Below are 115343 nucleotides of genomic sequence, written 5' to 3'. Positions count from 1 at the left end.
GGCCGGGCCGCCGGTCATGGCGATCGTGCCGCCCAGCGAGAAGACCGCCACCCGACGGCCCACGGCCGGCGGGTCAGCGTACGGCGGCACGGAGCATCGCGTTGCGGACGACCCGTCGCGTGTCGCTTCCCAGCGGTGCCGGCAGCGCGTCCGGCCGGAACCATCCGAGCGCGTGCGACTCCGCGCTCACCTGCTCGACGGCGTCCCGCGGCGCGTGGACCGCGAAGATCACGTCGTGGTGGTCGAGCCGCCGCCCGGCGCAGTTGACCACCTGGTGGATGTCCACGTCCACCGGCACCGGATCAACGACGAGCCCGGCGATGCCGCTCTCCTCGGTCGCCTCCCGCAACGCGGCGGCGGCCAGCGACGCGTCACCCGCCTCCAGATGCCCACCCAGTTGCACCCAGACGTCGAACTTGCCGTGCAGGCACAGCAGCACCCGGCGCCGGTCGTGGGAAAGGATGATCACACTGGCGGTGACGTGGCCGCCGTCGTGGTCCCGCCACATCACCTCGGGGCCGCTCTCCAGCAGCTTCATCGTCAGCCGCCAGTCGTCCGCGCCGTCCGGCGTCGGCGTCCAGTTCCGCAGGGTCTCCAGGGCGTCACGGTGCAGCAGGCTCACCCGGCCACCCTAGTGCCCGGCTGTTCGCCGACCGGCCGGCCGCGCCGGTATCGCCACGATGGGCGGGCAGGTGCGACCGGCAGGGCGGCGACGTGGCCGGGCACGGCTGGCCAGCCAGGGCGCGGACCGCGACCCCGCCGTACGCTGAACCGATGACCGCGCCGGAGGAGACGCGGCCCCGGGTCGTCGCGGTCGTCGGCTATCCGGGCGCCGAACTGCTTGACATCGCCTGCCTCACCACGACGTTCGACTACGCCAACCGGGGCGCCACCCCCGCCTACGAGGTCGTCACCGTCACGCCGGCCGGGAAACCGATCAGGTGCCAGTCCGGGCTGACGCTGCACGCCCAGGCCGCCGTCGAGCGGCTGCGCGGCCCGATCGACACGATGATCATCTCTGGGGGCGAGGGACACCTGGCCGCCGCGGACAACCCGCGACTCGTCGCCCACGTCCGGCGGCTCGCCCGCGAGACCCGCCGGGTCGCCTCGGTCTGCACCGGCTCGTCCGTGCTCGCCGCCGCCGGGCTGCTCGACGGTCGCCGCGTCACCACCCACTGGCTGTTCGCCGACCTGCTCGCCACCCTGCACCCCGCCGTACGGGTCGACCCGACCCCGATCTGGATCCGCGACGGCGACGTGACCACCGCCGCCGGGGTCACCAGCGCACTCGACCTGGCGCTGGCCTTCGTCGAGGAGGACCACGGACCGGAACTGGCCCGCCACGTCGCCCGCGCCCTGGTGACGTATCTGCAACGGCCCGGCAACCAGGCCCAGGTGAGCATGTTCGTCGCCGCGCCGGCACCCGACGACGCCGTGGTCCGCGACCTGGTCGCGGCGATCCGGGACGCGCCCGACGCGGACCTCGGCCTCACCGCGCTCGCCGCCCGGGCCGCGGTCAGCGAGCGGCACCTCACGCGGCTGTTCGTCGCCCACACGGGGCAGACCCCGGCCCGCTTCGTACGCGGTGTGCGGACCGAGGCCGCCGCACAGCTTCTCGTCTCCAGCCGGCTGCCGCTGGCCCGCATCGCCGTCCGCTGTGGCTTCACCTCCGCCGAGGCGCTACGCCAGGCCTTCGTCGACCGGTACGGGGTCACCCCGTCGCGTTACCGTGCCGCGTACAGCACCACGTCCATCGGCCGGCAATCCCTGGCCGGCCGGGGCTCAGCCGACGGCGGCGAGGACCAGGAAACCGAGACCCAGCGGTACATCCAGCAGGACGCAGAACTCCGCCAGTGACCGTGGCACCACCTGGTCGCGCCGGTAGTGGATCACGTCCCAGACGCCGTGTGCCGTCAGCACCAGCCCGGCCAGCACCAGCCCGACCTGCGGGGCGAGGAAGAGCGCGGCGACCGCGAGCCCGCCGTACCCCAACAGGGCCAGGGCCTGTGCGGTCAGCGGCGGACGCGGAACCCCGCCGACCAGGCCAGGGCACCGGCGACGACGGCCAGGCCGCTCCACCACGGCAGGCCGGCCAGCTCACTCACGACGATCACCACCGGGGCGGCGCCGACACCGGCCCAGCCCATCCACGGCCGGTCGAACGCGGCGGCACCGAGGTAGCACAGGGCGGCGACGCTGACGATGACCGACAGGGTCTCCCGGTTGGCGCCGGTCGCCAGCATCATCGTGGCCGCCGCCAGGCCGAGCACACTCGGCCAGCGGTGCAGCACCGCCGACCAACGCGCGGCGCCGGCCCGGGTACCGGCCGACACCGTGAAGTTCACAGAGGTATCCATGCCCCGACGGTGCCGTGTGAACGGCCACGGAACGAGCCCGGGACGTCGACACGTCCGAATTCCTGGGGTACGTGTCCGTGCCACCGCCCTCGGGCCGCCCGGACCCTGGCCCGTGTTTCGTAAGGCGTTGACTGGCCGGCGTGGCGGTGGTCGACAACTGAAGAGGTCTCCGGAAGGTCGGGTACATCGCGACGGCGGCGGCCGGCCCCGCACCCGACCCGACCTGGTCCTGGCCGACAAGGCATACGCCAGCAGCGCAACCGTGGCTACGCCCGCCGCCGCAGGATCAAGCTCTGCATCCCCCGCAAGACCGACCAGGACGCACACCGCATGGCCAAGGTGGCCAAAGGCGGACGGCCACCCGCCTTCGACCCTAAGATCTACCGGCAGAGACCCGCCGTCGAGTGCGGCATCAGCCAGCTCAGGCAACACCGCGCCATGGCCACCAGGTACGACAAATTCGCCGTCCGCTACGAAGCCACCGTCCCCATCGCCATCAACAACCAGTGGCTCCGCACCTTAGGGTTCATCCCAGCTGGTTGTTCTTGCCGAGTCGGCGATAGCGCAGTAGGGCGCAGCCGAGGTCGGCGAAGGCCTGGAAGTGGTCGGCTTTGCGTTCGTAGCGGCGTACGAGTCGGCGGTTGTTCTGTAGCCAGGCCAGGCAGGCCACCCAAGTTGATCTGGGCGCCAGTCACCTGACCGGCGACGGATAAGGTGGCTGGCGCCCAGATCAACAACGGAACGACGCGGCAGACCCACCTTGACCCTTGGTCGACGACCCGGCCGCAGGATCACAGGGCCGGAAGGTACTGACCATCGCCATTCTTGCCCGAATGGCTCTGGCCGGCTCATGAAATGCGCCTTAGCCGCCGAGCGCGGCCACGCTCACGATCCCGAAGATGGCGGCGAAGCCGGCCGTGGCGGTGACGGTGAAGACGGCCACCGGCCGATGGGCGAGCCACCCGGTAGAGCCGTCCGCGCGACGCCACCGGCGCGGCAGCGGCAGCGGCGGTGACCCGGGCAGCCGGTCCGCCACCGCCACCGTCACCAGCCAGGTGGCGCCGAGCACCCAGCCGGCGACGACGTCGCTCGGGTAGTGCACGCCGAGATAGACCCGGGACACACCGATGGCCACCGCCAGAATGCCGGCCGCGACCCAGGCCGTGGCCCGGACGGTGCGGCTGCCCGTCGCCATCGAGATCAACCAGGCCACCGTGGCCAGGATGACCAGGGCGCTGGCCGAGTGGCCGGACGGAAACGAGAAGCCGCTCTCGACCACCGCCCGGTGCAGCGGGTCGGGACGGTCCCGGGCGATCAGCAGCTTGCTCCCCGCGACGAGTAGCGCACTGCCGCCACCGGACACCGCGGCCAGCACGAACGGGCGCCACGACCGCAGCCGGACCGCCACCGCGACCGCGACCCCGGCGAGCAGGAGGGTGAGCAGCGCCTTGCCGCCGATGTCGGTGACCGCCACGACCACGGCACTGCTCCAGCCCGTACGGCGCTGCGCTACCCACTCCACGACCGGCCGGTCGAAGGCCGTGAAGTCGTCCTCGTCCACGACCGCGTCGAGGATCTCCACGAAGACGGAGACCAGCGCGAGCGCCAGGACCGCGCCGGCGACGAGGACGAACGGACCCGGCGGTACGCGGTCCCGGGCCCACGCCGGGACGTGCCGCGCGAGTTCCATCCCCCGCAGCCGCCGCGCGGTCGGTCGGGCGGCCACCACCGCCGCGAACGCGACGGCCACCGCGGCCAGTGCCAGGCCCATACTGGCCACTGTGGTCACACTCATCGCCCACCCCTTGCCAGGCCGGGTGGACCGAGGGGTCGCACCATCGACACACGACGCACGTTATCCCGGTCGTCGGCCGTTGTCGGCGCCCGTTAACCCTCCTTTAGCGTCGCCCGGCGCTGGCCTTAACCGACCGCCCGGCGTCGTCAAGCGGGAGTACACCGTCAAGGGGGAGTACACCGTCCCGGGCCGTACGGCGTCCCGGCTCGCCGCTCGGCAGACAGAATCAGGGGCATGGGACAACCCCGACAGGGAGGGTGCCGCACATGCTGTTCCGTAGCGAGATCCTCGACGGCATCCGGCGAGGCACCGTCTCGCTGGTGTTCCGCCGCTGGAGCCGGCCCCGGGTCCGGGCGGGCAGCCGGTTGCGGACCGCGATCGGGCTGGTGGAGATCCACTCGATCGGTCCGCTCGACGAGCGGGAGGTGTCCGACGCCGAAGCGAGGCGGGCCGGCTACCGGTCCGCCGAGGCGTTGCGCGCTGATCTGCCGGGAAGCGGCGACCTGCGGCTGTTCCGGATCGGAGTCGGCTACGCCGGCCCGGATCCGCGTGAGGCGTTGCGCGAACAGGATCGGCTCGGCGCGCCGGAGTTGGCCGCGCTCACCGAACGGCTGGCCCGGTTCGACCGGGCCGGGGCGCGCGGCGCGTGGACCGCGACGGTGCTGCGGATCATCGCGGAGCATCCGGCCCGGCGGGCCGCCGAGCTGGCCGAACTGGCCGGCTATCCGGCCACCGAGGTCTTCAAGCGCGACGTCCGCAAGCTGAAGGAGCTCGGCCTGACCGAGAGCCTCGAGACCGGCTACCGGCTCTCGCCGCGTGGCCGCGCGGTTGTCGACCGGCTCGACTGAGCGTCAGCCGTCGTCGGGGTCGGGGGGCCGGCCGGCTACCCCGCAGGTTGCGGTGTGGGCTTCTCCCGGTCGGCGGGCTGTGGTTCCGGCTCGGTGACCGGCAGGTCACGTATGGCCCGTAGCGGGGAGAACAGCGTCGGCAGGAAGGCCGCCGTCATCCCGACGGCACCGATCCACAGCACCGCCTGCGCGCCGAGGAGGGTGCCGAGGGCGCCACCGAGCAGACCGGCCAGCGGCATGCTGCCCCACATGACGAAGCGGAAGGTCGCGTTCATCCGGCCGAGCAGCCGGTCGGGGGTGACGGACTGCTGCAGGCCGGCCTGGGCGACGAGACGGATCACGCCGCCGGTCGACAGCAGCATCAGGCCGAGCACCGCCAGGTAGAGCCGCCAGCCCGGTTCGGCCAGTGGCATCAGGGCGGCCGGTGGGGCCGTACACAGTGGGGCCAGCCAGATGACCGGGCCGGGCCCGATCCGGGTGACCACCCGGCGGGCGACCAGGGCGCCGGTCAGGCCGCCGCACGCCATCGTCGACAGGACCAGTCCGATGCCGAAGGACCCGAGACCAACCTCCCGGGACAGGAAGACCAGCAGCATGGTCTGGTAAGTGACCAGGAAGAGGCTGAACATCCCGTCCGCCACGACGACCGGCCGCAGCAGCGGGTGGCCGAGCACGAACGACAGGCCCTCCCTGACCTCGCGCAGCAGGTGCCTCGACGGGTCGGCCCGGCGTCGGGTCTCGCGCTTGCGGATCCGGGCGACCAGCAGTCCCGAGAACGCCATCCCCACGGAACTCGCCAGCAGGGTCAACGGCGCGCCGAGCCAGGCCACGAGCGGACCGGCCAGTCCCGGCCCGCTGATGCTGACCGCCGAACGGACCGACGCGAGTTTGGAGTTGGCCTCCACGAGATTGTCCCGGCCGACCAGGAACGGCAGGTAGCTGACGTACGCGACGTCGAAGAACACCGTGAACAGGCCGTGTGCCAGGGCGACCGCGTACAGCAGCCAGACGGTCAGGGCGTCGGCCCACCAGAGCACCGGAATCAGCGACAGCAGGACGGCGCGCGCCAGATCCGTGTTGATCATTACGGAGCGCTTCCGCCACCGGTCGACCCAGGCGCCGGCGGGCAGGCCGGCGAGCAGCGAACCGGCCGTGGTCATGGCGGTCAGTACGCCGACCTCGAACTCGCTCACGTCGAGCGAGACGATGGCGATCAGTGGCAGGGCGAGGAAGACGAACCGGTCGCCGAGTTGGCCGGTCGCGGTCGCGGCGAACAGGTGACGGAAGTCGGGGTCGCGCAGCAGTCCCGGGCGTGACGGTGGCGGCACACGGTCTCCTGCCTATGGCGTCGGTCGAACTCTTCCGTCGGGAGCACCACGCAGACTGCCAGAGGGACCGGCGGTCGTCGACCCCGCCGGATGCGGTCCGGTGTTGCGCACCTCTGGCTAGGTGGGTTAGCTTCTAGGCTATGGAGCCTAGCCGAACCGCTCGCCCCCTGGTGACCGCGTCCCGCGTCCGTCTCGGTGCCCTCGCGTTCGTCGCCGCCGGGGTGCTGTTCGTCCTGTATCCGGCCACCCGGCCCTGGGACGACGAGTCCACGGCCGCCGGCGCGACCACGGCGCTGGGCTCCACCGCCTGGGTCTTCTCCCACCTGTTCGCGATGGTCGGCTTCGTCCTGGTGCCGATCGGCCTGCTCGCGCTGTACGGCGTGGTCGCCCGTACCCGGGCCGAGGCGCCGGCTCTCGCGGCGGTCGTCATCGGCTGGGTCGGTGCCGGCCTGACCCTGCCGTACTACGGCGCCGAGGACTTCGGGCTGCACGCCGTCGGGCGCGCGGCCGCCGACGGGCAGCCCGTCGACGTGCTCGCCCTGGCCGAGGCGGTGCGGTTCGGGCCGGTGGCGGTGACGACGTTCGGGATCGGCCTGGTCGCGCTGGGCTTCGCGGCGGTGCTCGCGGCGGTGGCGATCTGGCGGTCCGGCCTTGTTCCGCGGTCGAGCGGCCTTCTGTTCGCCGCCGGGTTCGTGCTGTTCCTGCCGCAGTTCTTCACCGCGCCGGCCGTCCGGATCGGGCACGGAGTGCTGCTCGGCGTCGGCTGTCTCTGGATCGCCCGAGGGCTGTGGCGGGCGGCCGGCCGCTGACGGTCGGTTCGTTCCCGGCGGCCGCGGCGCGCCGGTCGGCCAGACCGCGACCCTCCGATCAGGACGGTCCGCGGCGGCGGGGGTGACAGTCACCCTCGCCGCCGCGTCGACGTGTCCCGCGACCACGACACCGCGGTCGGCGACGGGTGGCGGTGCCCCGTCGCCGGGTCGGCACCCCACGGTGACTGTCCGGGCGGTGGCTGTCGGGGCGGTGACTGTACGAGGCGGTGACTGTCCGGGGTGGTGACTGTACGAGGCGGTGACTGTCCGGGGTGGTGACTGTCCGGCACGGTGACTGTCCGAACCCGCCACCCGGACGCCGTGGAGTGCCGGCGGCCCGGCGGCCGACTTCGGCCGGATGACCGGTGGCAAACCGCGGCATATGCGCAATTATGGCGGCACGCGTCCCGCCGGACACGGTATCTGACCTGCGGCGGAAGCCGAATCGGCCGGACCGTCGAGGGTCCGGCGGCGGTGCCGTACGCCCGGGGATCGGCGATCAACAAGCACGAAACCCAAAACGACGAAATTCGTCATTTCAAAGTGGTCAACTAACGATATCTCCGAGTCTATAGACAAGATCTGGCGTGTCCTCGTAGAGTCGCGGCCATCTCCCGAGCGCACACAACTTGGAGTCGACGTTGAACACTGAGCGCGCCGTCCTCGCGCCCGACGAGCTGCATACCGCCGCCACCGTGGTCGACGGGAGCACCGTCATCGAACTCAGCGACGAGCATCTCGAGCGGATCCGCCGCGGCGGTGTCACCGCCGTCAACCACACGGTGACCCGGCCGTACGCCGACACGGTCACCGCCCTGCGCGAGATCAACAGCTGCCGTCGCTGGCTCGACGAACACTCCGACGCCGCCCTGCTGGCGCTGACCGTCGACGACATCCACCGGGCCAAGGCCGAAGGACGGGAAGCGGTCATCCTCGGCCCGCAGGACACCGAGATGATCGGCGTCGACCTGGACCTGCTCGGCACCTTCTACGACCTGGGCGTACGCATCCTGCAACTGACCTACCAGCGGCAGAACCTGCTCGGCGCCGGGTGCGGCGAGGCCACCGACTCCGGCCTGACGATCCAGGGCCGCGCCTTCGTCCGGGCGATGAACGAACTCGGCATCCTGGTCGACGTCTCACACTGCGGCCAGCGCACCGGCCTCGACGCGATGGACGCCTCCGACCGTCCGGTCGTCGTCACCCACTCGTTCTGCGACGGACTGTCGCCGCACATCCGGGCCAAGAACGACGCGTTCCTGCGCCGGCTCGCCGAACAGCGCGGCGTCATCGGAATCACCACCCTGTCGGGCTTCCTCTACTACCCCGAGGAGCCACGGCGGCGCCCGGACCTCGCCCGCTTCGTCGAGCACGTGGCCCGCGTCGTCGAGGTGGCCGGCGTCGACCACGTCGCCATCGCGACCGACTACGACGAGACGCTCACCGAAGCCATGCGGGAGGAGCAGATCGTCGAACACCGGACCCTGCTCGGTGACTGGGCCTGGAGCGAGCGTCGGGCGGTGGGGATGGACGACGCCTCGCAGTTCCCGAACCTCACCACGGCACTCCTCGACGGCGGGTTCGCACCCGACGAAGTCACCAGGATCCTCGGCGGCAACTGGCTGCGGGTCTTCGGTGAGACCTGGCGGACCGCCACCACCACGCTGCAATCTCCACCCGAGCAAGGAGAAAGGCATGAGAGTTCGAACCCTACATAAGGTCCTCGCGGCCGGGGTCGCCGTGGCGGTGCTGGCCGGCTGTTCCGGCGGCGGCGCACCGCCGTCGACCGACAACGGCGGCACGACCAACGACGGGCTGAGCACCAACGTCCGCCTCGAGGACGAGAATCCGCCGGCCGGGCAGCCCAAGTCCGGTGGCCGGCTGAACATCATGATCCGGCTCGACGCCACCGAACTCGACCCGCACCGCATGTCGGAGACTTCCGCGTTCGTCATCAACGAACAGATCTACGAGTCGCTGGTCCAGTCGTACCGGGGCGAGATCAAGCCGGCGATCGCCGAATCGTGGGAGCAGAGCCCCGACGGCCTGACCCTGACGTTCAAGCTGCGGGACAACGCCTTCTTCCACAGCGGCCGCAAAGTCACCGCCGAAGACGTCAAGTATTCGATCGAGCGCATCAAGGACCCGGCGACCCGGGCCCCGCGGGCCCGCAGCTACGAGTCGATCACGTCGGTGGCGACCCCGGACGAGCACACCGCCGTGTTCACCCTGTCCAGCCCCAACGCCGCCATCCTCACCCTGCTGTCCACCGCCGCCTCCTCCATCGTCGACCGCACCGTCGTCGAGTCGGCCGGCCTCAACGGCAGCGTCGACGGCGGCAGCGGCCCGTTCAAGATGGCGGCCCGGGTCACCGGCCAGGCCATCAAGCTCGACAAGCACGACAGGTACTGGGAGCCCGGCGTTCCCTACCTCGACGGCCTCGACTTCACCTTCAACCCCGACGACAACGCGCGCGCCGCGGCCATCCGCAGCGGCACCGTCGACTTCCTGTGGCGGCCGGCCCCCGAGTTCATCGACGCGCTCAAGGCCGACGAGGCGCTGAAGTGGTACGGCGGCTCCGGCTCGCTGTCGCTGCACCTGCGGCTCAACACCTCCAAGGCGCCGTACGACAACGTCAAGGTCCGGCAGGCGATCTTCCTCGCCCTCGACCGGCAGGAGATCCTCAACGTCGCCAACTCCGGCTACGGCACCGCCCTCAACGCCGGCTACCTGCCGCCGGACCGGTTCGGCGCGCTGACCCAGCCCGTCTACGGCACGGCCGACATCGAGAAGGCGAAGGCGTTGCTGGCCGAGGCCGGCCACCCCGACGGCTTCGAGGCGACCCTCATGGTCATCGCGACGTCGGCGTTCCAGGTGCGGTCGGCCGAGGTGGAGCAGCAGCAGCTCGCCAAGATCGGTATCAAGGTCACCATCGAGTCGGTCGAGGCGAGCATCGCCGACACCAAGACCAAGTCCGGCGAGTTCGACATGTACCAGTCCGGCTTCGGGCTGACGTACGACCCCGACGAGCGGTTCAGCGCCAGCTTCCTCAAGGGCGGCGGCCTGAACTACGGCAACTGGCACGACGCCGAGTACGAGGCGCTGGTCGTGCAGGCCCGCTCGGAACTGGACCGTGAGAAGCGGGCCGCGCTCTACCAGCAGGCCGAGACGATCCTGGCCGACCGTGGCCCGGTGGCGATGACGTTCCTCAACGCGGACTTCGACGTGGTGAAGAAGGACGTCCAGGGCTACAAGGGCGACCCGACCCCGACGTACCGCTTCTACCGCCACCTCTGGCTCGACCGCTGACCGGGCCGCCGGGGGTGCCGCACACCCGGCCGGCACCCCCGGCCCCACCCCGTCCCACCGCGTGCCCGGCCCGTCCGGGGACCGCCACGCCACCACCGAAAGGCAAACCATGGCGTCCGTACCGCTGATCGACCGCTACATCATGGCCGCCCGGCTCAAGGGTTACCTGAACAAGCACGCCGACGCCGTCGCACTGCTCACCGAGGCGCTCGAACTCGAACCCGGCAACGTACGACTGCTGCGTTTCCGTGGCCACCGGCGCATCTCGACCGGTGACTACACCGGCGCCGTCGCCGACCTGACGACGGCCGCCGAGGGGCTGGCCGGTGTCGAGGACGAGTACGAGATGTACCAGCCCGAGGTGGAGAAGGACGTGGTCAGCCTCGTCCTGGGCCGACCGGAGGACGTACGGCCGCAGCACCTCGGCGAGAGGCAGGCGGCGGAGGACCCGGCGGAACTCGGCCGCTACCACACCACTCTGCACACCTCGGTCTGGTACCACCTGGGCGTCGCGCAGTACCTGCTCGGTGACTTCGCGGCGTGCCTGCCGTCGTTCCGCGAGGCGGAGCGCAGCTCGCGGCACCAGGAGGGCACCGTCGCCTCGCAGGACTGGCAGTACATGGCGCTGCGCCGGCTCGGCCGGCCGGCGGAGGCCGAGGAGGTGCTGGACCGGTTCCGCCGGATCGACCTCGTCGACGAGGACCACTACGTCGGCTACGAGAGCCGGATGCGGCTCTACACCGGCGAACTCACCGCCGACCAACTGTGGCGGATGGTGGCCGGCGACGACCTGCGCACCGCCACCCAGGGCTACGGCCTGGGCAACTGGTACTACTACCACGGCGACATCGAGAAGGCCCGCGAGACCTTCGACGCCGTCCTGCGTACGGGCGTCGCGCACGCGTTCGCCTATCTGGCCGTACAGGCCGAATTCTCCCGCAACCCCGATTTCGCCGGCGTGCCGGCGAGCGTGAAGGAGTGATCCGATGGCCACCATCCGTGTCGAACTCGGCGCCCGTGACCAGGAGACCCGTGAGGCGATCATCGCCGACCTGACCGACGTGATGGTCAAGTACGGCTCGCCGCGGGAGAGCACCCAGGTCATCCTCTACGAGATCTCGATGGACCTGTGGGCCAAGGGCGGAATCCCCTACAGCAAGCGCGCGGCCGCGGCCCGGGCCGAAGGGACGGCGTGAGTCACCCATGACAGGGCCGCATGTACTGATCAGCGAGAACCTGGCCGGCATGCGGCCCGGTCTGCTCGACCGCTACCCCGACTGCCGGTTCACCGCGGTGCCGGACGCCGGGCCGCTGCGCGAGGAGTACTTCGACGCGGAGGTGATGCTGCGCAGCTCGATGGGGGAGGAGATGTTCGACGGCATCCTCGCCCACGCGCCGAAGCTGCGCTGGGTGCAGATCACCGCGGCCGGCTTCGACTGGGTCGGCGGTGACCTCTTCCAGCGCCGGCTGGCCGAGGGGTTGCTCTACACCCGGTCGCCGCACTCCTACAACGTGCCGATCGCCGAGTACGTCATCGCGTCCGCGCTGCTGCACGCCCGGGCCTTCCCCGCGCTGCGGGAGGCGCAGGACCGGCACGAGTGGGTACGGCTGGTCGCCCGCGACTTCATCGGCAGCACGATGCTGGTCTTCGGCACCGGCTCGATCGGCGGCGAGGTCGCCTGGCGGGCCAGGGCGCTCGGGGCCCGGGCGATCGGTGTCAACCGCGGTGGCGCCGCCGTCGAGGGCTTTGACCGGGTGGTCCCGGCCGGCCAGGCCCTGGCCGTGCTGCCGGAGGCCGACTGGGTGGTGCTGGCGATGCCGCTCACCCCGGAGAACCGCTACTTCTTCGACGCGGAGCACTTCGCGGCGATGAGGGAGACCGCGGTCCTCATCAACGTGGGGCGCGGTGCGCTGGTCGTCGAGGACGCCCTCGTGGCCGCGGTCACCGGCGGCACGATCTCGGGCGCGGTGCTCGACGTCTTCGAGGAGGAGCCGCTACCGGCCGGGAGCCGGCTGTGGGAGCTGCCCCGCACGATGGTCACCCCGCACACGTCGTTCCGGGCGGCGGGCAACATCAACCGGCTCTACGAGGACTTCTGCGCGAACTTCGACCGGTTCCTCGCCGGTGAGCAGCCGGTCGGCTCCATGCGACAGCCCGAACTCGGCTACTGAACCACGCACGGTGCCCACCCGCCTCTCGGCGGGTGGGCACCGTCGTCTGTGGACTGTCCGGTTACCGGCGCCGGACGAGATCGCGGGCGGCGGCCAGGACACCGGCCTCCTGCAGGAGCACGTGCGCGGTCGCCGGCCCGAGGGGGACGTAGCTGTCGAGGCTGGTGACGCGGCCGACCGTACCGGCGTACCTGGCGTCCACCAGCGCGGTGACGACCGCCTCGGCGACCCCGCCGCTGGACCGGCCCTCGTCGACGACGAGGGTGTGCGGCACCCCGGCGACGGCGTCGAGCAGGCTCCCGGCCGGCAACGGCGACAGCCACTGGAGGTCGACCACCCGGGCCCCGATCCCGTCCCGGCGCAGCGTCTCGGCCACCCGCAGGCTCATCCGTACCCCGTTGCCGTACGTCACCAGCACCAGGTCGTCGCCGTCGCGGACCGTACGGACCCGGTCGAGCGGCCGCTCCGCCGCCGCCCACCCGTCCGGCGGCGTGTACGGCGCCAGCCACCCGCCGTCGCCCTCGGTGTGCAAATCGCGCTCGTGGTACAGCGCGATCGGTTCGAGGAAGACGCAGACCCGGCCCTCCTGCTCGGCCAGGGCGAGGCACTGCCGCAGCAGTGCCGGCGCGGTGGCCGGGTGGGCCGCCACCGCCAGCGCCAGGCCGGGGATGTCGCGCAGTACGGCCACCGAGTTGTCGTTGTGGAAGTGCCCGCCGAACCCCTTCTGGTAGGCCAGGCCGGCGACGCGGACCACCATGCCGTTGGAGTAGCGGCCGGCCGAGAAGAACCGCAACGAGGCGGCCTCGCCACGCAACTGGTCCTCGGCGTTGTGCAGGTACGCCAGGTACTGGATCTCCGGGATCGGCAGGGCCCCGGTCAGCGCGCTGCCCAGCGCGACACCGAGGATCGTCTGTTCGTCGAGCAGGGTGTCGAAGACCCGGGCCGGGCCGAACGCCTTCCGCAGCCCGCGGGTGACGCCGTACACGCCGCCCTTGCGGGCCACGTCCTCGCCGAACACCAGCGCCCGGGGCCAGGTGAGCAGCGCGTCGTGCAGCGCGGCGTTGATCGACTGGCCGAGCGTGAGCGGCGGGCGCTCCTCCGGTGGCTTACCGCCGAACGCCCGCTGCCGGCCCGTACCGGCGCGGGCCGCGGCGGCGCTCACCGCGGCCGGGCGCCGCCCGGTCAGCGGGGCCACGACGGCCTGCGGGCTGTCCAGTCGTTCGACCCGGCCGACCATGGCCCGGGCCTGCGCCATCACCCGCTCCCGGGTCGCCTCGTGGCGGGCCAGCGTCGCCGCCGGGTCCAGGATGCCGCGCCGGGCGAGCAGGGCCGCCGTGGCCAGGATCGGGTCGCGTACGTAGTCGGCGACGATTTCGCCCCGGGTGCGGTACGCCAACTCGGCGTCGGAGCCGGCGTGGCCCATGAAGCGGACCGTACGCAGGTGCAGCAGCACCGGCCGGCGCTGCCGGCGGACCCGGTGGGCCACGTCGGCGGCGGTGGTCAGCAGGTGTGCCGGATCGGTGCCGTCGACCGGCACGTACTCGATGCCGGGCAGCATCGACAGGGCCCGGCCGGTCCAGCCGGTGGGCGTGCGGGTGCTGATCCCGATCCCGTTGTCCTCGCACACCAGCAGCAGCGGCATCGGGATGCCCTGGTGCGCGCACCAGCCGGCCGCGTTCAGCGCGCCGACCGCGGTGGAGTGGTTGGCCGAGGCGTCGCCGAAGCTTGCCACCACCACGGCGTCGGCGGGGAACCCGCCGGCCGCCAGTCCCCGGCCGAGTGCGAACGCCATGCCGACGGCCCGGGGCAGGTGCGAGGAGATCGTCGAGGTCTGTGGCACGATCGCCAGCCCGTGGTGGCCGAACACCTTGTGCCGGCCCCCGGAGATGGGGTCGTGCCGCGACGCGGCGGCGGAGTGCAGCACGTCGGCGACCGGGGTGGTCCCGGCCACCTGGCCGGCCCGGGCCGCGTAGAAGCCGCCGGACCGGTAGTGCAGCAGCGCCGGATCGGTGGGGCGCAGGGCGAGGGCGACGGCGGCGTTGCTCTCGTGACCGCTGGAGCCGATCGTGTAGAAACCCTCGCCGCGCGATTGCAGCCAGCGCAGCGCGAGGTCGAGGTGCCGGCTCTCCAGTTGCGCGTCGAGGTATGCCAGCAGCAGCCGGTCGGTCGGGCCGGTCCCGTCCGGGCCGGGGGAGCCGGGCGGGGGAGAGCCGGTGGACCACTCGGTGAGGTGCCGGACCAGATGCTCGTCGACGGATTCCATCGGGTGTGCGTCCCGCCCCTCCCGGTCAGCGTCCGGCCCGGCCGCGCAGGCGCGGGTCCAGCGCGTCGCGGATCGTGTCGCCGAGCAGGTTGAAGCCCAGCACGGTGAGCATGATGCAGATGCCGGGCACCAGCGAGGGCCACATGGACATCTCCATGAACGCCTTGCCGGACGACAGCATCGAACCCCACGACGGCTGCGGCGGCTGGACGCCGAGCCCGAGATAGCCCAGCGACGCCTCGATCAGGATCGCGTACGCCAGGCTCGTGGTGAACTGCACGGCGATCGGTGCCACCGCGTTCGGCAGGACGTACTTGAAGATGAGGCGGGTGTTGCTCAGCCCGACCGCGCGCCCGGACTCGACGTACGGCTCCTTGACGATCGTCATCGCGGTGCCCCGCACGATCCGGGCGAAGCTCGGGATGAACACGATGATCAGGGCCAGGATGAGGTTCTCGGTGCCCGGCCCGCGGGCGGCGACGACGGCCAGTGCCAGCAGCAGGGTGGGGAACGAGAAGAGCACGTCCATCGCGGGGGTGATCACCCCGTCCAGCCAGCCCCGGAAGAACCCGGCGAGCAGGCCGAGGACGACGCCGATGATCCCGGCGCCGGTCACCACGATCAGGCTGACGCTCAGTGACGTCCGGGCGCCGTAGAGGGCCCGGCTGAGCAGGTCGCGGCCGGCCTCGTCGGCGCCGAGGAGGAAGGTTCCGCCGGGTGGCGCGAGGCGCTGGTTGGACATCGCGGTGGGGTCGTAGGGGGCGATCAGCGGGGCGAGGACGGCGGCGAGGGTCATGGTGACGACGAGGACCAGGCCGATCGCGCCGATCCGGTCGCGTACGAGGGCCTGGAGCAGGCGCATCCCGGGCCGGCGCCGGACCGGCGGCAGCGGTTGCGCGGAAGCGAGTTCAGTGACCACTGCGGAGCCTCGGATCCAGGTAGACGTAGATGATGTCGACGAGGAGGTTGACCACGACGTAGAAGAAGGCCAGGAAGAGCAGCGTGCCCTGGACCACCGGGTAGTCCCGCTGGGTGATGCCGCGGATCACCATGGTGCCCAGGCCCGGCCAGGAGAAGACCTGCTCGACCACCACGGTGCCGCCGAGCAGGGCGCCGGCCTGGATGCCCAGCACCGTGATCACCGGGATCAGGGAGTTGCGCAGGGCGTGCCGCGCGACGACGACGCGTTCGCTGAGGCCCTTGGCCCGGGCGGTGCGTACGTAGTCCTGGTTGAGGACCTCCAGCATGCTGGACCGGGTCATCCGCATGCTGATCGCGGCGAGGCTGGCGCCGAGGGTGACGGCCGGGAGGATGAGGTATTTCAGTTGGGTCAGGCCGCCCTCGCCGTTTCCGGCGCCCTGTGACGGCAGCCAGCCCAGGGTGACCGAGAAGAGATACACCAGCAGGATGCCGAGCCAGAAGTTGGGCACCGACAGGCCGATCAGCGAGGCCAGCCGGGAGCCGGCGTCCAGCAGGCCGTTGCGCCGGGTGGCGCTGAGCACCCCGAACGGGATCGAGATGAGCACCGAGACCACGAGGGCGGAGACGGCCAGCAGCATGGTGGCGGGCAGCCGTTCCAGGATCTCGTCCAGGACGGGCTGCCCGCTGCGCATGGAGGTGCCGAGGTCGCCGTGGAGCAGCCGCCCGAACCAGCTCAGGAACTGTTCGTGGATCGGCATGTCGAGGCCGAAGTACGCGCGCATCTCGGCCTCGAGCTTGGGATCGCTGAAGTCCTGACCCATGATGGAGCTGATGACATCGCCGGGGATCATCCTGATCACGAAGAACGAGATGACCGAGATGCCGAGTAGTACCGGCACGACCGCGAGCAGGCGGGTCAGGATGATGCGGGCCAAAGGGTCAACTCCAGACTGCGGGGTGAGTGTGACCCGCGGTGCTCGGGGGACTCAGTTCGTGGGTGTCACCGGCTCGTCCGCGTCGGCGGAGTCGTCGTCGCTGGCGATGTCGCGGGCCCATTCGTGGGCCCGCTTGGCGACCCGCAGGACCATGACGGAGCGGATCTCCATCACGCCGCGCAGGTGGCCGAGCCGCTCGGTGGAGAACCGGCGCATGTCTTCGCTGGAGGCGAAGTAGCCGACGGCGATGATGTCGAACTGGCCGGTCACGTGGTAGACGTAGGCCATTTCGGGCATCGCCGTCAGGGTCTCGATCAGTTCGTCGGTGGTGCCGGGCGCGCTCTGGATCTGGAACACGGTGTGCACCGGGCGCCCCATGAGGGGCGCGCTCGGGATGGCGGCGAAGTGAAGTTGGCCCTCAGTCACCAACCGGTCGACCCGCCGTCGCACGGAGCCCTCGGACAGCCCTACCTTGGCCGCGAGTGCCACGTTTGTCTGGCGGGCGTCCAGAACCAGTTCCCGGATGATGCTGCGGTCCTTCTCGATCGAGCTTTTCGACGCCATTCCGCCCCGTCTCAGATATCGCCGTACTTCGACGATTCGGTGAATCTAGACGACGATGATCGGATGTGCAAGACTCCCGGCTGACGAATAACGGCACTCGGCGAACAGAAAACAGAGGTTTCCGATGGCCTTGCTTGAAGTACGGGACCTGCGCACGGAGTTCGGCGCGGGACGCCGGGCGGTCACGGCTGTCGACGGTGTGTCGTTCACTGTGGACGCGGGGGAGATGGTGGCCCTGGTCGGTGAGTCCGGCTGCGGGAAGTCCGCGACCGCTCAATCGATCATGGGACTCATCGTTCCGCCGGCCGGCCGGGTCGCCGGCGGCCAGGTGCTTTTCGAGGGCCGCGACCTGCTCCGGATGAGCCCGCGCGAGCTGCGGGCGGTGCGGGGCAGCGGCATCGCGATGATCTTCCAGGATCCGATGACCTCGCTGAACCCGGTGCTGACGGTGGGCCGACAGCTCACCGAGTCGCTGACGCTGCACCTGGGGCTGCGCGGTGCGGCCGCCCGCGCCCGGGCCGTCGAACTGCTCGACATGGTCCGGATCCCCGCCGCCGCGACCCGCCTGAGTTCCTACCCCCACCAGCTCTCCGGCGGCATGCGCCAGCGGGTGATGATCGCGATGGCGCTGTCCTGCAACCCGCGCCTGATCCTGGCCGACGAGATCACGACCGCGCTCGACGTCACCATCCAGGCCCAGATCCTCGCCCTGCTGCGCGACCTCGCCGCCGAGACCCGCACCGCCGTCCTGTTCATCACCCACGACCTCGGCGTCGTCGCCGGCATGGCCGAGCGGGTCAACGTCATGTACGCCGGCCAGATCGTCGAGAGCGCCGAGACGGCCGACCTCTTCCGCCGCCCCCAGATGCCGTACACGTGGGGCCTGCTCGGCTCCGTCCCGCGACTCGACCAGGCCCGCGGCGGCCGGCTGCGCCCGATCGGCGGCCAGCCCCCGGAACTGTCCGCGATGCCGTCCGGTTGCCGGTTCGCGCCCCGCTGCGTGCACCGGCGGGACGTCTGCCTCGACTCGCCCCCCGGCCTCACCGCCCCCCGGGAGGCGTCCGAACGCGACCAACAGACCAGATGCTGGGGCACGCAGGACGCCTCCCACGGCGGCTGGCTGTCCACGAAAGACCGGTACGCCAGCCAACTCGTCGAGGAGAAATGATGTCCAAGGCACCGGCCGCCGCCGGCGACACGCTGGTCAAGACGGCGCACGACCCCACCGTGCTGGTCCGCGCCCGCGACCTCACCGTGGACTTCAAGGTCCCGGTACGCGGCGCGTTGCGGCCGGCCCGCCTGCGTGCGGTGTCCGGAGTGGACCTCGACATCCTGCGTGGCGAGATCCTCGGCGTCGTCGGCGAGTCCGGCTGCGGCAAGTCCACGACCGGCCGCGCCATCCTGCAACTGATCAGACCCAGCGCGGGAACCGTGACGTTCGACGGCGTCGAACTCACCACCCAGCGCGGCGGCCGCCTGCGTGCCATGCGCCGCCGGATGCAGATGATCTTCCAGGACCCGTACGCGTCGCTGAACCCACGGATGTCCATCGGCGAACTCATCGAGGAACCCCTGCTCGTCCACTCCGGTGGCTCCGCCACCGAACGCCGCGCCAGAGCCCTGGAGATCATGGACATGGTCGGCATCAGCCGCCAGTGGCACGGCCGCTACCCGCACGAGCTCTCCGGCGGGCAGCGGCAGCGGGTCGGCATCGCCCGGGCCCTGGTGAGCAGCCCCGAGTTCATCGTCGCCGACGAGCCGGTGTCGGCCCTGGACGTCTCCATCCAGGCCCAGATCGTCAACCTGCTGGAGTCGCTGCAGGAGGACCTCGGCCTGACCATGATGTTCATCGCGCACGACCTGGCGGTCGTCCGGCACCTCTGCGACCGGATCGCGGTGATGTACCTCGGCACCGTCGTCGAGGTCGCCGACTGCGAGAGTGTCTACACCCGGCCCCGGCACCCGTACACCCAGGCGCTGCTGTCGGCCGTACCGATTCCCGACCCCGACGTCGAGCGCGAGCGCGAGCAGCGCATCCTCACCGGCGACGTACCGAGCCCGCTCAACCCGCCCACCGGCTGCCGTTTCCGGACCCGCTGCTGGAAGGCCCAGGACGTGTGCGAGGTGACCCCGCCGGTCCTGGCCGGCGCGGGTACGGGCACCGGCCACCAGGTCGCCTGCCACTTCCCGGAGGACCCCGCCCCGAGCGGCCCGTGAAGCCCGGCGCGACGTCCTCGCGCCACCCGTGACGATCCCGCGACACCCTTTCGGAAGGACCGGCCGTGCCCCTGGTGACCCCCGCCGCCCCGTTGGACTACCTGGGCGTCGACGCCCTGGTCGACGACGAGACCCGCGACCTGCAGGCCGCCGTGCGGCACTTCGTCGACGAGCGCGTCCGCCCGCACGTCGCCACCTGGTTCGAGGACGGCCGCCTGCCGGCCCGCGATCTCGCCCGCGAACTCGGCGAACTCGGCGTGCTCGGCATGCACCTGACCGGGTACGGCTGCGCCGGCACCAGCGCCACCGCGTACGGCCTGGCCTGCCTGGAACTGGAGGCCGGCGACTCCGGCCTGCGTTCCCTGGTGTCGGTGCAGGGCTCGCTCGCGATGTACGCGATCTGGCGGTTCGGCTCCGCCGAGCACAAGCAGGAGTGGCTGCCCGCGATGGCCGCCGGCCGGGCGATCGGCTGCTTCGGGCTCACCGAACCGGACTTCGGCTCCGACCCGGCCGGGATGCGTACCCGGGCCCGCCGCGACGGCGACGACTGGATCCTCAGCGGCACCAAGATGTGGATCACCAACGGCTCCGTCGCCGACATCGCCGTGGTCTGGGCACAGACCGACGACGGGATCCGTGGCTTCGTCGTACCCACCGACACCCCGGGCTTCTCGGCCCCGGAGATCAAGCGCAAGCTGTCCCTGCGCGCCTCGGTCACCTCCGAACTCGTGCTCGACGACGTACGGCTGCCGGCCGACGCGGTGCTCCCCGGCGGGACCGGCATGGGCGGACCGCTGTCCTGCCTCAACGAGGCGCGGATGGGCATCGTGTTCGGCGCGCTCGGCGCGGCCCGGGACTGCCTCGAGACGACCATCGCCTACGCCCAGAGCCGGCAGATCTTCGACAAGCCGCTGGCGGCGCACCAGATCACCCAGGTCAAGCTGGCCGACATGACCGTCGAACTGGGCAAGGGCCTCCTGCTCGCACTCCACCTCGGCCGGCTGAAGGACACCGGGACGCTGGACCACCGGCAGATCAGCCTCGGCAAGCTGAACAGCGTCCGCGAAGCGCTCACGATCGCCAACACCTGCCGCACGATCCTCGGCGCGGCGGGCATCACGCTCGACTACCCGGTGATGCGGCACGCCGCCAACCTGGAGTCGGTGCTGACGTACGAGGGCACCTCCGAGGTGCACCAGCTCGTCATCGGGCAGACCCTGACCGGCCACGCCGCCTTCCGCTGACGCCGCCGCCCGCGCCGGGGAGCCGACGTTCGCTCCCCGACGACGGCCCCGGCGGCAGGCACACCTGGTGCCCATGAAGCGTTGTTGATCTGGGCGGGAGGGACCTTGTCCACGCTCGATAAGGTCCCTCCCGCCCAGATCAACCGCGTGAGTCCGACACACGCCCTAGATGAGGCCGTGCGCGAGCATCGCCTCGGCCACCCGCCGGAAGCCGTCGATGTTCGCCCCGGCGACGTAGTTGCCCGGCATGCCGTATTCCTCGGCGGTGGTGTGGCAGCGGGCGTGGATGTCGGACATGATCTCCCGCAGCCGCTGCTCGGAGTGGGCGAACGTCCACGAGTCGCGGCTCGCGTTCTGCTGCATCTCCAGCGCGCTGGCGGCCACCCCGCCGGCGTTGGCGGCCTTGCCCGGCCCGAACCGGACGCCGGCCTCGGCGAACGCGCGGACCGCGTCCGGGCGGGTCGGCATGTTCGCGCCCTCGACGACGATGGTGCAGCCGCCGTCGATGAGGGCCGCCGCCTCGGCCGCGCCGATCTCGTTCTGCGTCGCGCTCGGGAGCGCGACCTCGCACGGCACCTCCCACACCGACCGGCCGGCGACGAACGAGGCGTGCCGGCGGTGCGTCACGTACTCGTCGATCCGGGCCCGCCGGACCTCCTTGAGGTCCTTGAGCAGGTCGAGGTCGATGCCCTTGTCGTCGTGTACGTAGCCGGAGGAGTCCGAACACGCCACGACGGTGCCGCCGAGCTGCCGCACCTTCTCGATCGCGTAGATCGCCACGTTGCCCGACCCGGATACCACGACCCGCTTGCCCTCGAAGCTGTCGCCGGTGACGCGCAGCATCTCCTCGGCGAAGAACACCGTGCCGTACCCGGTCGCCTCCCGGCGCACCTGGGCACCGCCGTAGGTCAGCCCCTTGCCGGTCAGCACCCCGGACTCGTAGCGGTTCGTGACGCGCTTGTACTGGCCGAACAGGTATCCGATCTCCCGCCCGCCGACGCCGATGTCACCGGCGGGCACGTCGGTGTACTCGCCGATGTGCCGGTACAGCTCGGTCATGAACGACTGGCAGAACCGCATCACCTCACGGTCCGAGCGCCCCTTCGGGTCGAAGTCCGAGCCGCCCTTGCCGCCGCCGATCGGCATCCCGGTCAGCGCGTTCTTGAACAACTGCTCGAAGCCCAGGAACTTCACGATGCCCAGGTAGACCGACGGGTGGAAGCGCAGCCCGCCCTTGTAGGGGCCGAGCGCGCTGTTGAACTCCACCCGGAACCCGCGGTTGATGTGCACCTCGCCGCGGTCGTCCTCCCACGGCACCCGGAAGATGATCTGCCGTTCCGGTTCGCAGATCCGCTCGATGATCTTCGCGTCGGCGTACTCGGGATGCCGGGTCAGGGCGGGTACGACACTGTCCAGCACCTCGCGCACCGCCTGGTGGAACTCGGCCTCGCCGGGGTTGCGACGCACCACGTCGGCGAAGATCGTTTCCAGCCTGTCCCGCGCGTCGAGCCTGTCCCGTGCGTCGAGCCTGTCCCGTGCCGTCACCCGGTTCCTCCCGCGTCCGTCACCCATTTTCCCAGCTCAGACCCTACGACATCGGCGTACTCGGATCTCCTGCCGTGTGGGCACAGGTGGTAACGCGGATTCGCGTGTCGCGCGGGCGCCGCCCGGTGCCGGATGACTAGACTGTGCGCTCGTACGTCTGTGCTATTCGGGGGGATGGCTGTGCGCTCCGCTGAACCTTTGCACCTCGGTTGGATCTTCCGTCCCGAGCACCGCGACGGTGGTGCCGACCACGCCGGCAAGCGGGTCCACTCCGTCGGGCGGGCGCTCGACCCCGACGGCCGGATCGAGGTGATCCTGACCGACGGCGCGCGGGTGCGGGCCTACCGCCGGGAGATAGTCCCAGGTTGACGGCGACCCCACCGACATCGACCGACCCCGGGTACGCCGCGGCGGCGACGGGTGCCATAGTGGCGACTCTGTTGAACGTGACGGGCGGTACGGAGGCGGGCCGGTGGGCAGGATCGGCGAGGTGTGGCAGCTACGTCGGGGCGACGAGGTGCTGGGTGAGATCACAGTCACCGACGCCGACTTCCCCTGGCTGGGCGGCTGCTTCGCGGCCCGGCCCGGGTTCGCCGAGGTCGCACCCCTGTTCGCCGAGGAGGTCGCGCTGGCGACCGTGCTCGAGGACGACGACAGCGCGGCCGCCGTCGAGGCGTGGGAGACGGCGTACGACCGCATCACGACGCTGATGACGCTGGTGGCGCCGTCCGGTCCGGTCGCCGAGTTCCTGCTGCACATGGGCGCCGGCGAGTGCTGGTTCCGGTGGAGCGACGAGCCGCTCACCCGGGAGTGACCCGACGTCGACCGACCGGGTGATCCGGCCGCCGGTAGAGTCCGGCCCATGGTCCACGTCCCCAGGCGTCCCGCTCCGTGAGCCGTGAGGCGCTTTTCGAGGGACAGCGCGGTCGGCTGACGGCACTGGCCTACCGCATGCTCGGCTCGTGGACCGACGCCGAGGACGTGGTGCAGGACGTCGCGGTCGAGTGGTGGGTCGGCGCGGACGACGTGGCGAACCCGGGCGGGTGGCTGACGAGGACGACGGTGCGCCGTGCGATCGACGCGCTGCGCAGACGCCAACGTGAGTCGAGCTACGTCGGCCCGTGGCTGCCCGAGCCGGTCGTCGTCGACCGGCAGCCGGCGGCCGCCGACCTGGTCGAGGCGGGGGAGACCCTGTCGACGGCGTTCCTGATGATCGCCGAGACACTGACCCCGCCGCAGCGGGCGGTCGTGGTCCTGCGGTCGCTGGGCTACCGCCACGACGAGATCGCCGGGGTCCTCGACATCACCCCGGCGGCCGCCCGGCAACACCACGCCAGGGCTGTGCGGACACTCGACCGGCACGGGGCACCGACCGGGAACGGCGCCGTCGACCGGGCCGGCGACGAGGCCGTCACGCGGTCTCTGCTGGTGGCGTTCCTGTCGGCGGCCCGCGACGGTGATCTCGACGCGCTCGTCGCGCTGCTGCACGACGACGTCGTCGCGTACAACGACGGGGGCGGCCGGCGGCGCGCGGCCCGCAACCCGCTGTTCGGTCCGGCGAAGGTGGCCCGCTTCGTCATCGCGGTCAGCGGGATGTCCGCCCGGCGCGCCGCGCGGCTGGTCACCGTCAACGGCACGCCGGGCGCGATCGTCACCCTGGCCGGCGCAGTCCACGTCATCTCGATACAGGTGCGTGACGGCCGGATCCACCGGATCTTCGACGTGTCCAACCCGGACAAGCACGGTGCCGTCCGGGGCCCGGTCGCGCCGGATCCGGCGGCCGCCTAGCCGGCCAGGGGCGGCGGGGCCGTGAGCGTGCTGACGCAGATGCGGTTCCACACGTTGATCGTCCCGATCGCGAGCACCAGATCGGACAGTTCCCGCTCCGGGAACAGGCGGGCCGCCTCGTCCCAGACCTCGTCGTCGACGCCGGTGGCGATCAGGGTGATCGCCTCGGTCAGGGCCAGCGCCGCCCGCTCCCGCTCGGTGAAGAAGCCGGTGTCCCGCCAGGCGCTGACCGCGTAGATCCGCCGGGTGGGCTGGCCCAGCTTCTCCAGGTCGGTGGCGTGCATGTCGACGCAGTACGCGCAGCCGTTGAGCTGCGAGGCGCGCAGCTTCACGAGGTCGAACAGGATGTCGTCGAGGTTTTCCCGCACGTACCGGTCCAGGGCCGCCACGGCCTGGAAGCCCTGCGGCGCGTGCTGGCTGATGTTCAAGCGTGCCATCGTCGTCCTTACCTTGCCGGCGTCGCCCGTCCGGGCGACGGGAGGGCGGGATGCCCTCCGCAACGGTTGTCGACGGCGGGGCCGCGGGTGTGACAGACGGGTCGACCAACCGGCGGCCGGTACGTCCCGCGGACGAGGTCGAGCAGGTCGCCGAGGTACGCGGGCGGGTCGTCGCGCCACCACGCGAGCCAGACCGGCAGCGGCGGCGCGTCGCGCAGCGGCCGGTACGCCACCCCCGGCCGGGGATTCTGGTTCGCGGTGGCCTCGGAGGTGATCCCGACGGCCTGCCCGGCGGCGATCAGGGTGAGCCACTCGTGTACCTCCTGGTGCTGCCCGGACCCGCCAGTGACCTTCCCGGCGTCGGCCTCGGCCTGCTCGCGGGCGCCTGCTGGGCGGCGTACATCCTGCTCAACCGCCTGCTCGGGAGCCGGCGGCCCGGTCTGCAGGCGCCCGCCGCCGCCACCGCCGTGTCCGCGCTCGCCTGCCTGCCGGTCGCCGTCGTCCTGCTCGTCCAGGGCCGCCTGCACGGCGGGGTCCTGTTCGCGGCGGTTGCCGGCCTGCTCAGCTCGGTCGTGCCGTACGCCGCCGACCTGATCGTGTTGCGCCGGGTGCCCGCGCGCCTCTTCGGCGTGGTGATGAGCGTCCATCCGGTGCTGGCCGCGCTCGCCGGCCTGGTCCTGCTCCACCAGGTGCTCGACCCGCACGAGTGGGCCGGCATCGCGATCGTCGTCGCCGTCAACGCGTTCGCCGTCGCGGCCCGGGCCGGCGGGCCCGCGTCGGACGGCGCCGGATCTGACGGCGCCGGATCGGACGGCGCTGCGCCGGACGGCCCGACGCTCTAGGCTCGTCCGATGCGGATCCTGGTTTACAGCCGCACGGGCGGGTTCCGGCACGACTCGATCCCGGCCGGGGTGGCGGCCCTGACGACACTCGGCCGCCGGCACGGGTTCGAGGTCGTCGCGACCGAGGACCCGGCCGTCCTGACCCCGGCCGGGCTCGCCGGCCACGCCGCGGTGGCGTTCCTGAGCACCAGCGGGACGATCTCCGACGACCCGGCCGCCCGGGCGGCGCTGGAAGGCTACGTCCGCGGCGGCGGTGGCTACGTCGGCATCCACGGCGCGGCCACCACCGAATACGACTGGCCGTTCTACGGCGCCCTGGTGGGTGCCTGGTTCGACCGGCACCCTGTGGTGCAGCCCGGCCGGATCGTCGTCGAGGACCACGACCACCCGGCGACCGCGCACCTGCCGCCGATCTGGGAACGCACCGACGAGTGGTACGACTTCCGCACCAACCCGCGCCCGTCGGTGCGGGTGCTGCTGCGGGTCGACGAGACGTCGTACGAGGGCGGCCGGATGGGCGCCGACCACCCGATCGCCTGGTGCCACGAGAATCTCGGCGGCCGGTCGTTCTACACCGGGCTCGGGCACACCGTCGGGTCGTACGAGGAGCCGGCGGTGCTGGCCCACCTGCTCGGCGGGATCCGGTACGCCACCGGCGGCTGACGTCGCCCCCGTCAGACCGTCTGTGTCACCGGGTGCGGGCCGGCGACCGCCGCACCGGCCCGCCGCGCCGCACGCAGGCGGGTCAACCGCGCCACGACAACGGCCACACAGGACAGCACGATCGCGGTCCCGAGCACGTAGACCATCGGGAAGAGCCAGAGCACGAGCCGGTACGACACGATGTCGACCAGTCCCATCAGCGCCCCGACCAGCACCGGCAGCAGTGTCCCGAGCAGCCCGGACAGGACCAGCGGTGCCAGGCGCAGGACGATCCCACGGCCGGTCGTGTCCGTGCGGCGCCCGGCCCAGCGGCGGGCCCGCAGCAGCCCGACGCACCCGAGGATCAGCACGACACCGCTCAGCGCCGCCAGGAAGATGTTGACCCCGTCGTAGGGATTGGTGATCGCCTGTCGTGGCCCGCCGTCCAGGGCGGCGATCGCGTTGTGGGTCAGCAGCGTCGGTTCCCCCGCCGCGTTGGTCAGCGCCACCGCGCCCGTGCCGGTCCGCGGCGAGAACTCGATACTGGAGGCGTACGTCGCGAGGGTGCCGCCGTGCCCGACGAAGGGTTCGGTGTCGGACTCCGCCGACGTGTCGCGCCAGCCGAAGCCGTACTCGCCGGCCCGGTCGGGAACGTCGTGCATCGATCGCAGCGTCGGCTCCCGCAGCAGGCGTTCACCCGTCGCGGCGGAGGTGCCGTCACCGAGCTGGAACGCGAGCCACCGGCCCATGTCCGTGGCGGTGGAGACGATCCCGCCGCTGCCGGCGCAGGTACCCGGCATCTCGGGCACCGCGAGCCGGAGGGCCAGCACGGCGGAGAAGCCGTTGGTCAGCCCGTCGGGGCGCGCGTCGCAGAGGTTGGTCGACGTCGTCGAGGTCATGCCCAGCGGCGCGAACACCCGCTGACGGAGGTAGGCGTTGAACTCCGTCCCGGACGAGACCTCGACGATCCGCGCCAGGATCCCGTAGCCGGTGTTGCTGTACTCCGTACGGGTCCCGGGTTCGGCGGCCAGCGAATGTCCGGCGACGGATTCGACGACCTCGGCCGGTGACCCGGCCGGCCGGGCGGCGTACTCCTTCGCCACGGCGGAGATCCCCGAGCGGTGGGTCAGCAGGTCGCGGACCGTGATCGACCGGTGCCCGGGGTCGCCCATGCGGAAGTCCGGCAGCACGTCGACGACGGGGTCGGTCAGCCCGAACCGGCCCGCGTCGACCTGCTGGAGCACCGCCAGGGCGGTGAACGCCTTGCTCATCGAGCCGATCCGGAACAGCGTGTCGGCGTCGACCGGCCGCCCGGCGCCGTCCTCGCCGCGCACCAGCGTCCGCGGCGTCCCGCCGGCCAGGACCACCAGCGCCGCGCCGGGCGGCCGGACGTCGCGTACGTAGCCGTCGAGGACACTCTCGACCTCGGCCCGTTCCCACGCGCTCGCGGCCGGGGTGACGAGCGCCACCACCGGCACCATCAACGCCAGAGTCAGCAACCATCGCCAGTGCCCGGGCCGGCCTGTTCGTTCCGTGGTGCCGCGTACCCGCATCGTGGTTCCACCCTCTCGTCCCTCACCCACGGCGGGGACGCTACGGAGCGTGGCGTCCGGACGGATCGGGAAGGCTCCGGAGATCCACCCGGAGATCCGCGGGCGCTCACCCCTAAGCGGCGGGTGGTGTGTGGTCAGGGTCTGCGGCCCGAGCCGTGGCACGACACGGCCGACCTCTCCGGATATCGTTGTCTGTCGATGACGGTGGGTGGCGGGCGTCGCATCCACCCGCACCGCCCCGGTGAAGACGACCACCCGGACCGGCCCGCCGGTCGGCCCGCCGGTCGGCCGGCCTCCCGAAGGGAAACCATGACCTCCCTCGCCGTCCAGCTCTACAGCGTGCGGGAACCGCTCGCCGCCGACCGGCCGGGCACCCTGCGCCGGCTCGCCGACGCCGGATACCGGGCCGTGGAGCCGTTCGACACCCATGTCGACCCGCACGGGCTACGGGCCGCGCTCGACCCGCTCGGGCTGGCCGTCTGCGCCACCCACGGCGACGTACTCGGACCGGACCGCGACGCGGTCCTCGCCGGCGCGGTCGTGCTCGGCACCGACACCGTCATCCAGCCCATGGCGCCGCCGCGGCGGTTCGCCGACCGCGCCGGGATCGAGGCGACCGCCCGCGACCTCAACGCCGCCGCCGTCCGCGCCGCCGACCACGGACTGCGGCTCGGATACCACAACCACCACTGGGAACTGGCCTCCCGGATCGACGGCCGGCCGGCCCTGGAGGTCCTCGCCGACCTGCTCGCCCCCGAGGTGCTGCTCGAGGTCGACATCTACTGGGCCGCGACCGGCGGCGCCGACGTACCGGAACTCCTGGGTCGGCTCGGCGACCGGGTCCGCTATCTGCACGTCAAGGACGGCCCGGCGACCGAGGCCGGACCGATGACCGCCGTCGGCGCCGGGGTCGTCCCGGTCGTCGCCGCGCTCGCCGCCGCACCGGCGGCCCGGCGGATCGTCGAACTCGACCGTTGCGCCACCGACGTCCTCGAGGCGATCGAGGAGAGCCACCGATACCTGACCGCCCTGGAGCAGGGAGCACCGCGATGACCGGACACGGACCCGTGGGTGTCGCCGTCGTCGGCTGCGGCACCGTCAGCCACCAGTACCTGCCCACCCTGATCACGTCCCCGGACCTGCGGGTCGTCGCGTGCGCCGACCTCGACCTCGACCGGGCCGGCGCCGTCGCCGCCCGGTACGGGGTGCCGCACGCCACCGACGTGCCGACCGCGCGCCGGCTTCCTGAAGATCACCGGCACCACCGCCACCCTGGCGCTGCCCGACCCGAACGGCTACGACGGGCAACCCCGACTGCGCCGGGCGACGGACGACGACTGGGTGCCGGTACCGATCTCCGGCCACCGGTCCGGCCGGGGCATCGGCGTGGTGGAGATGGCCCGGGCCATCCGGCTCGACCGCCCGCACCGGGCCTCCGGAGAGCAGGCGCTGCACGTGCTCGACCTGATGACGGCGATCGCCGAGGCCGCCGACACCGGCGGGTTCGTCACCGTGAAGAGCAGCTTCACCCCGGCCGCTCCGCTGCCGTCCGGCTGGGACCCGACGGTGGCGACGACCGCCGCCACCTCCGCCGGCCCCACGTAGCGGTGCCGCCACTGCCCGCCAACCCGCCGTGGCCCGGCGGCCACGGGTGGGGCGACCGGTCATCGATCCGCGAGAATGGTCGGAACTACCTGGGGGCGCGCCGCGACTACTGAGCGGGCGCCGGTGTCTCCGTGCCGGCCGTGAGCCTGATCGGAGCACACATGTCCCTGACCTCTGCCAGGTCGGCCGGGCCGGCCGAAGCCCCGCCGCCGGCCGCGCCGGCCGGTTCCGGCGCCGGGCGCCGGACGTACGGGCTGGGCCCGCTGCTGCTGCGGCTGCACTTCTACGCCGGGGTGCTGGTCGCCCCGTTCCTGGTCCTGGCGGCGGTGACCGGACTGGCCTACACCGTCACCCCGCAACTGGATCCGATCGTCTACGGCACCGAACTGCGGGCCGACCCGGCGGGCCGGACCGCGCTGCCGGTGTCGGAGCAGGTCGCCGCCGCCCGGGCCGCCCACCCCGAGGGGACACTGTCCTATGTGGCGCCAGGTGCCGGCGGGACGACGACGCAGGTCGTGTTCACCTCGCCGGAGCTGGGGGAGGACCAGCACAGCGTCTACGTCGACCCGTACACCGCGCAGGTGAAGGGCCAGCTCACCACCTGGTTCGGATACACGCCGGTGCGTACCTGGATCGACGACCTGCACCGCAACCTGCACCTGGGGACGGTCGGGCGGCACTACTCGGAGCTGGCGGCGAGCTGGCTGTGGGTGGTGGCGCTGGGCGGGCTGGCGCTGTGGTGGCGCCGCCAGCGTGGGTCCCGGGGCCGGATACGCCGGCTGCTGCTGCCCGACCTGGCCGCCCGCAGGGGCGTACGCCGGACCCGGGGCTGGCATGCCAGCACCGGTGTGTGGCTGGTGGTCGGGCTGCTGTTCCTGTCCGCGACCGGACTGACCTGGTCCCGTTACGCGGGCGCCAACTTCGGCGCCGGGCTGGACGCGCTCGACGCCCGTACGCCGGTGCTGTCCACCGCCCTGAGCGGTGCGGACGGGCCGGCCGCCGGCGGCGGACACCACGGCGGCGGCGGTCCGACGGCCGCCCCGCCGGTCGACCCGGCCGCGATCGACGACGTGTTGCGGATCGCCCGCGCGGACGGGCTGACCGGCCCGGTCGAGGTGGTCCCGCCCGCCGACGTGTCGTCGGCGTGGACGGTGGAGCAGGTCGACAACGTGTGGCCGGTACGCCTGGACCGGGTCGCCGTCGACCCCGCCGCCGGCACCGTGGTGGACCGCAGCGACTTCGCCGACTGGCCGCTGCTCGCGAAGCTGAGCAGCCTGGGCATCAGCGCGCACATGGGCCTCCTGTTCGGCCCGGTCAACCAGATCCTGCTCGCCGCGCTCGCCGTCGGCCTGCTCTGCGTGATCTTCTGGGGCTACCGGATGTGGTGGCAGCGCCGGCCCACCCGGGCCGACCGCCGGGCGGTCGTCGGTGCCCCACCGGTCGCCCGGGGCGCCTGGTGGCAGCTTCCCACCTGGGCGATCGTGATCGGCCTGCCGGTGGTGTTCCTGCTCGGCTGGGTGCTGCCGCTGTTCGGCATCCCGCTGCTCGCCTTCATCGCCGTCGACCTGGTCGTCGCCGCGTGGCGGCGCCGCCGGTCGGGTGCCGCCGTGTCGGCGTAGGTCACCGGGGCCGGGAGGCCCCGCAGGGATGGACGTGCGGGCCCGCTCAGCGGGCCCGCACCTCGTTTTCCGGCGGACGACCGCCGGGTGTCACCCGGACGCCGCCGTGACGTTTCCTGACGGCTCCGGAAATTCGTGTCGTGCTGCCAAAATCCGTTCCGAAACTTCCGGAAGTTTTCAGTCGACTGTGCTTCGAAGACCATCGGCCCTGCCTGGCGACCTGTGCTCCGCGGGCGAAACTGATCCAGTTCATCCGTGCATTGAACTACCGGAATTTCTCGGTTAGTCTTTCGGCGATCTGGATTGAGTCACGTCGATTCCGTGACCCCGGGCCGTCCGGATCGAACCGTTCGCGCGCGGCGAGTGACACCCGGTCGGTGCCTGCCCGGCACCCGGCCGGCGACCCACCATGCGGTGGCTTCCCGTCCGGCACAGCCCTCCTGCGGTCCCGTCCCACGGCAGGAGGGATCGACGTTCCGTCCACATCGTTGCCAGAGAGGTGACATCTCATGCACAGCAACTCCGACCGGGGTGGCACGCGCCGCCCGGCTACCAGGCGCGGACTGCGCGTCGTGTCCACCGTCGCCGCGGTCGGCGCCCTCGCCGCCGGCCTGGCACTGGTCGTCACGACCTCCGCCAACGCCGCCACGACGCTGGGCGCCTCCGCCGCGGAACGCGGCCGCTACTTCGGCGCCGCCGTCGCCGCCAACAAGCTCAACGACAACACGTACGTGACGATCCTCAACCGCGAGTTCAACTCGGTCACCCCCGAGAACGAGATGAAGATCGACGCGACCGAGCCGCAACAGGGGGTGTTCACCTTCGCCAACGCCGACCGGATCGTCAACCACGCCCGCGGCCGGGGCATGCAGGTCCGTGGCCACACCCTGGCCTGGCACTCCCAGCAGCCCGGCTGGATGCAGAACATGTCGGGCAGCGCGCTGCGCGCGGCGATGCTCAACCACGTCACCCAGGTCGCCACCCACTACCGGGGACAGATCCACTCCTGGGACGTGGTCAACGAGGCGTTCGCCGACGGCGGCAGCGGCGCCCGCCGCGACTCCAACCTCCAGCGCACCGGCAACGACTGGATCGAGGCCGCGTTCCGCGCCGCCCGCGCCGCCGACCCGGGCGCCAAGCTCTGCTACAACGACTACAACACCGACGACTGGACCCACGCCAAGACCCAGGCGGTCTACAACCTGGTCCGCGACTTCAAGACCCGCGGCGTGCCGATCGACTGCGTCGGTCTGCAGTCGCACTTCAACCCCAACTCGCCCTACCCGGGCAACTACCGGACCACGCTGTCCAGCTTCGCCGCCCTCGGCGTCGACGTACAGATCACCGAACTCGACATCGAGGGGTCCGGCACCGCCCAGGCCAACACCTACCGCAACGTGGTCAACGACTGCCTGGCGGTCGCCCGCTGCACCGGCATCACCGTGTGGGGCATCCGCGACACCGACTCGTGGCGGGCCAGCGGCACCCCGCTGCTCTTCGACGGCAACGGCAACAAGAAGCCCGCGTACGACGCCACGCTGGCCGCGCTCAACGGCGGCACCCCGCCGCCGACGACCCCGCCGACCACCACCCCGCCGCCGACCACGCCCCCGCCGGGCGGCGCCGGCTGCACCGCGTCGGTCTCGCTCAACTCCTGGACCGGCGGCTTCGTGGCCACCGTACGGGTCACGGCCGGCTCGTCGGGCACGAACTCGTGGACGGTGACCCTCACGCTGCCCGCCGGGGCGGCGGTGACCAACACCTGGAACGCCCAGGCGAGCGGCAACAGCGGCACCGTCCGGTTCGCCAACGTGGCCTACAACGGCCGCGTCGCCGCCGGACAGTCGACCGAGTTCGGCTTCCAGGGCACCGGCAGCGGGACGGGGATGACCCCGACCTGCACCGCCGGCTGACCGGCCGGCCGGGCCGGCGGGGAGCGGCCAGCCGCTCCCCGCCGGCCCGCGCCGTGCCCGGCGGCCGTCCGGCCGACGTCGCCCCTTGACCCGAGCCGTCGGTTCGAAGTAGACACTAGCGAGCTGTTTCCCGTGGGGATTCCCCTTGCCCGAGCCGGCGACCAGGAGCGAACACCGTGCGACACGAGGCCCCGCACCGGGGCGGCCGATGAGGGCGACCGACCGGGTCAGGCTGGGGCACACCGATGTACGGGTGACCCGGCTCGGACTCGGGCTCGCCCCGATCGGCGGGCTCTTCACCCCCGTCGGCGACGACGTCGCCCGGGCCACCGTCGACACGGCGTGGGAGCACGGCCTGCGCCTGTTCGACACCGCGCCGCTCTACGGCGCCGGCCGCTCCGAACGCCGCGCCGGGGCGGCCCTGTCCGGCCGGCCCCGCGCCGAGTTCGCCATCTCGACCAAGGTCGGCCGCCGGCTCGTGTCCGGCGGGACCGCCGAACAGCCGTTCTGGGCCGAACCGACCGGCCTCGACCCGGTCTTCGACTTCTCGTACGCCGGGACGATGCGGTCGTACGCCGAGAGCCTGGACCGGCTCGGCCTGGACCGGATCGACATCGCCCACACCCACGACCCCGACCAGCACTTCACCGAAGCCGTCGCCGGTGCCTATCCGGCCCTGGCCGAGCTGCGCGAACGCGGCGCCGTCGGCGCGGTCGGCGCCGGCATGAACCAGGCCCCGATGCTGGCCGACCTCGTCCGGGCCACCGACCTCGACTGCGTCCTGCTCGCCGGCCGCTACACCCTGCTCGACCAGTCCGGGCTGGCCGAACTGCTGCCGCTGTGCCACGAGCGGGGCGTCGCGGTCCTCGCCGCCGGCGTCTACAACTCCGGCCTGCTCGCCGACCCCCGGCCCGGCGCCCCCTACGACTACGCGCCGGCCCCGCCGGACCTGGTCGACCGGGCGCTCGCGCTGCGCGACGTCTGCCGGCGGCACCGGGTGCCGCTGCGGGCGGCGGCGATCCGGTTCCCGCTCGGCCACCCGGCGGTGACCAGCGTCGTCGTCGGCGCCCGCAGCCCCGACGAGGTCGCCGACGCCGTCGCCATGTTCGGGTGGGAGATCCCCGGCGCGTTCTGGGTCGACCTGAAGCGGACCGGCCTGCTGCCCGCCGACGTACCCACCCCGTGAACCGGAACCCCCTGGAGGTTGGTCAGTGAAGCTCATGCGGGTCGGCCCGGCGGGCGCGGAGAAACCCGTGCTGTACGCCGGTGACCGGCACTACGACCTGTCGGCGCTGACCGCCGACATCGACCCGGAGTTCTTCGCCACCGACGGACCCCGCCGGGTCGCCGGGGCGACCGGCCTGCCCGGGATCGACGTCACCGGGCAACGGATCGGCCCACCGATCACCCGCCCCGGCGTCGTCCTGTGCGTCGGCCAGAACTACGCGGCCCACGCCGCCGAGTCCGGCGCCGAGCCGCCCACCGAACCGATCGTCTTCTACAAGGCGCCGAACACCGTGGTCGGGCCGTACGACACGGTGCTCGTCCCGCCCGGTTCGACCAGGACCGACTGGGAGGTCGAGCTGGGCGTCGTCATCGGCCGGCGGGCCCGCTACCTCGACTCGCCCGCCGACGCGCTCGCCCACGTCGCCGGGTTCGTGCTGTCCAACGACGTGTCGGAGCGCGACTTCCAGCTCGCCCGCTCCGGCGGGCAGTGGTCGAAGGGCAAGTCGTGCGAGACCTTCCAGCCGCTCGGACCGTGGCTGGTCACCCCCGACGAGATCGCCGACCCGCAGGCACTGTGGCTGCGCTCGTGGGTCAACGGCGAACCCCGGCAGGACTCCACGACCAAAGACATGATCTTCGACGTGGCGTACCTGATCTGGCACCTGTCCCAGTTCACCGTCCTCGACCCCGGCGACCTGATCAACACCGGCACGCCGGAGGGCGTCGCGCTGTCCGGCCGGTTCCCGTACCTGAAGCCCGGCGACGTCATGGAGATCGCCATCGACGGCCTCGGCCGGCAGCGTTCTCCGCTGGATGGCGCCCGATGAACGGCACCGGAGGTTCCGGTGCGGTGTGACGGCCTGGTCGCGGTGGTCACCGGCGGCGGCTCCGGAATCGGCCGGGCCTGCGTCGAGGCGCTGCTGGCCGCCGGCGCCCGGGTCGGCGTGCTCGACCTCGATCCGGCCGGCGCCCCCACCGACCCCCGCGTCCACCCCGTACGCGCCGACGTCGCCGACCGTGCCTCCCTCGCCGCCGCGGTCGCGTCGGTCGCCGACGCGTACGGCGGGATCGACATCCTGGTCAACAACGCCGGCATCTCCGCCGTCGGCACCGTCGAGGACAACGACGACGCGCAGTGGGCCCGGGTGCTCGACGTCAACGTCACCGGCATCGCCCGGACCACCGCCGTCACCCTGCCCCACCTGCGCCGGTCCCGGGCCGCGGCGATCGTCAACATGTCGTCGATCGCGGCCGGCGCCGGCCTGCCCCGACGGGTGCTCTACTCGGCGTCCAAGGGCGCCGTCCACGCCATGACCCTCGCCCTCGCCGCCGACCTGGTCGGCGAGGGGATCCGGGTCAACTGCGTCGCCCCCGGCACCGTCGACACCCCGTGGGTCGCCCGGCTGCTCGCCGACGCCGACGACCCGGTCGCCGAGAAGATCCGGCTCGCCGCCCGCCAGCCCACCGGCCGGCTGGTCACCGCGCCGGAGGTGGCCGCCGCCGTCGTCTACCTGGCGTCGCCGGACAGCGGCGCGGTGACCGGCACCTCGCTCGCGGTCGACTGCGGCCTGTACGGCCTGCGGCTGGCCCCTCCGTCGCGCCCCGACTGAACCCCGGCCGCGCGGAGCGGCGCGTGGTCGTGGCAGCGGTCGACGTACGACAGGAGAGTGCGGGCATGGACGGACCAATCTCGGTACGGGAGGCGACCCTTGCCGACCTGGATCGCATTCTCGACGTGCACGCGAAAGCGCGTACGGCCTATTACCGGGCCGGCGGACTCGCCCTCGAGGCCGCCCCGAATCCCGAGACGGAGCGGGATCGGCGGACCGGATGGACGTCGGCCATACAGGGGCCTGACCAAAGGGCGGTGTGTGCCGTTGCCGACGGCGACATTGTCGGAATCGCCGCGATGGGGCCTCCGCTGTCGCCCGAGGTCGACGCCGGCACGGCGAGCCAGCTCTACCAGATCCAGGTGCGCCCCGACAGCTGGGGAAGGGGCGTCGGCGGCATTCTGCACGCCACCTTCGTGCGATATCTGGAAGACGCCGCACTGCCGGCAGGTCTGCTCGAGGTCTGGGAGCGGAACACGCGGGCGCGGGCGTTCTACGCCCGACACGGCTGGCGGCCCGACGGTGGGTTCCGACCCGGGCCGGACGACGCCAACTACATCTGTCTCCGGCTGGAATCGGCCACTCTTCTCCCGCCGCGGGAACACGCGGCGACGTGAGACGTCGCCTACGAACCGGTGGCGGACCCTCCGGGGTCCGAAGTGGATGACGGCGCGTTCGTACCGCCGGGCGGGGGAGCGGACGCCGGTTTGTCCGTGGTCGGCGGGAAGTGGGCCGAGGGATCGGGGCAGACCAGGTGCGGCATCGGCACCGCGTAGCCGCCGGGGTGGACCGGCCAGGCCGGTACCGGCGGCGGTGCCGGTTGCCGCGCCGGGCGCGGCACGAAGTAGCGGTGCGCGGGAGGCAGTGCCAGCAGCAGCACCACCGCACCCGTGAGCGTGAGCACCAGCACGGTGCCGACCCCGGTGGCCAGGAAGGAGAGGTCGCCGAACGGGATCGGTTCGGCATACAGGGTCGCGAGGAACTCCGACTCCTCCCACAGCCCGTCCGGACCGTCGACGGCGCCCTCCTCGACGTAGCCGACGTCGTCGATCGCGACCAGCAGCGGCAGGAACAGCAGACCGGAACACCCCTGAAGCCCGCAGACCGCCAACTGCGCACCACCGGCGACGAAGACGAGGATCCGTCCGACGTTGCTGCCCCGCAGCACCGGCACCGCGGTCGCGGCCAGCCAGACCGCCAGGACCAGCGTCGGCAGGCCAATGACCACCGCACTCAGGACGTTGCCGAACCGCTCCCCACTCACCTCGTCGGGATCGGCGTCGGGCACCAGCGCGGCGACCCGGGAGATCTCCCCGTCGAACCACACGGCGTGCGCGACGGTCATCCCGACGATGCCGAGCAGCAGGACCGCGGTGGCGAGCAGGAGCCAGAACGCGGCGGCCACCTGCGTGGGGCGGGCCGGGCGTACCTCGTCGGCGGTCATACCGCGCGACGGTGCGGGTCCGGCGACGTGCCCGGACCCGCCCGTTCGGCCACAATGGATCAACTAGTGAGCAGGTCGGCCACCGCGACGGCCGTCTCCGGGTGGGCGGCGAGCAGCGTCGCCAGCCCGGCCGGGGTGGTCGGTCCCGCGTCCCGCCACCCGCCGGTGCAGCCGAGCAGCGCCGCGACCGCGTCGACGGTCTCGGGGTGCCCGGCGAGCAGGTCGGTGACCGGCCCCGCCGCGACGGCCGCCCCGGCACCGGCCAGGACCGGTGCCGGCGCCAGCCACGGCGGCAGCCAGGCGTCCAGCGCCGGCAGGCTGCCGGGGAACGTCCGTCCCGCCTCCCGTACCAGCAGCGGCACCAGCTCCGGGCCCTGCTCGCGCAGGGTGGTGATGAGCGTCGGCAGCCAGGGCAGCAGCACCGGGTCGGGCAGCCGGGCGAACGCCGACGACAGCACCTCGACCACGAACGGCGTGAGCCCTGGAACCGGCTCCAGCGCCTGCACGAACCCGGCGAGATACTGCGGGAAGGCCGGCACCACCAGCGGGTTGCCGAGCAGGCCGGCACACCGCTCGCGCAGCTCGGCCAGCGGCAGCAGGCCCAGTTGGTGCCGGGCCGCCCACAGCAGGGCGACCTTGGCCGGCGTCTCGGGATGCGACTGCGCGACGGCGAGTTCGAGCTGTGACCGGTCGCAGCCCAGCGACAGCGCCAGGCTCTCCATGCCGAACAGGAAGCCCAGCATCGCGCCGACCTGACGGACCCCGGTCTGCTCGTCGACGAACGCGGTCGGCAGCAGCGTGCAGTAGTGCGCGTAGCCGACGGTCACGAACGACTCGCACCAGCCCGGCAGCGCCGACCCGGTGGTGCGGTAGTGGCCCAGCAGCCGGCGGATGCGGCGCAGGACCTCGGGGGCGTCGTCGACGGTGCGCTCGGCGGCGAGCAGGTCGACCGCCCGCGCCCCCAGGTCGTCGACCAGGCGGGGGCTGTCGAGCAGCCGTACGGCGTTCTCGACGGCCTCGAGCGCGACCGCCGCCGTCGCGTCCGGACCGCGTACGGCGCGGCGCAGCCGCTGCTCCAGCACCTGCTCGACGGTCACCCCCTCGTAGCCCAGCTCGATCAGCGCCCGCTGGTTGCGACCGAGTGCCACGTCCCAGCTCTCCTGGATCGACCGGTGCCCCAACCGGCGCTCGCCCATGATCGGACGGGCCGCGTCGGGCGGCAGCAGGTGCCGCAGCATCCAGAGCAGGTCCGAACAGGGGGCCAGCCGGGGATCGGCCCGCAGGTCCAGCAGGACCCGCTGGACCGTACGTTTCTCCGGGTCGATGCCGAGCGGTCGGAGCCGGTCGACGACGTCGCGGGCCAGTGGTGGCAGGGCGTCGTAGCCGACCTGCCCGATCCGGTCGCCGCCGAGCAGGATCTCGCACAGCCGGCGGACGTCCCGCCGGCCCGGCACGACGTCCTTCTCGATGCAGGTGACGGCGGCGTCGGCGAAGTCGTACGGGGTCGGCCGGGGCCGGCCGCGCAGGTTGGCGAGCAGGATCGACGTCTCGAAGACCGCGATCGCGTCGGCGGTGCTGGCCAGATAGCCGTTGCGGCGGGCCAGCCGGACGATGTCGACGCACCAGCCGCGCAGTTCCGCCTCGTCGAGGCCACCGAGCGGCGGCGGCTCGGCCAGGAAGCCGCTGAGCCGGTCGGTGACCGGCCCGGCCGGCGCCGGTGCGGCGGCGGAGCCACCACCCCGGGCGGTCGTCCGCCGGCCGCCGCGCTGCCCGTCGAGGCGGAACGGGACGAGCCGGGACCGGCCGACCGCCTTGGTCCAGGTCGCCGAGGCGACCGACACCGACCCGGAGGCCAGCCCGAACTGCGCCTCGATCGCGGAGTGGCTGGACGGGATGAGCCCGTACCGCCAGCGGGTGCCGGTCCGTGGGGTGATCTCGTAGGCCGGTGCGTCGGCGGCGAGCCCGAACTGCTCGACCCGGCTGGCGGCGTGGAAGGCGCCGCAGACGTAGAGGCAGTCGGCCGGGTCGGCACCGGACGCGGCCAGGTGCTGCCGCATCCGGGTCCACATGTAGCGCTCCCGGTCCTCGTCGCGGTCCAGCCGGTCGGACCGGGCCGGCCGCAGCCGCCGGAACAGGCTGCCGATCAGCACCATCACCTGCCGGTAGGTGTCGTGGTCGGCGTCGACGAGCGGCTGTTCGACGTACTGGTCCCACCACTCCGACCAGTGCCGCACCTTGCCGTGGTGCAGCAGGTAGGTCTCCAGGTCGGCGAAGCCGGGGCGCAGGTCGCCGATCTCCACCCCGACCGCGTCGCCGTGCAGGGCGGCGTCCTCCTCCGCCTCCGTGGCCGTCCCGGCCGGCGCGTCGGTCGGCGCCGATCCCGGTGGCCGGGGCAGCCACTGGAAGATGTGGTCGGTGGAGCGGTCCACCAGCACCAGTTCGACCCCGGGGGTCTCCAGCGCGTACGCGATCGCCTGGTATTCCGCCGACGCCTCGGTGACCGGCGCGACCACGCTGAGCGGACCCCACTCGGCCGGGAAGCCGTCGAGTTCGGACGCGAACGCCTGCAACGCCACCGGCAGCCGGCAGTTGCGCAGTTCCCCGAGCAGCGGCTGGAGGTCTTCGCAGAGTTCCAGGTAGATGACCCGGGGCCGTTTCTCCCGCAGCCGGCGGACCATCGCCAGCGCGGAGGCCGGGGAGTGGTGGCAGACCGGGAAGATCTCCAGCGGCTCGCCCAGCGCCCGGTCGACGTCGTCGACGATGCCGGCGAGGATGCCGTTCAGCGCGTCCGGTGAGCCGGCGAAGGTGGCGGCCGCGTCGGTGAGCTGCTCACGCAGCGCACCGAACGGGCCGGTCGTGGCGGGCGCGGTCACGACAGGGCGGCGATCGCCTGGCGGCCGCCGTCGAGGAAGTCGCCCCAGGTGTCACCGTCCTGCTTGGCGCGCGGCTCCACGACCCCGTGCAGGTATTTGTTGAGGATGGCGAGGTCTTCCGGGCTGCGTCGGGCCAGCGACCCCATCAGCGACCCGGCCAGGGTCGCCGCCCGCAGGGTGCGGTCGCCGAAGAACTGGCTGTGCAGGATGGCGTCCTCCAGCACCCCGATCTGCTCGGCGGTCGACAGCGCCGACTCCAGCTTCTCGTCGTCGCTGGTCGCCGACGCCGCGGCGGCGCGCAGGTCGGCGAAGCTCTGCAACAGGATGTCGAGCAGGGTCGGCGGCACCTCCAACTCGATGCGGTGCCGGCGCAGCAGTTCCTCGGTACGGAACCGGACGATCTCCGCCTCGCTGCGCTTGTTGGTCACCACCGGGATGCGGACGAAGTTGAACCGCCGCTTGAGCGCCGAGGAGAGGTCGTTGACGCCCCGGTCGCGGCTGTTCGCGGTCGCGATGATCGAGAAGCCCGGCTTGGCGAAGACGATGTTGTCGTGGTCGAGTTCGGGGATCGAGACGTATTTCTCCGACAGGATCGAGATGAGGGCGTCCTGCACGTCGCTGGTGGACCGGGTCAGCTCCTCGAACCGGCCGACGACGCCCTGCTCCATCGCCGTCATGATCGGCGACGGGATCATCGACTGCCGGGACTGTCCCTTGGCGATGACCATCGACACGTTCCACGAGTACTTGATGTGGTCCTCGGTCGTCCCGGCGGTGCCCTGCACGACCAGGGTCGAGTTGCGGCAGATCGCGGCGGCGAGCAGTTCGGCGAGCCAGCTCTTGCCGGTGCCGGGATCGCCGATCAGCAGCAGGCCGCGGTCGGACGCCAGGGTCACGATGCTCCGCTCGACGAAGCTGCGGTCGCCGAACCACTTCTGCGGGATCTCCCGGTCGAGGCCGTCGGCGCGTTCGGAGCCCAGGACGAACAGCCGGACCATCCGCGGGCTCAGCCGCCACGAGAACGGCTTGGGGTCGGTGTCGACCGACTCCAGCCAGTCGAGTTCGTCGGCGTACTTGACCTCGGCGGGGGCGCGCAGCATCTCGGTCATTTGCGGGGTTCTCCTAGGTGAGGAAGCTCTTGAGCTCGAAGACGAGTTTGCGGATGTGGCCGGAGACGACCGGGGTGCCCAGGTCCTTGAAACGCTGGCGGAACCAGGGGTTGACGCTCTGCTGGCCCGAGCTGTTGACCGAACCGACCGGGATGAACCGGACGCCGGAGCGGTGCACCGCCTCGATGCCGTCGAACAGCGGCTGGGAGCGGCCGAACTCGTAGAAGTCCGAGATCCACACCATGACCGTGTTGCGCGGCTCGACGATCTTGGGGCGGGCCATCGCCATCGCCACCGGGCCGTCGTTGCCGCCGCCGAGGTTGGTGCGCAGCAGCACCTCGAACGGGTCGTGCACCCACGGCGTCAGGTCCAGCGCCCGGGTGTCGTACGCGATCAGGTGTACGTCCACCTTGGGCAGTCCGGCGAAGATCGACGCCAGGATGGTGCAGTTGACCATCGAGTCGACCATCGAACCGGACTGGTCGACCACCACGATCAGCCGGGCCGGTGTGGTGCGCCGGGCGGTCTGCCGGTAGTAGAGCCGGTCGACGTAGAGGCGCTCGTCGTCCGGGCTCCAGTTGGTCAGGTTCTGCCAGATGGTCCGGTCGAGGTCGAGGTTGCGGAACACCCGCTTCGGTGGCACCGACCGGTCGATGGTGCCGACGCTGGTCTGCTCGACCTGCGTACGCAGCACCTCGGCGACCTCGTCGACGAAACGGCGGATCAGGGCCTTGGCGTTGGCCAGGGCCACCCCGGACAGGTTGGCCTTGTCGCGCAGCAGTTGCTCGATCAGCGACATGCTGGGGGTCAGTCGGCTGGCCAGGGCCGGGTCGGCCAGCACCTCGCGCAGGCGCATCCGCCGGACGAGGTCACCCTCCAGGCCGGCCAGCGTGCCGCCCAGCCCGCTGCCGCCCTGCCGGCGTAGCTCGCCCGGCCCGAAGCCGAGCGCCTGCTCGAACCAGCCGGCGTCGGACTGCCAGCCGGCGAGCTGGCCGGCGGTGACCGCGCCGGAACCGGTCGCGAAGACGTTGAGCAGCAGCTTCGACACCAGGGCGGCGCGGCGTACCTCGTCGCGGCCGACCGGCTCCGGCTCGCCGGCTCCGGCCGCCGGGTCCGTGGGGTCCGCCGGGTCCGTGGGGTCCGCCGGGTCCGTCGGGGCCCCGGCTCCGGCCGGCGCGTCGGCCTCGGCCGGTGCCAGCAGGCCGCGCAGTTCGTCGGCGAGTGCCGGGAAGCGCTGGACGACGTTGTCGACCGAGACCGCCGGGTCGAGCAGCGCGGCCGGCAGGCCGAGGTCGTCGACGACGGCGACGCTCGCCGTTTCCAGGGCGGGCTGCTCGTCGGGGTCGAAGAGCCGGGCCAGCAGCCGCCAGTAGAGCACCTGGCGGCGGTTCTCGTCGGAGTGGTCGTGGGTGGTGTCGGGGCCGGTCACTTCCGCAGCAGCCTTCCCGCGCGTTCGCGCAGTACCGCCACGACATCGCCCGACCTGGCCTCGGCCTTGGCCACCTTGGGGTCGGTGACGCCCTCGGCCCAGTCGCCGTTGTGCGCGGCCACCGTACGGCGCTTCACCGTGGCCTGCACCGCCAGCGGCTGGACGAGCCACCCGTCGTCCCACCTCACCAGGCCGAGGCAGGCGGACGAGGAGGCGACCAGTTCGGCGGTGAGCGGGCCGCACGACGGCAGCCGGTCGACCGCGACGGCGATCCGGTGGCCGTCGAGTTCGAGGCTGAGCGACCCGTCGTCGTCGCGTACGGCGTAGCCCTCCAGCAGCACCGGCTCGGCGATGCCGACCGGGTGCCGGTCCAGCGGTGCGGTGGCCGCCGCGACGGCGGTGGGCAGCAGCACCCGGGCGGTGGCGAACGGGTCGGCCGGCTCGTCGAGCGCGACCAGGTCGTCCTGCCAGAGCAGGTCGCCGCCGCTGACCGGCAGGTCGGTGACGGTGAGGCCGCGCCGGTGCGCCAGGGCGGCCAGCAGTACGGGGTGGGCCTGGAGCAGTTGCCACACCGCCGGTCCGACGATCGTGTCGACCTTCGCGGCACCGACCGCGGTGCGGACCAGTCTTGGTGGCGAACCGTCGGCGGGTTCGAGGATCCCGTGCACCTGGACCTGCACCGCCGTGTCGTGCTCGTGTACGTCGGCACCGAGCGGCAGCAGCCGCCCGGTGACCCGTTCGGCGGCGGCCGACCCGGTGTCGGCCGGCGGGACGTGGGCGAGCAGCGTGCCGCGGGTCCACAGGTCGGCCCAGCGGCGGGTCGGCACCCGCGGCATCGTGCCGATCGGGACGCTGGCCCGCAGTTCGGCGGCCAGCCCGTCGAGCAGGACCGCGAGGCGGCGCAGCGCGGGCACCGGCAACAGTGTCTCGACCTGTGCCCCGGCGGTCGCCAGCAGTTCGTGGTCGACGCCCCGCCAGCCGGTGACCGCCACCTCGTGCAGCCAGGCGCGGGCGCCGTCGAGCGGGTGCTCCTCCGGTGGCCGGCTCGCCGTGGAGGCCCAGGCCGCCCGGTCCCGGGCCACGGCGGTGTCGAACCGCCCCAGCAGGGCGTCGTGGGCCGCGCCGAGCAGCGCCGTACGCGCTCCGGCGAGCGTGACGAGATGCTCACGCGCCACCGAACCGGCGGTCATCTTGTCCACGGCCTCGGCCACCCGGTCGCCGAGCGGGGTCGCCGAGAGTGCGCCGGCCACGGCGGCCAGTGCGGCGGCGCCCGGCTCGCCCACCCGGGCGAAGCCGTCGGTCAGGGCCTCGTCGAATCCGGCGACGACGTCGAGAGCGTCGGTCAGGCCGGCCGGGGTGCCGTCGCAGAGGACGGCGAGTTGGGTGCCCAGCATCAGCGGGCCGTCCCGGTCGCCGGGAACCAGTGCAGTTCGGGCAGGGGTGCCGTGCTGCCGGGCAGTTCCAGGTAGGCCAGGTGGCGCAGGAAGCGGCTGAACACCACGGCGGCCGGGGTCGGCTCGTGCCGCGCGTCCAGCCGGCGCAGCAGCCCGGTGCCGGTGTCCACCCCGGCTTCGACCTCCACCCGCAGGTAGCGGGCGACCCGGTCGATGCCGTACTGGAGGACGGCCTCGTCGGCGAGCGCGTGCAGGTGCTTGCAGGGGGCGCCGCGCAGGCCGCCGCACGGCCGGTTGTTGTTGGTGCTGCAGTGGTAGGCGTGGCTGCCGGAGGTCACCGACGAGACGTAGACCCGCTCGATGTCAGAGCCGCTGGACACCACGCCCTGCAGCCGGCCGTCGGCCAGTTCGACGAAGGGCACCTTGGCCAGCTTCCGGGGCCGCGCGGGCGGCACCACCCGTAGCGCGCTGCGTCGCCGCCACGCGGCCCGGTCCACGTCCGCCACTACGACCTCCCACCCCGCCGGCAACCGGCGCCGGCCACGACGATGCCGGCGCCGGGCCGCCCCGGCGCCGCCGTACGGGAGAGATCATGGACCACGGGTACGACAGCGCGCCGCCGCCCCGGAAACGCGCCGGGACGGGTGGGGGCAGTGCCCGCACCCGTCCCGGCGTGGTGGTCAGTAGGCGCGGAAGCTCTGGAAGCGTCCGGCGTCGTAGGTGCGCAGCGTTCCGGTGTTGGTCTCGTATCCGGTGCAGTCGGCGGTCCGGTACATGACGACGTTGGTGAAGCCGCTCCAGCCGACGTGGCCGATGGCCGTCGCGGGCAGTGGCGTGCATTCGCCGGTCGGGGTGGGCAGGTGCACGACCGGGGTGGTGAACGGGTAACTGCTGTAGAAGGCGAGGCCGGACGGCTGGGCCGAGGCGGGTGCGGCCGCCGTCCCGAGCCCGGCGGCCATGACCGCGGCCGTGGCCAGTACGGCGCCGATCCTCGCTCGCGTCCGATTCATGCGACTCCTCCTTGGTATCGACTACCGTCGAATCGTGACCCAGTTTGGTTGAGTGCGCAAGTAATTCTGTCGACTTTCACGTCACCGCGTCGCCGAATCCACGGGCGGCCGGACGCCCGCGTCAGGCCGGCACCGGCCCGGCCGGTCCGTCGGGCGACCGGTGCTCGGCGGTGAGGTCGAGGAGCCTTCCGACCAGCGGGTGGCGGGGGCGGGTGGCCGGGGCACCCAGGGTGAGGACACGGCGCAGGGTGTCGGTCAGCGGGGTCATGGCCAGCCCGGCCGGGAGCATCGGCCCGGCGAGGGTGGGCATGAGCGTGACGCCGAGGCCGGCGTCGACCATCGCCATCAATGTCGTCAGGTCGCGTACCCGCTGGGTCGGCCGGTAGGGCAGGCCGGCCCGCCGGTGGAGTTCCCGGATCTGGGGTTCGCAGCCGGCGGTGGAGACCAGCAGCGGGTCCTCGGCGAGGTCGGCGAGCGGGATCGCGGCGGTGCCGGCGAGCGGGTGGTCGGTACGGGTGACGGCGCGGAACTCGTCGCGGGCGACCACCGGCCCGGTGCCGGCCGGCGCGTCGACGAGGACGGCCGCGTCGGCCGCCCCGGTCGCCAGCCATTCGGCGACCTCGACGTCGTCACCTTCCAGCAGCCGTACCCGGATGCCGGGCGCGTGGGTGTGCCAGAGGGTGAGGAGATCTGGGACGAGGCGGTGCCCGGCGGTCGGGGTCACCGCGAGCCGGATCGTGCCGGTGGTCGGGGTACGGGCCGGCGTCGCGGCGTCGAACGCGTCGGCGGCGGCCAGCGTCGCGCGGGCGTACGGCAAAAGGCGGGCACCGTGCGTCGTCACGGCGACCGGGGCGCGGTGCACGAGCGCCGCGCCCACCTGCGACTCCAGGGTGGCGAGGCTGTGCGACACCGACGACTGGCTGGTGCCGAGCGCGGCACCGGCGGCGGCGAACCCGCCGGTGTCGACGACGGCGACGAACACCCGTAGCTGACGCAACGTCGGCACTGCCCGACCTCCATGAGGAGAACAGATCGACTCATGAAGCAGATCTGTTTGCCTCATCCTACGGCGGTGCCCGAACGTGGACCCGGGCACGGGGAGGAGGAGCGGATGGACGGTGCCGGGAACCGGCTCGTGGCGGTGCGGTTCACGCTGCTGGCGCTGGTGTGGGGCGCCAGCTTCCTGTTCATCAGGGTCGCCCTCGACGGGCTGTCGCCGGTGCAGGTCGTGTTCGGCCGCCTCGCGTGCGGCGCCGCGGTCCTGGCCGTGCCGATGCTCGCCGCGCGGCGCCGCTGGCCGCGCGGGGTGCGGGTGTGGGGACATCTGACGGTGATCGCGCTGCTGTTGTGCGTCGCCCCGTTCCTGCTCTTCGCCTGGGCCGGGCAGCACATCCCGTCCGGCCTGTCGAGCATCTACAACGCCACCACCCCGATCACCACCCTCCTGGTCTCGCTCGCCGTCCTGCCCGACGAACGGCTCACCCGGACCCGTACGGCCGGGCTCGTCGTCGCGGCGGCCGGGGTCCTGCTCGTGGCGGCGCCGTGGACCGCGCCCACCGGCGGCGCCGGAACCCGGTCCCTGCTCGCCCAGGCGGCGTGCCTGGCCGCGACCACCTGCTACGGACTCGCCTTCGTCTACAGTCGACGGTTCTTGCGCGGCACCCCGTACGACCCGACGACGATCGCCGCCGCGCAGGTCACCGTCGCGGCGGTCGTCACCGCCGCCCTGGTCCCGTTCGCCGGCGCCACGCCGGTGCGGTGGTCCGTCCCGGTCGTCGCCAGCATGGTCGTACTCGGCGGGATCGGTACCGGCGTCGCCTACGTCTGGAACACCCGGATCATCCAGGCGTGGGGTGCGACCCTCGCCTCCACCGTCACCTACCTCACCCCGGTCGTGGGGGTCAGCCTCGGCATCGTCGTGCTCGGCGAGCCGTTGCACTGGAACGGACCCGTCGGCGCGGCCCTGGTGATCCTCGGCATCCTCACCAGCCGGAGCCGGCCCGGCCGGACTCCGGCACGGTGAGGTGCCGGGCCTACCTCCGGCCGGTGCGCGCGAAGAGCCGTACCGTCAGGACGGTCGCGACGGCGCCGATCGACCCGAGCCAGATCGTGCTGGCGAGCACGTCACCGGCGTCCGGGCTGCCGGCCGCGAAGCCGCGCAGCGTCTCGATCGCGACCGTGACCGGCTGGTGTTCGGCGAACCCCCGAAGATAGGCCGGGAGGCTCTCCACCGGTACGAACGCGGTGGAGAGGTAGGGCAGGAACAGTGCGACGAAGCTGAACATCCCGGCCGAGTCCACCGAGCGGGCCGCCAGTCCCCAGGCCGCGGCGACGAGGGTCAGCACCAGGATGTACCCGGCGAGCAGGACGACGATGCCGAGCCACTCCACGAACGACGCGCGCGGGCGGAAGCCGAGGGCGAGGGCGACGAGGACGACGACCGTGGTGGAGACGAGGTTGCGCAGGACGCTGGCGAAGACGTGACCGAAGATCACCCCGGAGGCCCGTACGGGCATGGTGCGCAACCGCTCGATCACCCCCTTGGTGACGTCGGCGTGGACGGAGGTCGCGGTCAGCGCGGCTCCGAAGCCGGCGCACAGCAGCATCACGCCCGGGGTGACGTAGTCGGTGTACGGGCCACCGGCGGCGCCCTCGAGGGCGGAGCCGAAGACGGTGACGAACAGGATCATGATCGCGACGGGCGCGACGACGGCGGTGACGAGGCTGTCGAGATTGCGCAGCGAGTGGACGATGCTGCGCCGGGTGAAGACCAGTTCGGTGTACAGCGGCAGGGTGCTCATGCTCGGCCGTCCTCGCGGTCGACGGGGTGTCCGGTGAGGGTGAGGAAGACGTCGTCGAGGCTGGGTGTGCGGATCGCCGCCCTGGCCACGGCCTGTCCCTCGTCGTGGTAGCGGTTGAGGATCTCGCGCAGGCGGTCGGGGCTGCCGTCGGTGCTCTCGCGGCGGACGTCGCCGTCCGGCAGGGTGAGTTCGACCCACTCCCGACCGACGCGTCGCTTGAGGTCCGCCGCGGTTCCCGAGGCGACGATCCGGCCGCCGTCGAGCACGGCGATCCGGTCGGCGAGCGTGTCCGCCTCCTCCAGGTACTGCGTGGTGAGGAAGACGGTCCGGCCCGCCGCGGCGAGCCGGGTGATGGTCGTCCAGAGCGCCTGGCGGCTACGGGTGTCCATGCCGGTGGTCGGTTCGTCCAGGAAGATCACCGGCGGCTCGTCGACGAGACCGGCGGCGAGGTCCAGCCGGCGGCGCATGCCGCCGGAGTACCGGCCGGCCCGGCGGTCCGCGGCGTCGGTGAGGTCGAACCCGTCGAGCAGTTCCCGGGCCCGGGCCTCGGCGTCCCGCCTGCTCCGGCCGAGCAGGCGGGCGATCATGACGAGGTTCTCCCGGCCGGTGAGTTCCTCGTCGACCGAGGCGTACTGCCCGGTGACGCTGATCAGCCGGCGTACCTCGGAAGCCTCGGTCACCACGTCCCGGCCCAGGATGTGGGCGGTGCCGCCGTCCGGCCGGATCAGGGTCGTCAGGACGCGGATCAGGGTCGTCTTCCCGGCGCCGTTCGGGCCGAGCATCGCGAAGACCTGTCCGCTCGGCACGGTGAAGGTCACGTCCCGCAGGACGTCGTGGCCGCCGTAGCTCTTGCGGATGCCGGTCACGGCCAGTGCCGGTGGTGTCGCCGGTGGCCGGAGCGCGGTGGAGGAGGAGTGTTCGACTGTCATGCCAGACAGCGTAACCCCTACGCAGTACGGATGCGTAATGGTTACGCAGTAAGATCGGTCTCGTGTCGTCGACAGCTTCCGAGGGGCCACTGCGCGGCCTGCCCCCCGCTCTCCTGTCCGCCTGGGGCATCGCGCAGAACACCACGAAGGGGCCCAAGCCCCGGTGGAGCCTTGATCAGATCCTGAACACCGCGGTCGCGCTCGGCGACGCACACGGGGTCGAGGCGATCACCATGAGCCGCGTCGCCAAGACGCTCGGCGGCGGCACCATGTCCATGTACCGCTACGTCCAGTCCCGGGAGGACCTGCTCGTCCTCGCCGCCGACGCCGCGCTCGGGCGCCCACCGCGACTGGCGGCGGAGAGCTGGCGGGGGCGCACCCACGCCTGGGTCGCCGCGATGCGCGACACCTACCGGTCCCACCCCTGGCTCTCGTCGCTGCCGATCACCGGCGAAGCGCTGATGCCCTCCTACGTGCGGTGGATGGAGGCCGGCCTCGGCTGCCTCGAAGGATCGGAACTGCCCGGCGGCGAGGCCGTCACCGTGCTGACCCTCCTGTGGACCTACGTCCGGTCGGACGCCGAACTCGGCGCCGGCCTCGCCGAGTCGCTACCGGCGGGCGCCCGGACCGCCCCCGAGGTCAACGCCTACCTCGCGGAGCGCCTGCGCGTCGCGGACCGGCACGACGAGTTCCCCCGGCTCCGGGCGATCCTGGAGAGCGAGAATCCCGCCGACGGCGGGGAGTCCTTCGACGACACCGACTTCGCGCTCGCGATCGACGTCATCCTCGACGGCGTCGAGGCCAGACGCCGCCGCGCCCTTCGCGAGTAGCGGTGCGTGGTGATCGTCAGCTGTTCCGCTGTTGTCCGTACGGCGTGTCGAACTGCCGGGCAGCAGATGATCACAGGTGCCCTGGCGGGCCGCGCGTCGGTCAGCGGACGCCGGCCAGGAAGCCGAGCACCCGTCGGGTCACCAGTGCGGCGGCCTCTTCGTCGTACGCGTCGAGGCTGTTGTCGGTGAACAGGTGCCGTTCTCCGGGGTAGAGGAACAGCTCCCCGGCGTCGGCCTCGGCGACGAGGGCGCGGGCGGCGTCGATGTCGCCCTCCCCGGCGAAGTACGGGTCGTCGTCCATGCCGTGCACCTGGACCGGTACGCCGGCCGGCCACCCGCCGCCGAACTCCGACGTCGGTATGCAGGCGTGCAGCAGTTGCGCACCCCGGGCCCCGGACCGGGTCTGGGCCAGCATCTGGGCGGGCACCACGCCGAGGGAGAGCCCGACGTACACGAGTTCCCGGGGCAGTCCCTCGGCGACGAGCCGGCCGCGCTCGGCGAGCGCGCCGAAGCCGACCTTTCCGGCGTGGGCCACCCCGTCCTCGAGGGTGTCGAAGACCTCGCCGTCGTACAGGTCGGGGAGGTGGACGGTGTGACCCGCCTGCCGCAGCACGTCGGCGAAGTCGCGTACGCCGGACGTCAGCCCCTGCGCGTGGTGGAACAGCAGTACCTCGGCCATGCGGCCGATCCTGCCAGACCGCCGGCCGCGCCGGGGTCCGCTCAGCCGGCGGCGGCCGACGTGGACGGCGCCGGATCCACGTCGTCGAAGTCGTACGTCAGGTCGTCGGCGACGACGTCGACCACGCCCGGCACCCGCGCCGCCAGCCGGCCCGCGATCTCGGCCGAGCTGCGCCGGTCGAGCCGCCCGGCGAGTTCGACCATCCCGTCGGTCACCGTCACCTCCAGGGTGCCCTCCTGTGCGGTCAGGACCCGCTCGACCACCTCCCGCACGATGTCGCGCTGGATGTCCCCGTCGGGGCGCAGGTGCACCTTGAGCAGGTCGCTCCGCGAGACGATGCCGACCAGCCGGCCGAGGTCGTCGGTGACCGGCAGCCGCTTGACGTTCTCCCGGCTCATGCGCCGGGCGGCGGCGGCGAGCGGCGTCCCGGCCGGGACCGTCACCGCCGGCGTGGTCATCAGCTCGTACGCGATCATGCCGGCGGCCTTGACCCGGGCGTCGTGCCGGCGCCGTCCCTCGAAGATCCGCCAGCCGGGACTCTCGCCGGTCAGTTCCACCTTGTGGAGCAGGTCGGCCTCGGAGATCACGCCGAGCACCCGCCGGAACTCGTCGACGACCGGTACGGCACTCACCCGCCGCCCGGTCATCAGGTCGACGATCTCCCGGTACGGCGCCGACTCGCCGACGGTCAGCACATCGGTCGTCATCACGTCGTCGACGGTCCACGTCCTCATCACGTACCTCCTCAGCCGTCCTTCCACGAGGGTATTCGTGCTGTTCGGGCCGGGGCAGGGGAACGGGTCCGGGACCGGTGGGGACCTTGGTCCCTGGACGGCGGCTCAGGGCCGGTCGGCGAGTACGGCCTTCAGCGCGTCAGGCGGTGCCCTCCTGGGTGTGGGAGTTGGTGGCGGCCGACAGGGGCTTGTATCTCAAGCCGCTTGAGATCGCATAGTGGGCGTCGGCACGGCGGGAGGCACGGCTGCGCAGCCGTCGCGCGGTGCTGTCGGCCATCCTGCGGCAGGACTCCACGGCCGGGCAGGTCACGCTGATGCACAAGATGGCCGGCATGCCGGACGAGGAGCGCGACCGGCTGATCGACGAGTTCTGGACCGAGGTCACCACCGGCTGGCAGCCGCCGGAGCGGATGGTCCAGTGGTGGCGGGCGGCCCGGCCGCAGCTGCCCGAACATCCCACCGCGGTCCAGTTGGAGGCGTGGATCGAGCTGGCCGAGCTGGTCCGGGACACCGAGGTCCGGCAGGCCGTGCGCCGTGAGCTGTACGAGGTGTGCACGACCGGGGCCGGGTCGCTGATGACCCGGTCGCCGATGCTGGACAGCCTGGAGGCGGCCACGCCGATCGGCCCGGCGGCGATGGGCGCGGCGCGGGAGCGGGTGCCGCCGGACTCGCCGCGGGGGCGGGAGATCGCCGACCGGTGGATCGGGTGGCTGACCGGCATCTTCGCGACACCGGACAGCCCCGGGATGCCGGACACGCCCGAGTTCCGGATGCGGACCGCCGACCACATGCTGGCGGGCGCGGAGTGGGACCGCACGCCGCCGCAGCCGGAAGGACCGTTCGACCGGTACATGGCGCTGGTCGCCGCCGTGAACGACGTGCCGCCGGAGCGGTTCCCGTTCGAGTGGCTGGCCGCGGCACTGCGCGCGTCCGCCCTACCGGCTTGCTGATCAGCTATCCGGTGCGCCGGCCTTGACGGCCAGTTCGGCTGCCTGCCGACGAAGCGCTGGCGGGACTACCCGGGGGGGCGCCGGACGGGCGGCACGGTCACCGCCCGCCGGGCCCCGGGACGCGTCCTAGACTGCGGCCATGTCCGCCTCCCCACCGCCCATCAGCCCGTTGATCGCCCTGCTCACGGCTGCCCGGGTGTGGGACGCCGAGTTGACCGACGCGCTCAAGCCGATCGGGCTCACCACGCGCAAGTACGGCCTGCTCGGGCATATCCGGGGTCGGCCCGGCATCTCGTTCAGCGAACTCGCCCGGCGCTCCCGGATCACCGTGCAGAGCGCGCACACCGCGGTCGCGACGCTGGTCGCGGCCGGGCTGGTCGAGGACTCGACCGCGCAGGCCGGCGCGGCGTCCACGCTGCGGGTGACCCCGTCGGGTGAGGCGGTGCTGGCCCGTGCCGCCGAGGCGGTCGCGACGCTCGACGCGCGCCTGTCGGCCGACCTGCCCGAGGTGGCGGACGCGCTGCGCGAGGTGATGCGGCGCAGTTTCGGGGGATCGGCACCCGACTAACCTTCAGTTATGCTGAAGGTGTGGAAGCCTTCCTTCTTTCCGTGCACGTGCTCGCCGGCATCCTCTTCGTCGGCCCGGCCGCCGTCGCCGTCAGTCTGTTCCCGAGGTTCGCGCCGGTCGCCGAGGGTGTCGGTGGCGCCGACGGTGCCGCCCGCCCGGCCGGGGAGCGCAACGTCGGGGTCGCCCGCCTGCTGCACCGGATCACCCGCGGCTACGGGGTCGCCGCGCTCGTCGTGCCGGTCGTCGGGATCGCGCTCGCCCTCGTGCAGGGGCGGATGGGCGAGGTGTGGATCACCGTCGCGATGGTGCTGACGGCCGTCGCCGGCGGCATCCTCGCCCTCCAGATCGCCCCGCGGCAGCGGGACGCGCTCGCCGCTCCCGGCGACGGCCGGCGGTTGCGCCAGCTTGGCATGCTCGCCGGGATCTTCAACCTGTTGTGGGCGGTCGTCGTGATCCTGATGATCGTCCGCCCCGGATCGGACTACTCGTGAGGCCGCTGCTGCGCGCCCTCGAGGTGCTGTCGATCCTCGAACTGGTGAGTGTCGCGGTGCTGCTGGTCAATCTCGCCACCGTGCACCTGCGGCCGGTGGCCGCCGCCATCGGTCCGGTGCACGGTGCCCTCTACCTCGCCGTCGCGGTGACCGCCCTGCTCGGTCGGGACCTGCGGCCGCGTACCCGGCTGCTCGCGCTGGTGCCGGTCGCCGGCGGCGTCTTCACGATCCTGAACGTGCGGCGGGAAGCGCGGCGCCCCGTCGCCGCCCGCTGACGAGGGGCGGCGCGCCGGACCGGCGGCCGGCCGGGGGTGGGTGGCCTCGATGGATCCCGAAACGTGGGAACGCTCCCAGGAAATCTTCGAGCGATCGGTGATTGCCGATACGATGCGGCGAGGTTCCCCGATCACGGCACGCCGGCCGTACTGGAGTGGACAGTGAACCGAAAGCGTTGGACCCCCGCCCTGGCCCTCGCGGTCACCCTCGCCGCGCTGCCCGGCCCGGCGTACGCCACGCCGGACAGCGCCCCGCCCGCCGCCGCCCTTCCGCTCGACCAGGTGCGCGTCACCACCACCCAGGTCGCCTTCGGACTCCAGCGCCCCACGGCGATCGCGGCCCCCGACGACGGCAGCGACCGGCTGCTCATCACCGAGAAGGCCGGTCGGATCCGGGTCTACCACCCGACCACCGGACTGGCCGCCACGCCGCTGCTCGACATCACCGACCGGGTCGCCGTCTCCGGCAACGAGCGCGGCCTGCTCGGCATCGAGGCCGCACCCGACTTCGCCACGAGCGGCGCGCTCTACCTGGCGTACACCGCCGTGCCCGACGGCACGCTGACCCTGTCCAGGTTCGTCCTGTCCGGCGGCACCGCGACCGAACAGGTGATCCTGACCCAGCCGCACGCCGAGTTCGCCAACCACAACGGCGGCGAGGTCAAGTTCGGCTCGGACGGGCACCTCTACTGGAGCCTCGGTGACGGCGGCAACGCCGGCGACCCGTTCGACGCCGGCCAGCGGCTCGACACCCTGCTCGGCAAGATCGTCCGGCTCGACGTCAGTCGGTCCTGCGGCGGCAGCCCGTACTGCGTACCGGCGGACAACCCGTTCGTCGGGGTGGCCGGCGCGCGCGCCGAGATCTGGGCCTTCGGCCTGCGCAACCCGTGGCGGTTCTCGTTCGACGCGCAGGACGGGTCGCTCTGGATCGCCGACGTCGGCCAGGGCACCTACGAGGAGATCGACCACCTGCCGGCCGACGGCGGCGGCGCGAACTTCGGCTGGTCGTGCCGGGAGGGGCCGGCCGTGTTCGACCTGAGCCGGTGCCGCGCCGGCGCCACCTACACCGACCCGGTCTTCCACTACCGCACCTCGTTCGAGGGCTGCGCGGTGATCGGCGGATTCGTCTACCGCGGACAGCAGTACGCCGACCTGGTCGGCGGCACCTACATCGCCAGCGACTACTGCTCCGCCACCGCGTGGGCGATCCGCCCCGGCGCCTCCGGCGCCCCGTACGAGAACCGGGTCATCGGCGAGTTGCCGACCCAGCCGACCAGCTTCGGCGAGGACGCCGACGGCGAGCTGTACCTCGTCAACGACCTGCCGGGGCAGCTGCACAAGATCGGATTCGAGGGGGTTCCGGCACCCGCCGCCTGTGCCGTCACCTACACCGTCGACGACCAGTGGGGCCCCAACTTCCGCAGCACAGTGACCCTCACCAACACCGGCACCGCCCCGCTCGACGGCTGGTCGCTCGCCTGGACCTTCGGCGCCGGACAGCGGATCGGCAGCGGCTGGAGCGCCGCTCTGACCCAGCAGGGCAGCACCGTCACGGCCACCAACCTCTCCTGGAACCGGACCGTCGCGCCCGGCGCATCCGTCACCTTCGGATTCCTCGGCACGTACTCCGGCGGCAACCCGGTCCCGACCACGTTCACCCTCGGCGGCTCCGCCTGCCGGACCTGATCGGCAGGTCGCGAAGGGCCGGCGGGGCACCCCCGCCGGCCCTTTCACGTACCCGGCCCGTGCCGGCCGGCCGACGGTGGGGAAGCGCCGCGACCTCCGGCGCCCGGTCGTAGGGGAGCGCTCTCCGCCGCACGACGGGCCGCCGACCAGGGGTTCCGGTTCGACGTTGGAAGGTCCAGGCCAGGGCGAAGTTCCGTCAGGTGTCGGGTGCTGTCGATCGGGACCCGTTGCTACGGTCTCGTGACCAAGAACACCCGTCGTCAATCCGACCTTCTTCACCGGCGTACCACCCCCGTACGTCCGGCCGACCCTGCCTGAACCAGCGCCGCCGGGACCGAACCGGACCCGCGCGGCCGTTCCCCATATCCCGCCACCGCCCCGGCACGCCGCGGCGGCGGCCGTCGATCGCCCTGACCAGGACCGCTGACGGAGGACTCATATGACACGAAGAAAGTTGGGTGCGCGGGCGGTCGTCACGACGGCCGTCTCGTGCGTGGTCGCGCTGGCCGCCGGTACGGCGGTCACCCAGCCGGCGGCCGCCGCTCCGACGAATGCCGGGCCGGTCTTCCTCGACGGCCAGGCGCAGATCGTCCCCGAGTTCGCCGACTCCACCACCTGGATCCGCCAGCAGCTGTGGGTCGAGACCGAGTTCGACTCCGACGGTGACGGCCGGCGCGACCGAATGCACGTCGACGTCACCCGCCCCGGCCCGACCGCCGACGGGCTGAAGGTGCCGGTCGTCTACGAGACCAGCCCCTACTACGCCGGGACCGGCTCGACCCAGCGCCAGTACCTGTGGAACGTCTCCCATGAACTCGGCGAGCAGCCCCCGGCCCGGCTCTCCCCGCCGCCGATCACCCACCGCGCGGACCGTACGTCCGTCAGCAGCAGCGAGGTCAGCACCTGGGTGCCGCGCGGCTTCGCGGTCGTCCACTCCGACTCGCCCGGCACCGGCCTGTCCCAGGGCTGCCCGACGGTCGGCGGCAGCAACGAGTCGCTGGCCCCGAAGGCCGTCGTCGACTGGCTGAACGGCCGCGCCAAGGGCTTCACCAGCGTCGACGGGACCGAGCAGGTCTCCGCGACGAGTTGGTCCACCGGCAAGGTCGGCATGACCGGTACGTCGTACAACGGGACCCTGCCGCTGGCCGCCGCGACGACCGGCGTCAAGGGGCTGGAGGCGATCATCCCGATCGCCCCGAACACGTCGTACTACCACTACTACCGCTCGCAGGGCCTGGTCCGGAACCCCGGCGGCTGGGTCGGCGAGGACATCGACTTCCTCTTCGACTACATCCACAGCGGCTTCCCGGAACGGCGCCAGTACTGCATCGAGCAGGTCCGGGACATGATGAACCGGCACCAGGACCGGGCGACCGGCGACTTCAACGACTTCTGGGCCGGCCGCGACTACCTGCCGCAGGTCAAGAACGTCAAGGCCGCCACCCTGATGGCGCACGCGTTCAACGACTGGAACGTGATGCCCGAGCACAGCGTCCGGATCATCGAGGCGCTCAAGGCCCGCAAGGTTCCCGTGCAGGCGTACTTCCACCAGGGCGGCCACGGCGGCGCCCCGCCGCTGGACATGCGCAACAAGTGGTTCAGCCGCTACCTGTACGGCGTCCGCAACGGCGTCGAGAACGACCCGAAGGCCTGGATCATCCGCAACGAGACCGGGACCAGCCAGCTCACCCCGTACGCCGACTATCCCAACCCGGCGGCGTCCCCGGTCACCCTGAACCTGAGCGCCGGCGGTGCCACCACCGGCGGGCTGACCTCGCTGGCCCGGCCGGGCACCGGCGTCGAGCGGTTCGTCGACGCGGGCAACACCGCCTGCAACATCGGCACGTACGCCACCGCGGACTCGCCGCACCGCCTGCTCTACGTCACCCCGGAACTGTCCGCCCCGGTGCACATCTCCGGGTCGCCGAAGGTGACGCTGAAGCTCGCGTCGAGCAAGGCGGCGGCCAACCTGTCCGTGGCACTGGTCCGGCTGCCGTGGACCGGTGCGGCCGGCTGCGAGTCGAGCACCCGCGGCTCGACGACCAGCGTCATCACCCGGGGCTGGGCCGACCCGCAGAACCGTGACTCGCTCACCCGGAGCAAGCCGCTGGTGCCGGGCAGGTTCGTCGACGTGACCGTCGACCTGCAGCCCGACGACCAGGTCATCCCCGCCGGACAGCGGATCGGCCTGATGGTCTTCTCCACCGACCACGAGTTCACCCTGCACCCGGCGCCGGGCACCGAGCTCAGCGTCGACCTGGCCGGCGCGTCCCTCGAACTCCCGGTCGTCGGCGGCCCCCTGGCGATGCCGATCTGCGACAGCCCCGACACCCGGGCGACGGTCGTGATCGGCGGCGTCGACAGCGGCGTACCGAACCGGCCGCTGGCCGGGACCTGCACGATCAACGACCACATCCTCGACGGCGAACAGTGGCCGAACCACGGCCAGTTCGTCCGGCACGTGACCGAGGTGGCCTCCGACCTGGTGGCCGCCGGGAAGATCGAGCCTCGCGAACGCGGGGCGATCGTCAGCGCGGCCGCCCGCTCGCGGATCCGCTAGCAGACCCGCGGGTGCGGAGGCGGTCCCGCCTCCGCACCCGCCGTCAGGTCCAGCACCGTCGCGGGTCGGCGGTGGTGATCGGGTGCCGGGAGTGCGACCGGCACCTTTCGAAGATGAGGTGGAACAAGTGAAACTGAGGAGCGCAGTCCTCGCGGTGGTGGGTCTGGCGGCCAGCCTGCTGGTCGCCGGCCCCGTCCCCGCCGCGCTGGCGGAGACGCCGGCACCGTTGCCGGAGCCGAAGGTCCATCCGGTCCAGGTCACCGGTCCGGCCACCGAGCGGCTCAACCTGATCATCATGGGTGACGGCTACCAGGCCGACCAGCAGAGCATCTTCCACGCCGACGTCGACCGGAACCTCGCCGTCCTGTGGGCGACCGAGCCGTTCCGGACGTACCGCGACTACATCAACGTGTACGCCGTCGAGCTCGCCTCGATCGACTACGGCGTACGCTGCGACCCCGACAGCCGGGTCCGCCACGCCGACGGCACCATCCGGGACACCGGCGAGCGCGAAGGCCCGATCAACGCCAAGAACACCGCCCTGCGGATGATCTATCAGAACGGCTGCGCCGACCCGCTGTCGCGCGGCACCGTCTACGGTGGAGCGCCGGTCAACTGCCAGGACGCCGCCGGCTACTACCCGCCGGGCGTGAACCCCTGCGAGACCGGCAGCCAGGCCCACAACCGGATCCTCGACAACTACGTCGCGCCGGTGCTGGGCATCCCGCGTACGTCGCAGAACATCCAGACGCTCGCCATCTTCAACACCTTCACGTACGGCGGCATCGGTGGCACGAACGCGACGACGTCCGGCGGGTCCCCGCAGGGACCGCTGATCTCGCTGCACGAGCTGGGCCACTCGCTGGGCACCCAGGCCGACGAGTACCCGTACTCCTTGCGTGACGTGGTCCGGCCCTGCTACACCGGCAACGAGCCGGGCAGCTTCCACCACACCACGTACACCAGCGAAGAGCAGATGATCGCGGACGAGCACAAGTGGTTCCGCTGGCTGGGTGAGGAGAGCATCAGCGGCGGCAAGATCGGCCTGCACGAGGGCGGCGGCACCTGGCCCTGCGGCCAGCGCCGGCCGAGCGAGCACTCGATCATGCGCTGGATCGGTTTCGACTGGGACCAGCCCGGCCGTGAGCACATGGTCGCCCGGATCACCGGCATGCGTAACGCCGGCCAGATGAGCGTCCGGCACACCCCGGCCGGCACCGTCGCCCGCGACGGCGTGCTGTGGGTCGAGACGGGCCAGCCCCGCCACCACGAGCTCCAGGTCACCTGGCGGGTCGGCGGTCCGGAAGGCACCGTGCTCCAGACCAACAACAGCCGCAGCCTCGACCTCGAGGCGCTGAACCTGCCGGCCGGCACCGTCGTCCACGTCGAGGTCCGCGACCCGGTGGGCCCCGACGGCATCGACTGGGTCCGCAACCCGTCGACCAACAACACCGCGTCGAACTCCGGCTACAACGGGCCGCGGTTCGTCCAGACCCGGCAGTGGACGGTCGGCGACACCACCGTGACGCCGTCCGCGCCGGCCGCCGAGATCACCTCCTCGACGCCGAACACCCAGCCGATCGCCGGTGACGAGGTCGTCTTCGTCCGGACCAACAACCCGGCCGACCGGATCGTCAACGTGGCCTGGTCGGTCAACGGCTCGCCGGTGGCGAACCCGCACAACAGCCGCAACCTCGACCTCGGCAAGCTGAACCTGCCGGCGGGGACGCACAAGCTGGTCGCGACGGTGACCGACCCGGCCGGCCCCGGCCTGTCGGACAGCGTCGAGTGGACCGTCGACAACGCGCTGCCGACCGCGCCGCGCACCCTGTCGCAGCCGCTGACCAAGCTCGGCGGTGCCCTGGAGCACCCGGTGTACTTCAACGGCTGGGACATGTGGCTGGAGCCGCAGGACAACCGGGCCGGCTACGCCGAGGAGCGCTACGTCGTCGGTCAGCTGCGGCTGAACAACGACGGCTGGTTCAACTACTTCGGCTTCCCGGAGCAGCCGATGCCCGAGTCGCCGTTCCAGTTCCGGCACTCCGGCACGGACGTGAAGGCGCTGACGTACGGCAACCTCGGCACCGGCGGCCTGTCGAAGGCGGCGTTCGAGCAGCACCTGCCGGACGACCACCCGATCGGCGGGTTCGTCCCCGGCTTCGGCACGCACGTCGTCGAGCACCGGGCCATCGACCCGGCCGGCAACGTCGGCAACGCCGAGAGCTACAAGGCGACCGTGCTGCCCGGCTCCGCGCTCGAGTGCACGACCACGCTGACCGGCCGCCACGTGCGGGTGACCGCCGAGCAGGGCGTGACCTGCCTGACCGGCGCCCAGGTCAACGGTGGCGTGACGGTTCGTCCGGGCGCCTCGATCGTGATCAAGGACAGCACGATCAACGGCACGCTGGTGTCGACCGGTGCCCAGGCGGTGCAGATGTTCGGCACCACGGTCAACGGCTCGACCCAGATCGCCGGCACCACCCGGGACGTGACCATCGCCGGCAACACGTTCCGTGGCGCGATCCAGCTCGCGAACAACACCCAGGTCTCGGCCAACGAGCGGTTCAGCCGCCTGGCCGGTGCCTACGGCCCGGTGTTCGTCGGCAACCAGATCAACGGGGCGCTCGCCTGCTCGGGCAACAGCGCCCAGGCGAAGGACTTCGGCGCGCCGAACAAGATCAACGGTGCCAAGTCGGGTGACTGCGCCAAGCTGTGAACCGATGCCCGGCGTACGCCGTCCGTAGCTGACGGCGTCGCGGGGTGAGGTCCCCGTCGGGGGTGTGGCCGGAGCCGGCCGCACCCCCGACGCCTTTCCGCACTCCGCCCGTTACCGCGCCCCAGCCGGCAGTGCGGACAACGTTCACTCTCCATTTGAATCAGTCGATGGATTGCGGGTCTAGGTTGTCGGGGACCGACTCACCCCGAGGAGCCCCGATGGAACGCCGCACCATCCTGCGCACCGCCGTCGTCGGCGCCGGCGCCGCCGCCTTCTCCGGCGCGCTCTGGCAGAACGCGTTCGCCGCGACCGCCCAGCCCGGCCCCGGCCCGTACGGCGGCCTGCTCGCCGCCGACGGCAACGGGATCCAGTTGCCGGCCGGGTTCACCAGCCGCGTCATCGCCCGCTCCGGGCAGCGGGTCGCCGGCACCTCGTACACCTGGCACTGGGCACCCGACGGCGGCGCCTGCTTCCCGGCCGGCAACGGCTGGATCTACGTCTCCAACTCCGAGATCCCGCTCGTCGGCGGCGCCGGCGCCGTACGGTTCAACGCCGACGGCACGATCGCGTCGGCGTACCGGATCCTGTCCGGCACCAACGTCAACTGCGCCGGCGGTGCCACCCCGTGGGGCACCTGGCTGTCCTGCGAGGAGGTACCGCTCGGCCGGGTCTTCGAGACCTGGCCCGACGGCGGCCGGCAGGCCGAGGAACGCACCCGGATGGGCCGCTTCAAGCACGAGGCCGCCGCCTGCGACCCCGACCGCCGCGTCGTCTACCTCACCGAGGACGAGGGCGACGGCTGCTTCTACCGCTTCGTCCCCGACACCTGGGGCGACCTGCGCACCGGCCGGGTACAGGTGCTGTGCGGGCCGGCCGGCACGCTGAGCGGCCCGGTCACCTGGCAGGACATCCCGGACCGGGACGGCTTCCCGACGCCGACCCGCCGCCAGGTCGGCGCCGCCCTGCACTTCGACGGCGGCGAGGGCTGCTGGTACGACAACGGCGTCTGCTACTTCACCACCAAGGGCGACAACCGGGTGTGGGCGTACGACGCGGTCCACCAGGAGATCGACCTCGCGTACGACGCCGCCCGGATCCCCGGCGGGGCCGCGCCGCTGACCGGCGTCGACAACATCACCGGCGCCGGGTCGGGCGACCTGTACGTCGCCGAGGACGGCGGCAACATGGAGATCAACATCATCACGCCGGACGGCGTCGTCGCCCCGTTCCTGCGCATCCTCGGGCAGGCCGAGTCGGAGATCACCGGCCCGGCCTTCTCCCCGGACGGCACCCGGCTCTACTTCTCGTCGCAGCGCGGCACGTCCGGCGCGTCCGCCGGCAGCGGCGGCATCACGTACGAGGTCCGGGGGCCGTTCCGGTCCTGAACCACCCGCCCTCTCGCGCGGTCCCGTCGTCGGGAGCGGGCTCCGGCCACCGTCACCGGTCGGAGCCGCTCCGGAGATAGGCCAGCACGGCGAGGACCCGGCGGTTGGTGTCGTCGGTCGGCGGCAGGTCGAGCTTGGCGAGGATGTTGCCGACGTGCTTGCCGACCGCCGCCTCGGAGATGACGAGTTGCCGGGCGATGGCGGTGTTGGAGTGACCCTCGGCGACGAGCTCACGTTCCCGGGCGGACAGCCGCGTCAGCGGGTCGTTGCGGCGCAGCAGCTGACGTACGACGTGCGGGTCGACCACGGTGCCGCCGTCGACCACCTGGCGCAGTGCGGTGACGAAGTCCTCGACGTCGACGACCCGATCCTTGACGCAGCCACGACCACGTGCCGTCGGCCGGCGGCCGCAGGTGCCCGGAGGTGACGGGGCGGGTGTCGACGAGGCGCAGCCGCCGGCGTTCGAGGTCGGCCAGCGGCAGGGCGACCAGCGGCCCGAACGCGCCGACGAGTACGGCCCCGAGCAGGGCCAGGAGCGCCAGCGAACCGGGTGCCTGGTCACCCGGGGAGGTGGCCCGCCGCAGGAGGAGCAGCCAGGGCAGGCCGAGCAGCCCCAGCGGTACGGCGTCGGCGACCGCCGGGGGCACCGTCGTCAGCAGATAGCCCAGGGACCGCCACGGCCAGCCGCCGAGCGGGAACCGGCGGCGGGTCACCGCCTCCAGCGGGGTCCGGGGCGCGGCGTCGGGCACGACGACCACGCTAGCCCGGGTCACCGGCCGCACCCAGCCGCTGGCGATAGGTGTCGGGTAGGTCCAGCCATACCCCGGTTACGCCTACCAGTCCCAGTGCCCGGCGATCCCGCCGGGTGGTCTCCTGGCTGCGCACCGGAGTTCGCCGGAGAGGAAGTTCAGTGATTTCAGCGATGCGATCGGCCAGGGCGGACGCCCCGCGTCCTCGCCGCGCTCGCCGTCGCCGACTTCCGGGAGCGGACCCGCCGCCCGGCGTACGCGCTGACCCTGCTGGCCGCGGTCGGCCTGGCCTTCTTGGCCGCGCCGTCGGACGGCACCCGCTGGGTGATCGTCAACCTCGGCGACCACCGGGGCGTACACGACAGCGCCTACCTCGGGGCGGTGACCGCGCTCGCCGGAGCGCTCTGGCTCTGTGTCGGCGGCTTCTACGTCGTACGGGTCGCGGTCGGCCGCGACCGTGTCACCGGCGTCGGTCAGGTGCTCGCCACCACCCCGCTGCGGACCGTCGGCTACCTGCTCGGCAAGTTCCTCAGCAACCTGCTGGTCCTCGCCTCGATGGCCGGCGCGCTCGCCGGCACGGCGCTGGTCGTGCAGTTCGCCCGTGGCGAGTCCAACCACGTCGACCCGGTCGCGCTGCTGCTGCCGTTCGGGCTGTTCACGCTGCCCGTCCTGGCGGTGACGGCGGCGTGTGCGGTGCTGTTCGAGACGGTGCCCTGGCTGCGCGCCGGCCTCGGGAACATCGTCTGGTTCGGCGCCGCGCTGTTCGTGGTCATCGCCGCGCAGTCACCGGCCGCCCCGCTGGGCGGGCTCGGCGTACCCCTGTTCGCCGAGTCCGTGCGCGCCGACCTGGCCGCCCGGGACATCGCGATCGACGAGTTCGGCCTCGGACTGATGTACCTCGACAGTCCACTACGGACGTTCGAATGGTCCGGGCTCGACGTCACCGCGGGCTTGGTCGCCGACCGCCTGGCACTGTTCGTGGTCGCCGCCGGCGTGGCGGTCCTGCCGGTCCTGTGGTTCGGCCGGTTCGACCCGGCCCGTGGCCGGGCAACGGCTCCGGTACCGCCGCGGCCGACGGCCCCGTACCCGGCCGGCCGCGACCGCGACCGCGACCGCGACGTTCGTCCAGCCGCGGGCCGCGATCCGGTCCGGCAACGCCTTCGGCCGGCTGCTCGTCGGCGAACTCCGCATCCTCGTGCGGGGCGTGTCGCCCTGGTGGTGGCTCGGGGTCGCGGCGCTCGCCACCGCCGGCCTCCTGATCCCCGGCGACGCCGTCGTCGGGCCACTCCTTCTCGCGACCTGCGTCTGGCCGGTACTGATCTGGTCCCGGCTCGGCACCCAGCACCAGGAGCACGGAGTCGACACCCTGACCGGCGCCTACCCGGCCCGGCGCCGCCGACTGCTCGCGGAGTGGACCGCCGGAGTCGTGCTGACCGCACTGGTCGGGCTCGCCCCGGCCGTACGGATGGTGCTGGCCACCGACTGGGCCGCGGTGGCGGGGTGGGGCGCCGGCACCCTCCTCGTCCCGTCGCTGGCCCTCGGGCTCGGGGTACTCAGCCGGACCCACCGGCTCTTCCAGGTGGTGTACCTCCCACTCTGGTACGGCGTCGCCAACGACATCGCCGCGCTGGACTTCATCGGCGCGGTCCGGGTCGACGGCCGACCCGTCGGTCCGCACCCGCTCGCCGTACTCGGCATCGCCGCGGTCATGGTCGGCTCGGCCTTCGTCGTCGCCTCGGTACGGCACCGCCGCCGGTGACGGCCGCTCAGCCGAGCAGGTCGGCCAGCGCGCCCGCGAGGTGCGGGTGCCGGAACGTGAAACCGGCCGCGGTCAGCCGCGCCGGCACGGCACGGCGGCCGGTCAGGGCCAGCGCCGGATCGGTACGCAGGAACACCGCGCCCAGCTTGACGGCGGCGGCCGGGGTGGGCGGGGCGGGCGGCCGGCGCAGCACCTGACGCAGGGCGGCCATCAGCTCGCTGTTGCGTACAGGGTTCGGTGCGGTCGCCAGCAGCACCCCGTCCGGTGCCACCGCCTCCGGTGCCACCGCCTCCGGTGCCACCGCCTCCGGTGCCACCGGGGCCGGTGCCACCGCCTCCGATGCCACCGTCTCCGGTGCGCCGTCGGGGCCGGCCGGGTCGCCCAGGCTGTGGCGCACGATGCGCAGCCAGTCGTCGACGTGGATCCAGCTGAACCACTGCCGGCCGGTGCCGACCCGGCCGCCGAGCCCGAACCGCACCAGACCGGTCAGCCGGTCCAGCGCCGGGGTGTCCCGGTCGAGCACGATGCTGGTCCGCAGCACCACCCGCCGCCGTGCGGGTACGTCGACCGCGGCCGCCTCCCAGGCCCGCGCCACACCGGCCATCTGCGGCGGGCCGTCGGCCTCGGGCGACTCCTCGGTCAGGAGTTGTTCCCCGGCGTCGCCGTAGATCGCCAGGGTGCTGGCCTGGATCCACACCGGCACCGGCTGCTCCAGCCGGCGTGCGGCGTCGGCCAGGGCCCGCGTCGGGGCCACCCGGGACCGGGTCAGCAGTTCGACGTTGGCGGCGGTGGGGCGCCGGTCGACGAGTTCGCCGGCGAGGTTGACCACCGCGCTGCCGGCCAGTTCGCCGGCCCAGTCGCCGACGGTGGCCCCGTCCCAGGCGACCTGTCGGTGCGGGCCCCCACGCGGCCGGCGGGTCAGGACGACGACCTCGTGCCCCCGGGTGGCCAGGTCCACGCACAGCCGACGTCCCAGAGCACCCGACCCACCCGCGACGACCACCTTCACGGCATGATCCTAAAGAGGGTGCGGCGGGAGCGGTGTCCCGCGCGCTGCGACCAGCCGCCCGCCGCTCCGGAACGGCAGCGAGGTGCGCGGGACGTCCCACCTGACCTCGCCGGGCCGGGCGTCCACTTCGGATCGAGGTACGGCGGCGCGACGAGCGGCGCCCCACGGACCGGCCCGGTGCGGCGGGCCGCCCACCAGACAGTGGTGAGGCAGCCGGCGCGCTGTCCGATCAGGACAGCCGGGTCGTCGTCGGCGACGACCGCCCCGTGCAGGCGGCCACCCGGGCGTCCGGGTCGAACGGTGGGCCGGGCGGATGCGGCGCCCGCCGGCCGGCCGGCGGCACCGGCGCGCTGCCCCCGGTCGGACGGCGGTTCGCCCGCCGCCCGCCGCCTGTCGCATGTCGTCTGTCGTCAGGCCGCGGGGGTGTCACTGTTCGAGCCCACAGCGAATTCGATGTGCGTACGCCGAATTCGCTGTGGAGCCGAACACCATCCATGCGTTCCCGCCCGATTCGCCGCGATCACGGGGTGGCCGCCGGCAACCGGGTGGCCTAGTGTTCGGCGGGTGGTGACGGTGCGGCTGGAACCCATGACCGATGACCAGTACCTGCGTTACCGGCAGCGGGCCGAGGTGACCTACGCGGAGCACATCGTGACGTCCGGTGCCATGCCGGAGCCCGAGGCCCGGAAGAAGGCACGCGACGACTACGACCGGCTGCTGCCCGACGGTATACGCACCCCCGACCACCATCTCTGGGCCGGGTACGACGGCCCCGACGAGATCGGCATGCTGTGGCTGCACGTGGAGCGGAGGTCCGACGGACCGCACGCCTTCGGATACGACTTCGAGGTACGCGAGGACCTGCGCCGCAAGGGCTACGGCCGCGCGATGATCGAGGCGGTCGAGCAGATCTGCCGGGACCTGGGAGTGCGCTCCATCGGCCTGAGCGTCTTCGGCTTCAACCTCGGCGCGCGGGCACTCTACGAGCAGATGGGCTACGAGACAACCGCCATCCGCATGCACAAACGCCTGTAAGCCCCACCCGGTCTCCCGTGCCCACCGCGCCCCTTTGACACCCCGTTGATCAAGGAGAAGTTGAGCGACAAAAGCCGCGAGTCCGGCACACCTTCGCCTTGATCAACGCTCCCCACCCGCACGCGCGTCCACCCCGCATCCGCACGCGCGTCCACCCCGCATCCGCGCGCGCGTCCACCCCGCATCCGCGCGCGCGTCCACCCCGCATCCGCGCGCGCGTCCACCCCGCATCCGCGCGCGCGTCACGCCCCGTGCGCCTCGCCCGAGGGCCGGGCGGGCCGCCCGGGCGGTCAGGCGTCCGGGCTGCGTAGGTGCTGGGCGACCCGCTGGTCGTGTGGGGAGCGCGCCTTCCGCATCTCGTCGCCGGTGCCCAGCCCGTCGTCGGCGGCCGGATCGAGCGGTACGGAGCTGCGGATCTGGGAGATGTTGTCGTACGTGCCGAGCGGAAGCGCCCGCAGCAGCCGTACGACTTCACCGCTGCCCCTGTCCCGGGCCTCGCCGTGCGCGACGATCTGCTCCTTGGTCGCCGGGAAGTCCAGGTCGTTCAGGATCGCCCGCACGTCGGCGAACTCTTGGCCAGCCATCCGCTCGCTCACCGTCCTTCCCTGTCTGGTCCGCCGGCTACCCGGAAGCGGCACGAGGAAACCTGGCACGGGACCCGGTGGCGCGCCGCAGCCGGGCGGACCGGACAGGTGGCCTGTCACCGGACCGGCACGCGGCTGTCAGGGCCGCGGTTGCGCGCCCAGGTCGGCGGCGCTCAGGAGAAGGCGCTCAGGAGAAGACGTCCTCCTGCTCCTTGTGGTAGTCGACGACCCGCTCGTGACGGCCCTGCGCGACGTCGTGGACCCACGACGGGTTCGCCAGCAGGGCCCGGCCGAGCGCGACGAGGTCGAACTCGCCGGACCGGTGCCGTGCGGCGAGCGCGGCCAGTGAGCCCGGGTGGTCGGCGGCGGGGTCGAGGGTGGTCCGGCGCAGCCCGACCGAGCCGACGGTGATCGTCGGCAGGCTGGTGAGGCGCTTGGCCCAGCCGGCGAGGTTCAGCGGTGAGCCGGCGAACGCCGGTTCCCAGAACCGGCGGCCGGACGCGTGTAGCAGCGTGGCGCCGGCCGCCACGAACGGCGCGAGGATCGATCCGAGTTCGGTCGGGGTGTCGGTGATGCGGGCCGCGTAGTCGCGTTCCTTGAACTGGGAGAACCGTACGGAGATCGGGAAGTCGGGTGCGGTGGCGGCGCGTACCGCGGCGACGATCTCGGCGACGAACCGGGCCCGGTCGCGGGCCGGGCCGCCGTACCGGTCGGTGCGGCGGTTCGTCGCCGGCCACAGGAATTCGTCGAGCAGGTAGCCGTGGGCGGCGTGGATCTCGACGCCGTCGAAGCCGAGCCGGTGGGCCAGCCGGGCCGACGCGGCGAACGCCGAGACGATGGTGTCGATGTCCGACAGGGTCATCGCCCGCCCGCGTGGTGCTCCGTTCTCGCGTACGCCGGACGGGGTCCACGCCGGCCGGCCGTCCACCGGTTCCCGTTCGCTGCCGAGGTGCCAGAGCTGCGGGAAGATCAGGCCGTGTTCGGCGTGGACCGCCTCGACGACCGCCCGCCAGCCGGTGGCCGACTCCGGCACCAGCCTGGGCACGGCGCTCTGGTGGCCGGCGCTGGGGTGGCCGACGTACACCCCCTCGGTGACGACGAGGCCGACGCCGCCGGCCGCCCGGCGCCGGTAGTAGGCGGCCACCTCGGCGGTCGGGACGCCGTCGGGGGAGCGTAGCCGGGTCATCGGCGCCATCACGAACGGGCTGCGTAGCCGCAGGCCGGCGACGGTGGTGGGGGCGAAGAGCAGGGTGTCGTCCGGGGCGGGTGCTTTCGCGGTCACGGTCGTCATGCCGGCAGACTAGAACCTGACATTGACGTCAAGGGCAAGTGTGAGGTGGGAGCGGTGCGGATCGGCGAACTCGCCACGGCGACCGGGGCCAGCGCCCGGTCCCTGCGCTACTACGAGGAGCAGGGGCTGATCACGAGCCGGCGCAGCGCCAGCGGGCAGCGGCACTATCCCGAGGCCGCGGTCGGACGGGTACGGCTGATCCGGTCCCTGCTGGCCGCCGGCCTGTCCAGCGCGACCATCCACGACGTGCTGCCCTGCATCGCCGACGAGAGCATCCGGACGCCGGCGCTGGAGGCGCGGCTGCGTGCGGAACTGGCCCGTATCGACGGGCAGATCCGCGAACTGCGCCGTACCCGGGACACCCTCGCCGAGGTGATCGCCGACTACCGCGTCTGACCGGCGCGGCGGGAAGCACCACCGCGGGGTGCCCGTCGACCAGTTCACCAAACCAGGTTCCTAGGACGCCCTACGCGGTGTGACGGCGGTGAACCAGCAGTCACCATCCTCAGCCCATGGTCGATCCATAGCCGATCCATGGATGCCCACTCCACGATGTCTGCGGCGGTGGTCGATCAAGGAGGTTCCCGGTGGCAGGTCTCGACTGGGTGGCGGGACGGCTCCCGCGTCGGGTGGGCGTCGGCACACTCGTCCTGGCCCTGGCGGTGACGCTCGGGCCACCGGCCCCGGCGGCCGCGTCGCCGGCCGACCGGGGGAGCGGAGCCGGCGGCACGGGGACGCCGGCCGCCCCCGGCGGCGCGGCGACCGAGCGGGCGGCGCTGCGTACGGCCGCCGCGACCGGGCAGCGGGTCGAGGTGACCGGGCTGCGCACCGAGAGCGAAGAGGTCTATGCCCTGCCGACCGGCACCCTGCTGATGCGCCAGTACGCCCGGCCGGTCCGGGTGAAGCGGGCGGACGGCTGGGTCCCCGTCGACACCACCCTGCGTGGACGCGCCGACGGCACCGTGGCGCCGGTCGCGGTCCCGGTCGACGTGTCGTTCTCCGGCGGCGGGCGGGCGCCGATGGTCACCCTGCGCCGCGACGGCGGATCCGTCGCCCTGGAGTGGCCCGGTGTGCTGCCCGAGCCCGTCCTCGACGGCGCCACCGCCACCTACCCCGACGTGCTGCCCGGCGTCGACCTGCGGCTCACCGCCTCGGTGACCGGGTTCTCCGAGGTGTTGGTGGTCCGTACGCCGCAGGCGGCCCGCGCCCCCGAACTGGCCGACCTGCGGTTCGCCGTACGCGGCGACGGCCTCGACGTACGCACCGACCGGGGCGGCAACGTCCAGATCGTCGACGCGCGCGGCGCGGTCGTGTTCCACGGCCCGACCCCGACCATGTGGGACTCCGGGCGGGCGGCCGACGGTGCGGCACAGCGCGGCGGCCCGGCACAGCGTGGCGGTCCGGCGACCGTGCCGGCCGACACCACACCGGCCGCCGACGTCACCGAGGGCGGCACCCGGCCCGGCCCCGGTGCCCGGGTCGCCGCGATGGACGCCCGCGTCACCGGCGGCGCCCTGGCCATCACCCCCGACCGTGCCCTGCTCACCGGCCCGGACACCCGCTACCCGGTCTACATCGACCCGTACCTGTCGTACGCCGGCACCCGGGCGGCCTGGACCCACGTGTCGAAGGTCTTCTCGACCACGTCGTACTTCAACGACTCCGGCACCGCCAAGGTCGGCTACTACAACGACCCGTACGCCTACCCGACCGTCGACACCTACCGGGCGTTCTTCCGGATGAACACCGCCGCGCTGGCCGGCAAGACGATCGAGAAGGCGACGTTCAACGCCTTCCAGACGCACGCGTACTCGTGCACCAAGCGCGAGGTGCAGCTCTGGCTGACCGGCGCGATCGGCGCCGGCACCACCTGGAAGAACCAGCCGGCCTGGACCCGCAAGCTCGACGCGGTCACCGCCGCCAAGGGCTGGAGTTCGAGTTGCCCGGCCGGCGGTGTGGACCTCGACGCCACCAGCGCGGTCCGCGAGGCGGCGGAGAAGAAGTCGGCCACCGTCACGCTCGGCCTGCGGGCGGCGAGCGAGTCCGACACCAACGGCTGGAAGCGGTTCCGGAACAACCCGGTGCTGGAGGTCGAGTACAACAGCGTGCCGTCGGTGCCGACCGGGCTGAAGACGCACCCGGCGTACGCGTGCGTGAACACGGCCGCGGACGCGCCGCGGGTCGCCAGCCTCACCCCGACGTTCCTGGCCACGCTGGTCGACCCGGACAGCGCGCTGCAGAACGTCCGGGGCCGGTTCGAACTGTACGACGGCGACACGCTGCTGTGGGAGCACGTCACGACGTTCCGGCAGGCGGGCGCCGTGCAGGCCACCGCGCCGACGCTGACCGACGGCAAGGTGTACCGGTGGCGGGTGCGGACCGAGGACGGGCTGGCGGACAGCGCCTGGTCCGGGTTCTGCCACATCGTCGTCGACGCGACCGCGCCGAGCGCGGTACCGACGGTGACGTCGACCGACTATCCGCCCGCCGATCCGACGAACCCGGTGCTCGCCGGCGGGGTCGGCCGGCCCGGCACCTTCACGTTCGCCCCCAACGGTGCGACGAACGTCGGCTCGTACCGGTACGCGGTCGACGACCCGGATCCGCAGGGCAGTGTCGCCGCGACCGGAGCCGGTGCGACCGCCACCGTCCTGGTCACCCCGGGGCCGGCGGAGAGCTGGCTGCGGACCCTGTACGTCCGGGCGGTCAGCGTGGCCGGTGTGCCGGGCGCGGTCACCGCGTACGACTTCTACGTGGCTCCCGCCGCCGCGCCGGTCGCCGCCTGGTCCTTCGACGAGGGCGGTGGCACCACGGCGGCCGGTGGCACCCACCCGGCCACGCTGGGCGGGACCGCCGGGTGGACGACCGGCCGGCTCGCCAACACGTACACGGTGGACGGTGACCCGGTCGCGGACCGGACGCTGTCGCTTCCCGGCGGCGGGTTCGCGGCGACGTCCGGCCCGGTCCTGGACACCGGCACCAGCTTCACCGTCTCGGCCTGGGTACGGCTGGACAGCACGGCGGCGAACGCCACCGCGCTGACCCAGCGGGGCGGACACGCGGGCGGCTTCCAGCTCTACTACTCGACCGGGCACGGCTGGGTCTTCAACCGGCACGGAAGCGACGTGACCGCGCCGACGATCGTGCGGGCGGTCTCCGACCGGCCGGCGCGGGTCAACCGGTGGACGCATCTGGTCGGGGTCTACGACCGCAGCGCCCAGCAGATCCGGTTGTACGTCGACGGTGCGCTGGCCGGCCAGGCCGCGTACACCACGCCGTGGCAGGCGACCGGGCCGCTGCAGTTCGGCCGGCTCTGGTACGACGCCGCGTACCGGGAGCACTGGCGGGGCGGGATCGACGACGTGCGGGTCTGGCAGCGGGTGGTCTACGCCGACGAGGTGGCCGGGCTGGCCAACGGGCCGGCGGCGCTGGCCGCCGACTGGGCGATGGACGAGGGCACCGGCACGTCGGTCGCGGACGTCTCCGGCCGTAACAAGACGCTGTCGCTGCACGGCGGTGCCGCCTGGACCGCCGACCACACGGGCGAGCCGGGCACGGCGCTGGCGCTGAACGGGACCACCGGCTACGCCTCGACGGCCGTCTCGGTCGTACGCACCGACGGCAGCTTCTCGCTGTCGGCGCGGGTCCGGCTGACCGCCGACCGGCAGGCGGTGGTGCTCTGCCAGGAGGGGAGCCGGGCCTGCGCGACGACGCTGTACTGGTCGAGTTCGCTGTCGCGCTGGGTGTTCAACATGACCAGCGCGGACTCGGACGGTCCGACGTACCTGCGGGCGATGGCGCCGGCCGCGACCCCGCCGGCGGAGGTGCTGAACCGCTGGTTCCACCTGGTCGGGGTCTACGACGCGGCGGCCGGGCAGGTCCGGCTCTACGTCGACGGCGAACTGGCCGGTTCCGCCGCCCACCCCACCGCCTGGCACGCCTCCGGCCCGCTGCACGTCGGCCGCTCGAAGTTGCGCGGGGCGTACAGCGAGTACTTCCCGGGTGACGTCACCGACGTACGGGTGTTCACCGGCGTGCTGACGCAGGCCGACGTCGACCAGCTCCGCCACCAGTGACCGGTTCCGTCGAAGAGACCGTGGAGGCCGTGATGCCCAGTTCGACCCCCGACCGGCCGGGCCGGCTCCGGATCCGGGCGGCGACCCTGCTCGCCTCGGTGACCGCGGCGGCGGTCGCGGCCAGCCTGCTGGCGGTGCCGGTGGCGGCCGCCCCGCCGGCCAGCGAAAGCCGTCCGGAGTGGACGGTGCCGGCGCCGGTCGACGACGCCCCGGTGCCGGGCCGGGTCGCCGCGGCGACGCCGCTGCCCGCGCCGGCCGGCGACGGGGCGCGGGCGGGTGCCGCCCGGGCCGCGGCACCGGCCGCCGTCGGCACCACCGCCGCGGGCGGTGCCGCCGGGGCGGGGGACTGGAGCGCGACGCCGCTGACCGCGTCCGCCGACTGGGACGCCGGTGACCAGACCGGCAGCTTCACCTGGGAGTATCCGCTGCGGGTCCCGCCGGCCCCGGGCGGGCCGGAGCCGGACCTCGGGTTCGGTTACTCGTCGGGCGCGGTCGACGGGCGGACCGCGGCGACCAACAACCAGCCGTCGTGGGTCGGTGAGGGGTTCGACCTCGGCACGTCGTACGTCGAGCGGCGTTACAAGGCGTGCGCCGACGACGGTTCGGCCGGCACCCCGAAGCGTGGCGACCTGTGCTGGGGCCACGACAACGCGTTCCTGGTCCTGAACGGCACCGTGGCGGAACTGGTCCGCGACGACGCCACCGGCACCTGGCGGCCGCGCAACGACGACGGCTCGCGGATCGAGAAGCTGACCGGGGCGGTCAACGGCGACAACGACGGCGAGTACTGGCGGGTCACCACGGTCGACGGGACCCGCTACACGTTCGGCCTGAACCGGCTCACCGGCTGGACGTCGCAGCGGCCGGTGACGAACTCGGCCTGGACGGTGCCGGTGTACGGCAACAACAGCGGCGAGCCGTGCTACAACGCGACGTTCGCCAACGCGTGGTGCCAGCAGGCGTGGCGGTGGAACCTGGACCTGGTCACCGACCCGGACGGCAACGCGATGACGTACCACTACGTCAAGGAGAGCAACCGGTACGGGCGCAACAACAGCACGACGGCGCTGACCGAATACACCCGGGGCGGGCACCTGGCCCGGATCGACTACGGGCTGCGCGCCGACGCGCTGTTCGCGGCGGCGCCGGCCCAGGTGCGGTTCAACGTCGCCGAACGTTGCCTGCCCAGCGGCACCATCACCTGCTCCGACGCCCAGTTCGTCAAGGCGAACGCCGCGCACTGGCCGGACGTGCCGGTCGACCTCAACTGCGCCACCGGGACGTCGTGCCTGGTGACCGGTCCGAGTTTCTGGAGCCGTAAGCGGCTGACGGAGGTGACGACGGCGGTCCTGGACGGCACCGCGTACCGCGACGTCGACCACTGGGCGTTGCGGCAGGAGTTCCCGCGCACCGACGCGTCGCCGGCCGGGCTGTGGCTGGCCGGGATCACCCACACCGGGCGGGCCGGCGGCACCGCCGCCGTGCCGGAGGTGCGGTTCCTCGGGGTCGGGCTGCCGAACCGGGTGGACGCCGACGAGGGCATCTCGCCGATGGTGAAGTGGCGGCTGCGGACCATCATCTCCGAGTCCGGCGGCGTCACGACGGTCAACTACTCGGCGCCGGACTGCACCCGGGCCAGCCTGCCGACCCCGGACAGCAACACCCGGCGCTGCTTCCCGGCGTACTGGACGCCGGAGGGTTCGGTGAACCCGACCCTGGACTGGTTCCACAAGTACGTCGTCACGTCGGTGGTCGCCGACGGGCGGGTCGAGGGCGTGCCGGCGCAGGAGACCCACTACGAGTACGACGGCGACCCGGCGTGGCACTACGCCGACGACGACGGCCTGTCGCCGGCGAAGTACCGGACCTGGTCGGAGTGGCGCGGTTACGGCCGGGTCCGCACGATCGTGGGGGCGCCCGGCGGGCAGCGGTCGGAGACCGAGCGGCTGTACCTGCGGGGGATGCACGGCGACCGGCTCGCCGCCGGCGGCACCCGCGGCGTCACCGTCACCGATTCGCAGGGCGGGACGGTCACCGACCATCCGTACCTGGCCGGCTTCCTGCGCGAGGAGATCGTCCGCAACGGGCCGGACGGCGCCGAGGTGGAGGGCAGCGTCCACGACCCGTGGAGCCACGGGCCGACGGCGACCCGGGTCCGGTCGTGGGGCACCGTGCACGCGTACGTGACCGAGGTCGGCCGGACCGTGGGGCGGACCGCGCTGGAGGGCGGCGGGTACCGGCGCACCGAGACCGGATACACGTACGACAGCCGTGGCCTGGTGACCCAGGTCGACGACCGGGGCGACGTGACCACGACCGCCGACGACCGGTGCACCCGGACCACGTACGCGCAGAACACCTCGGCCTGGCTGCTCGACTTCCCGAGCCGGGTGGAGACGGTGGCGAAGGCGTGCGCGTCGACGCCGGCCCGCCCGGCCGACGTCGTCTCCGACGAGCGCAGCCACTACGACGGGCTCGCGTTCGGTGCCGCGCCGACGCGGGGGAACGTGACCCGGGAGGAGCGGCTCGCCGCCGCGGACAGCTACCAGACGGTGCGGCGGGCGACGTACGACGCGAACGGCCGGGTCGTCGAGGAGTTCGACGCGCTCGGCAACCGGACCACGACGGCGTACACGCCGGCGACGGGCGGGCCGGTGCGGTCGGTGACGGTCACGAATCCGCTCGGCCACGCCGGGACGACGCAGTACGACCCGGCGTGGGGTGCGGTGACGGCCGAGGTCGATGCCAACGGCCGTCGTACGGAGCTGGCCTGGGATCCGCTGGGCCGGCTGCTGCGGGTGTGGCTGCCGGGCCGGTCGAGGTCGGCCCAGACCCCACACACCGAGTACGCGTACCAGGTGCGTACCGACGGGCCGACGGTGGTGACGGTGAGGCATCTCGACAACACCGGCACCGGCTACCTGACCACGCACACGCTGTACGACGGGTTGCTGCGCGAGCGGCAGGTCCAGGAGCAGGCGCCCGGCGGTGGGCGGATCGTCACCGACACCCACCACGACTCGCGTGGTCTGGTGGTCAGGGAGTCCGACCCGTACCCGGCCGACGGCGCCCCGGCGACGTCCGTGCACCTGGTCGCCGACGCCGCCGTACCGGCGCTGAACGTGACCGTGTACGACGGCGCGGAGCGGCCGACGGCGGAGATCTTCCTGGTCCACGGGGTCGAGCGGTGGCGTACGACGACCGGCCACGGCGGTGACCGCACCCACGTGACGCCGCCGGCCGGCGACACGCCGACGACCGAGATCGTCGACGCCCGTGACAACGTCGTCGAGCTGCGCCAGTATCACGGCGCGACCGCGACCGGCGGCTACGACGCGACGAGGTACACGTACACCCCGGACGACGAGATCGCGTCGATCACCGATCCGGCCGGCAACGTCTGGCGGCGCCACTACGACCTGCGCGGCCGGCTGGTGCGGGTCGAGGACCCGGACCAGGGGACGACGACGTCGACCTACGACGACCTGGACCGGACGGTCACCGAGACCGACTCGCGTGGGCAGACGGTCGTCACCGTCTACGACGCGCTGGACCGGGTGACCGCCACCCACGCCGGGTCGGCGACCGGCGCGAAGCTGACCGGATACACGTACGACACGGTCGCCAAGGGCCAGGTCAGCACCGCCACCCGGTACGTCGGCGGGCAGGCGTACACGGTGGCGACGACCGCGTACGACCAGCAGGACCGGCCGACCGCCACCCGGTACGTCGTGCCGGCGGCGGCCGGGGCGCTGGCCGGCAGCTACGAGTTCTCCAGCGTGTTCAACGTGGACGGGACCCTGTCCCGGTCGACGCTGCCGGCCGGTGGCGGGCTGTCGGCCGAGACGGTCCGGTACGGCTACGACGCGCACGGCCGGCCGACGACGCTGGCCGGCGCGACCAGCTACGTCACCGAGAGCAGGTACTCCAAACTGGACCGGCTGCTGCGCCGGGTCTACTCGACCGGCTCGGGGCCGCGGGTGCTGCGCGACTACGGCTACGAGACCGGCACCGAGCGGCTGGTCCGGGTCGTCACCGAGCGGGAACTGAACCCGGTCCGGGTCGCCGACACCCGCTATGACCACGACCCGTCCGGCAACATCCTGCGTATCGGTGACACGCCGCCGGGCGGGCTGACCGCCGACGTGCAGTGCTTCACATACGACCGGTTGCGCCGGCTGACCCGGGCGTGGACGCCGGGGTCCGGTGACTGTGCGGCGACGCCGTCGGTGGCCGGTCTGGGCGGGGCGGCGCCGTACTGGCACGCGTACACGTACGACAAGGTCGGCAACCGGCTCACCGAGACCCGGTATGCCGCCGCCGGCACCGGCACGCACACCTACCGCTATCCGGCGGCGGGGGCGGCGCAGCCGCACACGCTGCGGGAGGTGGCGGTGCAGGGGCCGGGCGCCCGCACCGACTCGTACGGCTACGACGCGGCCGGCAACACCGTCAGCCGTAACGTCGCCGGGCGCGGCCAGACGCTGACCTGGGACGTCGAGGGCAACCTCGGGTCGATCGCCGAGGGCGGCGCGTCGACCCGGTTCGTGTACGGCGCCGACGGTACCCGGCTGCTGCGCCACGACCCGGACGGCGGCGCCACCCTGTTCCTGCCCGGCACGGAGTTGCGCCTGACCGCCGGCGCGGTGACCGCCACCCGCTACTACAGCCAGGACGGCGAGACGGTCGCCACCCGTAGCGGCGGCGGGGTGCACTGGCAGCTCGCCGACCACCTCGGCACCGACCAGTTGGCGGTCGACGCCGCCACCGGCGGCCTGATCCCGCGCCGGTTCCTGCCGTTCGGGGAACTGCGCGGTGGCACGCCGACCGGGTGGCCGGGGCAGCGGTCGTTCGTCGGCGGGGTCGACGACGATCCGGTTGGCCTGCTGCGGTTGGGTGCCCGCGAGTACGACCCGTCGACCGGCCGCTTCCTGTCGGTGGACCCGGTGATCCTCGAGGACGACCCGCAGCAGTTCCACGGCTACTCGTACGCCAACAACAACCCGATCACCTTCGAGGACGCCGACGGCCTCTATCCGAAGAAGAAGGTCGTCAAGGCCAAGAAGAAGAAGGTGGCCAAGAAGGCCGTCAAGAAGGTGTACAAGAAGAAGGCGACCAAGAAGGTCGCCAAGAAGAAGTACGTCGCCAAGAAACCGAAATCGAAGTACGTCGGCAAGAAGCCCGCGAAGTACAAGGGCGGCAAGCCCACGGGGTACAACGGCAAGAAGGTCGGCAGTCCGAAGGGGACGAAGTACAGCCCGAAACGACCCGCCGCGAAGCCGCCGAGGATTCGCCTCCCCGGCTCCTGGGAGCTGATGGACGGCCGCCACAAGTGCGTCGCCGTCGTGTTCTGCCGGCTCAAGGTCGACCGTCACGTCACCAGGACCTTCAACGACTGGGCGCAGCGGAACAACGAATACCTGGAGATCGGCAACCTGGCCGCGGGCGCCCTGGCCGGTGCCGGCTGCGGCATCGCGGGACCGTGGATCGGTGCCGGCTGCGCCATCGTCGTCGGCGGCGTCTACTTCAACGCCAGGAACCAGTTGCGCCGGGCGGCCGAGGAGAACCAGTGCTGGATCCCGACGACGTTCGGGATCTACGGCCGGGGCAGCGGGTACGGCTGCCACTGACGCCGCCGGCGGTGCGCCTCCCCTCCGCACCGGGGGAGGCGCACCGCCGTGCGTGCCGTCAGCCGGCCGGGTCGGGGTCGGGCTCGTCGGTGAGTGCGGCCAGCGCCTGCCGGGTCTCCGCCAACCAGTACGGCGCGTCGATCCGCTCCCAGATCCGTAGCGCCTGGTGCAGGTAGCCGCTGGCCTGCCCGGGTTCACCCAGGGCGCGGGCGGCGGCGGCGAGGCTGTGCAGCGTCGCCGCCTCACCGAACCGCTGGCCGCGCGCCTGGTAGACCGAAAGGCAGCGGCGCAGCATCGCCGCCCCGCGCTCCGGTTCGCCGAGCCGGATCGACAGGTCGCCGAGCCACTGCTCGGCGTAGCTTTCGGCGAGCCGGTCGCCGAGGCGTACCCCGATCCTTCGGGCCCGTTCGAAGTACGGCACCGCGGCGGCGTACCGGCCCTGGTGGCGGCGGGCCTGGCCGAGGCAGCGCGCGGCACGGGCCTCGCCGCCGAGCCACTTCGCGGCCCGGCTCTGCGTCAGGCACTCCCGGAAGCGTCGGTCCGCGCGCCGCCACTGCCGCCGCTCCATCAGCACCAGGCCGAGCCCGTATTCGGCGTAGGCGACGCCGGCCCGGTTGCCGTCGCGGCGGCTGATCCGGCGGGCCCGGGCCAGGTGCGCCACGGCGGTGTCGTAGCGGGCCAGCAGCCGGTCCAGGTGCCCCAGGCCGGCGAGGGCGGCGGCCTCGTACCCGCGGTCGCCGAGTTCGCGGGCGGACGTCAACGCCTCCTGGTAGCAGGCGTGCGCCCGCCGGTAGCGGTCCTGGATGGTGTGCAGTTCGCCGAGGTCGCGCAGCATGGCCATGGTGGCGGTGCGGTCGCCGGCCCGGCGCGCGGCGGCCAGCACCCGGTCGTGGGTGGCCCGCCACTCGTCGAAGTGGTTGCCGCTTTCGAAGAACGCGGCGATCGAGGTGGCCAGCGCCGCCGCCGGGCGCGGCAGGCCCTCGCCGGCCAGTCGTCCGGTCACCGCCACCAGCGCCTGGCGCTCGGTCTCGAACCAGGCGACGGGGTCGGCCAGCACCCGGCGGACGACCGGCTCCGGCACCGTCCACACCGGATCGTCGCGCAGCACCGGGGCGAAGAACGTCCCGCCGGTGCGGGCGACGGCCCGCTGGGCCAGGTCGAGGTAGCCGCCGTGCAGCCGGGCGGTCGCCGCGGACAGCTCCTCGCGGTGCCGGCGGGCCTGCTCGCGCCCGTACAGCCGGACCAGGGCGTGCAGCCGGTAACGTGGGCCGGCCGGGCCGGCCACCGGGATCAGCAGGTGCACGTCGACCAGTTCGTCGACGACGAGTTCGGCCCGCCGCGGCGTGACGTCGAGCAGCGCGGCGACCGCCCAACTCGCCGTGTCGTCGCCCGGCATCGCCGTGCTGAGCAGGTGGTAGGCCCGCCGGGCGGGCGCGGACAGGCCCTGGTCGGTGGAGGCGAGGGTGGCCCGCACCGCCACGTCGGAGACGGCCAGTTCGTCGAGGCGGCGGCGCTGGTCGCGCAGCGCGTCGGCGAGGTCGGCCAGCCGCCGGTGCGGGCCGGCGGCCAGCCGGGCCCCGGCGATCTGCACCGCCAGCGGCAGGTGACCGCAGCGGCGGACGATCCGTTCGGCGGCCGCCCGTTCGGCCGCGACCCGCTCGCGGCCCACCGTCGCGGCGAGCAGTTCCAGCGCCTCCGGGCCGGTGAACGGTGCCAGCACCACCCGGTAGGCGGTCAGCCCGGCGACGGCGCTGCGGCTGGTGACCAGCAGGGCGCTGCCGGCGACCGGCGGCAGCAGCGGCCGTAGCTGGGCGGCGCTGACCGCGTCGTCGAGCAGCACCAGCACCCGCCGGTCGGCGAGCAGGGTGCGGTAGAGGTCGAGCCGGGCCGGCTCGTCGGCCGGCAGCACGGAGCTGGCGACCCCGAGCCCGCGCAGCAGGGTGCCGAGCGCGTCGCGTACGGACACCGGGGTCGCGTCGGCGTGCCGCAGGCTGACGTACAGCTGACCATCGGGGTAGGACGGCCGGGACCGGTGCGCGAGGTGGGTGGCGAAGGCGGTCTTGCCGACCCCGGCCGGGCCGGTGACGAGCAGCGTGACCGGCCGGGACCCCGCGGTGGCGAGCCGGGCCAGCGCCGCCTCCCGCTCGTCGGCGCGGCCGACGAAGGCGGCCACGTCACCGGGGAGCTGGAAGCGCGGCACCGGGGTGTCGCCCGCCGGGGCCGGGGGTTCGGCCGGCGGATCGGGTTGCGCGGCCGGCGGGACCTTTCGTGGTGCCGTGGGCAGCCCGCGCAGGATCGCCTTGTGCACCGTCCGTAGCCGCTCGCCGGGCTCGATGCCCAGCTCGGTCGCTGCCAGCCGGTGCCCCTCCCGGAACGCGGCGAGCGCCTCGGCGGTGCGGCCGGTGGCGTGCAGCGCCGTCATCAGCTGGGCCCGCAGCCCCTCGTGCAGCGGGTACGCGGCGCAGAGCGCGGTCAGTTCCGGCACGATCTCGGCCTCGCGTCCGGTCGCGAGGTGCGCGGCGGCGAGCAGTTCCGCCGCGTGCAGCCGGCGACGGTCCAGGCCGGCCGACACCTGCCGGGCGAAGCGCGCCGTGAGCCCGTCCAGGGCTGGACCGCGCCACAGCGCCAGCGCGGCCCGCAGCACCACGATCGCGTCGGTGTGCCGGCCCTGCCCGGCCAGCCGCCGGGCCTGTGCGGCGTGTTCGTCGAAGGAGTCCAGGTCGAGGCTGCCGCCGGGCGGGATCCGCAGGACGTATCCGTCGGCGACCGTGTCGACGAGGTCCGGCTGCCCGCCGGCGGCGAGCAGGCGGCGCAGGGCCGACACGTGGGCGTGGATCTGGGCCCGGCAGGTCGCGGGTGGACGGTCTTCCCACAGCGCGTCGACCAGCCGGTCGACGGTGACCAGCCGGCCGTGGTCGACCAGCAGCGCAGCGAGCAGGGTCCGCTGCTTCGGCGATCCCAGCGGCACCGCCTGCCCGTCGACGGTGACTTCGAGCTGGCCGAGGACGCGGAACCTCAACCGGGCCCCCCGACGGTGGTGTGGCCGGCGTTCCGGCGCCGTCCCGGGGAGGTCGTGGTCGAGCCGATCGATGGCAGGGTCACCGGCTGGAGCCTTCCACACCCGACCTGGCCTGCCCAGTGCCGGAGGTCATGTCGGTCGATCCAACATCTGGGATCGAGAGCCGGTCACCCGTACCGCTTCCAGCGACCGCCACTGACCTGCGGTTCCGTGCCGTTTTCGCAGGTGCCGGCGGCTTGTCCGGCGGGTGGTGGCCGTCACCGTGCGGTGGCGGGGCATTGACAGCGCGCCGTCGTTGATCAAAGATCCACTTTGTGCGAAGCGCTCTCCTCACCAAGCGGGGTCACATCGACCTCCTGCGCGTTGCCAGCGCGGCCTGTCGACCCTAGCGTTCGACGCCGGCTCCCCCTTTTCCCGTACGCCCAGAGGCGTATCCCGACCCCGCAGGTTTCCGGCCCTGCGGTGGCGTCTGCCTGCGCGCACACCCCTTTGCAAGGAGACCAATCCTTCATGTCCACAAGACATCTGACGAGGCTGGCCGCGGTCGCGGTCGGTGCCTCGTTGCTCGGGACCGCGGTCTGGACCGGCCCGGCGAACGCGACCGCGTTGCCGTCCGTGCCGCCGCAGCCCGTCCAGCTCGCCCACGTCGAGGCGTACCCGCGCCAGAACGTCCTGCCGGTGTGGCCGGACGACCCGAACGACGCGTCCATCCCGATCGGTGTCGTCCCCTACGACGAGATCGCGCCGAAGCTGAACGCGCTCCAGGCCGACAGCGACCGGGTCTCGGCCCGGGTCGCCGGCAAGACCGTCGCCGGCCGTGACCTGTACGTCGTCACCGTCACCGCGCCCGAGACCAGGGCGCAGGCGCAGCAGCAGGAGCAGTGGAAGCGCTGGCTGGAGGACGAGCCGGTCAAGGCGCGGACCAACGCCCGCCTGCTCGCCGAGTACAAGACCCCGCTGTTCGTCAACGCCAACATCCACGGCAACGAGTGGGAGGGCACCGACGCCGCGCTGCGGGTCATCGAGGAGTTCGCCACCAGCACCGACCCGGCGGTCGCCGACCTGCTCAAGCGCAACCGGCTGGTCTTCAACGTCACCGCCAACCCGGACGGCCGGATCGCCGGCACCCGCGCCAACGCCGCCGGCTACGACCTCAACCGCGACCTGACGATCGTCTCGCAGCCGGAGACGAACCTGATCCGCGAGCTGACCGTCGACGCCAAGCCGATCATCACGCTCGACCTGCACGGCTACGTCTCCCCGACGCTGCTGCACCCGAGCACCCCGCCGCACAACGTCAACAACGAGTACGACCTGTTCATCAAGCACGCCCTGCCGAACGCCCTGGCGATCGAGGAGGACCTGCGCGGCCTCGGGTACGCCGAGACGCAGCGGGCCCGCATCCCGTTCCGCGACGACGCACCCGGCGTCTGGGACGACTTCCCGCCGATCTACGTGCCGTCGTTCGCGTTGCTGCAGAGCAGCATCCCGTACACGATCGAGGCCCCGCTGAACCCGCGTGGCGCCAACCTGACCCCGGCCGAGCGGGTCCGCCGCTCCGGCATCAACACCGACGTGCACGAGGTCGCGATCAAGACCTCGCTGCGCTACATCCAGGAGAACCGCACCCAGGTCATCCACGACCAGGCCGAGGTCTACCGGCGCGGCTGGGCCGGTGAACCGCTGCGCGACATCCCGGACGGCTACGTGCCCGGCTGGGGCCCGGAGGACAACTACAACACCGAGTTCCCGCGCTCGTACGTCATCCCGACCGGTGCCGGCCAGCGCTCCGAGCCGGCCGCCGCCCGCCTCGTCGACCTGCTCATCGGCAGCGGCGGCCGGGTCTGGCGGGCCCAGGACGACTTCACCGCCGGCGGCAGGTCCTACCCGGCCGGCACGTACGTCATCGACCTGCACCAGCCCAAGCGCGGCCTGGTCAACTCCCTGCTCGAACCGGGCATCGACCTCACCGATCGGGTCGCCGACCTCTACGCCGGCCCGGCCGCCTGGAGCCAGGGGCTGACCTGGGGCGCCACCGTCGACACCCTGTGGGACGAACTGCCCGACGTGCCGCTGCTGCGCACGTACGACGGCAGCGCCCCCGGCACCCTGCCCGGCGGCACCCCCGACCTGCACCTCGACATCCAGGACGCGTCCGACCTGCTCGCCGTCAACGCGCTGCTGGCCCAGGGCGTACCGGTGTACCGGCTCGCCGACGGCTCCGTCGTCGTACCGCACACCCCGACCAACCGCCGGCTCGTCCACGCCGAGATCCGCCGGCACCGGGTGAACTTCGCGGCCGCCCCGGCCGGCTGGAGCGGAACCCTGCTCGACAAGGTCGCCGTCGGCTACGTCGGCTCGGTCGAGGTGCGGGACACGCTGCTCGACAACGGCTTCGACGCCCGCCCGGTGACCGCGGCCAACCTGGCCACGACGCTGACCGCCGACATCGACGTGCTGTTCGTCGGCGGCACCCTCAACGTCGCGACCCTGACCGCGGACAACCGGGCGGCGCTCGACGCGTTCCTCGCCCGCGGCGGCGGCGTGGTCGGCGTCGACACCGCCGGCGCGGCGTTCAGCAACGCCGCCGGGCTGCTGACCGTCACCGCCACCGCCGGCCAGAGCCTGGCCAGCGGCGTCGTCAACGTGGTCAACAACGGGGGACCGGTCACCTCCGGCGCCCTGCCGCACTCGTTCGTCGCCCAGCCGGTCTGGTTCACCAACCTCGGCGCGGGCGCCGTCGTCGACCAGGCGTACGGCGCCGACCCGCTGGTCGCCGGCTGGTGGGGCACGAACGCCGCCGGCACCAACGGGCCGGCCGCCGCGGCCGGCCAGGCCAGCATCGTCCGCACCGAGACCGCCGCCGGCAACGGCGTCGTGCTCTTCGGTACGGACCCGACCTGGCGACTGCACGCCAAGGGCCTGCACCCGCAGCTCGGCCGCGCCATCCTCTGGGCGGCCCAGCGGTAAGCCCGTCCTAGATCCGCGTGATCAGGGACCAAATCCGGCGTGTCGTCGGCGCGTCGGACGTCAAAGTCCCTGATCACGCGGATCTTGCGAGGCCGGCGGCGATGACCAGGGCAACCGCGGTGAGGGCGGCGAGCGCGACCGCCGCGCCCGGATAGCCACCCGCGCCCAGGCCGATTCCGCCGGCCGTGGCCCCGACGAAGACGCCGAGACTCATGCCGGCGGCGTTCAGGCTCAGCGCCGGGCCGCGCTGCGCGCCGCAGCGGCGGACCAGCAGGCTGACCACGCAGGCGGCGACGACGGCGTGGCTGGCGCCGAGCGCGGCGGTGCAGACCAGGGCGACCGGCAGCGTCGGAGCGAGGAAGACACCGAACATGGCGGCCACGGCGACGGCCAGCCCGGCCAGCAGCAGCCGCCGGGGCCGGCCGTCGTCGCCGGCGTTCGCGAGCCGGCCGGTGACGAGGTTGCCGAGGAAGAACGACGTGCCGCTGAGGGTCCACACGAACGCGAACCAGCCCGGCGACAGGTCGAACCGGCTGTCGTAGAACGCGGCCAGGTAGGCGAGGTAGCCCATGAACGCGGCGGTCCGCAGCAACGCCACCAGCAGCAGCGCGCGGGCGCCGGGCACCGCGGCCAGCGCCCGGAACGTGGCGACGTAGCCGAGCCGGGCGGCGGGGGCCGCCCGGCCCCGGCCGCGCCGCAGGAACGCCATCGCCAGCACCGCCGCGACGACCGCCGTCGCCACCAGGTCGCCGCGCCAACCCCACCACAGGGCCGGGACCGCGATGACCGGGGCGGCCAGCATCGCGGTCATCGACTGGGTGGCGGTGACCAGGGTCGCGGCCCGCGCCGCCGCCGGCCCGTCGCCGTACCGGTCGGCGGCGGCCGTCGTCAGCGCCGGGTTGAGTACGGCGGTGGCGGCGCCGACCAGGACGCAGAAGGCGGCGATGGTGGCGTACGTGCCGGCCGCGCCGAGCAGCGACGAGACGGCGAGCAGTAGCAGGGCACCGGCCGCCGACAGGTGCACCGGCAGCCTGCCGATCAGCGGCGCGAACGCCGTACCGACGGCCAGGGCGGCGAGGCCGCCCAGGCCGCGCAGGCCACCGACGGCCGCCTCGCCACCGCCGGTCGCGTCGGCGATCGGCACCAGGAAGGTGCTGAAGACCGTGTACGGCAGCAGCCCGACCGCCGAGGCGAGCAGCACCGGCCAGAGCTGCCCGGCCATCCGCAGATCCCCGGGCACCGCACCCTTCGCCGCTGTGTCCACCATGGAACGTCAGGGCAGCGTGCGCAGGTAGTCGGCGAACTTCTCCAGACCGTCCACATTGCGTGGACCGCTGATCCCCTCGTTGTAGTCGAGGACGAAGAAACGGTTGTCGCGTACCGCCGGCAGTTCACGGGTCAGCGGCGACGTCCGCAGGAAGTCGATCTTCTCCTGGGCGGGCTGGTCGCCATAGTCCAGGATGATGATCACCTCCGGCTGGGCGCTGGTGACCGCCTCCCAGCCGACCTGGGTCCAGCGGGCGTCGAGGCCGGCGAAGATGTTGCGACCGCCGGCGATCCGGATGATGTCGGTCGGCGGGACCTGGGCACCGGCGGTGAACGGCTGGTCGGTGCCGGAGTCGTAGAGGAACACCGGCACCGGGTCGCCCTGCGGCGCCCGCGCCTGCACCGCCGCGACCCGCGCCTTCAGGTCGGCGACGACGGTGCCGGCCCGCTCCGGCACGCCGAAGATCGCGCCGAGGCGTTCGAGATCGCTGTAGAGCCCCTCGAACGGGGTGAGCCGCTGCGGGAAGTTCGGGTAGTTGAAGCAGCTCTCGCTGTGCATGAAGCTCTGGATGCCGAGCTGGTCGAGGATCTGCGGGGTGATGCCGCGCTGGTCGCTGAAGCCGGAGTTCCAACCGGCCACCACCAGGTCGGCCCTCGCGTCGACGACGAGTTCCTTGTTGAGAAGGTCGTCACTGAGCATCTCGACCCTGGCGTACTCGGCCGCCCACGGCGATTCGGTCACCGGCGGGTTCGCCGGCGGCATCACGTAGCCGTGCACCCGGTCGGTCAGCCCGAGCGCGAACAGCTTGTCGGCGCTGCCGCCCTCGTACGCCACCGCACGCTGCGGCGTACGGTATTCGACCTCCTCGCCGCAGCGCGGCACGGTGACCGTCGCGGCCGTCCCGGCGCTGTCGGCGACCTCGGCGCCGCAGCCGGTGGCGAGCAGGGTCACGAGTACGCCGAGCGCGAGCCCGGAGCGGGTTGTCCTGGATGTCACAGGGTGGTTCCTCCTTGCGGGGTGAGCGAGTACAGCAGTTGCGGGGTGCCGGTGAGCGGATGCGGCACGACGGTCGCGTCCACGCCGAAGACGTCGCGGACCAGGTCGACGGTCAGCACCTCGTCCGGGGTGCCGGCGGCGACCAGCCGGCCCTGCGAAAGCACACCGATCCGGTCGCAGGTCGCGGCGGCGAGGTTCAGGTCGTGCAGGACGACGAGGACGGTCAGCCCGCAGCCGCGCAGCAGCGACAGCAGCCCGATCTGGTGCCGTACGTCGAGGTGGTTGGTCGGTTCGTCGAGGACCAGGACCCGGGGCTGCTGGACCAGGGCGCGGGCGACCAGCACCCGCTGCCGCTCGCCGCCGGACAGGGTGAGCACCCCGCGGCGGGCGAGGTGCGCCACGTCGAGGCGCGCCATCGCCGCCGCGCACAGCTCCCGGTCGGCGGCGCCGAGCGCCTGGTTGCCGCGCAGGTACGGTGCCCGCCCGAGGGCGACGACCTCCTCGACGGTGAAGTCCAGGTCGGCGCCGCCCTCCTGGGTGAGGGCGGCGACGGTGCGGGCGCTGCGCCGCATCGGCATCGCGGCCAGGTCCTCGCCGCCGACCCGGACCACGCCGCCGCTGGGCCGCAGCGCCCGGTAGACGCAGCGCAGCGCCGTCGACTTGCCGCTGCCGTTCGGGCCGACCAGGCCGACGACACGTCCCCCGGCGACGTCGAGGGAGAGGTCGTGGACGAGGTGCCGGCCGTCGACGGTCACCGTCAGCCCGGACAGGACGAGGTCCATCTCAACGCCCCCCGAACAGGTAGCCGCGGCGACGTAGCAGCGTGACGAACACCGGTACGCCGACCAGCGCGGTGATGACCCCGAGCGGCAGTTCGCGCGGGGCGACGAGGGTCCGCGACACCAGGTCGACCCAGACCATGAAGACCGCGCCGGCCAGCGGCGCGACCGCCAGCACCCGGGCGTGGCCGGCACCGACGACGATGCGTACGACGTGCGGCATGACCAGGCCGACGAAACCGATCGCCCCGCTGACCGCGACCATCGCCCCGGTGACCACCGAGGTGAGCAGCAGCAGGCCGTTGCGCAGCCGGTCGGGGTGCACGCCGAGGCTCGCCGCGGTCTCGTCGCCGAGCGCCAGCACGTCCAGCGACCGGGCGTGCCGGCGCAGGACGGCGACACAGCCCAGCACCAGGACCGCCAGCAGCGGCAGCGCGCCCCAGGTCGCGGCGCCGAAGCTGCCCATCGTCCAGTAGAGGACGGTGCTGGTCGACTCGCTGTTCGGGGCCAGGTAGATGATCACGCTCATCACCGCCTGGAGTCCGAACGACATCGCCACCCCGGTCAGCACCAGCCGCAGCGGCGCGATGCCGCCCGGCCCGCGCGCGGCGGCGTACACCAGGACGCAGGCGAGCAGCGCACCGAGGAACGCGCCGGCCGACATCGCGTAGATCCCGAACACCGCCAGCCCACCGGTGACGGTGACCGCGACGGCGCCGACCGACGCGCCGGAGGAGATGCCGAGCACGAACGGGTCGGCCAGCGCGTTGCGCACCATCGCCTGCACGGCCACCCCGACCGCGGCGAGGCCGGCCCCGACCAGGGCCGCGAGCAGCACCCGTGGGGTACGGATCTGCCACACGATCTGGTAGGTGGCGACCTCGTCGGCGGTGATCCGGCCGCCGGTCAGCGCCGCCCACAGGTAGCGGGCGGTGTCGGCCGGTGCGACGTTCGCCGGTCCCAGCCCGATGGCCAGCAGTACGGACACCAGCAGGGCGACGGCCAGCGCCGCGACGGCCACCCCGAGCGCCGTACGGCCGCCCGGCGGGCCGGGGCGTGCGATGCCCACCCGGCGGCGCTGGGTGGGCAGGGGGGTGCCGCCGACGTCGGTCGGCGCGGCGGGTGTCGGCGGCATGGCGGGGTGACCTCCAATCGAAAATGAAAACGGAAACCGTGTTCGGGGATCTTTATACCTGCCGGCCGGCCCGACCGGAAAGCCGGTGCGCGCCAGGTGCGACCCGTCGCACACTTGCCGCCGATGAGCGACGACACCGACGACAGCACCGACACGTGGCGCTACGCCGGTCGGCGGACACTCGCCGGCGCCCTGCAACGGGGCCTCGGCCGTGGCGCCCTGCGGGCCATGGCCGATCCGGCGGCACCCGACCTGATCACCCACTGCCTGCGACGCGACCACCGCTGGGACTGGCAGGTGGACGATCGGGCGGTGTACCTGGCCCGGCTGGTCCGCGACCTGGAGATGCCGGTCGAACCGATCGCCGACCGGCTGTTCACCGCCCCGGCCGAGCAGTCCGACCACGACAACGAGTTCGAGAACACGCTCGAGGTGCTCGAGGCGCTCGGCCGGGCCGGTGCCGGCGACGCGGTCGACGGGGTCCGCCGCTACATCCGAGAGGGTGACCGGTGGCTGGACGTGCTGGAAAAGGTCGCCGCGTCCTGGCCCTGCGAGCGGTGGGAGGACCTGTATCCGAGTGTGGCGGCCCGCCTCGCGTCGGCCGCCGACCAAGCGTGGTGGCGATCACCGCCGTGGACCACCTGGGCAGCGCGGGACGCCTGGATCGCCGCCCGAGTCGCCACCGCGCGCCGACCGGTGTCGCCCCGGCCGTTCGCCGATCAGCCGACCACCACCCTGCTGGCCCGGCTACGCGACCCGGCCCACGCCCGCGACCACGATCCGGTGTTGCGCGAACTGCGCCGACGGCCACCCGAGCCGGCACTTCTCGAACTCGTCGACGATCTCCTCGCCGGCGGCCCCAGAGCCGCCCTGTCCGCCGCGATCAGGCGGCTGGGCCCGGCGGCACTTCCGGCCGCCCGTGACTGGGCGGCGACCCCGGAGCACCCGCTGACCTGGACCGCGCTGCGCATCCTGGCCGCACACGGCGACGACACCGACGCGGCGGCGCTCATCGCCGGCCTCGACTGGCTGGACGGCCGCCCCGACGATCTGTGCGGCTACGACGTACTCGTCGAAGGTCTGGCCCGGATCGGTGGCCCGGCGGCGGTCGACGTCCTGCCCCGACTGGGCCGGCTGTGGTTCAGCCCGCACTCGTTCGAACGATCCGACTATCTCAGGGCGTGGGTGGCGCTGGACCCGGCCGGGGCGTCACGCTTCCTCGTGGAAGGGCTGTGGGACTGCGAAGCCGGCGTACGGCTGCTGGCCGCCCGGCACGCGCCGCTCACCGACACGACCCGCGAACGGCTGTGTCACCTGCGCGACGACCCGATCGAAACGGCCGAGGTCCGCGCCGCCGCCCTGACCCGCCTGGCCGGGGCCACCGCTACCGCCCGTCCATGAGCCAGCCCCGCCGACCATGATCGTCTGCTGTGCAGCCGTTCGACGCGCCGAGAGCTGACGGCGGAACAGCAGACGATCACCGAAGCCGGCCGTCGGTGCTCGGGTCATCGGTCGGCGGCGTCGGGGACGGACATCCGGTGCAGGCCCTCGCGCAGTTCGTCGTCGTGCATGACCAGATAGACCAGGCCGCAGTCCTGCGGGCCGGTGACGTCGAGCTGGCACAGCGTGCACGGCTCGCCCGGCCGGATCGGGCACCGTGCCTCCGGCCGGCTCTTCGCGCGACTCTCCATGTGTCCACGCTGACCGCTCCCGGCCGGTGCGACCAGGGCCGGAGGACCTGTCAGCGGTGGGCGGCCGGCCCGGTCGACTCGCGGACGACCAGCCGGCAGGGCTGGCGGATCACGCCGGACGGGCGCCTGCCGTCGAGGGCGGCGAAGAGGTGGGTGACCGCGGTGGCGCCGAGGTGCTGGAGGTTGAGGTCGACGGTGGTCAGTGGCGGCCGGCAGTCGGCGGCGAGCACCTCCCAGTTGTCGTAGCCGACGACGGCGACGTCGTCGGGAATCCGGCGGCCGAGGTCGTGCAGGGTCTCGGTGACTCCGGCGGCGATCTGGTCGTTGCCACAGAAGATCGCATCGAGGTCGGGGTCGGTGGCGAGCAGGGTACGGGCGGCGTGCCGGCCCCAGCGCTGGGACCACTCGCCGTGAAGCGGTTCACCGCCGGCCAGCGGCAGCCCGTGTTCGGCGAGGACCTTGCGCATCCCGACGACCCGGTCGCGGGCGGCCCGGTAGCTCTGCGGGCCGGTGATGTGACCGATGCGGCGGCGGCGCAGGGCGACGAGGTGTTCGATGGCGAGCCGGGCGCCGCCCTCGTCGTCGGCGAGCAGCGACAGGTCGGACGGGTCGGTGGACTCGCCGTAGACGTAGACGACCGGGACCGGGATCTCGGGGGTGAGCGACGGGCGCAGGTCGTTGCTGTCGCCGACGACGATGAACCCGTCGACCTGGCGGGCGAGCAGCGTACGGATGTAGTGCTGGCGCCGGATGGCGTCGCCGCGGGCGTCGCAGAGCAGCACCGACATCTGTTCGTTGCCCAGGGCGTTCTCGGCGCCGAGCAGGATCGGGATGGAGAAGCGTCCGCCGAGTTCGTCGGTGAGCAGGCCGATGGTGCGGGTGCGGCCGGAGATGAGGCCGCGGGCGAGGGCGTTGGGTTGGAAGGACAGTTCGGCGGCGGCTTGCAGGACGCGCTGCCGGGTGGCCGGCGCCACCTGGGCCCGGGCGTTCAGCGCCTTGGACGCGGTGGCGACCGAGACGCCGGCCAGCCGGGCCACGTCGCTCAGCGTCACGTTCTGCGAAGGTTTCCTGCCCACCGAAATCCTTTCGGTTTTCTTTTCGGAGTCTGAAGAGATTCTATGCCTGGTGGTCAACGTGCAGATCAATCTGTCGTGACCTGTGCGTAACACAGGAGCCATCTTGCCGAAAAGGTTTTCGTAGGCCATTGTGGCGGTCAACCGCAGTGATGGTGCTCACTGTGTAGAGGTGTGCGGGGGTGCCGTGACCGAGCGAAGTGAGGTGGCCGCATGGTCGTGACGTCGCCAGCGGGGTCGGCCTGGGCCGACGGTCGCGGCGGCCACGTCCGGGGGTCGTCTCCGGGCGCGTTCAGGAGGTAACACTCCCGGCTCACCCTCCCAGGCGGCTCCACGGATGAGAGGGCGGATCCGGGTTCCATATATCGATCTTCATCCATGAAGGAGGATCCCGTGAGAAGCCGATGGCGAAGTACTTTCGCACCGGCCCTGGCCGGACTGCTCGCCGCTACCGTGGCCGCGGGGCTGGGGGTGGTCGGGACCGGCGTCGCCCACGCCGTACCCGGTGACAACCTGGCCTGGACCGCGACCGCGACCGCGTCCTACACCTCGCCGTGGGAGTCCGTTGCGGCGATCAGGGACGGCATCGACCCGCCGAACTCCAACGACACCGTCAACCCGCGCTGGGGCACCTGGCCCAACACCGGCCAGCAGTGGGTCCAGTTGACCTGGAGCAGTCCGCAGACCATCCGCGCCGCCGAGGTCTACTTCTTCGACGACAACGGTGGCGTCCGGCTCCCCGCCTCCTGGCGGGTGCAGTCCTGGAACGGCAGTGGCTTCGTCGACGTCGCCGGCGCCAGCGGCTACCCGATCCTGCGGGACCGCTACAACCTCGTCACCTTCAACGCCGTCAGCACCACGCAACTGCGGGTGGTGCTGCAGAGCGGTACGGCATCGGTCGGGCTGCTCGAGGTCAAGGCGCACGCCAACGGGCCGGGCGGCCCCACGACCCCGCCGCCGTCGAGCGGGTGGAACCCGCCGGCCAACCTGGTGACCCCCCTCGACCAGGTCTGGCGGCACCAGGAGGAGACCTACAACAACGGCAACCTGTACGGGTTCCGCAACTACGGCTGGGACCAGGTCATGGCCAACGGTGGCTACCTGAACTTCTGCGTCCGCTGGGACTCGTCGGCGTCGGTGACCGCCGCGCAACGCGACCAGATCCACGCCACCCTCGCCCGCCAGTACAAGAAGTGGATGGACGTCATGGTCGGCCACAACGCCTGGCCGTACAACGACGTACCGATCCGCGTCGTCGGCTGGGCCGTGCGTAACCGTGCCCAGTTGCAGTGGTCCGACAACTCGGTCGACATCTACGTCAACAACATCCGGGAGAACGCCCCGCAGTGCTCGGAGCCCTGCGGCCGGTTCTTCAACCAGAACGGCCAGTACCCGAACTGCCCCGGTGGCGCCTCCCGGCACTACGACCAGTCGCTGTGGCTCACCGACGGCTTCGGCGGCGGGGCCGGCGGCGACTGGGGCCAGCGGATGGGCCGCGAGTACTACATGAACAACCTCAACGCCGAGAACATGACGATCCTGCTCCACGAGATCGGCCACACCTTCGGTCTGGACGACTTCTACGACTGGACCCCGTCGGGAGTAGGCGGGTTCCTCATGCGTGCCGGCAGTGCCAGCTCGATCACCGACTTCGACCGGTGGATGCTGCGCGACTGGTGGCGGCACCTGAAGAACCGCTACGGCTACTGACCCGCACCGACCGGCACCCCACGGCCACGCCCGGTGGCCGTGGGGTGCCCCACCCCTCCCGCGTCCGTGCCCCACGAGAGGTGCCGCGCATGCCCACTACCCCCACCGCCAGACGTACCCGCCGGCGGGCCGGTGCCACGGCCCTGACCGCCGCCCTGGTCGCGGCCCTCGCCGCGCCGGTCCTGCCGGCCCACGCCGCCAACCCGATCGTCACCAACATCTACACCGCCGACCCGGCGCCGCTGGTCGTCGGCAACACCATGTACATCTACGCCGGCCGCGACGAGGCGGCGACCGGCGTCAACAACTTCGTGATGCGCGAGTGGCGGGTCTTCTCCTCGACCGACGCCGCCAACTGGACCGACCGCGGCGCCCGCGCCAACATCGGCACGTTCCCGTGGGCCGGCGCCGACGCCTGGGCCAGCGAGGTCGAGGAGCGCAACGGCCGCTACTACTGGTACACCTCGATCAACGGCAACGGCCCCGGCTGGATGAACATCGGCGTCGCGGTCGGCGACAGCCCGCTCGGCCCGTTCACCGACGCCAAGGGCGGCCCGCTGATCAGCGACAGCACCCCGAACTCGTCCGGACTCAACATCGACCCGACCGTCTTCACCGACGACGACGGTCAGGCGTACATCTACTGGGGCGGCTACTGGGGTCCCCGGGCCGCGAAGCTGAAGTCCAACATGATCGAGCTGGACGGGGCGGTGGTCACCCCGACCGGGCTGACCAACTTCTGGGAAGCGCCGTGGATGTTCAAGCGCAACGGCCTCTACTACATGATCTACGCCGCCAACGACACCAACGGCTGCGTGACCAACTCCAACTACGCCTGCCAGCGGTATGCCACCGCGACCAACCCGCTCGGCCCGTGGACCCACCGCGGCGTCGTGCTCGACCAGGTCTCGTCGACCACCAACCACGCCGGTGTGGTGGATTTCAACGGCCAGTGGTACATGGTCTACCACAACGCGAACGCCCCCGGCGGCGGTAACTTCCGCCGCTCGGTCGCCGTCGACCGGCTCTACTTCAACGCCGACGGCACCATGCAGAAGGTCGTCCAGACCACGACCGGCCCGCCGCCGAACCCCGGCCCCGGCGGCCCCGGCCAGCCGCCGTCCGGCACCAACCTGGCCCCGTCCGCCACCGCCGGCACCTCGCACGTCTCGGCCTGGGAGAGCCTCGCCGCGATCAACAACGGGGGAGTGCCGGCCAACTCGCAGGACCGCGGCAACCTCGCGTACGGCAACTGGCCGCAGCAGGGCACCCAGTGGATCGAGTACACCTGGCCGTCGGCCCGCTCGATCAACCGGGTCGCCACCTACTGGTTCGACGACAACCAGGGCATCGACCTGCCCGCCTCCTGCCAGGTGCAGTACTGGAACGGCAGTTCGTACGTCGCGGTGCCCGGCCAGTCGGCGTGCGGCGTCGCCGGCGACACGTACAACGTCACCACCTTCAACACCGTCTCGACCACCCGGCTCCGGTTGTCGATCACGTCCAGGCCGGGGTTGTCCACCGGCGTCCTGGAGTGGATGGCCTTCCAGAGCTGACCGCCCGGGGCCGGCGGGCGCACCCGTCCGCCGGCCCCGACCCGCATGCCACCCCGTCCCACCCCCACCCCTGGAGGTGCCGCCATGCCATCCACAGTGGACTCCGTACGGAGGCCGTTGGCACTGGCGCTGGCCGCCGTACTCACCACCGGCGCCCTGACCGTCCCCACCGCCACCGCCGCCCACGCGGCCCAGACAATCGGCTATCCCACCTTCTCCGGCCCGGCGATCCCCGCCCCGCCGGTCGGCTACAACACCGGCAACACCATGCAGGCGATCTACGACGCCGAGAGCGCCGGCACCGACTTCTGGATGGACCGGCTGCTCGCCCGGCCCGGCAACGACCCCGCCGGCACGTGGCTGATGACCCGCGGCCGCGGCCTGTACATGTACACCCACAACCCCGGCGTCATCGGCTTCGGCGGCAACACCGCCTACTGGGACAACATCAGCAGCCAGAACGCGTACGCCGTCACCGTCACCCCCGGCACCTTCGCCGAGCAGGTCAGCGGGCGGTGGCAGTCGCCGAGCCACTGGAAGGGCGTCTACACCAGCGGCTCGGTCCGGGTCGACATGACCAAGTTCATCACCCACAACAACGTCGCCGTCACCAACCTGTCGATCCGCAACAACGGCACCGGATCGACCACCCTGCAACTGCGCGCCACCTCGCCGTACGCCACCACCGGCAGCGGCAGCGAGCTGACCGGCAGCCGGCAGGTGAAGAACAACCTGACCACCATCCGGCCCCGGCTGTCCGGCGACGGCTTCACGGTCAGCGGCGGCGGGCTCAACCGGTCGGTCACCGTCGGCGCGGGCCAGACCGTCACCACCAAGGTCGTCATGGGCTTCGTCACCGACGAGATCCCGCAGTCGCTGACCGAGTACAACGCCTACCGCGGCTACACGCCGGACTCCGCGTTCGCCACCCACGTCCGCGACTACAACCGCTGGTGGGCGGAGAACGTCCCGTACATCGACGTGCCCGACGCGGCCATCAAGAAGAACATCTACTACCGCTGGTGGCTGATGCGCTACAACTACCTCGACGTCGACATCCCCGGGCAGGACTTCCAGTTCCCGGTGTCGATCGAGGGCGTCACCGGTTACAACAACGCCATCGCGCTGACCCAGCCGATGCACATCGACGACCTGAAATACCTGCGCAACCCGGTCTACTCGTACGGCCCCTGGCTGTCGGTCGGGCAGACCTCGCGCGGCGGCCGGTTCATGGACAACCCCGGCGACCCGGAGAACTGGTCGAACTCCTACACCCAGTACATCTCCGAGGCGGCCTGGCGCAGCTACCAGATCCACGGCGGCCAGCCGGCCATCGCCGGCAACCTGGCCCGCTACGCCGAGGGCGACGCCAAGGGCCAACTGTCCTACTACGACACCAACAACAACGGCGTCATCGAGTACGACTGGGGCGCCCTGACCGGCAACGACGCCGACGCGGTCTCCTTCGACTGGCGGGCCGGCCGGCTCGACCGGGCCGAGACCGCGTACGTCTGGAGCGGGGCGGTCGCCGCCCAGCAGGCGTACGCCCTGCTCGGCAACACCGCCAAGGCGGCCGAGATGCAGACGCTGGCCGACCGCATCCGCAACGGCGTCATCAACACGCTGTGGAACCCGTCGCGGCAACTGCTGGAGCACAAGCACGTCGCCACCAACGCGCACGTGCCGTGGAAGGAGATCAACAACTACTACCCGTACTCGGTCGGGCTGATGCCGAACACCGCCCAGTACCGCGAGGCGCTGCGGCTGTTCGCCGACCCGGCCGAATACCCGGTGTTCCCGTTCTACACCGCCAACCAGCGCGACAAGGCGGCCGCCGCCGCGGCCGGCTTCCCCGGCAGCAACAACTTCTCCACCATCAACTCCACCGTGCAGTTCCGGCTCTACTCGTCGGTGCTGCGCAACTACCCCAACCAGTGGATGTCGGCCGAGGACTACAAGAAGCTGCTCTACTGGAACGCCTGGGCGCAGTACGTCGGCGGCAACACCCAGTGGCCGGACGCCAACGAGTTCTGGGCCAACTGGAACGCCGGCACCCGCAACATCGACTACCGCTCCTGGATTCACCACAACATCCTGGGCAGCAGCAACTGGACCGTCATCGAGGACGTCGCCGGCCTGCGGCCGCGCACCGACGCCCAGATCGAGCTGTCCCCGATCAACATCAACTGGTCGCACTTCGCGGTGAACAACCTGCGCTACCGCAACATGGACCTGAGCATCGTCTGGGACGACCCGGCCGACGGCGTCACCCGCTACAGCGGCGTGCCGCAGGGCTACTCGGTCTACCTCAACGGCACCCGCGCCTTCACCGTCGACCGGATCACCCGGGTGCTCTACAACCCGGCGACCGGCACGGTCAGCCTGCCGGCCGGCGGCAGCACCACCTACAGCACCGCCGTACCCGGCCTGCAGGCGCCGCAGAACGTGGTCCAGAACAGCGCCCGCATGGTCGACATGTTCGCCAAGGCCGGCGCCGACCTGACCTCGACGACCCCGAACCTGGCCCAGGGCGCCACGGTCTCCGCGTCGTACACCGCCTCGGGCACCTCGACCGGCGCGGCGGTCGACGGGTTCCCGATCAACGAGCCGATCTGGGGCAGCTACGGCTCGCCGAACACCACCGACTGGTACGAGGTGTCGTTCGGCCAGTCCCGCACCGTCGACGACGTGTGGCTCCACTTCCGCAACGACCGGGCCACCAACCGCTACCGGGCGCCCGCGTCGTACAACGTCCAGTACTGGAACGGCAGCACCTTCGTCAACGCCGCCGCCCAGGTCAAGACGCCCGGCAGTCCGCAGGCCAACCACAACCGGGTACGGTTCACCGCCGTGAACACCACCCGGCTGCGGGTGCAGTTCACCCACGCGTCCGGCTACAAGACCGGACTCACCGAGGTGAAGGTCTTCAACCGGGGCGGTGGCGGCCCGGACCCCGGCCCGGCCAACCTCGCCGGCACCGCGACCCCGTCGGCGTCGTACACCTCGCCGTGGGAGAGCGTCGCCGCCCTCAACGACGGCATCGACCCACCGAACTCCAACGACACCGTCAACCCGCGTTGGGGCACCTGGCCCAACACCGGCCAGCAGTGGGCCGACCTGACCTGGGGATCGGCGCAGACGCTCCGGTCGGCGCAGGTCTACTTCTTCGACGACAACGGCGGCGTACGGCTGCCGGCCTCGTGGCGGTTGCAGTACTGGACCGGCAGCGGGTACGCCGACGTACCCGGCGCCAGCGGCTACCCGACCGCCGCCAACGCCTACAACGTGGTGACGTTCCCGGCGCTGTCCACCACCCGGCTGCGGGTGCTGCTGGAGAGCGGAGCCGGATCGGTCGGCCTGCTGGAGGTGAAGGCGTACGGCTGACCGCCGGCCGTGGGTGGGCGAACCGTGCCCACCCACGGCCGATCCCCATCGCACGACGAACCGAGGAGAACAGATGGTGTCGACACCCGGCCGGGCCGTCGTCATACACGACGTCGCGCGCCTGGCGGGCGTGTCCCACCAGACCGTCTCCCGGGTGCTCAACGAACACCCGCACGTGCGCGCCGAAACCCGCGAGCGGGTCCTGCGCGCGGTCGAGCAACTGAACTACCGGCCGAACCCGCTGGCCCGCGGGCTGGCCGGCCGCCGGCCCCGCACCCTCGGCGTGGTCAGTTTCGACACGCTGCTCTACGGCCCGGCGGCGACCCTGCTCGGGATCGAGCGGGCCGCCCGCGCCGCCGGGTACGGCGTCAACATCGTCACCCTCGAACAGCTCGACCACGCCGGCGTGGTGACCGCCCTGGACGTGCTGGCCGAGCAGTCGGTCGCCGGGGTCGTCGTCATCGCCCCGCAGGTCGCCGCCGCGGCCGCCCTGCACAGCCTGCCCAGGGGCGTGCCGGCGGTGGCCGTCGAGTCCGCGGTCGGGTCGGAGATCCAGGCGATCTCGGTCGACCAGGTCGCCGGCGCCCGGCTGGCCGTACGGCACCTGCTCGACCTCGGGCACGAGACCGTGTGGCACGTCGGCGGGCCCGGTGACTGGCTGGAGGCCCGCGACCGCGCCGACGGCTGGCGGTCGGCGCTGGAGGAGGCCGGGCGCCCGGTCCCGCCGGTCGTCGCCGGGGACTGGAGCGCCCGCAGCGGCTACCGGGCCGCCCGACTCGTCGACGGCACCGGCGCCACCGCGGTCTTCTGCGCCAACGACCAGACCGCGCTCGGCCTGCTGCGCGGCCTGCACGAGCGCGGCGTGCGCGTCCCCGAGGACGTCAGCGTCGTCGGCTTCGACGACATCCCCGAGGCCGAGTACATGTTCCCGCCCCTGACGACCGTACGGCAGGATTTCGACGAGGTCGGCCGGCGCTGCCTGGCCGCCCTGCTCGACCTGATCGAGGCCGGGCCGGCGGCCGGCCCGGCCGTCGGGTCGCGGGTGGCGCCGATCCTGGTCACCCGGCGCAGCACCGCCGGCCCGCCCTGACCGGTCCGCCCTACGGCAGTTCGGGGCGCCGGACCGGACCCGGTCCCGTCGCGCGGTCGACCGCCGCCTCGCAGTGCAGCCGCGTGGTCGGGAACACCGGTACGGCGCTGTCGCTCTGGTCGACCAGCAGTTCGATCTCGGTGCATCCGTAGATGACACCCTGGGCGCCCTCGTCGACGAGCTTTCCGATGATCTCCCGGTAGGCGGCGCGGGACTCGGGCCGGACCACGCCCAGGCACAGTTCGTCGTAGATGATGTCGCTGACGATCTTCTGGTCGGATTCCGAGGGCACGACGACGCGGAGCCCGTGCGCGGCCAGCCGGTCCCGGTAGAACGCCTGCTCCATGGTGAACCGGGTGCCGAGCAGCCCGACCGTCTGGATGTGCCGCCCCTTCACCGCCGCCGCGGTGGTGTCCCCGAGGTGCAGCAGCGGAATCGTGACCGACCGCTGGATCTGGTCGGCGACCCGGTGCATCGTGTTGGTGCACAGGACGATGAAGTCGGCGCCGCCGTCCTCCAGCGCCCGGGCGGCCGACGCCAGGACGGTGCCGGCGTCGTCCCACCGCCCCTCGGCCTGCATCGCCTCGATGGCCGCGAAGTCGACCGAGTAGACGAGGCAGCGGGCGGAGTGCAGGCCGTCGCGGCGTTGCCGGACCAGGTCGTTGAGGATCCGGTAGTACTCCATGGTCGATTGCCAGCTCATGCCGCCGAGCAGACCGATCAGCTGCATTCCAGGCCCTCCCGCGCCAGGAGTGGGTCCGGTGCCCCACCATCGTCCCGGGCACCGCGGTGGTGCCGAGGAGACGACATTACGTGCCGGAGCAGCCGCCACCAACGCGGACGGAGGTCGTTCCGGCGCCCGCGGGGGTTGCCTGACCACCGCGGGCGCCGGCGGGCCTAGCTCGGCGCGCTGCCGAACGCGCTCGACAGGTAGGCCCGGGAGTCCGCGATCGCACCCTCGATGATCCGGGCCGCCTCGCGGGCCTCCTCCGGGCGGTGGCTGGCCTGCACCTGCAGCCGGAAGCGCGACGACCCGGTCGGCGTGACCGGGAACTCCACCATGAACGCCAGTACGCCCCGGTCGAACAGCAGCCGGTTGGCGGTGCGGGCCAGCTTCTCGTTGCCGATCAGCAGCGGCACGATCGGCGACGGCTCGCCCATGCAGGTCAGCCCGCGGGTGGTCAGCTCGTCGCGCAGCGCGTCGATGGCGGTGAAGAGCTGGGCCCGCAGCGCGTCCCCCTCCGGCGACCGGACGATCCTCGTCGCCTCGAGCACGACGGCGGTCTGCACCGGCGACAGGGCGTTGGAGAAGAAGTGCGAGCCGCCGAACATCTTGATGTACTGCTTCAGGGCCGGTGACCTCGACGCCACGAACCCGCCGTTGGAGCAGAACGTCTTCGAGAAGGCGCCCATGACGATGTCGACCTCGCCGAGCAGGTTCTGCAGCCCGAGCACGCCGGTGCCGCCGGGGCCCATCGCGCCGAGGTCGTGCGCCACGTCGACCAGCAGGGTCGCGTCGTACTCCCGGCAGACCCGCTGCAGCGTGACCAGGTCCGGATAGTCGGCGTCGACCGAGAACAGGCCGTCGGTGACGACGAGGATGCCGTTGCGGGTGTCCCGGGCGCGGATCTCGACCAGGTGCCGGCGCACCGCCTCGACGTTGAGGTGCTCGTAACGCACCACGTTGCGGGTCGCGGCGCGGGCCCCCTGCTGCAGGCAGGAGTGGGCCAGCCGGTCGATCAGGATGTGGTCCTCCTGGCGCACCAGGCCGACGACCGCGCCGAAGCCCGCCGCCCAGCCGGTCGGGAACAGCGTCACGTGCTCCAGCCCGACGAGGTCACCGAGGGCGGCCTCCAGTTCGTTGGAGATGTGCGTGTTGCCGAGCACCATCGGCGAGCCGGCACTGTGCGGCCCGTAGTCGTGCAGTGCCCGTTCCGCCGCGGCGCGGATGGCCGGGTGGGTGTTGAACGACAGGTAGTCCTGCGAGTTGAAGTTGATCCCCCGGGTGCGCCGGCCGAGGTCGTTGGTGATCTGGGCGGTGCTGTTCGGGGCCGCCTCCAGCACCCGCGAGTACTGCCACGTCTCGGTCCGCCGGCGGGCCTCCACCCAGCCGTAGAAGTCCTCGGTACGGGTCAGCAGGTTCCGCCCGGCCGGCCGGTAGAAGTCGTACGCGTTCTTGTCCAGCGCGTACTCCTCGTCGGGGTCGACGGGGTTGCGCAGGTGCGCCGGCTCCCACATCTCCTCCAGATCGGCGATGACCCGGGCCAGCTCGTCGTCGGCGCCGTCGAGGAGCGGGAACTCGTCCCAGGGGATGTGGCCCGCCCAGTTGCGGGTCATCTCGGACACCTCGGCGGCGGTGTCGGCCATGGCCGCGACATCGCCGCGCCGGGCCGCCCCGAGGATGATCTCGATCAGCTCGCCGTCTTCTCGTTGGTGCAGTTGCGTGGTCACGGTACGTCTCCCGGGGTCAGGCGAAGAGGTTCTGCTGGTACGACCGCGACGTCGCGGCGAAGTCGTCGAAGATCGCGTGGCCGGCCGAGGACTCCTTGGCGGCGTCGTTGAGCAGGAACAGGTTCGACGCCTGGAAGAACTCCGAGACCGGCGCGACGTCGCCGTGCGTGGCGATGAACCGGTCGGTCTCCTGCTGGTTGCCGCGCAGCGCGACGAACAGTTGCAACTCGTCGTGCCGGTACGGCCGCATCTCCGCCAGCGTGCACACGTAGTCGTAGTAGGCGGCCGCGTTCTGGCTGCGCCGGCGGCTCTCGTAGCCCGTCATCGCCTCGTCGACCGGCACCTCGCCCCGCAGCCACCTGCCCAGGGCGGCGGTGACCAGTTCCGCGTCCCGGAACGCGTGCGTCATCCCGATCGCGGTGCACTGGTCCTTGAAGCACTCGGCGTCGCCGACGAGCACCCAGCCGGGCCCGTGCAGCGGCCGCAGGAAGCCGGCCTGGTCCAGCGTGCCGTAGATCCGCTCCTCCCGGGTCCCCTCGGTGCGGACCACCTCGCCGACCTCGGGGGCGACGAAGTCCAGCGCCCGCTGGAAGTTGCCGGCCACGTCGCGCCGGAACTCCCGCGACCACTCGCTCGGCCCCCACACCAGGACCATGTTCTGCTCGAAGTTCGTCGGCACCACCGCGCTCGCGAGCCGGCCGCGCCGGTGCAACTGGGCGGGGCCGAGATCGAAACCGGAGAAGTAGCTCCAGTAGGCGAACGTGCACTTCGGACGCTCGTCGTACTTCGGCAGGTCGAGGGTGCGGGCGACGAACGAGTTCCGCCCGTCGGCGCCGATCACGATCCGGGCCCGCTCCTCGACCGTCTGGCCGTCGGCCGTACGGCCCCGGATGCCGACGACCCGGTCGCCGTCGCGGATCAGCTCGCGTACGGCGAAGCCGGTGCGTACCTCGGCGCCGGCCTTGGCGGCCGCCTCGACGAGGATCTGGTCGAGCACCCGGCGCCGGATCGAGGCGTAGCTCTGCACCACGCCCGTGTCGTCGCCGTGCAGGTCCCGGAAGTATTCCCGCAGCAGGTCCACCGGCACCGAGCCGGTCAGCGGGATGCCGTCGTTGACCACCTTGATCGTGGTCTGCGCCGGGGTGACCGCGAGCACCTGGTCGAGGACCCCCCACCGGTTCAGGTACGACATCCCGTGCGGCCAGAGGAAGTGCGTCGAGATGACGTCGCTGGGGAACGTCGACCGGTCGACCACCAGCACTCGGTGTCCCTGCCGGGCGAGCAGCATCGCCGTGGAGGCGCCCGAGCAGCGGGCACCGATCACTATCGCGTCGTACATCCGTATCGGTCCTTCGTCGGCGGGGGTGCGGGCATGTCGTGCTGCCCGGGGGACGGCCGCGAGGAGCATAGCCTAGATCCACTGTGGAGCCAGTAAACGTCCGTTGTGGATCAATAACGGTGTGGGCACGGTGCCCGGACGAAGCCGGTCCCGACGCATTCGTCCGGGTCGGCGACGGCGGCCACGGTCACATCACCGACTGTTCGGGGAAGTCCCCGGCACCGGCCCGCCGGGGATACTGGCCGGGTGCTGATCGGACGGCGGGACGAGCGGGAACGGATCACCGCGCTGCTGGACCAGGCCCGTGGCGGGCGGAGCCGGGCCCTGGTGCTGCGCGGCGAGGCGGGCATCGGCAAGACCGAACTGCTGAGATACGCCGCCACCCGCGCCGACGGCATGACCGTCGTCTCGGCCGCCGGCATCGAGGCCGAGGCCGAGCTGGAATACTCCGGCCTGTTCGAGCTGTGCCGCCCGCTGCTGCGGCACCTGGCCGGCCTCACCGACTTCCAGGCGGCTGCCCTGCGGGGCGCGCTCGGCCTCGCCCCGGCCCCCGACAACGACCGGTTCGTCGTCGGCGCCGCCACCCTGGAACTGCTCGCCGCCGCCTCGGAGGAGCGGCCGCTGCTGGTCCGCGTCGACGACCTCCAGTGGCTCGACCAGGCGTCCGCGCAGGCCGTCCGGTTCGCGGCCCGCCGGCTCGCCGCCGACCGGGTCGCCTTCGTCGTCGCCGTACGCGACGGCGACGGGGCCGCCTTCGACACCGCCGGCTTCGAGGAACTGCGGCTCGGTGGCCTCGACGAGCCCGACGCCCGCGAACTGCTCACCCGCGCCGCCGGCCGGGACATCGCCGCCGGCACCGCGCGCCGGCTGCACCGGGAGACCGGCGGCAACCCGCTCGCCCTGGTCGAGCTGGTCGACCTGCTCCCGCCGGACCGGCTCGACACCGGCGCGCCGGGCGCCCCGGTCCCGGTCGGCGAACGCATCCGCGCCGCGTTCGCCAGCCGGGTCGCCACGCTGGACCCGGACGTCCGCCGGGCCGCGCTGGTGGTCGCCGCCGCCACCGACGACCGGATCGAGGTGGTCGGCAAGGCCCTCACCTGCGCCGGGCTCGGGATCGACGTGCTCGAACTGGCGGAGAGCGCCGGCCTGGTCGGCGTCACCGACGGCCGGGTCCGGTTCCGTCACCCGCTGATGCGCGCCGCCGTCTACGAGTCGGCCGCCGCCGCCGACCGGCGTACCGCCCACCACAGCCTCGCCCAGGCGACGGCCGCCGACACCGACCCGGAACGGCGCACCTGGCACCTGTCGCAGGCCGCCCTCGGCCCCGACGAGTCGGTCGCCGCCGCCCTGGCCGAGACCGCCGAACGCGCCCAGGCCCGAACCGGCCACGTGGCCGCCGCCGTCGCGCTCGAACGGGCCGCCCGGCTCACACCCGACGAGACCACCCGGGTGCACCGGTTCACCGCCGCCGCCGGGGCGGCCCGGGCCGGCGGCGACACCGCCCGGGCACTGCGGCTCGCCGACGAGGCGCTGACGATCGCCGTCGACGGCGGTCACCGCGGCGCGCTGCTGCTCCTCAAGGGACGGATCGGCATGCGGGCCAACCCGTCACACGCCTACGACGTACTCCTGGCCGCGGCCGACGCGGCGACCGGCACCGACCGGTCGACGGCGGCGCACGCGCTGTGCGACGCCGCGATGGCCGACATGTGGCTCGGCGCCATGCGGCGCGGCCTGACCGACGCCCGGCGGGCCCGCGAACTCGCCCCGACCGACGGCGGGTCCACCGACATCGCCGCCGACTACTCGTTGGGCCGGTTGCTGTTCGCCGCCGGCCGGCCGGACGAGGGCCGGCCGGTGCTCCGCCGGGCGCTGGACAACCTGCGCCGCGACCCCGGCACCGCCGACCCGCACCTGGCCCAGACCAGCATCGTGCTGGCCGTGCTCGAACGCGAGGACGAGGCGACGGCGACCGCCGAGCGGGCGACCGCCCTGGCCCGGGGCCGGCACCCGGTCGCGCTCGCGCTGGCCCTGGGCACGCTGATGCACGTACACACGTGGGCCGGGCGGTTCACCCCGGCGGTCGTCGCCGGCAGCGAGGCCGTCGCCCTGCTGCGCGACCTCGGCTACGGCAACAGCGTCGCCGGCACCCTGGTCCAACTAGCGAAGATCGACGCGATGCGCGGGCGGGCCGACACCTGCCTCGCGATGCTCGCCGAGGCGGAGAGCCTGGAGGGCTTCCACAACAACCTGCCGATGCGGGCCGAGGCGGAGTTCGCCCGCGGCCAGCTCGCCCTGGCCCTCGGCCGGATCCCGGCGGCCGTCGACCGCTTCACGGCGGTGGCCGCCGACCTGCACGCCGCCGGCTGGTACGACCGCGACGTCAGCCCGGAGCCCGAACTCGTGGAGATCCACGCCATGGGCGGTGACCTCGACCGGGCCCGCCGGGCGTACGACCGCTGGCTGGAGTACGGCGCCCGGCCCAGCCCGCGTTGGGGCGCCGCCCTGTCGGCCCGCTGCGCCGGCCTGCTCGCCGACGAGGACGGCTACGAGGCGGAGTTCCGGCGGGCGCTGGCGCTGCACGAGACACTGCCGGACGCGTACGCGCTGGCCCGGACCCGACTCAGCTTCGGTGAGCGGCTGCGTCGCGGCGGCCGCAAGCTGGCGGCCCGGGAGCAGCTCCGGCGGGCCCACGAGATCTTCGACCGGCTGGAGGCCGGGCCGTGGGCCGAACGGGCCCGGCGCGAGCTGCGCGCCACCGGCGAGAAGATCCGGCGGGCGACGGCCGGGGCCGGCGACCAGCTCACCCCGCAGGAACTCCAGATCGCCCAGCAGGTGGCCGAGGGCCGCACCAACAAGGAGGTCGCCGCCGCGCTGTTCCTCAGCCCGAAGACCATCGAGTTCCACCTCGGCCGGGTGTTCCGCAAACTCGACATCGGCTCGCGCGCCGAGCTGATCCGCCGGATGGCGACCGACGCGACGCCCGGCTGAGGGCCGCCGGCCGGTGGGACCGCTACCCGCACCTGTTTAGGGTGTTCCCATGTCCGCCCCGCTGAGTTCCGCGAAGACCCAGGCCGCGCTGCGCGCGTCCGCACGGATCTCGCTGCAGATGTTGCTGGTCCTCCTGATGACGGGAGTGACCCTGTGGATCATGGCCCGGGCGTGGTCGGTGATCTGGCCGGTCGTCGTCGCCCTGCTCCTCACGACGCTGACCTGGCCCCTGGCCCGCTTCCTGCGCCGGCACGGCTGGCGCCCCGCCCTGGCCGCGTCCGCCGTGACGGTGCTCTTCCTCCTGGTCGCGGCCGGGACCGTGGTGCTGATCGTGGTGCCGGTGGCGTCGCAGTCCGCCGAACTGGTCGACGGGGTGGTCGCCGGCATCCAGCAGGTGCGTGAGTGGGCCGCCGGCCCGCCGCTGAACATCGGCGACGACCAGGTCACCCAGGCTTTCGACACCGCCATCGCCAGTGTCCAGGACAGCGTCGGCAGCATCATCACCGTCACCCTCACCGGCGTCGGCACCGTCGTCAACGGCGTGGTCACCACCGTGCTGGCGATCTTCCTCATGTTCTTCTTCCTCAAGGACGGCCCACGGTTCCTGCCGTGGCTGACCCGGCAGCTGCCCGGCCGGCTCGCCCTCGACGTTCCGGTGGTGGCCGCCCGGAGCTGGGACACCCTGGGCGCGTTCGTACGCTCCCAGGCGATCGTCGGGCTGCTGGACGCCGTGTTCATCGGCCTCGGCCTGTGGATCCTCGGCGTGCCGCTGGTGCTTCCGCTGGCGGTGCTGACCTTCGTCTCGGCGTTCGTGCCGATCGTCGGCGCCCTGTTCGCCGGGTTCGTCGCGGTGCTCGTCACGCTGGTGTCGAACGGTCCGACGGACGCGCTGATCGTGCTGGCCATCATCATCGTGGTCCAGCAGCTCGAGGGGAACGTGTTCCAGCCGATCCTGCAGAGCCGTGGGCTCGGCCTGCACGCGGCGGTGGTCCTGCTGGCGGTGACCCTCGGGGGCAGCCTGGCGGGCATCGTCGGAAGCCTGCTCGCCGTGCCGGTCGCCGCGCTGATCGCGGTGCTGTGGAACTACGTGCGGGAACAGCTCGCCGACCCGTCGCCGGAGGCGGCCGACACCGCGGCGGAGAGCACCCCGCCCGACCCGGACGACACCGCCCCGGAGACCGGCCGGGCCGCACCGGAGACCGGGAAGGGCCTGCCGGCGGGGGAGACGGTCTGACCGGCCCGACCCGGCCCGGTCAGGGCCGGCGCTCGGCGGGTGCCGCCGGACCGTCCTGCGGCAGGTATCCGCTGGCCTGCAGCTCGAACAGTTCGCGGTAGAGCCCGTCGCGTCCGACCAGTTCGTCGTGGCTGCCCTGCTGCACGATCCGGCCGCGGCGCATCACGTAGATGCGGTCGGCGTGCCGGACGTTGGCCAGCCGGTGGGTGATCAACACGAGCGTCCGCTCCGGATGCCGGCGCAGGTGCTGGAAGAGCGCGTGCTCGGCGCGCGCGTCGAGGGCGGCCGACGGCTCGTCGCAGATCAGCAGCCGGGCGTCGCGGTAGAGGCCGCGGGCGGCGACCAGCCGCTGCCACTGCCCGCCGGACAGGTCCTGACCGTTCTTGAACTCGCGGTCGAGCAGGGTGTCGTAGCCGTACGGCAGGTCGACGATCATGTCGTGTGCCGCCGTCGCCCGGGCGGCCGCCTCGACCGTCGGTCCGGGCTGGTCCGGGCGGCGGTCGTGCCGGCCGACGGTGATGTTCTGGGTGACGGTGAACGGGAACTTCCACCAGTCCTGGCTCAGGACGGCGACCTGCGAGCCGAGGCCGTGCCGGTCGAGCAGGGCGGTGTCGGTGCCGTCCCAGCGGATGACACCGCCGGTCGGCCGGTACAGCCCGGCGACGAGCTTCGCCAGGGTGGTCTTGCCGGAGCCGTTCTCGCCGACCAGCGCGACCACCTCGCCGCGGCGCAGGGTCAGGCTGACCCGGTCGACGGCGGGGGTGTCGGTCGCCGGGTAGTTCAGGCTCACCTCGTCGAGCTCGATGGTCTCGAAGGGCGGGACCGGCCGGCCGCCGGTCGCGCGGGTGTGCCGCCGCGCCCGGTCCAGGAAGTCGCGGAAGTCCTGGTAGTAGAGCGCGTCCTCGTACAGCGAGTTGGTCGAGGCCACGGCGGTACGCAGGCTGGCGAGCGCGGATTGCAGGGCGATCAGCGCGGTCGCGGCGGCGGCGAGGGCGATCACGTCGCCGAGGAGGAGCCCGGCGAGTACGGCGTACACGGCGAACAGCGCGACGCCGGAGACGACGGCGCCGCCCAGCCGGGTGGTGGTCTGCGACCGTACGAGGCGCATCTCCGCCGCGCTCTCGATCGCCATGATCCGCCGGTACTCGCCGAGCAGGAAGTCGCGCATCTGGTAGACGCGGACCTCGGCGGCGGTGTTCCGGTTGGCCATCAGGGTGGCGAGCATCCACATGCGACGGCGGTGGGTGATCCGGGCCAGCATGTTCAGGTAGGTTCGGCGGGCGATCCGGACCGCGGTGACCGCCCCGGGGACGGCGGCGAGCAGCAGGCACGGCAGCAGCACCGGGTGGATGACCGTCACCGCGGCGGCGGTGGCCAGCACCCCGACGACACCGGTGACCAGGTTGACCGAGTCGTCGACGACGGCGGCGGCCTCGGCCATTCCCCGGTCGCGGGCGCGGTCCATCTCCTCGGCGAATCCGGCGTCGTCGAAGGCCGCGAGTTCGACCGCGGTGGTGGCCGCGAACAGCCGCGACTCCACCTCGTAGTTGATCTGCGGCCGCAGCCGGCCCTGGGCCCAGCCGGCGGCGATCGTCATGCCGCCGCGGGCCATCACCGCCAGCGCCGCCAAGACCAGCGCGGGTGCCGCCGCCCGTACCCGGTCCGGGGTGGGGCCGGACGCGAAGAGTTCCCGCAGCACGTTGCTGGTGGCCAGCAGCCCGAACGTGGTCATCACGCCGGCGGTGACGTTCAGGCCGATCGACGCCACCGTGTCCCGCCGGCTGGTCGCCCAGGCCAGGGCGAGCGCTTCGCGCAGCAGGTGCGGCAGCCGCCGGGCCACCGCCCAGAAGCTGGTGTGGGCGACCTTGGTCGTCTGCCGCAGCCAGGCCAGGTCCGCCAGTTCGGGCAGCGGCGTGCCGTCGGCCGGACCGTCCGGCGACGACCCGGCCGCGGGTTTCGCGTGGTCGTCGTCGCGGCCCGTCTTGTGGATCACCGCGGCCACGTGGCCTCCCGGGGTGTCTCGACCGACGGTGGCCCGCCGGCCGGCCGTACGGACTGGGCGGACCGGAACAGGTCCGTCGGGTCGTATCTCGCCTTCACCTCGGCGAGACGGCCCAGGTTGCCGCCGTGGTAGGCAGTCGCCCAGCCGGCCAGGTCGGGGTCGGGGTAGTTGGGGTAGATCCCGCCGGAACCCCACGGCCGCACCGTGGACCACGAGCCGGTGACCCAGTCGTGCACCGCCCGCCGGGCCGGGTCGTCGGCGTCCGGACCCACGTCGGCGTTGTGTTCGAGCAGGAACAGCGCCTCCCGGTGCGGGAACGCGGTCGCGTCCGCCGGCACCCGCCGGTAGGCGCCCCGCCAGGGCACGAACTCCAGTTCCCGGTACTGGCCGGCCACCCGGTCGGCGGCGAGCCGGTCGAGCAGGCGCTCGATCGCCGTCCGGGGCAGCGGGGTGTCGAAGAACTCCGACCGCACCACCCGCCGGCCGGGCCGCTGGCCTGGCGCGAGCGGTGGCGGCCCCGCGTACGGCATGCCGGCGTACCAGTCGTGGACCGTCGCCTCCCGGCCGGTCAGGGCGGTCACCGTACGGCGGAGCGGGGCCGCCCCGATCCGGTCCTCGAACGGGCGCAGTACGGCTTCGGCCCGCTCCGGACCACCGAGCACCACGCCGAACAGCACCGTGAGCGGCGCCAACCCCGGCAGCCCGCCGGCGGCCACGACCAGTTCGGCGTTGACCGTGTCGTCCGCGACCGGCGCCCACCGCTGCCAGTTCTCGACCAGCGTCGCCGCGTGCTCGAAGGTCCAGGTCAGCGCGAACATCGTGGCGGCCGGGGCGGGCCGGGTCCGCAGCACCAGCGAGGTCACCGCACCGAACTGGCCGCCGCCGGCGCCGCGCAGCGCCCAGAACAGGTCCGGGTGCCGGTCGGCGTCGGCGCGCACCGTACGCCCGTCGGCGAGGACGACGTCGGCGGCGACGACGTGGTCGCAGGTCAGGCCGTACCGGCGGGAGAACGGGCCGAAGCCGCCGCCGAGAGCGGCGCCGACGATCCCGACGGTCGGGCACCAGCCGGCCGGCACCAGCCGCCCGGCGGCGGCGAGCCGGCCGGCGAGGTCGCCGATCCGGGTGCCCGGCCCGACCGTCACGGTGTCGCCGGACACCTCGACCGTGTCCATCCCGCCGAGGTCGACGAGCAGGCCGTCGGTGCTGCTGCGGTCGGCGAAACTGTGCCCGCCGCCGCGCAGCGCGAACGGCATGCCGTGGTCGCGGGCGAAGGCGACGGCCCGTACGACGTCCCGGCGCGACGCGCAGCGCAGCACCGCCCGGGGCACCTTCTCGACCAGGCCACGGATCGCCGGCCGGCGGGCGGCGTCGTGCCCGGGCGTACCGGGGAGCAGGAGCGTGCCGTCCAGGCCGGCGGCCAGCCGGTCCAGGGCGATCGGCCGGCTCAACGCACCGGCCGGGGGAGCGGGGGATCGGGCAGCAGCAGCGACGGCAGGGTGGCCTCGGGGTGCATCCGCAGCAACTGGTAGGCGATCCCGCCGGCACCGGCCAGCAACCCGGGCCGGAACATGCCGTTGTTCATCGCCCAGCGCGGGCCGTGCTGCTCCAGGCTACTCAGCACGTAGCCGTCCACGACCTGACGGGTCACCCCGGCCGGCGCCACCCCGGCGGCGATGGCGAGATCCAGCACCTCCCAGCTGCCGAGGTCGCCGTGGCACAGGGTGTGCGTGACGCCCATGCCGGCGGACCAGGCCGACGCCGCCGCCCGTTCGAGCATCCCGTGCCAGTACGGGTCGCCGGTGCCGAGGTCGGCGGCGACCACGCCCATACCGTCGCAGCCGTAGCACCAGTTCGCGGCGACACCGACCGGCTTGCGCGGGTCGCGCCAGCCACCCTCGCCGGGCAGGAAGAGCGCTTCCTGGTACGCGAACGCGGCCTCGGCCAGCTTGCCGAACCGGGCGTCGTCGGTGGCGGTGCCGAGCCGGGCGAGTGCCCAGCCGATGCCGGCCGAGCCGTGCGCGAAGCCGCCGATGCCGTCGGGGGAGCGCGGCCCGGCCCAGCGGGCCCCGTTCTCCCCGGTCCGGGCCGACGTCACGAGCCGGTCGCCGATCCCGATCGCCTCGCCGCGCCACCGTTCGTCGCCGGTCGCCTCGGCCAGCCGGAGCAGCGGCACCACGGCTCCGGCCATCCCGATCAGCAGGTCGGCGAACTCGTCCGCGGCCACCGACTCGGGCAGGTAACCGGCGATGTCGACGGCCCGGCGCAGGGCCTCGTCCGGCTCGACGGCGCCGGACCGGGCCAGCAGCAGCCAACTCCAGATCCGCGACCCGTGGCCGACGTAGCCACCGGCCGGGTCGGGGCGGGCGGTCGGGTGTTCCCGCCGCTCGGCGACGACCCGGTCGTCCATCGTGCGCAGCGTGTGCACGGTCCGGTCGAGCAGGTCGGCGCTCCCGGCCACCGGCTCGGCCCGGCCGCCGGCCACCTCGCTCTGGTGGGCGGCGAGCAACACGGCCACTCCGGGCAGGCCGCCGTAGATGTCCAGGGCGAGCGGCTGGATCGCGATCCCGGTCGGGCCGAGCGTCGGCGATATCCAGGCCACGGTGCCGTCCGGTGCCGATATGGCCCGGTCGATCACCGTCCGGACGATCGCCGCGGCCAGGGTACGGCGGCGCCGGTCGAGCGCGTTGCCCACCGGCGCGGACGGGCGCAGGTGGGCGACGTCCGGGGCGTCGACCTCGTCGCGGTAGGCGCTGACGACCGCGCACTCGATCACCTCCCGGTCCAGGGCGGCGTCCAGGTCGCGCCATCGGACCAGGGCCGATCCGACGAGGTCGCCGACCTCGTCGGTGGCGGTCCCGCCCGGCCCGGTCACCTGCCCCGCCCCGGCGACCACGCCGAAGAACGGCACGTCGCCGACGAGCAGGTCGCCGATCTCCGCCTGGATCGTCTCCGGTGCGGCCGGTGCGCCGGGACTGTTGGCGGCGTGGCCGGCCAGCAGGTCGGCGGCCCGCCGGCGGGCCGCCGGCTCGTCGTGCAGCGCCGACGGGTGCCAGAGCATGGCGCCCAACTCGCCGTAGACGACGGTGTCCCGTACCACGATCCTGATCGGACAGTCGGCGAAACCGCTGAGCAATGGGGCCAGCCGGCCATGGTGGTCCAGGTCGGTGAGGCGGTGGTTCAGTTCGTCGAACCCGTCGACGACGGCGCGCCAGTGCTCACGCAGTCTCGGCTCCGGGCCGGGGTGGTTCTTCGCAGGCGGCCGGGTGATCCGGGCGGTGCCGATCCGGGCCCGGTCCGTGCCGGCGTCCACGATGACCGGCACCTCGACCTCGGGCTGTTCGTCGGGCAGGGCGCCGGCCGCCGACATGTCGGCGCCCCGGAAGCCCAGCGCGACGCCCCGGCCGGGCAGCAGCCCGGTACGCAGGACGGAGGTGCGCAACAGTTCTATGGCCTGGTCCATCGCCTGCCCGTGTCCGGAGGGCCGGGCCGGCGACCGGGGCGTGAACAGGGTCTCGCAGTCCACCACGACCGGCACGGGTCCGGCGGCGATCAGGTTCTCCGCGTGCAGGTCGCTCGCGCCGAACAGCCGGGTCACCGCCAGCCAGTGGCCCAGGCCCCGGTAGAAGGCTCGGAACTCGCCGTCGTCGGCGCAGTACCGGTGTTCGACGTGGGCGGCCCAGCCGTAACCGTCGCGGAGCACGATCTCGGGCACCCGGATCCGGGTCCCGTCGGGTTCGTCGGGCAGCACCGCACGCAGGAAGCCGGCCAGCACCGCGTCGACCGCCAGCGACCGGGGCTTGTAGACCACCCGGGCGGTCGGGAGCCCGATCAGGGCGACCGTCTGGCCGCCGTTGTGGCTGTCGCCGGCGCCGAGGGCGGCGTCGGTCAGTTCCGGCTCGGAGCCGGTGAGCCGCCCGATGGCGGCCCGGTCGGCGACGAACCGGCGGGCGAGCGTCAACCCGGCCCGGCACTGGTCGTCGACCAGGGTGCCCAGCCGGGGCAGGAGCGTGGGGTAGCGGCCGGCCAGGACGTCGCGGAAGGACGGTTCGCAGGCCAGTTCGATCCACTCGTCCCACCGGCCGGCCGGGTCCGGGGCGGTGAGCCGTCCGGTGAGCCGGGCGGCGTGCAGTTCGAGCAGCAGCGCCCGGCCGACCCGGCCCAGCACCCGCTCGTGGAGCACACCGGCGACGACCTGGTGCAGGATGTCGCGCTCGTGTGCTCCGAGCGCACGGATGCCGGCCAGGTCGTCGGCGAGCCCGGTCAGTGCGGGACCGACGAGGCGGGCGACGACCCGGTCGAGGCCGGGGGCCGGGGCTGCCTTCACGGGGTCAGTAGCATTCGATCGGGTACGACCCGGTGCACGGGCCGCATCCGGTGTGCGTGGTGATCCCGCCGCCACCGCCGGTGGCGGTGATGTCGTATTCGGCGTACCTGCCGCTGTTGAACAGTGGTCCGGCCGGGTTCTCCCAGCCGTCGACCGGCGCGGTTCCGGTCAGCCAGCTTTCGATGATCTCGTCGGCCCGTTCCGGTGCCAAGGTGGACATCCGGCGGCTCCCTTCGCATTGATCGGGAAATGAATGTTGCAAAATGTAGCCTCTTGGTGACATTTGCAAATGTCAATGACTTTGGTGTTTGTTTCGGTATCGCGCCATACGGCATACTGTCGGCCTATCCGGTCGACCCGGCCGGGCGACGTGCCGTTACGCGGCGTCCGTCGCCGGCCGGGGGCGGACGCCGGTGCGGCGCGGGTCGCTTCGGGGCGGCGAATGATCCGGCCGCGGTGTTGGTCGGATCTTCGGGATCAGTAGCAGTGGATCGGCATGCCGTTGCAGATCGATCCACTGCACCAGCCGCAACCGGTGACCGAGTTGCTGCCGCCGCTGCCGGTGGCGGTGATGTCGGCTTCGGTGTACTTTCCGCCGAGGAACAGCGGTCCGGCGGGGTTTTCCCACCCGTCCACCGGTTCGGTTCCCGTCAGCCAGCTTTCGATGATCTCGTCGGCGCGCTCTGGAGCCAAGGTCGACATTGGCCGACTCCCTTCAGGTGGGTCATGGAGAAATTGTTACGGCTGTAGCGTGGAGATCGCATTCGTCAATGTCAACATCTTCGGGTACCGGTTTCGGCATTGCGCCACACGAGATATTGCAGACCTGTTCGGTCGGTCCCGGGTGATAGGGCACAGGTCCACCGGGGCCTGACGTCGGGAATGGCCGTCAGTGGCAGTGGATCTGGATGCGGTTGCGGAGCGAGCAGGTCACCAGGTGAGGCCGTCGATGACGCCGCTGACGGTGCCGGCGGTGGTGGTGGCGGTGATGTCGGGCTCGACGTACCTGCCGCCGAGGAACAAGGGTCCGGCGGGGCTGTCCCAGCCGTCGACCAGTTCGGTTCCGGTCAGCCAGCTTTTGATGATCTCGTCCGCGTGTTCCGGCGCCAAGGTCGACATTGGTCGACTCCCTCCGGTCGGATCAGATGGGAATTGCGGTGGGTACGGATGATGGTCCTGTCGGGAGCGACGGGCTGCGCGGTGCGGTGGTCAGCGGCAGTGGACCTGGAAGCCGTTGCAGATCGAGCCGGTGCACCAGCCGCAGCCGGTGATGCCGTCGGTGGCGCCGCCGCCGCCGGTGGCGGTGATGTCGGCTTCGGCGTACTTCCCACCGAGAAACAGTGGTCCGGCCGGGTTGTCCCAGCCGTCGACCAGTTCGGTTCCCGTCAGCCAGCTTTTGATGATCTCGTCTGCGCGCTTCGGCGCCAAGGTCGACATTGGTCGACTCCCTTCAGTCCGGGTGACGAGGTGAATTGCTGCAATTGCAGCGTGTGGATTACATTCGCCGCTGTCAACATCGCCGACTGTCAGTTTCGGTATCGCGCCACACGAGATATTGCCGGCTTGTTCGTCGGTTCGGGGCGCGGCGCGGTTCTTCCCCGCCGCGGGCCCGGGACGGGCCCGCGGCGAGGCTTCGGTCGCCGGTCAGGCGCAGAGGATCGGCCTGCCGTTGCAGATCGATCCGCTGCACCAGGCGCAGCCGGTGACGGAGATGCTGCCGGTCCCGCCGCCGCCGGTGGCGGTGATGTCGGCTTCGGTGTAGATCCCGCCGAGGAACAGCGGTCCGGCGGGGTTGTCCCAGCCGTCGATGGGATCGATTCCGGTCAGCCAGCTTTTGATGATCTCGTCTGCGCGTTCTGGCGCCAGGGTCGACATTGGTCGACTCCCTTCGGTCGGATCGGATGGGAATTGCGGTGGGTACGGATGATGGTCCTGTCGGGAGCGACGGGCTGCGCGGTGCGGTGGTCAGCGGCAGCGGACCTGGAAGCCGTTGCAGATCGAGCCGGTGCACCAGCCGCGGCCGGTGATGCCGTCGGTGGCACCGCCGTCGCCGGTGATGTCGGCTTCGGCCGCCTTCCTTGGTTGAATCACATTAGGAATTGCAGCGTGCGGATTACATTCGTAACTGTCAACGCCTGAGGGTGCCGGTTCAGGTATCGCGCCACACGAGATATTGCCGCCCGATTCGGTCGCTCCCGGGGTGAGGCCGGCTTCCCGCATCCGCCGCGCGCCCGGCCGGGCGGGCACGGCGGACGGACGCGGGCCCTGATCCGGCTTCCCAAGATATCCTGTCCGCCATTATATTGTGGCTCGTGGCAGACAAGGCGATGACGGAGCAGGCGTTCTTCATCCTCACGGCGCTGGTCGGCGAACCACGACACGGTTACGGCATCGTGAGCGAGGTCGCCGACCTCTCCGACCGGCGGGTCGACCTGCGGGTCGGCACCCTCTACGGCGTACTCGGGCGGCTCGTCGACGACGGGCTCGTCGAGCTGGACCGCGAAGAGCCCCACCAGGGGCGGCTGCGCCGCTACTACCGGATCACCGAGCGGGGCGGCGACGCGCTGGCCGCCGAGGCGGCCCGGCAGGCGGCGAACGCGCGGGCCGCCACCCGCCGGCTCCGGGCACACCGGCCGGCGGGCGCGGGTGGTGCGGCATGACCAGCCTGCTCGAAGAGCGCTACCGGCGGATGCTGCGCCTGCTGCCCGCCTCCTACCGGCGGGAATGGGAGGAGGACATGGTCGCGACCTTCATGGAAGGCGCGTACGCGAGCGACCCCGACGATCCCGAGGG

Annotated in this window: 99 protein-coding genes and 2 pseudogenes (2 of these 101 cut by a window edge); 51 read left to right on the top strand and 50 right to left on the bottom strand. The window is 72.6% G+C overall.

Annotation, left to right across the window (positions count from 1 at the left end):
- Both AB0M79_RS13905 and AB0M79_RS13900 read right to left on the bottom strand, forming a co-directional pair.
- A protein-coding gene (locus tag AB0M79_RS13905; RefSeq protein WP_364212359.1) for an asparaginase crosses the window boundary here: on the bottom strand, positions 1-63 show its start. 942 nt of this gene lie to the left of the window's left edge; only the first 63 of its 1005 coding nucleotides appear in the window; it begins with the start codon at positions 61-63; its stop codon lies beyond the left edge, outside the window.
- A 10-nt stretch (positions 64-73) separates the two neighbouring features.
- Positions 74-622, bottom strand: coding sequence for an NUDIX domain-containing protein (locus AB0M79_RS13900; RefSeq protein WP_364212356.1), 549 nt, complete (start codon positions 620-622; stop codon positions 74-76).
- A 152-nt stretch (positions 623-774) separates the two neighbouring features.
- Here AB0M79_RS13900 and AB0M79_RS13895 point away from each other — a divergent pair, with 152 nt between their 5' ends.
- Entirely contained in the window at positions 775-1857 is a 1083-nt protein-coding gene (locus AB0M79_RS13895; protein WP_364212353.1) for a DJ-1/PfpI family protein, read from the top strand.
- Here the strand turns inward: AB0M79_RS13895 and AB0M79_RS13890 are convergent.
- Together AB0M79_RS13890 and AB0M79_RS13885 are read right to left on the bottom strand one after the other, a co-directional pair.
- A complete protein-coding gene (locus AB0M79_RS13890; RefSeq protein WP_364212350.1) occupies positions 1783-1992 on the bottom strand; it encodes a hypothetical protein in 210 nt (69 codons plus the stop codon). The two genes, AB0M79_RS13895 and AB0M79_RS13890, sit on opposite strands and share 75 nt — an antisense overlap.
- A 20-nt stretch (positions 1993-2012) precedes the next feature.
- Positions 2013-2357, bottom strand: coding sequence for a hypothetical protein (locus AB0M79_RS13885; RefSeq protein WP_364212347.1), 345 nt, complete (start codon positions 2355-2357; stop codon positions 2013-2015).
- 178 nt (positions 2358-2535) lie between these two features.
- On the opposite strand from AB0M79_RS13885, the pseudogene AB0M79_RS13880 reads away from it, so the two are divergent.
- Positions 2536-2870: pseudogene (locus tag AB0M79_RS13880) on the top strand (transposase); the annotation flags it as partial.
- A gap of 13 nt (positions 2871-2883) precedes the next feature.
- Here the strand turns inward: AB0M79_RS13880 and AB0M79_RS13875 are convergent.
- On the bottom strand, positions 2884-3027 hold the full coding sequence (locus AB0M79_RS13875; RefSeq protein ID WP_364212859.1) for a hypothetical protein: 144 nt from the start codon (positions 3025-3027) through the stop codon (positions 2884-2886).
- Positions 3028-3219: 192 nt separating this feature from the next.
- Positions 3220-4152 carry a phosphatase PAP2 family protein gene (locus tag AB0M79_RS13870; protein WP_364212344.1) on the bottom strand — a complete coding sequence of 311 codons (933 nt, stop codon included), beginning with the start codon at positions 4150-4152 and terminating at the stop codon, positions 3220-3222.
- Positions 4153-4418: 266 nt separating this feature from the next.
- Here AB0M79_RS13870 and AB0M79_RS13865 point away from each other — a divergent pair, with 266 nt between their 5' ends.
- Positions 4419-5000, top strand: a complete 582-nt coding sequence (locus AB0M79_RS13865; RefSeq protein WP_364212341.1) for a hypothetical protein — start codon at positions 4419-4421, stop codon at positions 4998-5000.
- 35 nt (positions 5001-5035) lie between these two features.
- On the opposite strand, the gene AB0M79_RS13860 is transcribed toward AB0M79_RS13865, so the two are convergent.
- Positions 5036-6328 (bottom strand): MFS transporter, encoded by a 1293-nt coding sequence (locus AB0M79_RS13860; protein ID WP_364212338.1) that lies wholly within the window; start codon positions 6326-6328, stop codon positions 5036-5038.
- Positions 6329-6468: 140 nt separating this feature from the next.
- On the opposite strand from AB0M79_RS13860, the gene AB0M79_RS13855 reads away from it, so the two are divergent.
- The 6 genes from AB0M79_RS13855 to AB0M79_RS13830 all read left to right on the top strand — a co-directional run bounded on the left by AB0M79_RS13855 (position 6469) and on the right by AB0M79_RS13830 (position 12618).
- The gene (locus AB0M79_RS13855) at positions 6469-7137 is read left to right on the top strand and encodes a hypothetical protein (RefSeq protein ID WP_364212335.1); all 669 of its coding nucleotides are present in this window, start codon (positions 6469-6471) and stop codon (positions 7135-7137) included.
- A 641-nt stretch (positions 7138-7778) separates the two neighbouring features.
- Positions 7779-8855, top strand: a complete 1077-nt coding sequence (locus AB0M79_RS13850; protein ID WP_364212332.1) for a membrane dipeptidase — start codon at positions 7779-7781, stop codon at positions 8853-8855.
- On the top strand, positions 8833-10446 hold the full coding sequence (locus AB0M79_RS13845) for an ABC transporter substrate-binding protein (protein WP_364212329.1): 1614 nt from the start codon (positions 8833-8835) through the stop codon (positions 10444-10446). The genes AB0M79_RS13850 and AB0M79_RS13845 overlap by 23 nt, the downstream gene beginning before the upstream one ends.
- Before the next feature lie 109 nt (positions 10447-10555).
- A complete protein-coding gene (locus AB0M79_RS13840; protein WP_364212326.1) occupies positions 10556-11428 on the top strand; it encodes a tetratricopeptide repeat protein in 873 nt (290 codons plus the stop codon).
- A gap of 4 nt (positions 11429-11432) precedes the next feature.
- A complete protein-coding gene (locus tag AB0M79_RS13835) occupies positions 11433-11642 on the top strand; it encodes a tautomerase family protein (RefSeq protein ID WP_212819986.1) in 210 nt (69 codons plus the stop codon).
- Positions 11643-11649: 7 nt separating this feature from the next.
- Entirely contained in the window at positions 11650-12618 is a 969-nt protein-coding gene (locus AB0M79_RS13830; RefSeq protein ID WP_364212322.1) for a D-2-hydroxyacid dehydrogenase, read from the top strand.
- A gap of 61 nt (positions 12619-12679) precedes the next feature.
- On the opposite strand, the gene AB0M79_RS13825 is transcribed toward AB0M79_RS13830, so the two are convergent.
- Genes AB0M79_RS13825 through AB0M79_RS13810 form a run of 4 tightly spaced genes read right to left on the bottom strand, consistent with a single transcriptional unit; the run spans position 12680 to position 17301 of the window.
- Positions 12680-14881: a thiamine pyrophosphate-dependent enzyme gene (locus AB0M79_RS13825; RefSeq protein ID WP_364212319.1), complete on the bottom strand. Its 2202-nt coding sequence runs from the start codon at positions 14879-14881 to the stop codon at positions 12680-12682.
- A 25-nt stretch (positions 14882-14906) separates the two neighbouring features.
- Positions 14907-15800 (bottom strand): ABC transporter permease, encoded by an 894-nt coding sequence (locus tag AB0M79_RS13820; protein WP_364212316.1) that lies wholly within the window; start codon positions 15798-15800, stop codon positions 14907-14909.
- Positions 15790-16737, bottom strand: coding sequence for a nickel ABC transporter permease (nikB, locus tag AB0M79_RS13815; RefSeq protein WP_364212312.1), 948 nt, complete (start codon positions 16735-16737; stop codon positions 15790-15792). Before nikB ends, AB0M79_RS13820 begins: the two co-directional genes overlap by 11 nt.
- Positions 16738-16788: 51 nt before the next feature.
- Positions 16789-17301 (bottom strand): Lrp/AsnC family transcriptional regulator, encoded by a 513-nt coding sequence (locus AB0M79_RS13810; protein WP_364212309.1) that lies wholly within the window; start codon positions 17299-17301, stop codon positions 16789-16791.
- Positions 17302-17425: 124 nt separating this feature from the next.
- Between AB0M79_RS13810 and AB0M79_RS13805 the strand changes: the two genes are divergently transcribed.
- The 3 genes from AB0M79_RS13805 (at position 17426) to AB0M79_RS13795 (ending at position 20762) form a co-directional block, all read left to right on the top strand.
- Positions 17426-18469, top strand: a complete 1044-nt coding sequence (locus AB0M79_RS13805) for an ABC transporter ATP-binding protein (RefSeq protein ID WP_364212306.1) — start codon at positions 17426-17428, stop codon at positions 18467-18469.
- Positions 18469-19518 (top strand): oligopeptide/dipeptide ABC transporter ATP-binding protein, encoded by a 1050-nt coding sequence (locus AB0M79_RS13800; RefSeq protein ID WP_364212303.1) that lies wholly within the window; start codon positions 18469-18471, stop codon positions 19516-19518. Before AB0M79_RS13805 ends, AB0M79_RS13800 begins: the two co-directional genes overlap by 1 nt.
- 65 nt (positions 19519-19583) lie before the next feature.
- Positions 19584-20762, top strand: coding sequence for an acyl-CoA dehydrogenase family protein (locus tag AB0M79_RS13795; protein ID WP_364212300.1), 1179 nt, complete (start codon positions 19584-19586; stop codon positions 20760-20762).
- 165 nt (positions 20763-20927) lie between these two features.
- Here AB0M79_RS13795 and gdhA read toward each other — a convergent pair whose 3' ends face one another.
- Entirely contained in the window at positions 20928-22253 is a 1326-nt protein-coding gene (gene gdhA / locus AB0M79_RS13790; protein ID WP_364212841.1) for an NADP-specific glutamate dehydrogenase, read from the bottom strand.
- A gap of 228 nt (positions 22254-22481) precedes the next feature.
- On the opposite strand from gdhA, the gene AB0M79_RS13785 reads away from it, so the two are divergent.
- From AB0M79_RS13785 to AB0M79_RS13775, 3 genes are all read left to right on the top strand, one after another.
- A complete protein-coding gene (locus AB0M79_RS13785; RefSeq protein WP_364212297.1) occupies positions 22482-22676 on the top strand; it encodes a hypothetical protein in 195 nt (64 codons plus the stop codon).
- 103 nt (positions 22677-22779) lie between these two features.
- Entirely contained in the window at positions 22780-23121 is a 342-nt protein-coding gene (locus tag AB0M79_RS13780) for a hypothetical protein (protein WP_364212294.1), read from the top strand.
- Between the two features lie 77 nt (positions 23122-23198).
- Positions 23199-24095, top strand: a complete 897-nt coding sequence (locus AB0M79_RS13775) for a sigma-70 family RNA polymerase sigma factor (protein WP_364212291.1) — start codon at positions 23199-23201, stop codon at positions 24093-24095.
- Here AB0M79_RS13775 and AB0M79_RS13770 read toward each other — a convergent pair.
- The gene (locus AB0M79_RS13770) at positions 24092-24532 is read right to left on the bottom strand and encodes a carboxymuconolactone decarboxylase family protein (protein ID WP_364212288.1); all 441 of its coding nucleotides are present in this window, start codon (positions 24530-24532) and stop codon (positions 24092-24094) included. The two genes, AB0M79_RS13775 and AB0M79_RS13770, sit on opposite strands and share 4 nt — an antisense overlap.
- An 89-nt stretch (positions 24533-24621) precedes the next feature.
- On the opposite strand from AB0M79_RS13770, the gene AB0M79_RS13765 reads away from it, so the two are divergent.
- A complete protein-coding gene (locus AB0M79_RS13765; RefSeq protein ID WP_364212285.1) occupies positions 24622-25374 on the top strand; it encodes an EamA family transporter in 753 nt (250 codons plus the stop codon).
- 9 nt (positions 25375-25383) lie between these two features.
- The gene (locus AB0M79_RS13760) at positions 25384-26037 is read left to right on the top strand and encodes a ThuA domain-containing protein (protein ID WP_364212282.1); all 654 of its coding nucleotides are present in this window, start codon (positions 25384-25386) and stop codon (positions 26035-26037) included.
- 11 nt (positions 26038-26048) lie between these two features.
- Here the strand turns inward: AB0M79_RS13760 and AB0M79_RS13755 are convergent, their stop codons facing one another.
- Positions 26049-27599, bottom strand: coding sequence for a serine hydrolase domain-containing protein (locus tag AB0M79_RS13755; RefSeq protein WP_364212279.1), 1551 nt, complete (start codon positions 27597-27599; stop codon positions 26049-26051).
- Positions 27600-27878: 279 nt separating this feature from the next.
- Here AB0M79_RS13755 and AB0M79_RS13750 point away from each other — a divergent pair, with 279 nt between their 5' ends.
- From AB0M79_RS13750 to AB0M79_RS13715, 8 genes are all read left to right on the top strand, one after another.
- On the top strand, positions 27879-28622 hold the full coding sequence (locus AB0M79_RS13750; protein WP_357539833.1) for a sugar phosphate isomerase/epimerase: 744 nt from the start codon (positions 27879-27881) through the stop codon (positions 28620-28622).
- A gap of 288 nt (positions 28623-28910) precedes the next feature.
- Positions 28911-29174 carry a hypothetical protein gene (locus tag AB0M79_RS13745; RefSeq protein ID WP_364212276.1) on the top strand — a complete coding sequence of 88 codons (264 nt, stop codon included), beginning with the start codon at positions 28911-28913 and terminating at the stop codon, positions 29172-29174.
- 161 nt (positions 29175-29335) lie between these two features.
- The gene (locus AB0M79_RS13740; protein WP_364212273.1) at positions 29336-30793 is read left to right on the top strand and encodes a PepSY domain-containing protein; all 1458 of its coding nucleotides are present in this window, start codon (positions 29336-29338) and stop codon (positions 30791-30793) included.
- Positions 30794-31302: 509 nt separating this feature from the next.
- Complete coding sequence (locus AB0M79_RS13735) at positions 31303-32706, top strand: endo-1,4-beta-xylanase (RefSeq protein ID WP_364212270.1); 1404 nt, start codon at positions 31303-31305, stop codon at positions 32704-32706.
- Positions 32707-32914: 208 nt separating this feature from the next.
- The gene (locus tag AB0M79_RS13730) at positions 32915-33892 is read left to right on the top strand and encodes an aldo/keto reductase (RefSeq protein ID WP_364212267.1); all 978 of its coding nucleotides are present in this window, start codon (positions 32915-32917) and stop codon (positions 33890-33892) included.
- A gap of 25 nt (positions 33893-33917) precedes the next feature.
- Positions 33918-34760, top strand: a complete 843-nt coding sequence (locus AB0M79_RS13725; RefSeq protein WP_364212264.1) for a fumarylacetoacetate hydrolase family protein — start codon at positions 33918-33920, stop codon at positions 34758-34760.
- Positions 34761-34778: 18 nt separating this feature from the next.
- A complete protein-coding gene (locus AB0M79_RS13720; protein WP_364212261.1) occupies positions 34779-35543 on the top strand; it encodes an SDR family oxidoreductase in 765 nt (254 codons plus the stop codon).
- Between the two features lie 65 nt (positions 35544-35608).
- Entirely contained in the window at positions 35609-36160 is a 552-nt protein-coding gene (locus tag AB0M79_RS13715; protein ID WP_364212258.1) for a GNAT family N-acetyltransferase, read from the top strand.
- 8 nt (positions 36161-36168) lie between these two features.
- Here the strand turns inward: AB0M79_RS13715 and AB0M79_RS13710 are convergent, their stop codons facing one another.
- The 8 genes from AB0M79_RS13710 to AB0M79_RS13675 all read right to left on the bottom strand — a co-directional run bounded on the left by AB0M79_RS13710 (position 36169) and on the right by AB0M79_RS13675 (position 45808).
- Positions 36169-36987, bottom strand: a complete 819-nt coding sequence (locus tag AB0M79_RS13710) for a hypothetical protein (protein ID WP_364212255.1) — start codon at positions 36985-36987, stop codon at positions 36169-36171.
- A 59-nt stretch (positions 36988-37046) separates the two neighbouring features.
- The gene (locus AB0M79_RS13705) at positions 37047-39860 is read right to left on the bottom strand and encodes a DUF5682 family protein (protein WP_364212252.1); all 2814 of its coding nucleotides are present in this window, start codon (positions 39858-39860) and stop codon (positions 37047-37049) included.
- Positions 39857-40969: an AAA family ATPase gene (locus AB0M79_RS13700; RefSeq protein ID WP_364212249.1), complete on the bottom strand. Its 1113-nt coding sequence runs from the start codon at positions 40967-40969 to the stop codon at positions 39857-39859. The genes AB0M79_RS13705 and AB0M79_RS13700 overlap by 4 nt, the downstream gene beginning before the upstream one ends.
- 13 nt (positions 40970-40982) lie before the next feature.
- Positions 40983-42398 carry a VWA domain-containing protein gene (locus AB0M79_RS13695; protein WP_364212246.1) on the bottom strand — a complete coding sequence of 472 codons (1416 nt, stop codon included), beginning with the start codon at positions 42396-42398 and terminating at the stop codon, positions 40983-40985.
- Positions 42395-43792, bottom strand: a complete 1398-nt coding sequence (locus tag AB0M79_RS13690; RefSeq protein ID WP_364212243.1) for a hypothetical protein — start codon at positions 43790-43792, stop codon at positions 42395-42397. Before AB0M79_RS13690 ends, AB0M79_RS13695 begins: the two co-directional genes overlap by 4 nt.
- Positions 43792-44298 carry a hypothetical protein gene (locus AB0M79_RS13685; protein ID WP_364212240.1) on the bottom strand — a complete coding sequence of 169 codons (507 nt, stop codon included), beginning with the start codon at positions 44296-44298 and terminating at the stop codon, positions 43792-43794. The genes AB0M79_RS13690 and AB0M79_RS13685 overlap by 1 nt, the downstream gene beginning before the upstream one ends.
- A 174-nt stretch (positions 44299-44472) precedes the next feature.
- Entirely contained in the window at positions 44473-44802 is a 330-nt protein-coding gene (locus tag AB0M79_RS13680) for a hypothetical protein (protein WP_364212237.1), read from the bottom strand.
- A gap of 121 nt (positions 44803-44923) precedes the next feature.
- On the bottom strand, positions 44924-45808 hold the full coding sequence (locus AB0M79_RS13675) for a LysR substrate-binding domain-containing protein (protein ID WP_364212234.1): 885 nt from the start codon (positions 45806-45808) through the stop codon (positions 44924-44926).
- Positions 45809-45874: 66 nt separating this feature from the next.
- Here AB0M79_RS13675 and AB0M79_RS13670 point away from each other — a divergent pair, with 66 nt between their 5' ends.
- A complete protein-coding gene (locus AB0M79_RS13670) occupies positions 45875-46825 on the top strand; it encodes a DMT family transporter (RefSeq protein WP_364212231.1) in 951 nt (316 codons plus the stop codon).
- A 10-nt stretch (positions 46826-46835) separates the two neighbouring features.
- Here AB0M79_RS13670 and AB0M79_RS13665 read toward each other — a convergent pair whose 3' ends face one another.
- Positions 46836-47603, bottom strand: a complete 768-nt coding sequence (locus AB0M79_RS13665; protein ID WP_364212228.1) for an ABC transporter permease — start codon at positions 47601-47603, stop codon at positions 46836-46838.
- Positions 47600-48532: an ATP-binding cassette domain-containing protein gene (locus AB0M79_RS13660; protein ID WP_364212225.1), complete on the bottom strand. Its 933-nt coding sequence runs from the start codon at positions 48530-48532 to the stop codon at positions 47600-47602. Before AB0M79_RS13660 ends, AB0M79_RS13665 begins: the two co-directional genes overlap by 4 nt.
- A gap of 62 nt (positions 48533-48594) precedes the next feature.
- Between AB0M79_RS13660 and AB0M79_RS13655 the strand changes: the two genes are divergently transcribed.
- Positions 48595-49362 carry a TetR/AcrR family transcriptional regulator C-terminal domain-containing protein gene (locus AB0M79_RS13655; RefSeq protein ID WP_364212222.1) on the top strand — a complete coding sequence of 256 codons (768 nt, stop codon included), beginning with the start codon at positions 48595-48597 and terminating at the stop codon, positions 49360-49362.
- 100 nt (positions 49363-49462) lie between these two features.
- Here the strand turns inward: AB0M79_RS13655 and AB0M79_RS13650 are convergent, their stop codons facing one another.
- On the bottom strand, positions 49463-50041 hold the full coding sequence (locus AB0M79_RS13650) for a dienelactone hydrolase family protein (RefSeq protein WP_364212219.1): 579 nt from the start codon (positions 50039-50041) through the stop codon (positions 49463-49465).
- A gap of 41 nt (positions 50042-50082) precedes the next feature.
- On the bottom strand, positions 50083-50775 hold the full coding sequence (locus tag AB0M79_RS13645) for a CBS domain-containing protein (RefSeq protein WP_364212216.1): 693 nt from the start codon (positions 50773-50775) through the stop codon (positions 50083-50085).
- A gap of 230 nt (positions 50776-51005) precedes the next feature.
- On the opposite strand from AB0M79_RS13645, the pseudogene AB0M79_RS13640 reads away from it, so the two are divergent.
- The 8 genes and pseudogenes from AB0M79_RS13640 to AB0M79_RS13605 all read left to right on the top strand — a co-directional run.
- Positions 51006-51725: pseudogene (locus tag AB0M79_RS13640) on the top strand (MerR family transcriptional regulator); the annotation flags it as partial.
- A gap of 139 nt (positions 51726-51864) precedes the next feature.
- Positions 51865-52293 carry a MarR family winged helix-turn-helix transcriptional regulator gene (locus AB0M79_RS13635; protein ID WP_357539784.1) on the top strand — a complete coding sequence of 143 codons (429 nt, stop codon included), beginning with the start codon at positions 51865-51867 and terminating at the stop codon, positions 52291-52293.
- A gap of 20 nt (positions 52294-52313) precedes the next feature.
- Positions 52314-52784 carry a hypothetical protein gene (locus tag AB0M79_RS13630; RefSeq protein ID WP_364212212.1) on the top strand — a complete coding sequence of 157 codons (471 nt, stop codon included), beginning with the start codon at positions 52314-52316 and terminating at the stop codon, positions 52782-52784.
- A complete protein-coding gene (locus AB0M79_RS13625; protein ID WP_364212209.1) occupies positions 52781-53059 on the top strand; it encodes a hypothetical protein in 279 nt (92 codons plus the stop codon). The genes AB0M79_RS13630 and AB0M79_RS13625 overlap by 4 nt, the downstream gene beginning before the upstream one ends.
- 162 nt (positions 53060-53221) lie before the next feature.
- Positions 53222-54745 carry a PQQ-dependent sugar dehydrogenase gene (locus tag AB0M79_RS13620; RefSeq protein ID WP_364212206.1) on the top strand — a complete coding sequence of 508 codons (1524 nt, stop codon included), beginning with the start codon at positions 53222-53224 and terminating at the stop codon, positions 54743-54745.
- 439 nt (positions 54746-55184) lie between these two features.
- Complete coding sequence (locus AB0M79_RS13615) at positions 55185-57305, top strand: Xaa-Pro dipeptidyl-peptidase (RefSeq protein WP_364212203.1); 2121 nt, start codon at positions 55185-55187, stop codon at positions 57303-57305.
- Positions 57306-57432: 127 nt separating this feature from the next.
- Entirely contained in the window at positions 57433-60021 is a 2589-nt protein-coding gene (locus AB0M79_RS13610; RefSeq protein WP_364212200.1) for a M64 family metallopeptidase, read from the top strand.
- Between the two features lie 218 nt (positions 60022-60239).
- The gene (locus AB0M79_RS13605) at positions 60240-61406 is read left to right on the top strand and encodes an alkaline phosphatase PhoX (RefSeq protein WP_364212197.1); all 1167 of its coding nucleotides are present in this window, start codon (positions 60240-60242) and stop codon (positions 61404-61406) included.
- Positions 61407-61458: 52 nt separating this feature from the next.
- Here the strand turns inward: AB0M79_RS13605 and AB0M79_RS13600 are convergent, their stop codons facing one another.
- Entirely contained in the window at positions 61459-61968 is a 510-nt protein-coding gene (locus AB0M79_RS13600) for a LuxR C-terminal-related transcriptional regulator (RefSeq protein WP_364212194.1), read from the bottom strand.
- 271 nt (positions 61969-62239) lie between these two features.
- Entirely contained in the window at positions 62240-62773 is a 534-nt protein-coding gene (locus AB0M79_RS13595; protein WP_364212191.1) for a hypothetical protein, read from the bottom strand.
- Positions 62774-63194: 421 nt separating this feature from the next.
- Here AB0M79_RS13595 and AB0M79_RS13590 point away from each other — a divergent pair, with 421 nt between their 5' ends.
- Positions 63195-63914 (top strand): hypothetical protein, encoded by a 720-nt coding sequence (locus AB0M79_RS13590; protein WP_364212189.1) that lies wholly within the window; start codon positions 63195-63197, stop codon positions 63912-63914.
- Between the two features lie 7 nt (positions 63915-63921).
- Here AB0M79_RS13590 and AB0M79_RS13585 read toward each other — a convergent pair whose 3' ends face one another.
- Positions 63922-64923 (bottom strand): DUF1731 domain-containing protein, encoded by a 1002-nt coding sequence (locus AB0M79_RS13585; RefSeq protein ID WP_364212186.1) that lies wholly within the window; start codon positions 64921-64923, stop codon positions 63922-63924.
- A 588-nt stretch (positions 64924-65511) separates the two neighbouring features.
- Between AB0M79_RS13585 and AB0M79_RS13580 the strand changes: the two genes are divergently transcribed.
- Positions 65512-65958 (top strand): GNAT family N-acetyltransferase, encoded by a 447-nt coding sequence (locus AB0M79_RS13580; RefSeq protein ID WP_364212184.1) that lies wholly within the window; start codon positions 65512-65514, stop codon positions 65956-65958.
- Positions 65959-66248: 290 nt separating this feature from the next.
- On the opposite strand, the gene AB0M79_RS13575 is transcribed toward AB0M79_RS13580, so the two are convergent.
- Together AB0M79_RS13575 and AB0M79_RS13570 are read right to left on the bottom strand one after the other, a co-directional pair.
- Positions 66249-66542 (bottom strand): DUF2795 domain-containing protein, encoded by a 294-nt coding sequence (locus AB0M79_RS13575; protein ID WP_364212182.1) that lies wholly within the window; start codon positions 66540-66542, stop codon positions 66249-66251.
- A gap of 187 nt (positions 66543-66729) precedes the next feature.
- Entirely contained in the window at positions 66730-67833 is a 1104-nt protein-coding gene (locus AB0M79_RS13570; protein ID WP_364212180.1) for a 12-oxophytodienoate reductase, read from the bottom strand.
- A gap of 54 nt (positions 67834-67887) precedes the next feature.
- On the opposite strand from AB0M79_RS13570, the gene AB0M79_RS13565 reads away from it, so the two are divergent.
- The 3 genes from AB0M79_RS13565 to AB0M79_RS13555 all read left to right on the top strand — a co-directional run bounded on the left by AB0M79_RS13565 (position 67888) and on the right by AB0M79_RS13555 (position 77539).
- Positions 67888-68229 (top strand): MerR family transcriptional regulator, encoded by a 342-nt coding sequence (locus AB0M79_RS13565; protein ID WP_357539760.1) that lies wholly within the window; start codon positions 67888-67890, stop codon positions 68227-68229.
- A 191-nt stretch (positions 68230-68420) separates the two neighbouring features.
- On the top strand, positions 68421-71909 hold the full coding sequence (locus AB0M79_RS13560) for a LamG-like jellyroll fold domain-containing protein (protein ID WP_364212176.1): 3489 nt from the start codon (positions 68421-68423) through the stop codon (positions 71907-71909).
- 32 nt (positions 71910-71941) lie between these two features.
- Positions 71942-77539 carry an RHS repeat-associated core domain-containing protein gene (locus tag AB0M79_RS13555; RefSeq protein WP_364212173.1) on the top strand — a complete coding sequence of 1866 codons (5598 nt, stop codon included), beginning with the start codon at positions 71942-71944 and terminating at the stop codon, positions 77537-77539.
- A 58-nt stretch (positions 77540-77597) separates the two neighbouring features.
- On the opposite strand, the gene AB0M79_RS13550 is transcribed toward AB0M79_RS13555, so the two are convergent.
- Positions 77598-80558 carry a BTAD domain-containing putative transcriptional regulator gene (locus tag AB0M79_RS13550; RefSeq protein ID WP_364212170.1) on the bottom strand — a complete coding sequence of 987 codons (2961 nt, stop codon included), beginning with the start codon at positions 80556-80558 and terminating at the stop codon, positions 77598-77600.
- Between the two features lie 314 nt (positions 80559-80872).
- On the opposite strand from AB0M79_RS13550, the gene AB0M79_RS13545 reads away from it, so the two are divergent.
- Positions 80873-80947 carry a putative leader peptide gene (locus tag AB0M79_RS13545; protein ID WP_357518584.1) on the top strand — a complete coding sequence of 25 codons (75 nt, stop codon included), beginning with the start codon at positions 80873-80875 and terminating at the stop codon, positions 80945-80947.
- 121 nt (positions 80948-81068) lie between these two features.
- A complete protein-coding gene (locus tag AB0M79_RS13540; RefSeq protein ID WP_364212167.1) occupies positions 81069-83528 on the top strand; it encodes a M14 family zinc carboxypeptidase in 2460 nt (819 codons plus the stop codon).
- Between the two features lie 73 nt (positions 83529-83601).
- Here AB0M79_RS13540 and AB0M79_RS13535 read toward each other — a convergent pair whose 3' ends face one another.
- From AB0M79_RS13535 to AB0M79_RS13520, 4 genes are read right to left on the bottom strand one after another with little or no spacing between them, the layout of a single operon-like run.
- Positions 83602-84795 (bottom strand): MFS transporter, encoded by a 1194-nt coding sequence (locus AB0M79_RS13535; RefSeq protein ID WP_364212164.1) that lies wholly within the window; start codon positions 84793-84795, stop codon positions 83602-83604.
- 6 nt (positions 84796-84801) lie between these two features.
- Positions 84802-85791 carry an ABC transporter substrate-binding protein gene (locus AB0M79_RS13530; protein WP_364212161.1) on the bottom strand — a complete coding sequence of 330 codons (990 nt, stop codon included), beginning with the start codon at positions 85789-85791 and terminating at the stop codon, positions 84802-84804.
- Positions 85788-86573, bottom strand: a complete 786-nt coding sequence (locus tag AB0M79_RS13525) for an ABC transporter ATP-binding protein (protein WP_364212158.1) — start codon at positions 86571-86573, stop codon at positions 85788-85790. The genes AB0M79_RS13530 and AB0M79_RS13525 overlap by 4 nt, the downstream gene beginning before the upstream one ends.
- A gap of 1 nt (position 86574) precedes the next feature.
- The gene (locus AB0M79_RS13520; RefSeq protein ID WP_364212155.1) at positions 86575-87705 is read right to left on the bottom strand and encodes an iron ABC transporter permease; all 1131 of its coding nucleotides are present in this window, start codon (positions 87703-87705) and stop codon (positions 86575-86577) included.
- Positions 87706-87828: 123 nt separating this feature from the next.
- Here AB0M79_RS13520 and AB0M79_RS13515 point away from each other — a divergent pair, with 123 nt between their 5' ends.
- Positions 87829-89106, top strand: coding sequence for a hypothetical protein (locus tag AB0M79_RS13515; protein WP_364212152.1), 1278 nt, complete (start codon positions 87829-87831; stop codon positions 89104-89106).
- Positions 89107-89210: 104 nt separating this feature from the next.
- On the opposite strand, the gene AB0M79_RS13510 is transcribed toward AB0M79_RS13515, so the two are convergent.
- Complete coding sequence (locus tag AB0M79_RS13510) at positions 89211-89396, bottom strand: DUF6767 domain-containing protein (protein ID WP_364212149.1); 186 nt, start codon at positions 89394-89396, stop codon at positions 89211-89213.
- 50 nt (positions 89397-89446) lie between these two features.
- Positions 89447-90472: a LacI family DNA-binding transcriptional regulator gene (locus tag AB0M79_RS13505; RefSeq protein WP_357539735.1), complete on the bottom strand. Its 1026-nt coding sequence runs from the start codon at positions 90470-90472 to the stop codon at positions 89447-89449.
- A gap of 450 nt (positions 90473-90922) precedes the next feature.
- Here AB0M79_RS13505 and AB0M79_RS13500 point away from each other — a divergent pair, with 450 nt between their 5' ends.
- From AB0M79_RS13500 to AB0M79_RS13485, 4 genes are all read left to right on the top strand, one after another.
- Positions 90923-92179 (top strand): cellulose-binding protein, encoded by a 1257-nt coding sequence (locus AB0M79_RS13500; protein ID WP_364212145.1) that lies wholly within the window; start codon positions 90923-90925, stop codon positions 92177-92179.
- An 89-nt stretch (positions 92180-92268) separates the two neighbouring features.
- A complete protein-coding gene (locus AB0M79_RS13495) occupies positions 92269-93735 on the top strand; it encodes a glycoside hydrolase family 43 protein (RefSeq protein ID WP_364212142.1) in 1467 nt (488 codons plus the stop codon).
- A gap of 84 nt (positions 93736-93819) precedes the next feature.
- Positions 93820-97119, top strand: coding sequence for a discoidin domain-containing protein (locus tag AB0M79_RS13490; protein ID WP_364212139.1), 3300 nt, complete (start codon positions 93820-93822; stop codon positions 97117-97119).
- Between the two features lie 73 nt (positions 97120-97192).
- Entirely contained in the window at positions 97193-98209 is a 1017-nt protein-coding gene (locus AB0M79_RS13485; RefSeq protein ID WP_364212136.1) for a LacI family DNA-binding transcriptional regulator, read from the top strand.
- Positions 98210-98219: 10 nt separating this feature from the next.
- Here the strand turns inward: AB0M79_RS13485 and AB0M79_RS13480 are convergent, their stop codons facing one another.
- The 3 genes from AB0M79_RS13480 to AB0M79_RS13470 all read right to left on the bottom strand — a co-directional run bounded on the left by AB0M79_RS13480 (position 98220) and on the right by AB0M79_RS13470 (position 102005).
- A complete protein-coding gene (locus AB0M79_RS13480) occupies positions 98220-98939 on the bottom strand; it encodes an aspartate/glutamate racemase family protein (protein WP_364212133.1) in 720 nt (239 codons plus the stop codon).
- Between the two features lie 167 nt (positions 98940-99106).
- Positions 99107-100660, bottom strand: a complete 1554-nt coding sequence (locus AB0M79_RS13475; protein ID WP_364212130.1) for an aminotransferase class I/II-fold pyridoxal phosphate-dependent enzyme — start codon at positions 100658-100660, stop codon at positions 99107-99109.
- A gap of 16 nt (positions 100661-100676) precedes the next feature.
- Positions 100677-102005 (bottom strand): NAD(P)/FAD-dependent oxidoreductase, encoded by a 1329-nt coding sequence (locus AB0M79_RS13470; protein WP_364212838.1) that lies wholly within the window; start codon positions 102003-102005, stop codon positions 100677-100679.
- Positions 102006-102245: 240 nt separating this feature from the next.
- Here AB0M79_RS13470 and AB0M79_RS13465 point away from each other — a divergent pair, with 240 nt between their 5' ends.
- Both AB0M79_RS13465 and AB0M79_RS13460 read left to right on the top strand, forming a co-directional pair.
- Positions 102246-104990 (top strand): AAA family ATPase, encoded by a 2745-nt coding sequence (locus tag AB0M79_RS13465; RefSeq protein WP_364212127.1) that lies wholly within the window; start codon positions 102246-102248, stop codon positions 104988-104990.
- 49 nt (positions 104991-105039) lie between these two features.
- On the top strand, positions 105040-106224 hold the full coding sequence (locus tag AB0M79_RS13460; RefSeq protein WP_364212124.1) for an AI-2E family transporter: 1185 nt from the start codon (positions 105040-105042) through the stop codon (positions 106222-106224).
- Positions 106225-106243: 19 nt separating this feature from the next.
- On the opposite strand, the gene AB0M79_RS13455 is transcribed toward AB0M79_RS13460, so the two are convergent.
- The 9 genes from AB0M79_RS13455 to AB0M79_RS13415 form a co-directional block, all read right to left on the bottom strand.
- Positions 106244-108226 (bottom strand): ABC transporter ATP-binding protein, encoded by a 1983-nt coding sequence (locus tag AB0M79_RS13455; RefSeq protein WP_364212121.1) that lies wholly within the window; start codon positions 108224-108226, stop codon positions 106244-106246.
- The gene (locus AB0M79_RS13450) at positions 108214-109674 is read right to left on the bottom strand and encodes an FAD-binding oxidoreductase (protein ID WP_364212118.1); all 1461 of its coding nucleotides are present in this window, start codon (positions 109672-109674) and stop codon (positions 108214-108216) included. Before AB0M79_RS13450 ends, AB0M79_RS13455 begins: the two co-directional genes overlap by 13 nt.
- Positions 109671-112550 carry a type 2 lanthipeptide synthetase LanM family protein gene (locus AB0M79_RS13445; protein WP_364212115.1) on the bottom strand — a complete coding sequence of 960 codons (2880 nt, stop codon included), beginning with the start codon at positions 112548-112550 and terminating at the stop codon, positions 109671-109673. Before AB0M79_RS13445 ends, AB0M79_RS13450 begins: the two co-directional genes overlap by 4 nt.
- 4 nt (positions 112551-112554) lie before the next feature.
- On the bottom strand, positions 112555-112770 hold the full coding sequence (locus tag AB0M79_RS13440) for a DUF6229 family protein (RefSeq protein WP_212819812.1): 216 nt from the start codon (positions 112768-112770) through the stop codon (positions 112555-112557).
- A 257-nt stretch (positions 112771-113027) separates the two neighbouring features.
- Positions 113028-113252, bottom strand: a complete 225-nt coding sequence (locus tag AB0M79_RS13435) for a DUF6229 family protein (RefSeq protein WP_364212111.1) — start codon at positions 113250-113252, stop codon at positions 113028-113030.
- 228 nt (positions 113253-113480) lie between these two features.
- On the bottom strand, positions 113481-113669 hold the full coding sequence (locus tag AB0M79_RS13430) for a DUF6229 family protein (protein ID WP_364212108.1): 189 nt from the start codon (positions 113667-113669) through the stop codon (positions 113481-113483).
- A gap of 90 nt (positions 113670-113759) precedes the next feature.
- Positions 113760-113987, bottom strand: a complete 228-nt coding sequence (locus AB0M79_RS13425) for a DUF6229 family protein (RefSeq protein ID WP_364212105.1) — start codon at positions 113985-113987, stop codon at positions 113760-113762.
- Between the two features lie 207 nt (positions 113988-114194).
- A complete protein-coding gene (locus AB0M79_RS13420) occupies positions 114195-114425 on the bottom strand; it encodes a DUF6229 family protein (protein ID WP_364212102.1) in 231 nt (76 codons plus the stop codon).
- A gap of 90 nt (positions 114426-114515) precedes the next feature.
- Positions 114516-114641 (bottom strand): hypothetical protein, encoded by a 126-nt coding sequence (locus AB0M79_RS13415; RefSeq protein ID WP_364212099.1) that lies wholly within the window; start codon positions 114639-114641, stop codon positions 114516-114518.
- A 236-nt stretch (positions 114642-114877) separates the two neighbouring features.
- Here AB0M79_RS13415 and AB0M79_RS13410 point away from each other — a divergent pair, with 236 nt between their 5' ends.
- Both AB0M79_RS13410 and AB0M79_RS13405 read left to right on the top strand, forming a co-directional pair.
- On the top strand, positions 114878-115210 hold the full coding sequence (locus AB0M79_RS13410) for a PadR family transcriptional regulator (RefSeq protein ID WP_364212835.1): 333 nt from the start codon (positions 114878-114880) through the stop codon (positions 115208-115210).
- Positions 115207-115343 carry the start of a hypothetical protein gene (locus AB0M79_RS13405; RefSeq protein ID WP_364212096.1) on the top strand. 877 nt of this gene lie beyond the right edge of the window, so 137 of the gene's 1014 nt are visible here — the first part of the coding sequence; the start codon lies at positions 115207-115209; its stop codon lies beyond the right edge, outside the window. The genes AB0M79_RS13410 and AB0M79_RS13405 overlap by 4 nt, the downstream gene beginning before the upstream one ends.

The sequence above is a fragment of the Polymorphospora sp. NPDC051019 genome, from assembly GCF_040683055.1.
GTDB classification, from domain to species: domain Bacteria; phylum Actinomycetota; class Actinomycetes; order Mycobacteriales; family Micromonosporaceae; genus Polymorphospora; species Polymorphospora lycopeni.
The sequence above is the reverse complement of the archived record's forward strand: the minus strand, read 5'-3'. Positions and strand labels throughout refer to the sequence as shown.

Coding starts and splice junctions, on each gene's coding strand:
- AB0M79_RS13895 (WP_364212353.1), top strand. CDS start 775: ATGACCGCGCCGGAGGAGACGCGGCCCCGGGTCGTCGCGGTCGTCGGC.
- AB0M79_RS13885 (WP_364212347.1), bottom strand. CDS start 2,357: ATGGATACCTCTGTGAACTTCACGGTGTCGGCCGGTACCCGGGCCGGC.
- AB0M79_RS13870 (WP_364212344.1), bottom strand. CDS start 4,152: ATGAGTGTGACCACAGTGGCCAGTATGGGCCTGGCACTGGCCGCGGTG.
- AB0M79_RS13865 (WP_364212341.1), top strand. CDS start 4,419: ATGCTGTTCCGTAGCGAGATCCTCGACGGCATCCGGCGAGGCACCGTC.
- AB0M79_RS13855 (WP_364212335.1), top strand. CDS start 6,469: ATGGAGCCTAGCCGAACCGCTCGCCCCCTGGTGACCGCGTCCCGCGTC.
- AB0M79_RS13845 (WP_364212329.1), top strand. CDS start 8,833: ATGAGAGTTCGAACCCTACATAAGGTCCTCGCGGCCGGGGTCGCCGTG.
- AB0M79_RS13840 (WP_364212326.1), top strand. CDS start 10,556: ATGGCGTCCGTACCGCTGATCGACCGCTACATCATGGCCGCCCGGCTC.
- AB0M79_RS13835 (WP_212819986.1), top strand. CDS start 11,433: ATGGCCACCATCCGTGTCGAACTCGGCGCCCGTGACCAGGAGACCCGT.
- AB0M79_RS13830 (WP_364212322.1), top strand. CDS start 11,650: ATGACAGGGCCGCATGTACTGATCAGCGAGAACCTGGCCGGCATGCGG.
- AB0M79_RS13825 (WP_364212319.1), bottom strand. CDS start 14,881: ATGGAATCCGTCGACGAGCATCTGGTCCGGCACCTCACCGAGTGGTCC.
- AB0M79_RS13810 (WP_364212309.1), bottom strand. CDS start 17,301: ATGGCGTCGAAAAGCTCGATCGAGAAGGACCGCAGCATCATCCGGGAA.
- AB0M79_RS13805 (WP_364212306.1), top strand. CDS start 17,426: ATGGCCTTGCTTGAAGTACGGGACCTGCGCACGGAGTTCGGCGCGGGA.
- AB0M79_RS13800 (WP_364212303.1), top strand. CDS start 18,469: ATGTCCAAGGCACCGGCCGCCGCCGGCGACACGCTGGTCAAGACGGCG.
- AB0M79_RS13785 (WP_364212297.1), top strand. CDS start 22,482: ATGGCTGTGCGCTCCGCTGAACCTTTGCACCTCGGTTGGATCTTCCGT.
- AB0M79_RS13770 (WP_364212288.1), bottom strand. CDS start 24,532: ATGGCACGCTTGAACATCAGCCAGCACGCGCCGCAGGGCTTCCAGGCC.
- AB0M79_RS13760 (WP_364212282.1), top strand. CDS start 25,384: ATGCGGATCCTGGTTTACAGCCGCACGGGCGGGTTCCGGCACGACTCG.
- AB0M79_RS13750 (WP_357539833.1), top strand. CDS start 27,879: ATGACCTCCCTCGCCGTCCAGCTCTACAGCGTGCGGGAACCGCTCGCC.
- AB0M79_RS13740 (WP_364212273.1), top strand. CDS start 29,336: ATGTCCCTGACCTCTGCCAGGTCGGCCGGGCCGGCCGAAGCCCCGCCG.
- AB0M79_RS13735 (WP_364212270.1), top strand. CDS start 31,303: ATGCACAGCAACTCCGACCGGGGTGGCACGCGCCGCCCGGCTACCAGG.
- AB0M79_RS13730 (WP_364212267.1), top strand. CDS start 32,915: ATGAGGGCGACCGACCGGGTCAGGCTGGGGCACACCGATGTACGGGTG.
- AB0M79_RS13715 (WP_364212258.1), top strand. CDS start 35,609: ATGGACGGACCAATCTCGGTACGGGAGGCGACCCTTGCCGACCTGGAT.
- AB0M79_RS13710 (WP_364212255.1), bottom strand. CDS start 36,987: ATGACCGCCGACGAGGTACGCCCGGCCCGCCCCACGCAGGTGGCCGCC.
- AB0M79_RS13700 (WP_364212249.1), bottom strand. CDS start 40,969: ATGACCGAGATGCTGCGCGCCCCCGCCGAGGTCAAGTACGCCGACGAA.
- AB0M79_RS13690 (WP_364212243.1), bottom strand. CDS start 43,792: ATGCTGGGCACCCAACTCGCCGTCCTCTGCGACGGCACCCCGGCCGGC.
- AB0M79_RS13680 (WP_364212237.1), bottom strand. CDS start 44,802: ATGAATCGGACGCGAGCGAGGATCGGCGCCGTACTGGCCACGGCCGCG.
- AB0M79_RS13665 (WP_364212228.1), bottom strand. CDS start 47,603: ATGAGCACCCTGCCGCTGTACACCGAACTGGTCTTCACCCGGCGCAGC.
- AB0M79_RS13660 (WP_364212225.1), bottom strand. CDS start 48,532: ATGACAGTCGAACACTCCTCCTCCACCGCGCTCCGGCCACCGGCGACA.
- AB0M79_RS13650 (WP_364212219.1), bottom strand. CDS start 50,041: ATGGCCGAGGTACTGCTGTTCCACCACGCGCAGGGGCTGACGTCCGGC.
- AB0M79_RS13645 (WP_364212216.1), bottom strand. CDS start 50,775: ATGAGGACGTGGACCGTCGACGACGTGATGACGACCGATGTGCTGACC.
- AB0M79_RS13635 (WP_357539784.1), top strand. CDS start 51,865: ATGTCCGCCTCCCCACCGCCCATCAGCCCGTTGATCGCCCTGCTCACG.
- AB0M79_RS13615 (WP_364212203.1), top strand. CDS start 55,185: ATGACACGAAGAAAGTTGGGTGCGCGGGCGGTCGTCACGACGGCCGTC.
- AB0M79_RS13605 (WP_364212197.1), top strand. CDS start 60,240: ATGGAACGCCGCACCATCCTGCGCACCGCCGTCGTCGGCGCCGGCGCC.
- AB0M79_RS13580 (WP_364212184.1), top strand. CDS start 65,512: ATGACCGATGACCAGTACCTGCGTTACCGGCAGCGGGCCGAGGTGACC.
- AB0M79_RS13575 (WP_364212182.1), bottom strand. CDS start 66,542: ATGGCTGGCCAAGAGTTCGCCGACGTGCGGGCGATCCTGAACGACCTG.
- AB0M79_RS13570 (WP_364212180.1), bottom strand. CDS start 67,833: ATGACGACCGTGACCGCGAAAGCACCCGCCCCGGACGACACCCTGCTC.
- AB0M79_RS13555 (WP_364212173.1), top strand. CDS start 71,942: ATGCCCAGTTCGACCCCCGACCGGCCGGGCCGGCTCCGGATCCGGGCG.
- AB0M79_RS13540 (WP_364212167.1), top strand. CDS start 81,069: ATGTCCACAAGACATCTGACGAGGCTGGCCGCGGTCGCGGTCGGTGCC.
- AB0M79_RS13535 (WP_364212164.1), bottom strand. CDS start 84,795: ATGGTGGACACAGCGGCGAAGGGTGCGGTGCCCGGGGATCTGCGGATG.
- AB0M79_RS13525 (WP_364212158.1), bottom strand. CDS start 86,573: ATGGACCTCGTCCTGTCCGGGCTGACGGTGACCGTCGACGGCCGGCAC.
- AB0M79_RS13520 (WP_364212155.1), bottom strand. CDS start 87,705: ATGCCGCCGACACCCGCCGCGCCGACCGACGTCGGCGGCACCCCCCTG.
- AB0M79_RS13515 (WP_364212152.1), top strand. CDS start 87,829: ATGAGCGACGACACCGACGACAGCACCGACACGTGGCGCTACGCCGGT.
- AB0M79_RS13510 (WP_364212149.1), bottom strand. CDS start 89,396: ATGGAGAGTCGCGCGAAGAGCCGGCCGGAGGCACGGTGCCCGATCCGG.
- AB0M79_RS13495 (WP_364212142.1), top strand. CDS start 92,269: ATGCCCACTACCCCCACCGCCAGACGTACCCGCCGGCGGGCCGGTGCC.
- AB0M79_RS13490 (WP_364212139.1), top strand. CDS start 93,820: ATGCCATCCACAGTGGACTCCGTACGGAGGCCGTTGGCACTGGCGCTG.
- AB0M79_RS13485 (WP_364212136.1), top strand. CDS start 97,193: ATGGTGTCGACACCCGGCCGGGCCGTCGTCATACACGACGTCGCGCGC.
- AB0M79_RS13480 (WP_364212133.1), bottom strand. CDS start 98,939: ATGCAGCTGATCGGTCTGCTCGGCGGCATGAGCTGGCAATCGACCATG.
- AB0M79_RS13460 (WP_364212124.1), top strand. CDS start 105,040: ATGTCCGCCCCGCTGAGTTCCGCGAAGACCCAGGCCGCGCTGCGCGCG.
- AB0M79_RS13440 (WP_212819812.1), bottom strand. CDS start 112,770: ATGTCCACCTTGGCACCGGAACGGGCCGACGAGATCATCGAAAGCTGG.
- AB0M79_RS13435 (WP_364212111.1), bottom strand. CDS start 113,252: ATGTCGACCTTGGCTCCAGAGCGCGCCGACGAGATCATCGAAAGCTGG.
- AB0M79_RS13430 (WP_364212108.1), bottom strand. CDS start 113,669: ATGTCGACCTTGGCGCCGGAACACGCGGACGAGATCATCAAAAGCTGG.
- AB0M79_RS13425 (WP_364212105.1), bottom strand. CDS start 113,987: ATGTCGACCTTGGCGCCGAAGCGCGCAGACGAGATCATCAAAAGCTGG.
- AB0M79_RS13420 (WP_364212102.1), bottom strand. CDS start 114,425: ATGTCGACCCTGGCGCCAGAACGCGCAGACGAGATCATCAAAAGCTGG.
- AB0M79_RS13410 (WP_364212835.1), top strand. CDS start 114,878: ATGACGGAGCAGGCGTTCTTCATCCTCACGGCGCTGGTCGGCGAACCA.